106 protein-coding genes, 2 pseudogenes and 1 riboswitch (1 of these 109 running past the window's edge) are annotated in these 115,343 nt (G+C 64.3%); of the genes and pseudogenes, 53 read left to right on the plus strand and 55 right to left on the minus strand.

All coding sequences use genetic code 11. The annotated features are described in order from the left end of the window. Positions 1-731: 731 nt before the first annotated feature. The 6 genes from D6T63_RS03230 (at position 732) to D6T63_RS03255 (ending at position 6,859) form a co-directional block, all read left to right on the plus strand. The gene (locus tag D6T63_RS03230; RefSeq protein WP_120147611.1) at positions 732-1,643 is read left to right on the plus strand and encodes a GAF domain-containing protein; all 912 of its coding nucleotides are present in this window, start codon (positions 732-734) and stop codon (positions 1,641-1,643) included. Between the two features lie 155 nt (positions 1,644-1,798). Further along, the gene (locus D6T63_RS03235) at positions 1,799-2,449 is read left to right on the plus strand and encodes a GNAT family N-acetyltransferase (RefSeq protein ID WP_120147612.1); all 651 of its coding nucleotides are present in this window, start codon (positions 1,799-1,801) and stop codon (positions 2,447-2,449) included. 400 nt (positions 2,450-2,849) lie between these two features. Further along, on the plus strand, positions 2,850-4,241 hold the full coding sequence (locus tag D6T63_RS03240) for an ABC transporter substrate-binding protein (protein ID WP_220725870.1): 1,392 nt from the start codon (positions 2,850-2,852) through the stop codon (positions 4,239-4,241). A gap of 170 nt (positions 4,242-4,411) precedes the next feature. After that, complete coding sequence (locus tag D6T63_RS03245; protein ID WP_120147614.1) at positions 4,412-5,299, plus strand: carbohydrate ABC transporter permease; 888 nt, start codon at positions 4,412-4,414, stop codon at positions 5,297-5,299. 107 nt (positions 5,300-5,406) lie between these two features. Then, positions 5,407-6,258, plus strand: coding sequence for a carbohydrate ABC transporter permease (locus D6T63_RS03250; protein ID WP_235830532.1), 852 nt, complete (start codon positions 5,407-5,409; stop codon positions 6,256-6,258). A 379-nt stretch (positions 6,259-6,637) separates the two neighbouring features. Further along, positions 6,638-6,859 carry a hypothetical protein gene (locus tag D6T63_RS03255; RefSeq protein WP_120147616.1) on the plus strand — a complete coding sequence of 74 codons (222 nt, stop codon included), beginning with the start codon at positions 6,638-6,640 and terminating at the stop codon, positions 6,857-6,859. Between the two features lie 28 nt (positions 6,860-6,887). Here D6T63_RS03255 and D6T63_RS03260 read toward each other — a convergent pair whose 3' ends face one another. Continuing rightward, positions 6,888-7,667: a GAF and ANTAR domain-containing protein gene (locus D6T63_RS03260; RefSeq protein ID WP_120147617.1), complete on the minus strand. Its 780-nt coding sequence runs from the start codon at positions 7,665-7,667 to the stop codon at positions 6,888-6,890. Between the two features lie 385 nt (positions 7,668-8,052). On the opposite strand from D6T63_RS03260, the gene sigK reads away from it, so the two are divergent. Then, positions 8,053-8,754 carry an ECF RNA polymerase sigma factor SigK gene (gene sigK, locus D6T63_RS03265; RefSeq protein WP_120147618.1) on the plus strand — a complete coding sequence of 234 codons (702 nt, stop codon included), beginning with the start codon at positions 8,053-8,055 and terminating at the stop codon, positions 8,752-8,754. 267 nt (positions 8,755-9,021) lie between these two features. Beyond that, a complete protein-coding gene (locus D6T63_RS03270) occupies positions 9,022-9,198 on the plus strand; it encodes a CsbD family protein (RefSeq protein WP_120147619.1) in 177 nt (58 codons plus the stop codon). Between the two features lie 132 nt (positions 9,199-9,330). Here the strand turns inward: D6T63_RS03270 and D6T63_RS03275 are convergent, their stop codons facing one another. The 3 genes from D6T63_RS03275 to D6T63_RS03285 form a co-directional block, all read right to left on the minus strand. Further along, positions 9,331-9,741 (minus strand): MarR family winged helix-turn-helix transcriptional regulator, encoded by a 411-nt coding sequence (locus D6T63_RS03275; RefSeq protein WP_120147620.1) that lies wholly within the window; start codon positions 9,739-9,741, stop codon positions 9,331-9,333. Beyond that, positions 9,741-10,067 carry a DUF3040 domain-containing protein gene (locus D6T63_RS03280; RefSeq protein WP_120147621.1) on the minus strand — a complete coding sequence of 109 codons (327 nt, stop codon included), beginning with the start codon at positions 10,065-10,067 and terminating at the stop codon, positions 9,741-9,743. Before D6T63_RS03280 ends, D6T63_RS03275 begins: the two co-directional genes overlap by 1 nt. Before the next feature lie 208 nt (positions 10,068-10,275). Next, positions 10,276-11,049 carry a mechanosensitive ion channel family protein gene (locus D6T63_RS03285; RefSeq protein ID WP_220725871.1) on the minus strand — a complete coding sequence of 258 codons (774 nt, stop codon included), beginning with the start codon at positions 11,047-11,049 and terminating at the stop codon, positions 10,276-10,278. Between the two features lie 245 nt (positions 11,050-11,294). Between D6T63_RS03285 and D6T63_RS03290 the strand changes: the two genes are divergently transcribed. After that, the gene (locus tag D6T63_RS03290) at positions 11,295-11,921 is read left to right on the plus strand and encodes a hypothetical protein (protein ID WP_120147623.1); all 627 of its coding nucleotides are present in this window, start codon (positions 11,295-11,297) and stop codon (positions 11,919-11,921) included. 74 nt (positions 11,922-11,995) lie between these two features. Further along, entirely contained in the window at positions 11,996-12,904 is a 909-nt protein-coding gene (locus D6T63_RS03295) for a YsnF/AvaK domain-containing protein (protein ID WP_120147624.1), read from the plus strand. A 163-nt stretch (positions 12,905-13,067) separates the two neighbouring features. Here the strand turns inward: D6T63_RS03295 and D6T63_RS03300 are convergent, their stop codons facing one another. Then, a complete protein-coding gene (locus D6T63_RS03300) occupies positions 13,068-13,460 on the minus strand; it encodes a hypothetical protein (protein ID WP_120147625.1) in 393 nt (130 codons plus the stop codon). 166 nt (positions 13,461-13,626) lie between these two features. Between D6T63_RS03300 and D6T63_RS19685 the strand changes: the two are divergent. Beyond that, a pseudogene (locus D6T63_RS19685) lies at positions 13,627-13,987 on the plus strand (helix-turn-helix domain-containing protein); the annotation flags it as partial. A gap of 76 nt (positions 13,988-14,063) precedes the next feature. Here the strand turns inward: D6T63_RS19685 and D6T63_RS03310 are convergent. After that, positions 14,064-14,330 carry a hypothetical protein gene (locus D6T63_RS03310; protein ID WP_147394293.1) on the minus strand — a complete coding sequence of 89 codons (267 nt, stop codon included), beginning with the start codon at positions 14,328-14,330 and terminating at the stop codon, positions 14,064-14,066. 828 nt (positions 14,331-15,158) lie between these two features. Here D6T63_RS03310 and D6T63_RS03315 point away from each other — a divergent pair. Both D6T63_RS03315 and D6T63_RS03320 read left to right on the plus strand, forming a co-directional pair. Then, entirely contained in the window at positions 15,159-15,398 is a 240-nt protein-coding gene (locus tag D6T63_RS03315; protein ID WP_120147627.1) for a YegP family protein, read from the plus strand. A gap of 481 nt (positions 15,399-15,879) precedes the next feature. Further along, positions 15,880-16,056, plus strand: a complete 177-nt coding sequence (locus tag D6T63_RS03320; RefSeq protein ID WP_120147628.1) for a helix-turn-helix domain-containing protein — start codon at positions 15,880-15,882, stop codon at positions 16,054-16,056. Positions 16,057-16,441: 385 nt separating this feature from the next. Here the strand turns inward: D6T63_RS03320 and D6T63_RS03325 are convergent, their stop codons facing one another. Next, complete coding sequence (locus D6T63_RS03325; protein WP_120147629.1) at positions 16,442-17,116, minus strand: IMPACT family protein; 675 nt, start codon at positions 17,114-17,116, stop codon at positions 16,442-16,444. Next, complete coding sequence (locus D6T63_RS19690) at positions 17,019-17,405, minus strand: universal stress protein (RefSeq protein ID WP_268878002.1); 387 nt, start codon at positions 17,403-17,405, stop codon at positions 17,019-17,021. Before D6T63_RS19690 ends, D6T63_RS03325 begins: the two co-directional genes overlap by 98 nt. A 171-nt stretch (positions 17,406-17,576) precedes the next feature. On the opposite strand from D6T63_RS19690, the gene D6T63_RS19695 reads away from it, so the two are divergent. Next, a complete protein-coding gene (locus tag D6T63_RS19695; RefSeq protein ID WP_235830533.1) occupies positions 17,577-17,801 on the plus strand; it encodes a hypothetical protein in 225 nt (74 codons plus the stop codon). A gap of 67 nt (positions 17,802-17,868) precedes the next feature. Here the strand turns inward: D6T63_RS19695 and D6T63_RS20170 are convergent, their stop codons facing one another. The 6 genes and pseudogenes from D6T63_RS20170 to D6T63_RS03360 form a co-directional block, all read right to left on the minus strand. Then, a complete protein-coding gene (locus D6T63_RS20170; protein WP_120147631.1) occupies positions 17,869-18,177 on the minus strand; it encodes a DUF3040 domain-containing protein in 309 nt (102 codons plus the stop codon). Then, the gene (locus tag D6T63_RS03345; protein WP_120147632.1) at positions 18,174-19,313 is read right to left on the minus strand and encodes a glycosyltransferase; all 1,140 of its coding nucleotides are present in this window, start codon (positions 19,311-19,313) and stop codon (positions 18,174-18,176) included. The genes D6T63_RS20170 and D6T63_RS03345 overlap by 4 nt, the downstream gene beginning before the upstream one ends. After that, a complete protein-coding gene (locus tag D6T63_RS19700) occupies positions 19,303-19,764 on the minus strand; it encodes a hypothetical protein (protein WP_235830534.1) in 462 nt (153 codons plus the stop codon). Before D6T63_RS19700 ends, D6T63_RS03345 begins: the two co-directional genes overlap by 11 nt. 237 nt (positions 19,765-20,001) lie before the next feature. After that, positions 20,002-20,523, minus strand: a pseudogene (locus D6T63_RS20175) (polysaccharide pyruvyl transferase family protein); the annotation flags it as partial. Positions 20,524-20,637: 114 nt separating this feature from the next. After that, a complete protein-coding gene (locus D6T63_RS03355) occupies positions 20,638-21,258 on the minus strand; it encodes an IS110 family transposase (protein ID WP_120147634.1) in 621 nt (206 codons plus the stop codon). Between the two features lie 352 nt (positions 21,259-21,610). Then, the gene (locus D6T63_RS03360; protein ID WP_147394294.1) at positions 21,611-22,249 is read right to left on the minus strand and encodes a hypothetical protein; all 639 of its coding nucleotides are present in this window, start codon (positions 22,247-22,249) and stop codon (positions 21,611-21,613) included. Between the two features lie 310 nt (positions 22,250-22,559). On the opposite strand from D6T63_RS03360, the gene D6T63_RS03365 reads away from it, so the two are divergent. The 4 genes from D6T63_RS03365 to D6T63_RS03380 are packed head-to-tail and all read left to right on the plus strand — an operon-like array spanning position 22,560 to position 26,990. Next, on the plus strand, positions 22,560-23,690 hold the full coding sequence (locus tag D6T63_RS03365; RefSeq protein WP_120147636.1) for a glycosyltransferase family 4 protein: 1,131 nt from the start codon (positions 22,560-22,562) through the stop codon (positions 23,688-23,690). A 15-nt stretch (positions 23,691-23,705) separates the two neighbouring features. Next, a complete protein-coding gene (locus D6T63_RS03370; RefSeq protein ID WP_120147637.1) occupies positions 23,706-25,061 on the plus strand; it encodes a UDP-glucose dehydrogenase family protein in 1,356 nt (451 codons plus the stop codon). Positions 25,062-25,068: 7 nt separating this feature from the next. Beyond that, positions 25,069-25,896: an SGNH/GDSL hydrolase family protein gene (locus D6T63_RS03375; protein ID WP_120147638.1), complete on the plus strand. Its 828-nt coding sequence runs from the start codon at positions 25,069-25,071 to the stop codon at positions 25,894-25,896. Further along, positions 25,893-26,990, plus strand: a complete 1,098-nt coding sequence (locus D6T63_RS03380; protein ID WP_235830535.1) for a glycerophosphodiester phosphodiesterase family protein — start codon at positions 25,893-25,895, stop codon at positions 26,988-26,990. The genes D6T63_RS03375 and D6T63_RS03380 overlap by 4 nt, the downstream gene beginning before the upstream one ends. Positions 26,991-27,197: 207 nt before the next feature. Here D6T63_RS03380 and D6T63_RS03385 read toward each other — a convergent pair whose 3' ends face one another. Then, complete coding sequence (locus D6T63_RS03385) at positions 27,198-27,872, minus strand: TetR/AcrR family transcriptional regulator C-terminal domain-containing protein (protein WP_120147640.1); 675 nt, start codon at positions 27,870-27,872, stop codon at positions 27,198-27,200. A 193-nt stretch (positions 27,873-28,065) separates the two neighbouring features. Between D6T63_RS03385 and D6T63_RS03390 the strand changes: the two genes are divergently transcribed. From D6T63_RS03390 to D6T63_RS03425, 7 genes are all read left to right on the plus strand, one after another. Beyond that, the gene (locus D6T63_RS03390) at positions 28,066-28,773 is read left to right on the plus strand and encodes a DUF4386 domain-containing protein (RefSeq protein ID WP_268878004.1); all 708 of its coding nucleotides are present in this window, start codon (positions 28,066-28,068) and stop codon (positions 28,771-28,773) included. 475 nt (positions 28,774-29,248) lie between these two features. Next, positions 29,249-30,883 carry an alkaline phosphatase D family protein gene (locus tag D6T63_RS03395; RefSeq protein ID WP_120148029.1) on the plus strand — a complete coding sequence of 545 codons (1,635 nt, stop codon included), beginning with the start codon at positions 29,249-29,251 and terminating at the stop codon, positions 30,881-30,883. Between the two features lie 248 nt (positions 30,884-31,131). Next, a complete protein-coding gene (locus tag D6T63_RS03400; RefSeq protein ID WP_147394295.1) occupies positions 31,132-31,515 on the plus strand; it encodes a DUF6504 family protein in 384 nt (127 codons plus the stop codon). Between the two features lie 102 nt (positions 31,516-31,617). Continuing rightward, the gene (locus D6T63_RS03405) at positions 31,618-31,902 is read left to right on the plus strand and encodes a hypothetical protein (protein ID WP_120147643.1); all 285 of its coding nucleotides are present in this window, start codon (positions 31,618-31,620) and stop codon (positions 31,900-31,902) included. Positions 31,903-32,014: 112 nt separating this feature from the next. Beyond that, positions 32,015-32,365 (plus strand): histone-like nucleoid-structuring protein Lsr2, encoded by a 351-nt coding sequence (locus tag D6T63_RS03410; protein ID WP_120147644.1) that lies wholly within the window; start codon positions 32,015-32,017, stop codon positions 32,363-32,365. Between the two features lie 643 nt (positions 32,366-33,008). Then, positions 33,009-34,292: an SAM-dependent methyltransferase gene (locus D6T63_RS03415; protein ID WP_120147645.1), complete on the plus strand. Its 1,284-nt coding sequence runs from the start codon at positions 33,009-33,011 to the stop codon at positions 34,290-34,292. A gap of 537 nt (positions 34,293-34,829) precedes the next feature. Beyond that, positions 34,830-35,627, plus strand: coding sequence for a glycoside hydrolase family 25 domain-containing protein (locus D6T63_RS03425; protein WP_235830537.1), 798 nt, complete (start codon positions 34,830-34,832; stop codon positions 35,625-35,627). Positions 35,628-36,035: 408 nt separating this feature from the next. On the opposite strand, the gene D6T63_RS03430 is transcribed toward D6T63_RS03425, so the two are convergent. Both D6T63_RS03430 and D6T63_RS03440 read right to left on the minus strand, forming a co-directional pair. Next, complete coding sequence (locus D6T63_RS03430) at positions 36,036-37,319, minus strand: hypothetical protein (protein WP_120147647.1); 1,284 nt, start codon at positions 37,317-37,319, stop codon at positions 36,036-36,038. A gap of 531 nt (positions 37,320-37,850) precedes the next feature. After that, positions 37,851-38,507, minus strand: a complete 657-nt coding sequence (locus D6T63_RS03440; protein ID WP_182976861.1) for a maleylpyruvate isomerase N-terminal domain-containing protein — start codon at positions 38,505-38,507, stop codon at positions 37,851-37,853. A 144-nt stretch (positions 38,508-38,651) separates the two neighbouring features. On the opposite strand from D6T63_RS03440, the gene D6T63_RS03445 reads away from it, so the two are divergent. The 8 genes from D6T63_RS03445 (at position 38,652) to D6T63_RS03480 (ending at position 48,205) form a co-directional block, all read left to right on the plus strand. After that, entirely contained in the window at positions 38,652-39,077 is a 426-nt protein-coding gene (locus D6T63_RS03445) for a VOC family protein (RefSeq protein ID WP_120147649.1), read from the plus strand. A 210-nt stretch (positions 39,078-39,287) separates the two neighbouring features. Beyond that, positions 39,288-39,416, plus strand: a riboswitch (SAM riboswitch). A gap of 257 nt (positions 39,417-39,673) precedes the next feature. Then, a complete protein-coding gene (locus D6T63_RS03450; protein ID WP_182976862.1) occupies positions 39,674-41,227 on the plus strand; it encodes an ABC transporter substrate-binding protein in 1,554 nt (517 codons plus the stop codon). Next, the gene (locus tag D6T63_RS03455; protein ID WP_120147651.1) at positions 41,228-42,160 is read left to right on the plus strand and encodes an ABC transporter permease; all 933 of its coding nucleotides are present in this window, start codon (positions 41,228-41,230) and stop codon (positions 42,158-42,160) included. Next, positions 42,157-43,077, plus strand: coding sequence for an ABC transporter permease (locus D6T63_RS03460; RefSeq protein ID WP_120147652.1), 921 nt, complete (start codon positions 42,157-42,159; stop codon positions 43,075-43,077). The genes D6T63_RS03455 and D6T63_RS03460 overlap by 4 nt, the downstream gene beginning before the upstream one ends. Beyond that, positions 43,074-44,813, plus strand: a complete 1,740-nt coding sequence (locus D6T63_RS03465) for a dipeptide ABC transporter ATP-binding protein (RefSeq protein WP_182976863.1) — start codon at positions 43,074-43,076, stop codon at positions 44,811-44,813. The genes D6T63_RS03460 and D6T63_RS03465 overlap by 4 nt, the downstream gene beginning before the upstream one ends. After that, positions 44,810-46,267 (plus strand): LLM class flavin-dependent oxidoreductase, encoded by a 1,458-nt coding sequence (locus tag D6T63_RS03470; protein WP_120147654.1) that lies wholly within the window; start codon positions 44,810-44,812, stop codon positions 46,265-46,267. Before D6T63_RS03465 ends, D6T63_RS03470 begins: the two co-directional genes overlap by 4 nt. Before the next feature lie 8 nt (positions 46,268-46,275). Next, positions 46,276-47,589, plus strand: coding sequence for an acyl-CoA dehydrogenase family protein (locus D6T63_RS03475; protein ID WP_120147655.1), 1,314 nt, complete (start codon positions 46,276-46,278; stop codon positions 47,587-47,589). Between the two features lie 43 nt (positions 47,590-47,632). Then, the gene (locus tag D6T63_RS03480) at positions 47,633-48,205 is read left to right on the plus strand and encodes an MOSC domain-containing protein (protein ID WP_120147656.1); all 573 of its coding nucleotides are present in this window, start codon (positions 47,633-47,635) and stop codon (positions 48,203-48,205) included. Between the two features lie 27 nt (positions 48,206-48,232). Here the strand turns inward: D6T63_RS03480 and D6T63_RS03485 are convergent, their stop codons facing one another. The 3 genes from D6T63_RS03485 to D6T63_RS03495 form a co-directional block, all read right to left on the minus strand. Next, positions 48,233-48,787, minus strand: coding sequence for a cysteine hydrolase family protein (locus tag D6T63_RS03485; protein ID WP_120147657.1), 555 nt, complete (start codon positions 48,785-48,787; stop codon positions 48,233-48,235). A gap of 176 nt (positions 48,788-48,963) precedes the next feature. Next, entirely contained in the window at positions 48,964-49,488 is a 525-nt protein-coding gene (locus tag D6T63_RS03490; RefSeq protein ID WP_120147658.1) for a hypothetical protein, read from the minus strand. Between the two features lie 170 nt (positions 49,489-49,658). Further along, the gene (locus D6T63_RS03495) at positions 49,659-50,123 is read right to left on the minus strand and encodes a VOC family protein (protein ID WP_120147659.1); all 465 of its coding nucleotides are present in this window, start codon (positions 50,121-50,123) and stop codon (positions 49,659-49,661) included. 95 nt (positions 50,124-50,218) lie between these two features. Here D6T63_RS03495 and D6T63_RS03500 point away from each other — a divergent pair, with 95 nt between their 5' ends. Together D6T63_RS03500 and D6T63_RS03505 are read left to right on the plus strand one after the other, a co-directional pair. Continuing rightward, positions 50,219-50,641, plus strand: a complete 423-nt coding sequence (locus D6T63_RS03500; protein WP_120147660.1) for a DUF3054 domain-containing protein — start codon at positions 50,219-50,221, stop codon at positions 50,639-50,641. A gap of 32 nt (positions 50,642-50,673) precedes the next feature. Continuing rightward, entirely contained in the window at positions 50,674-50,955 is a 282-nt protein-coding gene (locus tag D6T63_RS03505) for an Lrp/AsnC family transcriptional regulator (RefSeq protein ID WP_120147661.1), read from the plus strand. A gap of 35 nt (positions 50,956-50,990) precedes the next feature. Here D6T63_RS03505 and trpD read toward each other — a convergent pair whose 3' ends face one another. After that, complete coding sequence (trpD, locus tag D6T63_RS03510; protein ID WP_120147662.1) at positions 50,991-52,052, minus strand: anthranilate phosphoribosyltransferase; 1,062 nt, start codon at positions 52,050-52,052, stop codon at positions 50,991-50,993. A 148-nt stretch (positions 52,053-52,200) separates the two neighbouring features. Between trpD and ctaE the strand changes: the two genes are divergently transcribed. The 5 genes from ctaE to D6T63_RS03535 all read left to right on the plus strand — a co-directional run bounded on the left by ctaE (position 52,201) and on the right by D6T63_RS03535 (position 57,254). After that, on the plus strand, positions 52,201-52,839 hold the full coding sequence (gene ctaE / locus D6T63_RS03515) for an aa3-type cytochrome oxidase subunit III (RefSeq protein WP_120147663.1): 639 nt from the start codon (positions 52,201-52,203) through the stop codon (positions 52,837-52,839). Between the two features lie 86 nt (positions 52,840-52,925). Next, positions 52,926-53,717, plus strand: a complete 792-nt coding sequence (qcrC, locus tag D6T63_RS03520) for a cytochrome bc1 complex diheme cytochrome c subunit (RefSeq protein ID WP_120147664.1) — start codon at positions 52,926-52,928, stop codon at positions 53,715-53,717. Between the two features lie 75 nt (positions 53,718-53,792). Then, a complete protein-coding gene (qcrA, locus tag D6T63_RS03525) occupies positions 53,793-54,815 on the plus strand; it encodes a cytochrome bc1 complex Rieske iron-sulfur subunit (RefSeq protein ID WP_120147665.1) in 1,023 nt (340 codons plus the stop codon). Position 54,816: 1 nt separating this feature from the next. Beyond that, positions 54,817-56,502 carry a cytochrome bc1 complex cytochrome b subunit gene (qcrB, locus tag D6T63_RS03530; protein WP_120147666.1) on the plus strand — a complete coding sequence of 562 codons (1,686 nt, stop codon included), beginning with the start codon at positions 54,817-54,819 and terminating at the stop codon, positions 56,500-56,502. Positions 56,503-56,696: 194 nt separating this feature from the next. Then, positions 56,697-57,254: a phosphatase PAP2 family protein gene (locus D6T63_RS03535; RefSeq protein ID WP_147394296.1), complete on the plus strand. Its 558-nt coding sequence runs from the start codon at positions 56,697-56,699 to the stop codon at positions 57,252-57,254. Positions 57,255-57,276: 22 nt separating this feature from the next. Here the strand turns inward: D6T63_RS03535 and D6T63_RS03540 are convergent, their stop codons facing one another. The 6 genes from D6T63_RS03540 to D6T63_RS03565 all read right to left on the minus strand — a co-directional run bounded on the left by D6T63_RS03540 (position 57,277) and on the right by D6T63_RS03565 (position 63,308). Beyond that, a complete protein-coding gene (locus tag D6T63_RS03540; RefSeq protein ID WP_120147668.1) occupies positions 57,277-58,068 on the minus strand; it encodes a GntR family transcriptional regulator in 792 nt (263 codons plus the stop codon). A 110-nt stretch (positions 58,069-58,178) separates the two neighbouring features. After that, the gene (locus D6T63_RS03545) at positions 58,179-58,580 is read right to left on the minus strand and encodes a cytochrome c oxidase subunit 4 (protein ID WP_120147669.1); all 402 of its coding nucleotides are present in this window, start codon (positions 58,578-58,580) and stop codon (positions 58,179-58,181) included. Then, positions 58,577-60,304: an aa3-type cytochrome oxidase subunit I gene (ctaD, locus tag D6T63_RS03550; protein ID WP_120147670.1), complete on the minus strand. Its 1,728-nt coding sequence runs from the start codon at positions 60,302-60,304 to the stop codon at positions 58,577-58,579. The genes D6T63_RS03545 and ctaD overlap by 4 nt, the downstream gene beginning before the upstream one ends. After that, positions 60,304-61,176 (minus strand): aa3-type cytochrome oxidase subunit II, encoded by an 873-nt coding sequence (gene ctaC / locus D6T63_RS03555; protein WP_120147671.1) that lies wholly within the window; start codon positions 61,174-61,176, stop codon positions 60,304-60,306. The genes ctaD and ctaC overlap by 1 nt, the downstream gene beginning before the upstream one ends. Before the next feature lie 170 nt (positions 61,177-61,346). Further along, on the minus strand, positions 61,347-61,727 hold the full coding sequence (locus tag D6T63_RS03560; RefSeq protein WP_120147672.1) for a HesB/IscA family protein: 381 nt from the start codon (positions 61,725-61,727) through the stop codon (positions 61,347-61,349). Positions 61,728-61,883: 156 nt separating this feature from the next. Further along, the gene (locus D6T63_RS03565) at positions 61,884-63,308 is read right to left on the minus strand and encodes a dipeptidase (protein ID WP_120147673.1); all 1,425 of its coding nucleotides are present in this window, start codon (positions 63,306-63,308) and stop codon (positions 61,884-61,886) included. A 133-nt stretch (positions 63,309-63,441) separates the two neighbouring features. Here D6T63_RS03565 and D6T63_RS03570 point away from each other — a divergent pair, with 133 nt between their 5' ends. Beyond that, positions 63,442-64,032, plus strand: coding sequence for a DUF3043 domain-containing protein (locus tag D6T63_RS03570; protein WP_120147674.1), 591 nt, complete (start codon positions 63,442-63,444; stop codon positions 64,030-64,032). Positions 64,033-64,088: 56 nt separating this feature from the next. Here the strand turns inward: D6T63_RS03570 and D6T63_RS03575 are convergent, their stop codons facing one another. Beyond that, complete coding sequence (locus tag D6T63_RS03575) at positions 64,089-65,168, minus strand: quinone-dependent dihydroorotate dehydrogenase (RefSeq protein WP_120147675.1); 1,080 nt, start codon at positions 65,166-65,168, stop codon at positions 64,089-64,091. A gap of 91 nt (positions 65,169-65,259) precedes the next feature. On the opposite strand from D6T63_RS03575, the gene D6T63_RS03580 reads away from it, so the two are divergent. Continuing rightward, positions 65,260-66,441 carry an alpha/beta hydrolase gene (locus tag D6T63_RS03580; protein ID WP_120147676.1) on the plus strand — a complete coding sequence of 394 codons (1,182 nt, stop codon included), beginning with the start codon at positions 65,260-65,262 and terminating at the stop codon, positions 66,439-66,441. 312 nt (positions 66,442-66,753) lie between these two features. Here D6T63_RS03580 and D6T63_RS03585 read toward each other — a convergent pair whose 3' ends face one another. From D6T63_RS03585 to D6T63_RS03605, 5 genes are all read right to left on the minus strand, one after another. Next, positions 66,754-67,914: a glycosyltransferase gene (locus tag D6T63_RS03585; RefSeq protein ID WP_120147677.1), complete on the minus strand. Its 1,161-nt coding sequence runs from the start codon at positions 67,912-67,914 to the stop codon at positions 66,754-66,756. Next, positions 67,911-69,407, minus strand: coding sequence for a glycosyltransferase family 39 protein (locus D6T63_RS03590; protein WP_235830538.1), 1,497 nt, complete (start codon positions 69,405-69,407; stop codon positions 67,911-67,913). The genes D6T63_RS03585 and D6T63_RS03590 overlap by 4 nt, the downstream gene beginning before the upstream one ends. A gap of 201 nt (positions 69,408-69,608) precedes the next feature. Then, the gene (locus D6T63_RS03595) at positions 69,609-70,841 is read right to left on the minus strand and encodes a glycosyltransferase (protein ID WP_235830539.1); all 1,233 of its coding nucleotides are present in this window, start codon (positions 70,839-70,841) and stop codon (positions 69,609-69,611) included. Positions 70,842-70,942: 101 nt separating this feature from the next. Further along, entirely contained in the window at positions 70,943-71,608 is a 666-nt protein-coding gene (locus D6T63_RS03600; RefSeq protein WP_147394297.1) for a hypothetical protein, read from the minus strand. Then, positions 71,605-74,133, minus strand: coding sequence for a galactose oxidase early set domain-containing protein (locus D6T63_RS03605; RefSeq protein ID WP_235830540.1), 2,529 nt, complete (start codon positions 74,131-74,133; stop codon positions 71,605-71,607). Before D6T63_RS03605 ends, D6T63_RS03600 begins: the two co-directional genes overlap by 4 nt. A gap of 643 nt (positions 74,134-74,776) precedes the next feature. Here D6T63_RS03605 and D6T63_RS20180 point away from each other — a divergent pair. Next, entirely contained in the window at positions 74,777-74,857 is an 81-nt protein-coding gene (locus D6T63_RS20180) for a hypothetical protein (RefSeq protein WP_407923708.1), read from the plus strand. 1,408 nt (positions 74,858-76,265) lie between these two features. Here the strand turns inward: D6T63_RS20180 and D6T63_RS03615 are convergent. From D6T63_RS03615 to leuA, 4 genes are all read right to left on the minus strand, one after another. Next, positions 76,266-76,655: an MmcQ/YjbR family DNA-binding protein gene (locus tag D6T63_RS03615; protein WP_120148031.1), complete on the minus strand. Its 390-nt coding sequence runs from the start codon at positions 76,653-76,655 to the stop codon at positions 76,266-76,268. 661 nt (positions 76,656-77,316) lie between these two features. Further along, positions 77,317-78,123, minus strand: coding sequence for an isoprenyl transferase (locus D6T63_RS03620; RefSeq protein ID WP_120147682.1), 807 nt, complete (start codon positions 78,121-78,123; stop codon positions 77,317-77,319). Beyond that, on the minus strand, positions 78,120-78,866 hold the full coding sequence (recO, locus tag D6T63_RS03625; RefSeq protein ID WP_182976891.1) for a DNA repair protein RecO: 747 nt from the start codon (positions 78,864-78,866) through the stop codon (positions 78,120-78,122). The genes D6T63_RS03620 and recO overlap by 4 nt, the downstream gene beginning before the upstream one ends. Before the next feature lie 112 nt (positions 78,867-78,978). After that, positions 78,979-80,721: a 2-isopropylmalate synthase gene (gene leuA / locus D6T63_RS03630; RefSeq protein ID WP_120147684.1), complete on the minus strand. Its 1,743-nt coding sequence runs from the start codon at positions 80,719-80,721 to the stop codon at positions 78,979-78,981. Between the two features lie 229 nt (positions 80,722-80,950). Between leuA and D6T63_RS03635 the strand changes: the two genes are divergently transcribed. Continuing rightward, positions 80,951-82,909, plus strand: a complete 1,959-nt coding sequence (locus D6T63_RS03635) for a M13 family metallopeptidase (protein ID WP_120147685.1) — start codon at positions 80,951-80,953, stop codon at positions 82,907-82,909. 95 nt (positions 82,910-83,004) lie between these two features. Here the strand turns inward: D6T63_RS03635 and D6T63_RS03640 are convergent, their stop codons facing one another. The 5 genes from D6T63_RS03640 to D6T63_RS03660 form a co-directional block, all read right to left on the minus strand. Beyond that, positions 83,005-84,552, minus strand: coding sequence for an LCP family protein (locus tag D6T63_RS03640; protein ID WP_120147686.1), 1,548 nt, complete (start codon positions 84,550-84,552; stop codon positions 83,005-83,007). A 181-nt stretch (positions 84,553-84,733) separates the two neighbouring features. After that, positions 84,734-85,663, minus strand: coding sequence for a GTPase Era (era, locus tag D6T63_RS03645; RefSeq protein ID WP_120147687.1), 930 nt, complete (start codon positions 85,661-85,663; stop codon positions 84,734-84,736). Continuing rightward, positions 85,650-86,960, minus strand: coding sequence for a hemolysin family protein (locus tag D6T63_RS03650; protein ID WP_407923700.1), 1,311 nt, complete (start codon positions 86,958-86,960; stop codon positions 85,650-85,652). Before D6T63_RS03650 ends, era begins: the two co-directional genes overlap by 14 nt. Further along, positions 86,957-87,430 carry an rRNA maturation RNase YbeY gene (ybeY, locus tag D6T63_RS03655; RefSeq protein WP_120147688.1) on the minus strand — a complete coding sequence of 158 codons (474 nt, stop codon included), beginning with the start codon at positions 87,428-87,430 and terminating at the stop codon, positions 86,957-86,959. Before ybeY ends, D6T63_RS03650 begins: the two co-directional genes overlap by 4 nt. Beyond that, positions 87,427-88,461, minus strand: a complete 1,035-nt coding sequence (locus D6T63_RS03660; protein ID WP_120147689.1) for a PhoH family protein — start codon at positions 88,459-88,461, stop codon at positions 87,427-87,429. The genes ybeY and D6T63_RS03660 overlap by 4 nt, the downstream gene beginning before the upstream one ends. Positions 88,462-88,914: 453 nt before the next feature. Here D6T63_RS03660 and D6T63_RS03665 point away from each other — a divergent pair, with 453 nt between their 5' ends. Then, the gene (locus D6T63_RS03665; RefSeq protein ID WP_120147690.1) at positions 88,915-89,907 is read left to right on the plus strand and encodes a GerMN domain-containing protein; all 993 of its coding nucleotides are present in this window, start codon (positions 88,915-88,917) and stop codon (positions 89,905-89,907) included. Positions 89,908-89,918: 11 nt separating this feature from the next. Here D6T63_RS03665 and D6T63_RS03670 read toward each other — a convergent pair whose 3' ends face one another. The 3 genes from D6T63_RS03670 to hrcA form a co-directional block, all read right to left on the minus strand. Next, complete coding sequence (locus tag D6T63_RS03670; RefSeq protein ID WP_120147691.1) at positions 89,919-90,686, minus strand: 16S rRNA (uracil(1498)-N(3))-methyltransferase; 768 nt, start codon at positions 90,684-90,686, stop codon at positions 89,919-89,921. A 2-nt stretch (positions 90,687-90,688) separates the two neighbouring features. Then, the gene (gene dnaJ, locus D6T63_RS03675; protein WP_120147692.1) at positions 90,689-91,819 is read right to left on the minus strand and encodes a molecular chaperone DnaJ; all 1,131 of its coding nucleotides are present in this window, start codon (positions 91,817-91,819) and stop codon (positions 90,689-90,691) included. A gap of 75 nt (positions 91,820-91,894) precedes the next feature. Then, complete coding sequence (gene hrcA / locus D6T63_RS03680; RefSeq protein ID WP_120147693.1) at positions 91,895-92,908, minus strand: heat-inducible transcriptional repressor HrcA; 1,014 nt, start codon at positions 92,906-92,908, stop codon at positions 91,895-91,897. Between the two features lie 177 nt (positions 92,909-93,085). Between hrcA and D6T63_RS03685 the strand changes: the two genes are divergently transcribed. Both D6T63_RS03685 and D6T63_RS03690 read left to right on the plus strand, forming a co-directional pair. Further along, complete coding sequence (locus D6T63_RS03685; RefSeq protein ID WP_120147694.1) at positions 93,086-93,937, plus strand: DUF3097 family protein; 852 nt, start codon at positions 93,086-93,088, stop codon at positions 93,935-93,937. A 79-nt stretch (positions 93,938-94,016) separates the two neighbouring features. Next, positions 94,017-94,433: a DUF4870 domain-containing protein gene (locus tag D6T63_RS03690; RefSeq protein WP_120147695.1), complete on the plus strand. Its 417-nt coding sequence runs from the start codon at positions 94,017-94,019 to the stop codon at positions 94,431-94,433. A 105-nt stretch (positions 94,434-94,538) separates the two neighbouring features. On the opposite strand, the gene hemW is transcribed toward D6T63_RS03690, so the two are convergent. Both hemW and lepA read right to left on the minus strand, forming a co-directional pair. Further along, positions 94,539-95,768 (minus strand): radical SAM family heme chaperone HemW, encoded by a 1,230-nt coding sequence (hemW, locus tag D6T63_RS03695; RefSeq protein ID WP_120147696.1) that lies wholly within the window; start codon positions 95,766-95,768, stop codon positions 94,539-94,541. A gap of 27 nt (positions 95,769-95,795) precedes the next feature. Then, positions 95,796-97,649 (minus strand): translation elongation factor 4, encoded by a 1,854-nt coding sequence (gene lepA, locus D6T63_RS03700; RefSeq protein WP_182976864.1) that lies wholly within the window; start codon positions 97,647-97,649, stop codon positions 95,796-95,798. Between the two features lie 250 nt (positions 97,650-97,899). On the opposite strand from lepA, the gene D6T63_RS03705 reads away from it, so the two are divergent. Both D6T63_RS03705 and rpsT read left to right on the plus strand, forming a co-directional pair. Further along, the gene (locus D6T63_RS03705) at positions 97,900-98,433 is read left to right on the plus strand and encodes a type II toxin-antitoxin system PemK/MazF family toxin (RefSeq protein WP_120147698.1); all 534 of its coding nucleotides are present in this window, start codon (positions 97,900-97,902) and stop codon (positions 98,431-98,433) included. Positions 98,434-98,658: 225 nt separating this feature from the next. After that, positions 98,659-98,919, plus strand: coding sequence for a 30S ribosomal protein S20 (gene rpsT, locus D6T63_RS03710; RefSeq protein ID WP_120147699.1), 261 nt, complete (start codon positions 98,659-98,661; stop codon positions 98,917-98,919). A 184-nt stretch (positions 98,920-99,103) separates the two neighbouring features. Here rpsT and holA read toward each other — a convergent pair whose 3' ends face one another. From holA to D6T63_RS03750, 8 genes are all read right to left on the minus strand, one after another. Continuing rightward, a complete protein-coding gene (holA, locus tag D6T63_RS03715) occupies positions 99,104-100,117 on the minus strand; it encodes a DNA polymerase III subunit delta (protein WP_120147700.1) in 1,014 nt (337 codons plus the stop codon). Between the two features lie 122 nt (positions 100,118-100,239). Further along, entirely contained in the window at positions 100,240-102,663 is a 2,424-nt protein-coding gene (locus D6T63_RS03720) for a ComEC/Rec2 family competence protein (RefSeq protein ID WP_147394298.1), read from the minus strand. Positions 102,664-102,893: 230 nt separating this feature from the next. Next, positions 102,894-104,126, minus strand: a complete 1,233-nt coding sequence (locus D6T63_RS03725; protein ID WP_120147702.1) for a ComEA family DNA-binding protein — start codon at positions 104,124-104,126, stop codon at positions 102,894-102,896. A gap of 96 nt (positions 104,127-104,222) precedes the next feature. After that, on the minus strand, positions 104,223-105,083 hold the full coding sequence (locus D6T63_RS03730) for a DegV family protein (protein ID WP_120147703.1): 861 nt from the start codon (positions 105,081-105,083) through the stop codon (positions 104,223-104,225). Between the two features lie 43 nt (positions 105,084-105,126). After that, positions 105,127-107,715, minus strand: coding sequence for a leucine--tRNA ligase (gene leuS / locus D6T63_RS03735; RefSeq protein WP_407923701.1), 2,589 nt, complete (start codon positions 107,713-107,715; stop codon positions 105,127-105,129). A 180-nt stretch (positions 107,716-107,895) separates the two neighbouring features. Continuing rightward, entirely contained in the window at positions 107,896-109,413 is a 1,518-nt protein-coding gene (gene glpK / locus D6T63_RS03740; protein ID WP_120147705.1) for a glycerol kinase GlpK, read from the minus strand. Between the two features lie 64 nt (positions 109,414-109,477). Continuing rightward, a complete protein-coding gene (locus tag D6T63_RS03745; protein WP_120147706.1) occupies positions 109,478-110,221 on the minus strand; it encodes an MIP/aquaporin family protein in 744 nt (247 codons plus the stop codon). A 137-nt stretch (positions 110,222-110,358) separates the two neighbouring features. Further along, a complete protein-coding gene (locus D6T63_RS03750; RefSeq protein ID WP_120148033.1) occupies positions 110,359-112,080 on the minus strand; it encodes a glycerol-3-phosphate dehydrogenase/oxidase in 1,722 nt (573 codons plus the stop codon). A 245-nt stretch (positions 112,081-112,325) separates the two neighbouring features. On the opposite strand from D6T63_RS03750, the gene D6T63_RS03755 reads away from it, so the two are divergent. The 4 genes from D6T63_RS03755 to D6T63_RS03770 all read left to right on the plus strand — a co-directional run. After that, positions 112,326-113,234: a sugar-binding transcriptional regulator gene (locus tag D6T63_RS03755; protein ID WP_182976884.1), complete on the plus strand. Its 909-nt coding sequence runs from the start codon at positions 112,326-112,328 to the stop codon at positions 113,232-113,234. 127 nt (positions 113,235-113,361) lie between these two features. After that, complete coding sequence (locus tag D6T63_RS03760) at positions 113,362-114,195, plus strand: aldo/keto reductase (RefSeq protein WP_120147708.1); 834 nt, start codon at positions 113,362-113,364, stop codon at positions 114,193-114,195. Then, positions 114,195-115,067: an alpha/beta fold hydrolase gene (locus D6T63_RS03765; protein WP_120147709.1), complete on the plus strand. Its 873-nt coding sequence runs from the start codon at positions 114,195-114,197 to the stop codon at positions 115,065-115,067. The genes D6T63_RS03760 and D6T63_RS03765 overlap by 1 nt, the downstream gene beginning before the upstream one ends. After that, on the plus strand, positions 115,064-115,343 hold the start of the coding sequence (locus D6T63_RS03770; RefSeq protein ID WP_120147710.1) for a glycosyltransferase family 4 protein. Its footprint extends 806 nt past the window's final position; the window shows 280 of its 1,086 coding nt (coding positions 1-280); the start codon lies at positions 115,064-115,066; its stop codon lies off the right edge, out of view. The genes D6T63_RS03765 and D6T63_RS03770 overlap by 4 nt, the downstream gene beginning before the upstream one ends.

Raw genomic sequence — 115,343 nt, forward strand, 5'->3', positions numbered from 1 at the left:
GGAACGAATCAACACCCACTAGGAGCGCCCCTGTACGTGAGAGTCGTCACGGGTGCCGAACATGATCGATGACCCGTTCGTTAATCAAGATCGGCACCCAAGTAGGCAGCTGGTCACGCTTAACACCACCTATAAGGGGTACCGATAAGATACCCAGGGCTCGGCGGTCGCACGGGGTTCTTGGGTGCAGGTCCGAGGATCTTTGACCTGTTGGATCAGAACGGCATCCAGTAGGTAATTCAATTGCCATGAAGTACTACTCACAACTAACGAAACGGCAGGCAACCTCGGCGCTGGAGGAGTTCCTAGCCGAACGCGCTCCGGCACTTGAGCAATTCCGGCAAGCACTCAGTGGGGACGGTCAGGACCTGGACGCCATGTTGGACGGGACAACCCAAGGGTTGATTCCGCTGTGGAGCTGGGTCCTGAACCAGATAACAGGACCGGATGACGCCGAACAGCCGGTGGAGCGACGGCACCTGTTTCACAAGCTCGATGACGAGGCTCGTCATAGGCCCGATGAAGGGTTAAGGGGTATCTCGGTGACACGTTCACCGTGCAGCTCTTTGCTGGGAATTGTCGGTCACCGGTTCGAGGGTGGGTGTCGAGCGGATGAAGGTGTTGCGCCGAGGGCGGCGTGAAATGAATGACACCCTAATGTTCCCTGATGACGGCGGGCCGTTCGGTGGCATCATGGGGAAACGAATGGAAGAGTTGGTGGAGGTTTCGACGTGCTGAATGGATACCTGCAGCAGTGGACCGCGATCCAGACTGTGCGGGCAGCGAAACTGCAACCTGAGGACGTCTTCATGTCCTACCTCGGGCTCAGCGGGGATGCGAATGAGTTCGAGATCGAGGGATACCTCTGCGGTCTGGTCATGCTTCCGGCTGCGGATCGTGATCTGCTTGCTCATGCCATCAACGAGCTGTTGGACAGCACCGGTTCCATGGTCGACGGTGCCCATTACAGCGACCCCGACGCGGAATCCTCCTCCGGCTACAGCGACTACCTCCGCACCCTGAACCTCTCCCCCGACAGATACGATTTCGCGGCGCCGCCCGCCGGGGACCACAGCACCAGTTCCACGACCAGCACTGACATTCCTGCCTCCCTCGACACCGCCGACCCTGGTGCTGGTGGACCGGCTACAGACGGACATGAGCTCCGTGCTGATGTACATGAGAGCGAGTTCCGGCGTGTGCAGGCGTTGCACGAGTCGAGGTTGCTCGAGAGAGGCAATGAGGAGCGTTTTGACAGGATTACCCGGCAGGCACGGGACCACTTCGGGGTTAGCTCGGCTTCTATCGCGTTGATCACCGAGGACTCACAGGTCATCAAATCCGTCATCGGTCCCCTGGGTCAGGACCTCCCACGGGATCTATCTCTGTGCGCGACCACGATCAAGCACGACCGCACCCTCGTTATCACCGATGCCAGCGTCCACCCGCAGTGGCGTGATCACCCCCTCGTCGCCGGCGGGCCCGAGGTCCGCTTCTATGCCGGCCATCCCATCTGCACAGCCGGCGGATGGCGTATCGGCACCATCTGCCTCATGGACGACCGACCTCGCGCCTTCACGGACGAGGACGTGCAGGTCCTCCGGCGGCTTGCCGCGCAGGTACAGATCGAAATGTGGGTCTGACCAGGAAACTGCTGCTCGCCCAGCACCGCCAGTCATCGGTCCGCGGCGTGGGTCGGAAAGGATGCTGTGTTTGTTTATCGTCGTTGTGTCGGTAGTGTTCAGCAGACACCGGGGTCCAGCCAAAGGCCAGGTTTGTGACAAGCACAGGAGTGGCAATGACGAACCTCTTGCACCCAGCCCAGACTTCCCCCGTTCTCACCTCAGTACCCGACGTCGTTGACACCCCGAATGACGTCCTTTTTCCGGCTGGCGGTACCACCAGCCACCACGACCTCGCGATACCAGTAATAACGGCCGATCCGGACGAGCGTGACAATGAAGTCTTCGATGAAGGACTGTCCGCAGAAGACATCAGAGCCTTACCGATCAGGCGACTACGGGTCATGGTCAATCAGGTTTTCAGGCTGATGGACACTAGCCACCCTCCCTATGGGGTCCTGGAGCGCTATGACCTGCTCGTCGACGAGCTCGAGCACCGCGCTCACCAAGCCGCCGACCGCGGGGCTGCATATCAAGCAAAAGAGGCCTTTCGCAATAACCCCCTGTACTGCCGGTTCGAGCTGTTCGTAGACGGCAGCCTCGCCGCGTACGTGAAGTACGAGATGAAGGGCGGACAGCTGTTCCTCATCAATGGTGTGGAGCAACCCGAATTCCGCGACCTAGGCATAGACGCGACACTTATGCGCCACGTGGTACTCAACGCCCACCGACGTCGCCTAAACCTCACCCCGCAATGCCCGATGGCCTTCTCATTCCTCGCCGACCACCCCGAATACCAGGCGCTCATCGCCCACCCAACCCGCTAACAGCTCCGAGGACGCGCCTGCGAGCACCACACCAGCTGGACGACAGGCAGGAGTGCGCACAGGCCAGCGAGGACTCCTTCCACTACATAAATCCAGCTCCGCAAGCAGCACTACCCATCCCCTTGATGCGCCACGCCTGGATTCCTGTACAGATCTGTGGCGGACCTACTCCGGTTCAAGAGCTTTATTGACGGTCGCGGGCATTGGCTAAGGCCGACCGATCAGGGTTTCCATGCTCCTCAGTCCGCCCTATATCAAGTCATGTCCATCATTAGTGGCTAGGTGGATGATCGAGCCCTATGCTCTGTGTGTTGGGGTGATCGATCAAAGACGACCGAGACCTGCCCACCTGCATCGTCGGGAGGCGCTCCGCGGTCACGACAGTTTTGGAGGACACGGAATGCGTCAACGATATGCGGCCTTTTGTTCAGTTATGACTGTCGCCCTTTTGGGTATCACAGCGTGTTCCGGCAGTTCAGGAGATGCCTCATCCGAGACAGACCAACTCACCGTGTGGACGACGGAGGACCTCCCTGACCGGGTCGCTTCTCAGCAAGCCATCATGGATCAATTCTCTGAGTCATCAGGAATTGAGGTTGAGCTTGTGGCCATCGCTGAGGATCAACTGACGTCGGTCCTGTCCTCATCCGCAGCGTCAGGTGAACTTCCCGATGTTATCGGAGCGTTGTCCCTCAACGGCATGAACCAGCTGTCCACCGATGGACTTTTGAACACGTCCGCTGCCGCCGCGGTTGTAGAGGAGCTCGGCGCGGACACTTTCTCGCCCCGCTCCCTGGAGCTCACGTCGTCCGATGGTGAACAACTCTCGGTACCAAGCGATGCTTTTGCGCAGCTGCTGTTCTATCGGCAGGACCTATTCGAGCAGGCCGGCCTTGACGCCCCGACCACGTTCGAAGCAATTGAGAAAGCAGCTCAGGCTCTCCACACGGACGAGCTGGCCGGCATTGTTGCCGCCACAGCGCCCGCAGACTCCTTCACCCAGCAGACCTTCGAACAGTTCGCGCTGGCAAATGGGTGTGAGCTAGTAGGCGATGACGGCGGTGTCACCCTCAACAGCGATCAGTGCCAGGAATCCCTCACGTTCTATTCGGCTCTGCTCCGTGACTATTCGGTGCCGGGAAATCAGGACGCGGATACCACCCGAGCAAGCTATTTCGCCGGCGATGCCGCCATGACGGTGTGGTCCTCATTTCTCCTCGACGAACTTGCAGGACTGCGCAGCGATGCGTTGCCGACCTGCGCTGAATGCGCGGACGACCCGGCATTCCTTGCCGACAACACCGGAATAGTGACCGCTATTCAGGGTCCAGATGGTGAGCAGCCCGCAGGGTACGGGGAAATCGTTTCGTGGAACATCCTCAATGACGCCGCTCCTGCAGCACAGGACCTCGTCACGTTCATGATGGGTGATGGTTATCAGGACTGGTTGGCGGTAGCTCCCGAAGGGAAGATTCCCGTCCGGCTGGGCACCGCTGATAACCCGACCGAGTTCACAGATGCATGGCAAGGCCTCGAGGCCGGCGTGGACTCCAAGGCGCTCCTGTCCTCGATCTATGCTCCTGAAACTCTCGCGGAAATCAGTCAAAGCACGAACCAGTTCAAGCGATGGGGCATACCGCAGGGCCAAGGTGCCCTCGCAGCTGCTGTGAGTGGTCAGTTCATCGCCCCGCAGATCATCGCTTCAATGGTCAGCTCCGGCACCAGCGGAGAAGAGGCAGCCAGCCAGGCGCAGGACGAAGCAGAATCACTTCAAGCCGACCTGGGCCAGTGAGCTCCGAAACTGGGGGGCCGAACAAGGCGCGGAGATCCGGCCACTTCGTGACAAAGGAATAGGGCGTGCCACCGGTGTCATCAACGTCGTCGGCGTCATCAAAGCCTCCTCAGTCCTCAGCGCGCCGGCGTACCCTGGCACAGCGTGACGCCCGCACAGGTTTTCTCCTGATGTCGCCCACGTTGCTGATCGTCCTCGCCGTGGTGGTCCTTCCCCTGCTGTGGTCAGTCCTGATCGCTTTTCAGCAACTGCGGCTACTCGAGATCGGCACCGCAAGCCCGTTCAGGTCCTTGTCGTTGGACAACTTCGAACGCGTCTTCGCTTCGGGTGAATTGTGGACAAGTCTCGGTACGACCCTGGTGTACACGGCGGGCTCCGTGATCCTGTCGATCTCGCTCGGCCTGATCGCAGCCATGGCAGTCCGGAAACCCTTCCGCGGACGAACCTTCGTACGAGCCGCTTTGCTGCTGCCCTACGTCGCTCCGGTCGTCGCCGTCACCTTCGTATGGCGCACGATGCTCAGCCCTCAATTCGGAATCATCAACGAAGCCGGTCAATCACTGTTCGGCTGGGCACAACCCATACCGTTTCTTTCCGAAGCCCAACGAACCCTCGGGGCCTTCGGCGCCGAGTTCCCGATACCTACCGCCCTGCTCACCGCGATCGCGTTCGAAGGCTGGCGCTACTTCCCCTTCGCTTTCCTGTTCCTGATGGCTCGCCTAGGAGCACTGTCGGCGGAAACAGAGGAAGCAGCCCTCGTCGACGGTGCCAGCCCGCTTCAGTCCTTCCGCTACATCGTGCTGCCACAACTGATGCCGGTTATCGCCCTGCTAGCGATCCTCCGCACAATCTGGACGTTCAACGAATTCGACGACATCTTCCTCCTCACGGGCGGGGCAGCAGGAACCGGTGTTGCCAGCGTCCGGGTCTACGAATTCCTCACAGTCCAACGCAATGTAGGAGCTGCGTCAGCGCAATCGCTCGTCCTGTCCCTCGTCCTGATCCTCATGCTCGCCATCTACATGGTCCTGCTACGGAAACGAGGAGAAAGACTATGAGTGCCCACGTGACACCCGAATCCGCTGCGCCCACCACACAACAAGCAGATACCACCCAGAAGGCCAGTTCACCCTCGACTCCGCGCCGGCCGTTCAACCGTCACACCGTGGAACGGAAAACCCTGAGCATCATGCGCTGGGCCGTCATCGGGTTCTTCCTGCTCATCACCCTGCTGCCCTTCTACTACATGGTTCTGCTATCCCTGAAACCGATCGAATCACTGCTGCGCAACCCAGCATCAATCATCGTGACGCCTACAGAATTCACCCTCCGAGCCTACGAACAGGTCCTCGCCCCCGTATCCGCCGGCGGTCAAGGATTCGGAACATTCCTTCTCAACAGTGCCTTCGTCGCTGTCAGCGCCGTCATCCTGTCTCTCCTCGTTGCTGTACCAGGCGCCTACGCGGTCGCCCGGCTGCCATTCTTTGGACACCGACAGGTCAACGCCTTGTTTCTCGCCGCATACTTGTTCCCAGCAATCGTCATGGCTATCCCCCTTTTCGTACTATTCACACGCCTGGGGCTCCGAGGATCACTCGTAGGCCTCGTCCTGGTCTACATCGCACAAACCGTTCCAGTCGCCATCTACATGCTCCGCAACTACCTCGAAACCGTCCCCGTATCCGTCGAAGAAGCCGGCCTCGTCGACGGTCTAAGCCGCATCGGCGTACTACGACGCATCAGCCTCCCCCTCGTCCTACCCTCAATCATGGCGACCGGACTGTTCATCTTCATGATCGCCTGGAACGAATTCCTGTTCGCGCTTCTATTCCTCGTCGAACGACGCGACAGCTGGACGGTCTCGCTCGGCCTCTCACAACTGTCCGGCAGCGCCGAAATCCCCACCACCGTCCTCATGGCCGGCTCCGTCGTTCTCACCCTGCCCATCCTCATTGTGTTCTTCTCCACTGAACGACTCCTCACCGGAGGACTAACCGCCGGCGCCGAAAAGGGCTGAACCGCCTCGCAAAGCTAAAGGTCTCGAGCAACCTGCAGCAGTCCGAATCGCACCACCACCCACCACTGAACGAATGACGGCTGATGACCGGTTGACCAAAATAGTTTGAGCTTCAGTAGCTTTTCGTCAGATTCCGGCCTCATCGGCACCCCGTCGCCCGGATCGACGAATTGAGGGGTGGCGCATACCAAGTCGTTCAAGGCCCCCTACATAAGGCGTCGTGTCGATGAAAGGCGCCTGCAAAAACCGTCGGTGTGGCACGCCCCCCTGCGGGCTGCTGTGGGCAAGGACCTTTTGATCCTGCGAAGTGCTGGAAGGCCTGCTTAGGCTTGTGATGTCACCCAGTTGTTTCCCGAGGAGGACAAGTTGGTGTACGCCGATGAGTCACGACGACTCAGATGAGGCCTTGCGTGCCCTAATCGCCGATGTCATGAGGCAGGGGCACATCAGCACCCATGGGTTGTGGGTGTACTACTTCAGTATCGGCGGTTTCATCGGCGAGGTGGAGGTCGACGCGTACCTGCACGGGCTGATGCCATTGCCGGCACTGGATGAGGAATTGCTCGCTGTCGCCGTGGCGGAGATGTACGCGGACACCTGAGGTTCGTTGATCAGCTGAAAATGAGCTTTTAGTCGAAGTGGGTGGTGGGGGTTTCGTCGCTGGCGATGGAGACGACGTTTGCGGCGATGTCGCGGAGCTTTATGTTCCGGCTGTTCGAGGCGGCTATCAGAATATTCATGGCCGTTGTCTGGCTGCACCGGTTCTGGCCCATGACGATGCCTGCGGCGAGATTGATGACGGTCCTTGATTCCAGGGCCGAGGTGAGGTGTGCTGCCTGATCCGAAAGGTGCGCGATACGTACCGCCAGGCGCAACGACTTGGAGGCGTCACGGGCGAAGGCTTCTGCAGCACGGACCGCTTCCGGGGGAAAACCATCAGCGGCACTGGAATACAGGTTCAATGCGCAGTTGGCCTCGCCCTCCAAGGGGATGGGCACTCCGAGGATCGACCGCATGCCGTGTTCGGCAACCGCTACGAAGTACTCGGGCCACCGTTGATCGGTCCGGGTGTCACGGACGTACACCAGTTGCAGGGTGCGGGCAGCTGTCAGGCAAGGCCCGTCACCGTACGAGTACTGGATCTCATCTAATTTCAGGGCTGCCTCGCTGCTGCTGGCGAGTGTTTCGGCATGCCGGGGCCGCAACAGGGTGATGCCGCAGAGGACCTCACGGCCCCGCTCCGACAGATACACGGCCGCTACCTGCGCCAGGCGGGTGAGGAAGTGTTCGACGTCCGGACTGTCCAGGACCAGGTTCTGCAGGAACACGGGCACATCCGCCCGCGACCCGTGGACCGGGTTACGCGACTCCTCCGCTGCCGCAGCGGGCAGGGCGTTTCCAAATTTCATAGAAGGGGCGGTGGTCGGGGCGTTCATGATTCTCCTATCCAGGAGATCAACGTGCACGGGCGCAGCAAACACCCGAAAAGCCAGGCGCGACAACCAGAGACCCTGCGGCGCTCTGTACTGAGCGACACTCATCACAGTACGCCCGGAATCCTAAGTGGGCGGGGCGCCTAGTACGGTCCAGCCGCACTGCAGGTCGTAGAAGCGCTTTTTAGGCCCTACAACTCTTACTTCCGGCAGGATTTCCGCACCTTCACCAGTTCCACCATCCACTGCTGGTCCAATCGTGGTTGGCTGTCCCTAGTTTCTTTAGCAATCAGCAGACTTACGACGTAGGTGTCGGGAGGCCTCTGATTGAAGACGATGGTCACTAGAAAGCGTCGCGCTCATGCTTACCGCTCAGCTCCCAGTCATCACCCGGGCCTCACCTCGCCCTCTTCCCGGCACTCCGGCCCCTGTATCCGCTGCGTCGCCTGCGCCTCCTGTTCCCAGTTCCGACCAACAGCCGGACAAACAGACGGACAGGCAGACGGACAAACAGGCGGGCGACATAGGAGTCCTCCTTTCCCGTGTCGGGCAGGGTGAGGTGCAAGCTTTCGAGGACCTCTACACGCAGACAGCTTCGCGCGTGTACGGGCTGGTGCGGAAAGTACTGGTCGATGCGCAGATAAGCGCTGAAACAACGCAGGATGTGTTCCTCGCCCTCTGGCAGGGCGCAGCAGCCCGCTTCGATCCCAATCTGGGATCCGGGATGTCCTGGATTATGACCCTCGCTCACCGTCGGGCTGTCGATAAGGTCCGGGCCGAGGAATCCCACCGGGTGAGAGACCTGAAGTGGGGTATCAAGAACCAAGACATCGGCTACGACCAGGTCGCAGACACTGTCCTGCAGCGGTCCGAGGTCGACGCCGTCCGGGCTCACCTGCTCACCCTCTCGGATGTGCAGCGCGACGCCATCTACCTGGCGTACTACACCGGAATGACCTACACCGAGGTCGCCGAACACCTCGGCATCCCCATCCCGACCGCTAAAACTCGTATCCGCGACGGCATCAAACGACTCAGCGCTGCCCTCCACAACGCGGCCTGAGCTCGACCTCCGCGACGTCGCGGCCGGGCTCCGGTGCCGCTACTTCATTTCACGACTCATCCGCTGACACAGCCACTGATACGACTCGTACCGCGTCCGTTTTCTAGTTGTCGATGTAGCGTCACGCCTCGCAAGCAATCCCAGATCGGGTTTCAATTCATCAAAACCGTAGATCGTCAGGCACTGTTGATAAGCATGCTTACCAATGAGGTGTCGGTGCTAGAGCCGATCGCATGACCACTGAAGTCGACCGTAAGAAGAAACATCATGGGACTTGATGACAAGATCGGTAACGCCGCGCAGAAGCTCGGCGGTCAGGGTAAGGAAGCTGCCGGTCACGCGACCGGGGATGAGAACCTGAAGGCCGAGGGCCAGGGCGATCAGGCTAAGGGCGACCTTAAGCAGGCTGGCGAGAAGCTTAAGGACGTTTTCAAAAAGGACTGACGTTTCAGCCATCGACGGTTGATGTGATCGCTGATCAGCCGGCGGTCAAGGGGGTGTGCCCGTACGGGCACACCCCCTTCCTGTTCCTGCCACCTTCTTACGCGCTGCCGCGCTAGTTCGCCGGCCCGTTACTTATGCCGAGTTCCGCGCGGTGCGGTTGATGATCGCGGCGAGAAAGGGGCGAAGGTCTTCGGCGTCGGGTGGTAGTTGGAGCCTGCGGAGGCGTTCCTGAGCTGTGATGAGCAGGGTCCGGCCTTGCTCGGTGATGCTTACGGCCACCTGATTGTGCATCAGGCCGCGTTGCCGGATGACCCACCGATTGTTCTCGAGCGTGGTCAGGACGGTCCCGATGGTCTGTGTGCGGGCCATGACCAGGCGGGCCAGTTCGGACTGCAGGATGGGGCTTCGCTCATTGAGATTCTCGAGGATGTGGAGCCCCAGTTGGGGTAGTCCGAGGGCCTTCAGGTAGGCGGCTGATTGTCGTTGCACGGCGCGCGCCGCGACGGACAGCAACTGCAGGGTAGACCAGTAATCGGATGTCATCAGGAAGCGCCCTTGAACATTCGGTTCAATATTGTGACGGGTCGGTGCTTTCGTCCGAAGCGCCGAAATCTGGTTCCGCCAATGATCATGAGGGCGAATCCCAGGATCCCGATCAGCGGGATCCTCACGATAACCGCCACGATCACGAACACGAAGGCCACTAACACCATTGCCAGAGCTAAAGCTGTCCCGGCTCTACTAGCGGATTGCGGCTTGAACCTGGGATCCTCGGCTGCGAGCTGCCGCTCAAGTTTCCTCCACTGCCGACGTTCCTCAGCTGACAACGCCATCGCGTTCTCCCCACTTCTCTTCAACACTTTCGACACTCATGAATCCTGTCGCGCCCAGTGCTCGGTCCTTGTACCTTTGTGCCCCTGATGAAGGAGGGCGGCCTGAACGGCGGAAGGAGTACCGCCCGCTGGCAGTACTCCTTCCGTCCTTTCCCTGAATACGTCGTCAGTCATATCCCTGCTCCTGGGCATCCCACGAGGTAGACGAAGACGAGCAGAGCGTGAAACCTCTAGAGGGGAACGACTAAATGCGGTGAGCACCTTCGGCGGGGCCACTCTTGGCCTGCCCGGTCTGGGCTTTGGCCTGCTGAGCTTTGCCCTTGAGCTGCTGGGTTGCTGACGGAGACGCATCGGCCTGGGCCTTGATCTTGGGGGCTTCTTCTTCGGCCTTGTTCAGGTAACCCTCCCACCGGCGGGACATGGGCCCGATGAGTCCACCGCCGACGCCGACGACGATGACGCCGACAACAGCTGCCAGGACGGCGATGAGGATCGGGGTGGTGACCGTCGTGGCGATCTCGACCTGGTTCAGGGCGGCGATGATGCCGATGCCAAGGATGAAGATGCTCGCGATGTTCGCCAACACCTTGCCGTAGGACAAACCGCCAAGCGCGTTCTGGATCAGGGACTTCACCGCGGCGGCGATGGCCGCGGCGATGACCACGATGACGATCGCGACGATGATCTTGGGCAGGAACGCGATGATGCCGGCCAACAGGTCACTGACCGGGTTCGGCCCGAAGACACCGAAGGCGAACTGCAGGACGAACAGGACCAGGAAGTAGTAGACAACCTTCGAAACGATGTCGCTGGCATCAAGGGATGACTGCGCGAGGGCTTTCTTCACACCTCCGCGCTCCACGGCCCGGTCGAAGCCGACCTTCTCCAAAAGCTTGTCGAGCGCCTTGGAGATCACCTTCGCGATGATCAGGCCGACGACGAGGATGACGAGGAACAGAACAAGTTTCGGTACGAACTCGACCACGGTCGCTAGACCGGATCTAAGTGTTTCTTCCACAGAGAACTCCTTGATGTGCATGCAGAGGGCCGGCTTAGGAGCGCCCCCACGCACCGCCAGCAGATGTCAACCTCACCGTAGGACGCACCTGCAAGGCAAAACAAGGGTACTGATCATCAGGCTCCTTAGGTATTCTTTTAGGCGAGGGCGTGCTCCCCCTCGGGTAGAGGTCGGCCTTCCTACCCGAGGGGCGAACGCCACCCATTCACCAGACCCGAGTGATCCCCCATGGGAAGGACATGACAATGGCAGACAAAAATATCTCGGGGGCCAGTACCCCCAAGAGCCGCAGGAACGACGTGGTCGCCGCAGAGAAGGAACGCTTTGGTGGCATCAAATGGGGCTCGGCGTTCTTCGGGTGGCTCACCGCCATCGGACTGACCGTCCTGCTTAGCGCCCTGGCAACAGCCATCGGCGCCGGCGTAGGGGCCGCTAACACCGCTGGTGCCCAAGATGCTGCTAATCAGGCGACCCAGAACGCGCAGACCATCGGGATCGTCAGCGGCATTGTGCTCGCCATCGTCCTGTTCCTGGCCTACTACTGCGGTGGGTATGTCGCAGGTCGGATGGCACGCTTCGACGGTGTGAAGCAGGGCGTCGCCGTGTGGCTGTGGGGCATCATCATCGCCATCCTGGTCGCGATCCTCGCCGCCATTGCGGGCGATCAGTTCAATGTGCTCTCCAGCATCGGCGGCGCCCCGCGCATCCCAGTCGATGGCAGCCTGCTCACCGCGTCCGGACTCATCGCCCTGGCCATCGCCGTCCTGGTTCCCCTCATCGGGGCGATCCTCGGTGGTAAGGCCGGTATGCGCTTCCACCGCAAAGTCGACCAGGTAGGCATCGACCACCAGTCAGGCATCACCAACCACTAACAACTGACACGAACAATCAGCTAGTCACAACCAGCCAGGACTTATTTCTGGCTCACCTCAGAAGGAGCTTCTCTATGATTTCGCAGAACGATATCGACACCATCCTGTCCGGCCGAAGCCACGTCCTGGCCTCCGACGGATCCAAGATCGGCTCCGCCGGCCAGGTCTACCTGGACGACCAGACCGGGGACCCGAGCTGGGTCACCGTCAAGACGGGCCTCTTCGGCACCTCGGAATCCTTCGCACCGCTGCAGGGCGCGAACGTCACCGGCCATGACGTGACCATCGGATACACCAAGGAGCAGGTCAAGGACGCACCCCGCGTCGAATCCGACGGCGAGCTCAGCCCCGAAGAGGAAGACACTCTCTACCGCCACTACGGACTCTCCGGCCACACCGGAACAACCGGCACCGGTAACTCCGGTAACACTGGCAGAGACTTCCTCGACACCGACACCACCCGCACGACGACCGGCACCACTGCCGGCTATGAGGCGGGCTACCAGGCCGGCGATGAGCGTATTGACCGTTCCAAGAACGGCAACACGGTCGGGCATGACACCTCCGGTCCGACGACCGACGAGGCGATGACCCGCTCGGAGGAGCAGCTCCGCGTCGGTACTGAACGCCGCGAGGTCGGCAAGGCCCGCCTGCGCAAGTACGTGGTCACCGAAAACGTCACCAAGACCGTGCCGGTGAGCCGCGAAGAAGTACGCCTCGAGCGGGAGCCGATCACCGACGCCAACCGCGGCAACGCATTGGACGGGCCCGCCATCAGCGAGGAAGAGCACGAAGTCGTCCTCCACGCCGAGCGGCCCGTCGTCGACAAGGAAGCCGTTCCCGTCGAACGCGTCCGCCTCGACAAGGAAACCGTCACCGCCCAGGAAACCGTCACCAGCGACGTGCGCAAGGAGAAAATCGAACTCCTCGACAACGACACCACCAACACCACAGACGGCACCAACACCACCGGCCGCCGCTAAATAGTTGGGACGTACACCGCCGGCAAGTAAGTCGACTGGTAGGTAGGTCGACTGCCGACACCGAAGAAGCGTAGGGGCGCTGCACACGCAGCGCCCCTACGTGTCTGTCGGGATCCCTCCCCCACCCAACACCGCGCGAAGTTACTTGCCCCTAGTTCAGGTGTCAGGTGTCCTTTGAATGTCCGGCCAGTTTTCGCGCGGCCTGTGTATCGTCCTCGCTCAGGCCGATGTACCCGCTGTCCTCATACTGGTGGGCCTGTCCTTCGATCCACCGGGTATGAGCTTCCCAGGCTGCCTGGCGGCTCGTATCCAAAGCACGGCCAATATCCGCCCAGGAGGCCCCAACTTTCCGGGCGGTCCGCACAGCCAGCTGGCGCCCATAGACCGCTTTGCGGGCGATGACCTCACTCAGGGCGAGAAGCTCCAGCACCTCCGCTTTCGTCAGAGACTGAGGCGAGCCCTCCTCAGCCATGGAATCCCGGGCACGCAACTCGTCGTACCGTTCGACCGCTGTCCTGAGAGTAGTTTCAGTCTCGAGCTGCGCTGGAGTAGTCATGCGGCTCACACTAGTGTCAGGCAAGCTTGACAATCAAGAGAGCTTGACGTTTTCGCTCTGATGGGCGAATACGTCCTCCACTGGAGTACCGCAGCGTCATCCATGCGGGAGCTGTCCGCGGTAGGCAACTCGACCGCGGGTATGGCTCGTACTCTCCCCCGGCGTCCGCGCTCCTAACCTGCGGGTTTTGAACCTCGGTGGCGGGAACGTCGACACCGGCACACCCATGGGCTCGATGGTCTTTACCTTCATGGCGGCCCTGGCACAAATGGAACTCGAGATCAAACGCGGACGCGTCAACGAATCCAACACCAAACCCCGCGATGCTGGCACGAACCTTGGCGGACGACGCCCGATCTTCTCTGACAGTCAGATCGCCAACGCCCGCCGACTCATCGAACAAGGCACAACCCGCATCCCACGTCGCCCGCGACCTCGGAATGTCCCGCGCTACGCTCTACCGGCGCATCGCCAACCTCGACGCAGAGCAGGGGATTACCGCACACCCCGGCTCCATTCCCCACTAACCCTCAGTGGAGGCTGTCCAGGTAATTGAGCAATTCACTATCTCTGGGCGACGAGCAGCCCTGATGACGCGCTGTTCTAGCGGCGGGTGCGCGGCCGGGAGTATCGGCTCACGAGATCGTTCAGCGCAAGCGTGGCGACGATGATCGACACGGCGACCCCTGCGAGCATGACGTAGAGTCCAACCAGCATCGACATGGGCGAACTCGCCTCGGTCAGGAAATCGATACCGCCCACTGCTCCAACAACCCAAAACACTGTCACGGCGAGCAGCACCGCCATCGACGGCAGGGCCGATTTGTTGTCCCTCAGCCACTGCACTTTTCGTCCTGCTTCAATCCCCATGAGCGCCATGCTCCAAGTGTCCGACCCGTCGATCACAGAGCGGGCGAGGACACGTTCCTACTGGGTCACAATGCGGCTTCGATACACCGGCTCAGCAGTCAAACAGTGCAAAACGAGGTAGAGCACACCAGATCATTCGTGCCATCTCAATTAGCCCGCGCGAAGACCCTGGGCATATCGAGGAGGGTTCAGACTGCGGCCAGCTGGGTTGGTTGGGTTGGCGCACCTCCTGACCACTGGTGCACGGCACAAGCTCCCCCACGCTCCGCTGCTTGTCCCGCACACAAATGGACAGCAGGAACCAAGGTCCCAGCTGCACACACCCACCAACGTCACCAACACGCTGCAGCTCACCTCGAGCAACCGGTGGGCATGCACAGCCTCCTGACCGCTGTGGTGTCGGTATCAGCGCCAGAACCTACTGTTTTCGTAGTTCTCAGTCTGGCCATTGAAAGTGAGCACCAGCTTCCTCGTAGCACTGCCCACCGAATAGAGGCACGTAGCCGTGGCACCCAGAATCAAGGGAACAGAAATTCTAGGTTGCTTAGCAAACCAGAGAAAGAAGATTTTAGGCTGTTTAGCGAATAGTGGAAAATAACTCCTAGGATACTTAGTGAACAGCCTGCTGAAAGAAGTCGTACCTGCCGACCACAATGGTGATTACTTGCCAGTAGGAAATAACATCCTTACCAAGAATGCATTGGGTGTGGCTGGGGTCACATAGGGGAAGCCCTATCCCGATCCCGGGCCAGCCGGAACGCAGCATTGAGTTCCGGATTCAATGACGAACCCGAGCATTTCCTCTGCCCGGGTAATCAGGGGGTAGTTATGGCTGGAAAATTCGAGCTCTTCCGCGACGGAGGAGTTTCCTTCAGGTTCAGGTTGAAAGCACCCAATGGGACGGTCGTAGCCGTCTCCAAGCAGTACTCGGACAAAGCGTCAGCGGTCGAGGGCATTCACGCGGTCCGTGAGTGCGCCGGGACGGGCCTGATCACCGACCTGTGCCCCCCGATGCCCCGTAAAGCAGTGAAGAAGCAGGCTCCCCTACCCGCCGCTACGGCGGTATAACGAACCCATTGGTCCAGAGTCGCCCGCCGGCCCCCCTCGATTGGAGGACGACGGCCCGCCAGGGACACCCCAGTAGGTGTCGGGTCATCCGGGCTTCGAAGCGCTTCCAGCTCCCGGCCAAAGATATGCCGGAGCTGCAGAACAACCCGCTTCGAAGGACCAAACCCCTGTAAGTAAGCATTGCTGCGACGGCCAACCCCCTTGTCCTCCCGAGGCAACCCCCCGTCCCCGCAACCAAGTATTCACCCAGGAAAGGCTCGGGACCGTTGGGGCACTCTTTATTCCGTCAGGTGTATGGGGCGGCTGACAGTACACGTCACCGCCCCCGCCGACGACGTAGCACGGAAGCCGTGGGATGAAGCTGTGGCTATTCGGTCGTGGCTATTCGTGGGGACATTCCGGCAGGAACCAGTGTTATCGGAACAACAAAGCGAACAGCCAAATTGAAGGAGCAGACGTGACAACGGCACAGAACAATCCAATGACAGAGAAACTGCTGACGGTCGCGGAGATCGCTGCCCGCATGCGGGTCTCGAAGATGACGGTGTACCGCCTGGTCCACTCCGGGGCGCTGCACGGTGTCCGGTTCGGCCGCTCCTACCGGGTTCCAGAAACAGCCGTGGAGCAATACCTCGGTTCCATCACCTCAGGGCACTAAACCACCGCTTGTCACCGGGCTGAGGCACGTCAGGAGCATGGGCAAACGTCACCGATTGTGGCGATGTTGATAATCAGGACACCCCATCAATGACCACCTGAACCTGTATCTATAAACTTCATCTGGGACCACGAGGACGGCTTCACTCAGGACCACGATGAGTGCGGTAGATCAACTGAGTGCTGATGGGGCATGCATCCTCGACGTTCATCGTCAGGCTGAAAACGAAGGCCCATGCAGGTGACTTTCGCTGGCGGTGGCGGGGCTTTTGCTTGGTTAGCGGGTCGGGCCGACCGCCGCTCGATCCGCAGTCGGTTCGTGGCATCGACGGCGTACAGATTGTCCGACTCGATGTCGGGCCAGCGGCGAAGCGTGGAGATTGAATTCAGACACGGTCCACCCACTCGCAACCGACGTGCGCGGCATCGGCGGCACCGGCCGTCATGCCCGCCAGGCGCTCCCGGAAAACCTCGAGTTCCGCGCTGCTGTCCGCGACGGCGACGGTGATCAGCACCTGGCTGGGCTGGTACGTGGTGCCGCGCACGGTCAGCCCTGCGCCGCGGAGGTCGTTTTCCAAGCGCCCTGCTGTGGCGTGCGGTGCGGAAACCTGGAACACCCCGCACCGTTCTCGTTGGACGTATTGAGCGGTGTCGAGGGCCTGCGACACCGACCCTGAATAGGCGCGTACCAGGCCACCGGCGCCGAGGAGGATCCCGCCGAAGTAGCGCACCACTACGGCTGCCACATCACTGAGGTCCGTCCGGCCGTCGGCAGTCTCTCGACGCGTCAGAGCCTCGAGCATTGGAGCGCCGGCCGTTCCGGAGGGCTCGCCGTCGTCGTTGGCGCGCTGCACCTCACGGTTTGCTCCGATTAGGATGGCGCTGCAGTGGTGGCGCGCATCGTGGAACTCTCTGCGAAGTGCGGCGAGGAGGGCGTCGGCCTGCTCCTGCGATTCCACCCGCTCAAGGACGGCAATGAAACGGGACCGCCGCACCTCGATCTCGTGCCGGTGGCGCCCGGCGATCGTCGTGTACGTCAGCGCCGCTCCGGTTCCTGTCACGGGTCCAGTCTAGGCAATGGGGCTCTTCACGATTCGTGGGACGGCTTGTTGAGGCGACAGAGCCCTCGAGAAGTTCCCCCAACCGCCTACCGAGGCCGGGTGTGTGGGTACCGACCACGATCATCGACGCATCCACCCGGTCGGCGAGGAGGGAGAGTTTGCGGGCTGGGTCCCCCGCCAGTCCGCGCAAAGACCACGACACGTGCGTCCGGGAGAGGTTGCGCTGCAATTCATCCCTGACCCGGTCCAGGTCGGCGATGCCACCGACGGCAGGTACTGGAGCTACCACGTAGGGAACCGCCGCTGCTGCGGCGTTTCCCGCATTGAACGCCGACCCATCACCACTGCGCGAGGCTTTGACGCAGATGCGCGCTGCCGCTCAGGCGCAGGACGCACACAAAATGGCCAAGCACAGCACAGCCTTCCACCGGGCAATCATCACCGCTACGGTAACCGGCTCATGCTCGAGGTATGGGACAACCTCTACATTGAGGCTCGGACGGCGGCGACCATCATCAGAGGCCACACCGACCTCAACGCCACAGCCGAAGCCCACGCACCCATCCTGCAAGCTTTCGAAGCCGGCACCCCGGAACTCTGCACGGAACTCGTCATCGACCACCAACACGAATACTCCACCCGCCCGCACCACGAATCACCGCAGCAAGACACGTACACCACCTGACCGAGTGAGAGACAGCTGCTCGACCCCTTCAAGGCGGGTCCCGCCAAGACCGCCCCCTGGGTGCCGCTTACGTTGACTTAGCCACCGGGGAATACAGGATCACGATTCCGGTGATCACAGAAAGGGGTACACCGGTCAGGGCGCCGGCCAGGATGACAGCAACGCCGACGACAAGGATGAGTTTCGGCATCAGAGCCCGACAGGCTGCGGTTGAAACAGTGAGAGTCCAGGGGTCTTCCAGTTGCGCTAGGGCCTGGGCATCAGGGAAGTCCTTGTGCAGAGACGCCTCAAGTTTCCCCCAGGCATGACGTTCGCCTTGTGTTAGCGGCATTCCGTTCCTCCCCTTGTGGTTAGTGACGCCAGGGCCTGGCGTCATACCTCTACGACGGTTGCGGCGTCGCTGAGGATCTCGACGGGCTCAAAGGCGTGCTCCGCCATCCGTTCAGCGATTGTGTCCCAGTGGTATCTCTTGAGTAGTCTCCGGAGCTGGGGCTGAAGATTCGAACGGTCGAGATCACGCAGCATTTGGCATGCGTCGGCAAAGCCGGCAGCATCGTCCCGGAGATAGACGACGTGCCCGAACTCGGAGACAACGTCCGGTACCCGGGTCGAGACCACGGGCAGGTTGCAGGCAAGATACTCCAAGGTCTTGGTGGGGCTGATGGAGCGTGTTTGAGCACTGAGTGCGAAGGGCATCAGTGCGACGTCGAACTCCGCCATCAGCCGCGGCAGGTCCTCATAGTCCTGCTGCCCGAGGTAGGTGATGTTGGACGCCTGCGGAAGCTGCTCGGGCGCGAGCTTGGCGAGAGGCCCGATCATCCTGATCTCCCACTCGGGTAGTCGTTCGGCGAGGTCCGCGATCAGGCGGCGGTCAAGGCGTTCATCGAGAACTCCCACATAGCCCGCGACGGGGCTCCTACCCGCTTTCGGCTTCGTGTCAGCCGTCCGGCATCGAGCAGCAGCATAATGTTCCGGGCTGACACCGCTGGGAAAGAATTCAGCGTCGTGGCGTCCTTGCTCGACAACGGCCCGGTGAAGGGACCGTCCACCCGCGAAGACCACGTCGGCGCGGTGCAGCGTGCGAAGGTGCTGCTCGACGAGGGCCGGGGCAGCGTTCTTGAAGGAAGCAAGGTCATCCATCACGTCATACACGATGGTCGTTGGCCGCAGCGCCACGGCGATGTCAAGGGCCAAGGGCGTGTACAGCCAGACCACGCGTTGTCCCTGGGGAGGGCCAACGAGCTTGGGCAGCTGGTCAGCGTAATCCGGAATCACATCGTCCTCGTATCCGACGTGGCGTCCCTGCTCCGGGACTTCAAGCCACACGCGGGTGACGCTGCCAGTCTCCTCGAACGCCAACCGCCTGTCAGTAACACTCCTTCCCGGCGGAGTCACCGGTTCCTCCACGAACCAGATCTTCCGGTGTCGGCCCAATCGGGAGATGAGCTGCTGGGGACGCTGCCAGACCCCGTCCCAGCGCAGGTGGGACAAAACAATCACTTCATCCTGCATGGACGGCCCTTACGTTGGTTCCGGCGAACATCCCCGCGCGGGCAGCCGGCATCCTGCCTGCTTTTGTTGCCCTGGAGTCCTTGTAAGGGTCGGGCAGCGCGGACGAACCGTACAGGGAGGTGGCCTCTGCCTGTTTCACTGCCGCAAACATGCGGCACCGCTCAGGGAAAGAAGTATCGACAGACGGGTAGGGCAGCCTCCCCAACCCCTCCAACCCTGCATAGCGCCAGCCTGTGCCCAACTCCACCAAGGAGCGGTGCTTGATGTCGTAGTAGCCCGGCGCTACCCCAAGGGCTGTGCCTGCTGCGCCGCGAGCCGCTGCTGATAGGTGCAGGTGGAACCTCGAGGCGTACCAGTGCTGTCCGGGTCGGGCGGGGAAACCGTCGTCCCAAAGCTCGGCGAACGGAATCAAGTCCGCCTCGGACAGCAACCCTTCGAGGGATTCAAACATCTGTCGGTCAGATGCCGGTAGTGCTTCGACATATCCGACCGTCTTTCCCTCATCCAGGCACTCTCTGATGCGTGCTCTCAGCAGTGCGGTTGCCAGTGCAAAGGCCTCCGGGTGGATGAGGTCCTGCTGAACGCAGACCATGACGTCCCTAGCCCGGTGCGGAGCCGTTCGGAAGGACTGGAAGTTCGTCGTGATACCTAGGAACAGGTCATCCAATCCAGTGGGCAGGCCGAAGCGCTGAGCACTGGGCCGGTCCCGGCAGGAAACATGGTCGAACCCGTGCAGGGCAGACGTCAGTTGAGGCAGACCCGAACACGCAGGCAACAAGCCCAAGCCTGTACCGAACAGAGCAGCCCCCGAGAGCTGCCGAGCGGCTGCAATGCCAGCGACCACACTGGCCTGATGAGGCCAGACAGCGTTGAGGTAGCCACCTCCAAGCAGATGGATCGATGCTGCACGCGTCAGTGGCTCGAAGTCTGGTTCGGTTTCTGCTAGAACGAGTGACTCGACATGGGCCCACACCCCGGCAGCGCCCTTAACCGGGCTCCCGTCGCAGGCCCGCCACAGGGCATCCGTTACCGAGAGATGCGGATGCATACCCTGAAATAAGGTCCGGGCAGCGGCGGGGTGTGGGCAATCCAGAACTACCTCCGCGTTAGGACGGACGCGGGCGAGGAACCGCAGCCAACCGGCGACGATCGCCTCGTCCCCGAAATTCGGGTGTCCCGCCACGGAGACCAGATACACCAATTCACCCATGAATCGACGCTATTCCCACTAGATGACACCGAAACGGCACCCGGATGAACGTGATCCAAAACCGACAGGACCGTCCGGGTATCGAGCCATCGGACGCACAAGCGCCCTCAGTGCTCAGCCTGCGAGAGGGTGACCGGCACGACGACGGCGCCGAGTTCTTCGAGTACCTGAACTGTAAAGTGAACCGCCCGTCAACAACATCAGAGCGGCTTTGAACCGGCTGCCATCAAAGGCGTGCTCGAGGGCGGAGAAGTACTCCGACAGCTGGGTCCGCAACCGGTTGATGGCTCGCCCTCGATCCCCGGCCTTGTCTGCCCGACGGGAAATCAGGACCCGCGAATTCACACTCACCTCACCCCCCGCCCGCAACGGTTGCAGATCCCGGCGCATGCGTGCCTGGTTTGCGATCACCATCGCGTCCTTTGCGTCGGTCTTCCCATCGCCGCGCGATGTCTGGGACGCCTGATGGGCGGTACGACATGGAATGTAAAGCAGGCGCTGTTCATGAGCGACGAGCAGGGCAATCAGCAACACCGCTCTCCCGTGGTTCAGATCCACCGCCCAGACCACCTCCCCCCTGCCATCAGTAACACCTGCGACGTCGGTGATGAGATTCAGCAGGGCGCTCTCATCGTTGGCGACCCTTTGTGAGTACAAGCGGGTACCGTCCGTATCGATCACCGCGCAATGGTGATGGGTTTTGCCAGCATCAATACCAGCCCACACCTGTGTCATCGCAATTTCCAATCATCTCGGCATCCAGTTACGCCCAGCAGATCTCCGCGCCGTCGTACCCTTATCCAGCGATCCTGTGTCGCGCTCTCAATCAGTGATTGCGTCATCACGGGAACGGCGGGCGGCCAATCCTACGAGGCCGTCACGACAAGCGCCCGGCACAGCAGAAACAGCCATATCCACCACCCCTGGGTAGCCCAGAGACTACAACTGCCAGGAAACCACCCGCTTAACAACATGAGGACAGCAGCGAAAAACGTCGTAGCCAGATCAGATCGACTGCGACGAACGAGCAGCCCGCCCCACAGTCTGGGGCGCGGCGCAGGACCGCTCAGACCTTTGGACGGTCCCTTCAGCGGCCGATGCCGGCGACCTTCGCGCTAGGCATTTCGGATACTCGTTCCGCGGTGGCCATGAGAGCCCAGATCAGGAGTAGAGGGAGTGATGCTGTGGTCACCTCCATCAGGAAAGCGTTGAGGTTCAGGTATCCAATCCCCGAGAGCAACAACGAGATGGATGCGGCCGCGGAGACGATCGTCAGCGTGAGCCGGCCGCGGAAGTGTCCACCGTGCACGAGAACAATGAGTCCGGCCAGAACGAGCATCTTGACGCCGTCGGCTCGACAAATGAGCTGCCAGACGACGGAAGCGAGTCTGATCTCTGGTCCGATGGTCAGAAAAATCTCCCCCGCGAGCTGAACAAGCGAGAGAATCGCAGCTACCGCCGCGAACGTGATCACGCCCCCTGATGTTGAGGTCGAGGCCAGCGACCGTCCCAGCGCGACGAGTAGGACCGCAGCGATCCCGTGTACAAATATGGCGAAGATGAGGTGAGTCGGCGAATCACGGAACTCATCGGTTACTTCAGCAGAGTCAGCGTCAGGTGTAAGCGGCGGACCACCGACGACAAGTCCGATGACCCAGCACACCACGTAGCCGACAACGACCAACCATCGCATGCGAGTGGTCCAGGTACTTGTGCGGTCTGTCATGGGGACACCGTAAAGGTCCTGGATGAACGGCGAATGCTTGGCAATCCCGAGTAATAAGGAGGAACGCACCCCTTGATCAACCGTCACCACTCGTCCATGAGCGAGCAAAGGCAGGCGCTTCCTCATGGTCACCGCGTTCTGTGGTGGTTCGACCAGGACCGGACCGGTAGGAAGCTCGGGGTGCGGCGTGGGTGCCGTTCTGCAGTGCACTGTTCATTCGGCGTCTCCGGTGTTTCCTGTTTACCAGCTTGTCGGTGAACTGATACTTATCTGCCGCCGGACGATCAACACCGGGTGGAACGGTGGTCGGGTGAGGATTGTAATTGTCGCCGAGACCTTCCTGCCTACTGTGAATGGGGTCACTCATTCGATTCAGAGAATGCTCGACCATTTCGTTGACCGCGGGGATGAGGTGCTCGTGATCGCGCCGTCCAGCGCAGACCCGGACGATTCCGGGCTTGACCCCAGTATTCGCGTCGTGCGGTTGACGTCGGTTCCATTGGCTGGGTACAGCAGCGTGCGGGTGGCCGTCGGCGGAGTCAGCAGGGTCAAGAGGATCCTCGCCGCCTTCGCACCGGACATCGTCCATCTCGCTTCCCCGTTCGAGTTGGGATGGCGTGCACTGCGCGCAGCCGCGGGCCTCGGCATCCCCGTGGTGGCGGTCTACCAAACAGACATCCCCGGGTATGCAGCACGGTACGGGCTACCCCTCCTCGAAAGCTGGGCCTGGCAAAGGGTCGAACACATCCATAGCGGCGCGACCCGCACTCTGGCGCCCTCGACATCGGCCGTGCGCCAACTGGAGGTGCGCGGCATCCCCAATGTCCAGTTGTGGCGGCGTGGGGTGGACACCTCCCGGTTCCATCCAGGCAAGCGGAGCCATTCTTTCCGGGCGAGCATCGCACCGCGTGGCGTGAAACTTCTCGGGTACGTGGGGCGGCTCGCCGCTGAGAAGCAGGTCGATGATCTGCGGGTGCTTCAGGATATCGAGAACAGCCATCTGGTGATCATCGGTGACGGCCCCCTCCGCCCGGCTCTCGAGTCCGCCCTTCCCGGCGCTCATTTCACCGGCTTCCTCGGCGGGGAGGAACTGGCAACCGCTGTGGCCAGCCTGGACCTTTTCATCCATCCCGGTGAGCTGGAGACCTTCTGTCAGACCATCCAGGAGGCGATGGCGTCCGGGGTTCCCGTCGTGGCCACGGGACGGGGTGGCCCCCTCGACCTGGTGGACTCGTCAAGAACCGGCTGGCTGTATCATCCCGGAAACCTGGCACAGCTGCGCAGCCAGGTGGTTGACCTTGTAGGGGACGACGCAAAACGTGCCGCGTTCTCCCAGGCAGCCTGTGCCAGCGTGCAGGGACGAACCTGGCCGGTGCTGTGCGAAGCGCTCATCCAGCACTACGAAGAAACCATCTCCGAACATGCCCTGCTTCGCCTGTAACCCGGGAGAGACGCCATGAGAATATCTGTTATCGGTTGCGGTTATCTCGGGACCGTGCACGCGGCCGCCCTGTCCGCACTGGGCCATGTCGTCACCGCCGTCGACACGGACAAGGCAAAAGTCCATCAGCTGTCCGACGGCGGAGTGCCGTTCTTCGAGCCCGGCCTTGCACGGCTGCTCGATGCAGGCCGGCATGCCGGCACCCTCAGGTTCACCTCCGCCTTCGTCGAGGTAGCCGACTGTGATGTCCACTTCCTTTGCGTCGGGACGCCGCAGCAGAAAACTACCCATCATGCGGACGTGACCCACGTCTTTTCCGCTGTCGATGCATTGATCGGGCACCTCCATGAGGGCTCCGTCGTCGTCGGTAAATCGACCGTGCCGGCGGGCACGAGTGCAGCGCTCCTCCGACTGCTGGCCGGCACCGGAGCCGAACTAGCCTGGAACCCTGAATTCCTCCGCCAGGGCACCGCCGTTGACGATTCCCTGCAACCGGACCGCCTTGTCTACGGGGTGGCGGACGGGGACGCTGGGGTCCGGGTGTCCACGGTTCTGGACGAGGTCTACGCGCCGCTCCTCGACAAGGGCGTTCCCCGGCTGGTCACCGGCTTCAAGACTGCAGAACTGGCCAAGTCGGCGGCGAATGCCTTTCTGGCCCTGAAGCTCTCCTACATGAACGGCATCGCCGAGCTTTGCGACGGGATCGGCGCTGACGTCTCGGCGCTGGCCGACGCGCTCGGCCTGGATTCCCGCATCGGTGGAAGATACCTGAGCGCGGGGGCCGGATTCGGCGGGGGTTGCCTTCCCAAGGATGTCCGGTCACTTGGCGCGCAGGCGCAGGACGCCGGTGCGCACTCCCTGGCGACGTTGCTCGGCCTCGTTGATGACATGAACTTCGGGGCGCGACAGCGGATTCATGACGCGGCACGGGACATGTGCGGTGGGGACCTTTCGGCACGCCGGATCACGGTCCTCGGCGCGGCGTTCAAGCCGCACACCGACGATGTCCGGGATTCACCGTCCATCGACATCGCGCTTCGGCTGGCGCGGTCAGGGGCTGACGTGACTATCACCGACCCGCAGGCTGTTCGCAAGGCGTGGTTGAACTACCCGCAGTTGCGCTTCGAGGCCGATACCCTGGAGGCGTTGCGGGGCGCCGAACTCACACTCCTGCTGACCGAATGGCCGGAGTTCTGTGCGCTCAGCCCCGCCGACGCCGCATCAGTAGTATCCCGGACAGCAGTTCTGGATGGACGCAACGCCCTACCGGCGGACATCTGGCGGTCCGCGGGATGGGAGTACAGGGGAATCGGCCGCGGAGCCAGCAGCAACAGCGTGGCAGGCACCGTAGGCGCAAGCGCTGCAATCTGATGCGGAAATGACTTTGCCGGCCGGCCGGTACGTGGCACTCGGAGATTCCTTCACCGAGGGCGTAGGGGATCCCAACAAGCACCTTCCCAACGGCGTGCGCGGCTGGGCCGACCGTGTCGCGGACAAGCTGGCCAAGGACCAACCCGGATGGGAGTACGCAAACCTGGCGATCCGAAGCAAGCGCCTGCGGCAGATCGCGGCCGAACAACTGGAACCGGCCTTGGCCATGAACCCCACCCTGATCACGCTCTATGCCGGCGGAAATGATGTTCTCGACGCTCGAACGAACATCACCGAGGTGCTTCGACAGTATGAAGAAATGGTTGTGGCCCTCTCTACGACCGGAGCCAAGCTGCTCCTTTTCACAGGCTATGACGTCGACGTCACCCCAGCCCTGCGGGTCTTCCGGAGACGGAACCATGTGTACAACGACGGCGTCCGCCGTATCGCCGAGCAGTACGACGCCGTCCTGGTCGACTATTGGCGCTTCGAGGCATATCGCGACCCGCGTATGTGGGCGCCGGACCGCCTCCACATGTCCAAAGCCGGCCACAAATACCTGGCATCCCAGGTCCTCGACATCCTCGGCGTGGGGCACTCGATGAACCTTCTGGATTGGCAGCCCCCCCAATCGCAGACCCTGTTGCAGTGGGAGCGGGCACAACGGCGCTGGATGAATGACTGGATAGTGCCCCTCGTCCATAGGAAGATCCGGGGCGTGACCCTCGGGGATAACCTCCAGCCCCGCTGGCCCGTGCCGGTCCGAGTACCTCCCCGAGGCGGCCTTCGCCGGTTGGTGAAGTCCGGCCCCATCGACCTCACAACCAACAAATGACGCACTCGACCCCCATCGAAGGATCCCTCTCCATGCGTGTATCCCGCACAGCAACCCTGACCACGACTGCACTGGTCCTCGCTGCAACAGCGTTCAGCGCAGCCCCCGCCCACGCTGAGCGGCCGGACGACCGCTTCGACCTTCAGGCACACCGCGGCGGCACCAGCCTGTACACGGAGAGCACTCTCGCGAGTTTCAGCAACGCACTCGAGCTCGGTGTGACCACCCTGGAACTGGACACGCAAGTCACAGCCGATGGCGCCGTCGTGGTCACCCATGACCGCCAGATCAATGCAGGCAAGTGCCGCGATACCGCCCCCGCGACCCCCAATGATCCCGAATTCCCGTACGTCGGCAAATACATCACCAACCTCACCCTCGACCAGGTGAAAACCCTGGAGTGCGGCTACCAGCAGCTTCCGCAGTTTCCGGAGCAGCACCTGTCGACCGGGCCGATGATCGAATTGGCGGACGTGTTCAACCTGGTCAAGCAGTACCGGGCGAATACCGTGAAACTCAACATCGAGACCAAGGTCGAAGCCGGCGCCCCCGAGCAAACGGCACCGCGCGAGCAGTTCGTCTCCGCTGTCATCGAGGAGATCCATCACCACCGGATGAGCCATCAGGTCAGCATCCAGAGCTTCGACTGGGGTTCGCTTCGTCTGGCGGAAGAGTTGGATTCCTCCCTCCCGAGAGTCGCCCTTACCAACGGCGACTTCCTGCAGGTAGGACAGCCAGGGGCCTCACCATGGCTGGGAGGCCTGGACGCTGACGACTATGACGGCAACCTCGTGGCACTAGCCGATGAACTGGGCGTCGAAGCGATCTCCCCAGTACACGGCAACCCGCAGGGAGGAAACATTGATGACGCCGGCTACCGGGCCTACGTCACCGCGGAAATGGTGACCGGTGCGCACGACGCCGGGATGGAGGTCATTCCCTGGACCGTCGACGACCCGGCCACCATGCGCTTCCTCATGGACCTGGGCATCGACGGGCTCATCACGGATCAACCCGACCGGCTGCGCGAGGTCATGGAGGAACGTGGACTGAAACTGCCCAAGCAATTCTCCGCGCCCGGCAGCAAGGGCTAAGTCCCCGTCGCACTTGCTCATGGTCAGCATGGCCGAAGACCCTCGGGACGGCAATCGGCCAGCGTATCCGAGAGGCCCTGTTAGATCGCAGGGAGGCTACCAAACCACTCAACAGCCCTGGATAGGCAAGACATCGACGGGCGCAAGCTGGATCTTCAGCCCGGCTGGTCGCAACGACAGGACCTTGCTCGACGGCACCTGATCGAGTCAGACTGCGTGAAAAGCTTCTTCCAGGGCGTTCAGGATCAGGTCGAGGCCGTACTCGAATTCCTCGGCGTAGTCATATCCGGGCTTCAGGACATGGTCGGTGACGAACTCCGTCAGGTTCGGGTATTCGTTGGCCGGGAACGGCTCGAACATGTCCTGGGCCATCGCATCTATCTCGGCCGAGGTGTCGAATGGGACGCTCATTCTCGTCAGGGCAAAGCCGTAGATGTAGCCGTCGAGTACCGAGTAGGCGTGTGCCACCATCGCGACGTCAAAGCCTGCGGCCCGAAGCTTGCCGATCACCGCGTCATGATGCCGCAGGTTCGCCGGTCCGGGATGCCGCCGCGACTCCATGAGGCCGATCGCCCAACGGTGGCGTGCCAGGACGTCGCGCAGCGACAGTGCCCGGTCCCGCATCGCTGCTTTCCAAGGTGTGCTCCCGAGGGGAAGGGCGATTTCGCTGAAAACGACGTCGATCATCGCATCGATGAGGTCGTCCCTGTTCTGGACGTGGCGGTAGAGGGCCATCGGTGCGACCTCCAGCATTCCGGCGACCTTGCGCATAGTGAGCGACTCCAGTCCGCCGGCATCCGCATGGCAGATCGCAGCCCGCACTACCCGCTGCCTGCCAAGTGGTGGGCGCGGCTCTTCTGTCTCGCTAGCCTCTGAAGGCATCGCATTCCTCTCTCCAACAGGACACCCAGGCTATCGGAATCATCCTTCTGTGTACTTTGTACGCTATCAGATGTACGTTGTACGCACGACGTGGACGATCCGCGTTTCTTCACGAAAGGAAGCGGTCATGAAGGCTGCAGCGTGACTATTTTCGGAGGCACCGGAAGGGTTGCCACCGGCATCGCGCAAGCGGTTGGCGAGGATTGCGGGGGCGTTCTACCTTGCAGTAGGCCTCACGGGAGGCTTCTCCGAGGGATTTGTGGATCCCTCCATCTATGTTGCAGGTGACGCGGCGGCCACAGCCGGGAACGTGGTGGCCAATCCAGGGCTCATGCGGCTCGGTGTCGTCGCCCACCTCACGGATGTCGTCTTTTTGCTTCTCACCGCGGTGACGCTCTATCTGTTGCTCAAGCACGCTGGGAAGCACGCAGTCCGCCTGATGGTCCTGGCCGTGGTCGTCGCCGCCGGCATCATCTCGGTCAGTGCCGTCTTCACGTTTGCGGCAGTCCAGGTAGCCACGGATGACTCCTACACGTCCGCTTTCGGGTTATTGGGGTCAGAGGCGCTCGTGCTGCTCTTGCTGGAGATCCAGCACTACGCCGTCCTAGCCGCGCAGGTCTTCTTCGGACTATGGCTGGCACCTCTGGGGTATCTTGCGCTGAAGTCGAAGTTGTTTCCCACAGCGCTCGGCTTCGTCCTGATCGGAGCCACGGTCAGCTACCTGATCCATGTCGTCGTCGCGTTTCTGCTTCCTGAACACACGCAGATCCTCATCTACCTGAACATCACGCCCATCATCGCCGAGATCTGGATGGTCCTATACCTGCTCATCGTCGGCGTACGCACCCCGCGCTCCACCGATCACACACACGTTGCAGAGGCAGCACCGATCCCTGCCTAACAACACGCCACCGTGGCTGGGCATCAAGCCGAACCATCGCGGTGCCGACTAGCCAGACGGCACCACGACCCCCTCCGGGAACTACGTACCGGTCATCAACCGGACCTACGCCCTGAAGGCAGCTCCCCCACCCCGCCAGGAAACACGCCGAACACCATGGGCTCGCAATGCCCGACACCATTCCTGCACTGAAGCGATGGGCGGATCACCTCGCTGTCCACCACTTCGGCAGCAGCCCTGCTGTTGCGTAGCGCCCTTATAGGCGACACCAATGCACTCTACCGACCAGCCATGCCCTCCTACAGAGTGGCCTCTACCTGCATCCGGCGCGTGTGAGACAGCTGAGCGGGGAAGGCTCTTCACCACCTGCTAGGGACCCGCATCGGGGCCATAGATTTCTCTCCCGGCTGGAAGTTGGGCAGTCGTTCACTGTCTGGTCACGATGCATTGTTCCTCCGCGAGCACGCTGGACCTCATGAATTCGATCTCACGCCGCTCGATCGTCAAAGGAACCGCCGCCGCTGTCGGCATTGCCGTCACTGGAACAGCTCCGGCCCACGCCGCAGTGCGGGCGTCCCCGATCTCCTTGGTGCACAAGCGCCTGTCCCTGCCCAGTGGCATCTCCACCGGGGACGTCACACCGAACTCCGCAATCCTCTGGTCCCGGGCTAGCGGGCCCGGTCAGTTGATCGCCAAGCTACGCGCCGTGGACGACGACGGCCGCCTGCTTCGCGGCTCGGGCAGCTTCGACCGCGTGATCAAGGGTGGGTGGGCAACACCCGAATCCGACTTCACCGCAAAGATCCAGGCGGGACAGCTACCTCCGGGTACCCGCTTCGATCTGACCCTTCACTTCGAAGACAATGACGGAAACCACAGTGAAGCCGGGGAGGGGACGTTCAGTACGGCACCCGGCAGTGGACGTGGCGGTACCGGCACGGGACCTGCTCGTGCCGCCCGCCGTCGAAACCAAAGCTTCGTCTGGACCGGAGATACAGCCGGCCAGGGGTGGGGCATCAATGAGGAAATCGGCGGCATGCGCGGCTATGCAGCGATGCACGCCACCCATCCTGATTTTTTCATCCACTCCGGCGACACCATCTACGCGGATGGGCCCATCGCGGAAACCGTCACGGAACAGGATGGCCAGATCTGGCGCAACCTCGTCACGGACGGCGTCCACAAAGTCGCCGAGACTCTGGACGAGTTCCGTGGACGCCACCGATATAACATGCGCGATGCCAACATCCGCGCCATGTACGCCGACGTGCCCGTGATCGCCCAGTGGGACGACCATGAAACCCACAACAACTGGTATCCCGGCGAGATCATCGACGACCCCCGCTACACAGTCCGCGACGTCGACGTGCTTGCCGCACGCGGCAGACGAGCCTGGCAGGAGTACATGCCCATCGCAGACGCGCGCGCGATGCGCCCGGGCACCGGATTCGAGGCCACCCGTATCTACCGCAAGACCGCACGCGGCCCACAACTGGACGTCTTCTCGCTGGATATGCGCAGCTTCAAGAGCCCCAATACCGCCGGCCTCGAGCCGCAGGAAACACCGTTGCTCGGCGAGGACCAGGTGCAGTGGCTCATCCGTGAAGTGTCCCGTTCCACAGCAACCTGGAAGGTCATCGCCGCCGACCTACCCATCGGCATCATCGTGCCGGACGGGCAGGCGCAGGAATCAATGGCCAATCGCGACGACGGCGAACCATTGGGCCGCGAACTCGAACTGGCCCGCATCTTGAAAGCATTCAAGGACAACAACGTCAGCAACGTCGTCTTCGTCACCGCGGACGTGCACTACTGCGCAGCGCACCACTACTCCCCGGACCGGGCAGCCTTCAAAGACTTCAATCCCTTCTGGGAATTCGTTGCCGGACCCATCTCCGCCGGATCCTTCGGCCCCAGCCCGATGGACCTCACCTTCGGACCCCGAGTGGACTTCGCCAAGTCCGGCACCTTCGCGAATCAATCCCCCCGCACCGGAGACAACCAGTTCTTCGGCCACATGGACATCGATGAGGACGGCGCACTCAGTGCGAGCCTCCGCGACGCCAACGGCGCAGTGCTCTACACCCAAAATCTAGCCCCTGAGCACTAGGACGTGCCCTCAGACTCAAATACCCAGTGCCCGACGCACCGCTGGGGTGTTTCGTCGGGATACCGGAATCATGGTGTTGTCGGGGTCGTCCATGGGCGGATACAGTCTCGCCATCCTGCCCTAACCCTCAACACCAGCCGCTGAGGCTACCGATTCCCGTTACGCGCGGGCGACTTCCCAAATAATCGAACCTGTGTTCTATTTTAAACCCTGCACGAGGAACGGCAGACGAACCAGGACGGCGGACGATGACAGCACAACCAGTAGGCGCACCACGACAAGGACACACGAACGAGGAGCCTGCGTGGCATGTGCTGGACGAGCCCGCGTTCGTCCGTTTCCTACCCTCCGGGACACCCCTGGCGCTGCGCTGGCGGGGCAGTATCTGGCAGGTCATCGGCGAACCCGTGTCCTGGTCGAGTTCGAGTTCCTGGTGGGAACCAAGAACCCCGGCCCTCGACTCGTCCCTTGGCTCTCCTGTGGGCGGGCAGGGCAGCCTGGTCACGACCCGTTTCTGGCGGTTCCAGGCCCAGACCGGCCCGGCGTCCCCTGTGCTGGAGTTCGATATGAGCACCGACCCCAGGTGGAAGGATTGGCGGCTACGCCGCGTCGCCGGCGTCGACGGGTTCTAAGGCCGGGCGGCAGGTAAGACACGTGCCGGGTCGTGGGTGGCTCAAAAAGACGCGGCAAGCACTACGCGAAGCTGATGAACGAGCAAGCAAGAGGAGTTCGTGATGCGCGAGGAGCTGATCATGCTCACCGCGGCCGAACTCGCCGTCGGAAAATGCCATCCCACGAGCTTCCCGGAACCGAGACGGGTGTACGCGTGGATCCGCTTCCTCTCCAAAGCCATCCGCATCCAGACACGCGCAATCGCCTACACGAGGACAGCAGTCAAAATCCGATTCCTCGAACCACTCTTCAAGATCCAACGCAAGGGCTGGGTATGGCTCAACTCCATCGCAACCGTTCCACACGATCCGACAAATTCGGTAGATCCGGATTCTGAAAAGCCGTAAGGGTGGATCGGGCCACTTGAGGATTGGCGCAGGCGCAGCCCAACATTTATTCGCGCTAGAGTCCTTAAAGGGGGATCATTTATTCATAGCGGACACTTCAGGAGTGAGAACAATGGCACAGCGTGTACAGGTCGAAATGGTCGACGATCTCAACGGCGAGACCGCAGAGGAAACCGTGCGATTCGCAGTCGACGGCACCGACTACGAAATCGACCTCACCACCGAAAACGCGGAAAAGCTGCGCTCAGCCCTCTCCAAGTATGTGGAAAAGGGCCGGAAGTCGACGCGCGGCAAGCGGGGCCAGGGCGGCCGCCAGCCCTCACCAGAAACTTCCTCAACAAGCCAATCCAAGCGCGAGGAAACCCAGCAGATCCGCCAGTGGGCCAAGGACAACGGATACAACCCCAACTCCAGAGGACGTATCACGAAGTCGATCGTCGATGCCTACAACGAAGCCCACTAGTGGGATGAAGAATCCCGTGTCGTAGCTGATTCCTGATGGGCGAAAGCCGAGCGCTATGCCGGTAACAGCACGGGTCATGCTTGCAGCATCTGGACAGATAATCGATTGGCTGGGGCGGAACAGTGGGTTTTTATCACTCCAACAGGACAAGATGCAACGAGCCCTCGCACTGCCGCTTACCGATGTCGTTCTCCTGACAGTCCTCACAGCATGCAACCCTCTATCGGGCAATGGCGGTGTTGAGCTTCAACTCCCCCGAAACACTCGGCACCGGGGCATGGAAGATCGGGGAGATACTCCGAATGGACTGCTCGAGAGCCACCACGCCACCCGGTAGTAGGCGCGTAGGTACTCGGTGCAGCGCAGCTCGTCATTCCGGACCTCGTGCGAAGTCGATTGCTGACCAGTCCTGCGGCGTCAGTCCTCAGGTCCCGACAGCAGGACGACTCTGCTGTGCCTCAGCAGATGGCAACGGATCCTGCGGCATCAGGGAGCCAGGTGGCATCACGACGGTTGATGTTACGCAGGCCTTTGGCAGCCCTCACGTGCTGCTGCCAGCTTGAGGCATCGGATACGGCCGCAGCGGAGCTGGTCGCCTGGCGTTCTCTGGTTCCTACGAAGAAGTCGTAGTAGACAGGGAGGCATGGGCAAGAAAAAGGGAGTGGCACCGTGCTTGGCCGACGCGTTGGAGATCGTCCTGGGCACCAAGGAGCTGCCGATGAGGCTGCGAGCATGGGACGGATCAGAAGCAGGACTCGCCCGTGCCCCTGTGATCGAGTTCCGTTCCAGGCGGGGACTACGGCACATGCTGTGGTCGCCGGATCAGCTCGGGTTGAGCCGCGCGTACGTCGCCGGTGATATCGATGCACCCGGCGACCTGTTCGAGAGCTTCTCGGCGCTCAGCTCCGTGGGCAAGTTCGCCGAACTGAAGGCTTTCCGCCCTCCCACCTTCGGCGAGCGCATGACACTGCTCAACACAGACGTCCGGGTTGGTGCGCTGGGACTTCCGCCCGCGCCGCCCCCGGAGGAGATGAACGTGACCCGATCGGGACGGAAGCATTCCAGGAAGCGGGACGCCGCCGCGATCTCTCATCACTACGACGTCGGCAACGAGTTCTATGCGCTTGTGCTCGGTCGGTCAATGGTTTACTCCTGCGCGGTCTGGGAACAGGAGAACATCGGCTTGGACGCAGCCCAGGAGGCGAAGCTCGACCTGGTGTGCCGCAAACTCGGCCTTCGGCCGGGCATGCGGGTGCTTGACGTGGGCTGCGGCTGGGGCAGCTTCGCGCTGCACGCAGCGCAGAACTACGGCGTCGACGTCGTTGGTGTCACACTCTCGAAGGAGCAGGCAGCCCTTGGACAGGAGCGCGTGGCTGCCGCCGGCCTAGCCGATCACATCGAGATCCGGGTTCAGGACTACCGCGATGTTCACGACCGTCCGTTCGATGCGATCAGCTCGATCGGCATGGCCGAACACGTCGGCGGAGACCACATCGGATCCTACGCGTCCCATCTGTACGGCTTGCTACGTCCCGGTGGGCGCCTGCTCAACCACGCGATCTCCTGGAATGCAGGTGAGATGCCACCGGATCCGGACTCCTTCATCCCCCGCTACGTCTTCCCCGACGGGGAGATGCTCAGCCTCACCGTCACGCTCGGGGCACTCGAATCGGCGGGGTTGGAAGTGCTCGACGTCGAAGCGCTCCGCCAGCACTACGCGCTGACGCTCCGGGCCTGGGTGCGCAACCTCGAGGAGAACTGGGACGAGGCGGTACGTCTGACGAGCGAGGGACGGGCCCGGGTGTGGCGGTTGTACATGGCGTCGAGTGCCCTCGGCTTCGAGCGGGGGCTGAACGGCGTCAATCAGGTGCTGGTGCAGCGTCCGGGAGGAGAGGATCCGCCGTTGCGACGCGGGGAGTGGGTGTGAAGCGGCCTCGCTAGAGAGAAATCATGTCCGAACGGACGGTTCCACATCCCTGGGCGTCGTCATCGACGTCATCGGGTGATGCGGGGATTCCCACGCGCCGATCCGATCATCGGGATCATGATCTCCGCTGCCATCACCGTCCTGCTCCGGGGAACCGGTACGCGGCATCGGTCGACGAATCATGGATGGCATCGAACCGTGCCCCGCTGACCGGGGAGGTAGCGCGAGCTCTGCGCCGGCCTGTCCTAACAAACAGGGCCTGGCAGAACCTTCGACATCTCTCTCGCAACCGTCGATGGTGCACTCCAACGCGCACAATCAGTCAAGACTGACGCAGGGCGCCGCCCGCTCTCCTGTGCGATCGCCGGCGAGCCCGGAATGACGGAAGCCTGTCGAGTGCATCTGACGAACGACCGGTTGATGCCCTGACCTTCTCGGCGTGTTGTTCCGGAAGCAGACGTACCGTTGGGCATGGGTCGATTCGGGATGAAGACAGCATGCACATTCCTGGCACTCCTAGGGCTGACAGTCACAGGAATGGCTCCGGTGGCGGCTGCCCCGGCATCGGGAACCACAGATCTGGTGGGCAATGACGTGTCCTGGCCCCAGTGTGGCAAGACACTTCCCAGCTCGACAGCATTCGCGATCGTAGGGGTGAACGGCGGACTGGCCAACAACACCAATCCCTGCCTCTCGGCGCAACTCGCCTGGGCCGAGGGTGCTACAGAGACTTCCGGGGTAACTGCGCAGCCCAAGGTTGCCTTGTATGTGAACACTGCCAACCCCGGACATGCCGGCTCATGGTGGCCGTCGTCCAACATCATTGACGACGGCAAGGTGATTACCAATCCCTATGGAGCATGCGCGCCAGCAGAAGTAGGCCAGCCGGCTCCGGTCAACCGCGCCTGCTCCTACATGTACGGCTATGTAAGGGCCTATCAGGACGCTACTTCACGAGGCGTGGCGAATCCCGGCCCGTACTTTTGGTGGCTGGATGTGGAGACGGGCAATAGCTGGCAGACCGGCACGAGCAGCAACCCGAATCTCGACGGCCCAAGCCTGAACCGGGCGAACCTTGAAGGAATGGTCGCCTACTTCGAGAGCATCACGGACTCCCGTGTCGGAATCTACTCCACGGGCTATCAGTGGGGAACCATCGCTGGGACCGTCCCGTCTAGTAGCTCCCTCATGGGACTGCCGAGCTGGCTTGCAGGTTCCAGGACCTTGCGGGGAGCGAAGTCGAGTTGCTCCTTGCCTGGTCTCACACCCGGCAGCCGGGTATCAGTGACGCAGTACGTGTCCGCCGGACTCGATTACAACTACTCCTGCCCCTAGCTACAAATCGCCCGTGAGGCGGTCGCCGACGGGAGCAATACCCGGAGCGTCGGCCCAGGTACTTCACTTCCCTTGCTGACCGGCGCCATTCCTTACCTCACCAGTGAGGTGCGGTCGGCGAAATTGGAGCGACGGATCACCACCCCGTAGCTACGCTGCAGCTCTTCCGCGGCGCTGGGGTTGTCGGTCGCCACTACCTTCCAGTCCGGCTCAGCAAGGTGTTCGGCAATGGCTCGACCAATCTCGTCCTGGATCCAGGACTCGACCTCTGGTCTGCCCCGCTGGTCGCGCCACGAACTGTCGGTCTTCGTAGAATCAGGTCCAATGTCCTATTCGGCGTCGACTGTGTCAGCGAAGGACTGCTTCCGCTCCGTTCGAGGGCACGTGTCGCACCACCCGGCGGCAGGACTAGTTGAGATTCATGCGGGCGTGCCAGTACTGAGAGTTGACCCTCGAAGCCGTCAGCACCACCAGACCAGTCTCACCGTTGACGCTCTGTTTCGTTGATGTGGGGTCGTTGATGTCCCTGTCGGTACTGCTGCTGATGATGGTCGTGCCGGCGCCGCGTGGGAAGGAGATCCTGTCGAGCGGCGCCTTCTTGTAAACCACGGTGCCGCCCGCCTCCGGCGCGACCGCGAACACCCAGACCTGACGGCGCTCCTCGTCGATCATGACCATGGGGCGCGTGTGCGCGTCCGAGACAACGCCGAAAGGCGCGCTGGTCCACTTGGCCGCACTATCCCGCACCAGGAGCGCCACAAACGTTTGACCGGGTTGCTGAGCGGCTGTCTTGATCGCTACGAAGAGGCGGCCGCTGCCGTCGCTCGTCAATTCCTTGAGGTTGATATGGTCGTTCGCGCATCCCCCGGAGCAGTTCGTTCCGCCTCCGTAGGCGACCTCTGTCTGCCACGAGTTGTCTGGCTGACCGTCCTGGTGGATGGACAGGTAGAACCTCTTCTGTCCCGGCCGCTGATTGCTCCACATGACTGCAACCTTGTCGCCCTGGAAGGATGTGATTGCAGAAATATCGTCGTGGTGCACCAGGGCGTTGGGAGTCGGTAGGACGAGCGGAGTACTCCACGCCGTGTCGCTCGTCGTCGAGTGGTTGACGTAGATGCGGTTGGTGTTGTCGGCCGAGACAACGGAGTAGGTGACCCACAGCATACCGACGGAGTCTTTGGCCACGGTGATCGATTCCGTGCTACCACTGCGAATGGTGACGGGGAATCCGGCGTCTTGGGAGTAGGTCTTCGTCAACGCGTTGTAGCTGAAGCGGTGAAGCTCTGCGGACCCGGACGTCACCGCCTGCTGGGATGGTGGCATACCCCACTCCGAGACCACAGTCGTGCCCGACACGACGTAGAGCTTGCCGTCCCTCACGTCCCAAAGCGCGTCACCGCGCGCACTCTGCCGCGTATCGACAACCGTCTCCGTCTCCTGCCACACCTCCGTTGCGGCGTCGAGCCGGTGGATTTTCGTCGCACCTGCGGACGCGCTCCACATCAACCCCCACCAATTCCCATCCTGGAACCAGAGCTTGCTCTGGGTCTTGTCCGCAGTCGGGGTTCTGACGCCGACACCTGCGTATGAAGGGCCAGGCTCCCCCACATCGGCCGCCTGGGCGGGTAGGGGTAGCGCGACAGCGACGGCCGCCGCAAGTAAAAGAGCGATGAAAAGGCGTAGCAGACGCATGAGAGTGCCCTCGCAGTAATGTCAGCGGATGTCCTTGTCGCAGAGCGTATGTTTCGCCCTAGGGGGTGTCACCAGTAACGTGTACTCCCTTTTCTCCGCAGAATACTCACGCTGCGTCCGCTGGATACTCGGGGTGCGCCCGCTGGCTGTACACCGGAAAATTCCGGACCATGTCCATCTCGGAAACGCGCCTCACCGTGAATTGTCGGCACGCTGGGGAATTTCGAGTCAAGAACGGACCGGTGGAATCAAAAGTCCCTTCGAGTACGCCGAGGAGGGGCGACGCCGTAGTGGTGCGGCGGTAAAGAACTTGGGCCACTCACTGATCGACGTGCTCACTACGGTGAAACTGCTGCGAAAACGCGGCGTCCGTGTCCGAGCCATTTCTCAAGGAGCCATAAGGAATTCTCAATGACGCACAATGATCACGGCGAGAATCCCAGACTTGGGCCTCCACTCCCCCCTCAGGTGCAACTGACTGCGCAGATGTGATCGAATCTGAATCATCGCCGGACGATGACTGCGTGAAGGTCAGAAGGCGCGGACAGCTTCCGGGTGGCGTTCCCTTCGCGCGAGACCGTGAATCACGGCCAGCGCTCCATGCCGGCGCATGGCGACTTGGATCAGGACGACCGCAGCCTCTTCGCAGGCGTCCTGCGCAAGATCCTGCCTGTTCTCCTCGCCAACGCTCACGGCAAGATCGTCGAGGTGCACCACCAGTTCCACCAGTCGTGTCCTCAGGTACTCCTCGACCGTGAGCACAACACCCTGCAGGACTTCGACCCGACGATCCATGGTCGATCCATCGAGGTGTTCCTGGAGTCGCCGTCGCGCACGCCCGACGTCCTGTGCAAGAGCCGCAGCCCCCACGGCGGAGGCATCATGTGAGCGGGCACGAACCCTGCGATGAAAATCGCTGTCGACCGGATCATGGTCACCCAGCACTGCGATGAGGTATCCCGCCGCGTCGGTTGCCTCGACAGTTCCAGGCGGCGCCGGGGCATCGACGTACTGCTCAGCCGTGAGGACAGCCCTCGCCAGGTGCCCGGCCAAGCCCGCAACGGTGTACCCCTCGAGAGCACTCTGATCTTCCCAATGCTCCGCCACAACTGTGCTGTCGAGTACGGATTCGACTCGTTCGGCCGCCTCCAGGAACGCAGTCAGTATCGCGCTGGATACACCCCTCATGAAACCTCCGATCCGGCTACGCGAGCAATTCGATCCCATGACTCCGCAGTAACCCACGTACCTTCCGTGGGTTACTGTCCCCCTGTTGCGCGAGCGTGGCAAGACGCTTCGAATCGGTCAGCGGCACGCGGCTATGCTCTCGCCATGGACCAGCAGCTGCACTTCATCACCGTTGCCACGCGTGACCTCGAGGCGGCGCGGTCGTTCTACCGCAAGCTGGGTTGGTCGCCGGTCCTTGACGTACCGGACGAGATCATCTTCTACCAGGTAGCACCTGGACTGCTGCTGGGGCTGTTCCTCGCCGAGAAGTTCGCCGAGGACCTGGGACGTGATGAAGCGCCCGATCCAGCGGGAGTGACGCTGTCCCACAACGTCGGCAGCCCTGGCGACGTACAGAAGGTGGTCGCGGCGATGGCCGATGCCGGCGCAACGGTGCTGAAGGAGCCTCGAAAGGGTGCCTTCGGAGGTATTTTCCACGCCCTCGTGCGCGACCCCAACGACGTCGTCTGGGAGATCGCCCACAACCCCGGCTGGCGCATCGACGACGACGGCGCCGTCGTTCTCGGTTGACGCTCGGCATACGTGCGAGGGAGCAGCCGGAGAAGAGGCCACCTCACGGCGAGCGACTTTCCGGAACGGGAACCTGAAGTGACTCCCCCGCCAGAATTCCCGCAGGTTATTCATCTGATCGCCCTTGTTCGTTCCGACGTATATCTCAATAATCGTCATATTTCTTTTTATTGACCGGACAACTCCCTGTTCTGCCTATAGTTGGTCCAGCTTCAAGAGATGCGGTCGCAAAGCTCCGACTGGACCGCACACCAACCCCATGTTCCTGGGTGGTTCGGATGACGAAGCGGCCTCCGCCATGGCACGCAAGTGCCGGTCCGGTGCGGGCAAGAGCACGTCGAAAGGCAGACACCGTGAGCTGTACCACCCACCGCACCATCCCTTAGCAGTCCTACGCGCCATGCGCCCACCCTGCTGATTCTTTTCCACTTCTCCGTATTCCGCCATGCGCGGCGCCGGACCGCTGTAAGGAATTCCCCTTGAATGAATCCGTAATTCCCCCTGCCCGGAATTCCAGGCAATTCCGGTATTTCCGGAATTTTACCGCGGTATCCGCGGTTGCCCTGGCCGCGCTCCTCAGTTCATGTGCGGGGCCGGTGAGCTCCACCTCCGAAGCAACCGGTGAACCCGTGAGCGGCGGCATCCTGGACGTGTCGATCTCGGCGGAACCGGGCTGCCTCGACGGCCACGGCATCTCGGCTACCCAGCAGCAGTTCCTGGGGCGCCTGGTCTACGACAACGTGGTGACGCTGGACGAGAACGGGGACATCGCGCCGTACCTCGCGGAATCCTGGGACATCTCGGAAGACGGCAAGACCTACACCTTCCACCTCAAGCAGGGCGTGACCTTCAGCGACGGATCTCCCTGGAATGCCGAGGTCCTGGGTCAGAACCTCGAGCACATGCGGGATCCGGCGACGAAATCGCCGCTCGCCGCCGCATACATAGCCCCCTACGTGGACGGCAAGGTCATCGACGAATTCACCTTCGAGGCCCACCTCGACTACCCGTACACCCCCTTCCTCTACGCCCTCGCGCAGTCCTGGCTCGGCATGAACTCGGGCAAGGCCATCGCGGAGTCTCCCGAGACGCTGTGCCAGAAGCCGATCGGGACGGGGCCATTCACCGTCGCGGACTACCGGCCGGGCCAGAGCATCAGCTACTCGAAGCGTGAAGGGTACGACTGGGCGCCGGAGTGGCTCGAGGGCGACGGCGAGGCGTACCTCGACGGCGTCGAGGTAACACTCGTCAGCGAGCCGGTCATCCGGCACCAGTCCCTGGTGTCAGGGCAGTACGACCTCACGGAGAACCTCGCGCCGCAGAACGCCGCAGCGGTGCAGGCCGACCCGGACTTCACCTATGAGAACCTCCCACGGATCGGCAGCCCTTACGTCCTGAGCTTCAACCTCAACCGCGCCCCCTTCGACGACCTGGCGGTCCGGCAGGCGTTCGCAGCCGCCGTCGACACCGAGGCCGTCACCGAAAGCCTCGGCTTCGGAACCTATACGCCGATCGACAGTTTCCTCTCCAGGGAGAGCAAGTACTACGACCCGACCGTCGAGGGCGTGCTGACCCACGATCCGGAGCGGGCGAACAAGCTCCTCGACGACGCCGGCTGGTCGGCCAGGGACAACGAGGGCTTCCGCACCAAGGACGGCAAGCGACTCACCATCGAAGTGCCGACGGTCGAGAGTTCGACGCCGAGTCCCCTGCTGGTCCAACTCCAGGGCGAGGCCCGGAAGGTCGGCTTCGATCTCCGGATCATCCAACTCCCCCAGGCGCAACTCACCGAGCTGCGGTATGCCGGTGACTTCGACGCGCTCGCCGGCGTCTGGCACACCAACACCACCGACGTCCTGTTCATCAGGTACCACTCCTCGGAGATCACCGGTGAGCGGATCGGCCAGAACTCGTCCTACGTCAACGACCCGGCCCTGGACGACCTGCTGCTGACAGCCCGCGAGTCCGACGACGGGCCCGAGGCGGAAGAGGCGTACTCGAAGGCCCAGCACCGGCTGCTCGAGATCGTGCCCGGCCTGCCGCTCTACGAAAACCCGAGCCAGTTCGCCTACGCGAACACCGTGCAGGACGTCGACGTCGACACCTCCCACCCGGTGCCCGTCCTGACCTACGCGTGGAAGGCGGAGTAGGTGGCCGTCCTCCGACGCATCCTCACGCGCCTGCTGGTCGGTTTCGGCGTCCTCTGGGGCGCGGCCTCGCTGACCTTCCTCGCGGTCTACCTGATCCCAGGGGACACGGCCCTCCTGATCCTCGGCGGACCCGACGCGAGGCCTACCGCCGAGACCCTGGCGCAGGTCCGAGCCGACTACCTCCTCGACCAGCCGTTCATCGTGCAGTACGGCAGCTATCTCGGGAACCTGCTGCAGGGGGACCTCGGACAGTCGTACCGCCTACGCCTGCCCGTGACGGAAGCCATCGGTCAGCAGATCGGCGCCACGGCGGCGCTCTCGGCCGCCGCCGTCGCACTCGCCCTGCCCCTGACCTTCGCGGTGGCGATCCTCTCAGCACAGCGGGCCTCCTGGATCAGGTCCATCGTCTCCGGGATCGAGGTGGTCTTCGCCGCTACGCCGACCTTCATCATCGGCTTCGCACTGCTGATCGTGTTCTCCTTCACGCTGCACTGGTTCCCCATCGGCGGCAACCAGGGGCCGGTGGCACTCGTCCTGCCTGCTCTCACCCTTGCCCTGGCCATCTTCGGAACGCTTTCCCAGGTCCTGCGGAACGAGCTCGAGGACGTCCTCGAGCAGCCTTTCATCCTGACGGCGCGCTCCCGAGGCATGCGGGACCTCCCGGTCCGGATCCGGCACGCCCTCCGGCACGCCGCGATCCCTGTGATGACCATGTCCGGCTTCGTCGTCGCCGCGCTGCTGGGGGGCTCCGTCATCGTGGAGACCCTCTTCAGCAGGCAGGGCATCGGAGCCCTCACGCTCGCGTCGGTCTACAACAAGGACCTGCCCGTCATCATCGGGATCGTGCTCCTCTCGGCGGCCGTCTACGTCGTCGTCAACCTCGTGATCGACCTCCTCTACACGCTCATCGACCCGAAAGTGGTGACAGCATGAGCCTCACCGCGCGTACCCTGCCGCCCGCGGCAGCACCCCCTGCTCCGACCGCGCCTCCGGCTCCGGCCACACCTGACCCGAACCCGGCGCACCGCGGCCGCGCACGACGATGGCGTGTCCGCCCCGGCATCCTCCTGGCCTCCGCCTTCCTCCTCTGGCTCGCAACCGCGGTCCTCGCCCCGGGTCTCCTCGCCTCCGGTGATCCCTACGCCGTCGACCCGGCGGGAAGCTTCCAGGCACCGGGCTCGGGGGCGTGGTTCGGTACTGACGATTCCGGCGCCGACAACTACACGCGCATCGTCCATGGCGCCGCGACCTCGCTGTACATCGGCATCGGGGCGACGGCGATCGGCGTCGTCGGGGGAACCGCCATCGGGCTCCTGGCCGGGCTGAACGGCCGCCTCGTGGAGGCCTCGGTGATGCGCTTCCTCGACGTCACCCTCGCCATCCCGGAGATCCTCCTGGCGCTCGTGGTCATCGGCATCATCGGCGGAGGCACAGAGAACGCGATCCTCGCGATCGGCGCCGGCAGCATCGCCTACTACGCCCGGATCACGCGAGCGCAGACACATCTGGTGCGCAGGTCCGGTTATGTCGAGGCAGCGCGGACGCTGGGGCTGCCCGCGTGGCGTGTGCTCCTGACCCATACCGTGCCGAACGTGATCAAGCCCGTCCTGGTGCTGGCCACCATCGGCGTCGGCTCGGCCATCGGAGCAGGCGCATCTCTCAGCTTCCTCGGACTCGGCACTCCTCCCCCGGCCCCCGAATGGGGCGCGATGCTCTCATCAGGTCGCAACTTCATCTCGAACGCACCCTGGATGATCACCTTCCCCGCAGCGTTCCTCGTCGCCACAGTCCTGTCCATCACCGTCATCGGCCGCGAACTCCGTCGCCGCGCCGAAGGAAGGCTCCCATGAGCTCCACCCTCAGCCCCGTCGCACCGCCGCCCCTCGTCGAGCTACGGAACCTCACCGTCGAGTTCGGACGTGGCATCAACCGCCGGGAGGTCGTCCGGGGTGTCAGCCTGACCGTCCGGCAGGGCGAGTGCCTCGCGCTCGTCGGCGAATCAGGTTCCGGCAAGTCGGTGACTGCCCGGACCCTGGTCGGGTTGACGGGGTCCGGCGCCACGGTCCATGCCGACACCCAGCGCTTCAACGGCGTGAATGCCCTCAACTGGACGGAACGCCAGTGGTCACGCGTTCGGGGCAGGGATGCAGGCTTCATCCTGCAGGATGCCCTTTCGTCCCTCGATTCACTGCGGACCGTCGGAAACGAGGTCGGCGAAGTGCTTCGCCTCCACGGGGACCTCGACCGCGCCCGCCGCCACGCGCGCGTCGTCGAACTCCTCGCGTCCGTCGGCGTCCCGGAGCCCGAGGTACGTGCCCGCCAGTATCCGCACCAGCTGTCCGGCGGCCTGCGCCAGCGGGCACTGATCGCCTCGGCCATCGCGGCGGACCCCGGCCTCCTCATCGCCGACGAGCCGACCACGGCGCTGGACGCCACCATTGCGGCACAGGTCCTCCGCCTGCTCGGCGGACTCAAGGGGACGCGCACCGGAGTGCTCGTGGTCAGCCATGACCTCGCCGTCGTCGCCGACCTCGCGGACCGTGTCGCCGTGATGCGCGACGGCGAGATCGTCGAGGAGGGCAGCGTCCAGGCCATCCTGCAGGACCCGCGCCACCCCTATACGCAGGGACTGCTGGCGGCCATCCCCTCGAGGTCCTCGCGAGGGTACCGCCTGACGGACCGCTCGCGCCCTGTGGCGCCCGGCGGTCCCTCCCTCCCCCGGCTCACTCCAGCCCCGTCGCCGTCGGAGGGCATCCGCAGTCCGGCCCCGGTCAGTCTCCCCGCGGCCCAGGGAACGCCGATCCTAGCAGTACAGGGGATCAAGCGCAGCTACCCGGGTCCGGGCGGCGGAACCCGCACGGCGGTGGACGATGTGTCCTTCACGCTCGGGACCGGCACCACGCTCGGGATCGTGGGCGAATCCGGCTCGGGCAAGACCACCGTGGCGAGGATCGTCCTCGGCGTCGAGCAGGCGGATAACGGATCCGTCCGGCTCCACGGCCGCACCTGGGAGGAACACCGGGCCGCGAGGGACGCCTCCGCGCGCCGCTCGGTGCAGATGATCTACCAGGACCCCCTCCACTCCTTCGACCCCCGCAGGACAGTTCGCCAGGTCATCGGCCAGGCGGTCGCCGCGGCCGGAACGCCCCGCCGAGCGAGGGCCGATCGCGTCCTCGAGCTGCTCGACCTCGTTGGACTCGCATCGGACAAGGCACGCAGCCGGCCGCTCGACCTCTCCGGCGGGCAGCGACAGCGGGTGGCCATCGCCCGCGCGTTGGCGGCCGAGCCGGAGGTCATCATCTGCGATGAGCCGGTTTCCGCCCTCGACGTCACCGTCCAGGCACGCATCCTCGACCTCCTCACCGAACTGCAGGAGCGCTTCGGCCTCAGCTATCTCTTCATCTCCCATGATCTCGGCGTGATCCAGCATGTGAGCAAGGACGTCCTGGTCCTCAGGGACGGAGTGGTCCTGGAACACGGCCCGGTCGACGACGTCTTCGACAACCCGCGGCACGACTACACGCGCCGGCTGATCAACGCCATTCCCGCGCTTCCCGCCCTCCGAAAGGACACGATCCCCTCATGACACGCCAGATCGCCTTCAACCTCTTCGAAATGAACTGCGTGGGCCACATCTCCCATGGTCTCTGGGTGCATCCGGAGAACAACCGCCACCGCTTCAACGACCTCGACTTCTGGGTCGAGACTGCGAAGCTGCTCGAGGCCGGCCTTTTCGACAGCGTCTTCCTCGCCGACGTGATCGGCACGTATGACGGCTACCGGGGTGGCCCGGACACAGCACTCAGGGAGGCCGTGCAGATCCCGAGCAATGATCCGCTGCTGATCATCCCGGCGATGGCCGCGGTCACCAAGCATCTCGGTTTCGCGGCGACCTTCTCCACCACGTACGAGCCGCCGTTCGCCTTCGCCCGCCGGGCCTCGACCCTCGACCATCTGACCAAGGGCCGCTTCGGCTGGAACATCGTCACGTCCTACCTGCCCAACGCCGCCCGCAATTTCGGCCTGCCCGACGAGGTGGAGCACGATCAGCGCTATGCCATCGCTGACGAGTACCTCGACGTCCTGTACAAGCTGTGGGAGGGCTCCTGGGACGACGACGCCGTCATCGAGGACCGCGAACGGCGCATCTACACGGACCCGTCCAAGGTCCGCTACATCAATCATCGTGGGCCGCACTTCTCCGTCGCCGGTCCACACCTCAGCGCGCCCTCCCTCCAGCGCACCCCGGTTCTGTTCCAGGCCGGCAGTTCGACGGCGGGGAAGGCGTTCGCTGCCCGACACGCCGAGGGAGTTTTCGTCGGCGGACGCGATGCCGCCGCCTACCGTGAGAACGTGCAGGACCTCCGTCGGCTCGCCGTCGCCAACGGACGGGGCGCCGACCACATCAAGGCGTTCGCGAGCGCCGTCGTGATCGTCGGCAGGACACACAAGGAGGCGCAGCGGAAGGCGGACGAGTACCGCCGGCTGTCCAGTGCCGAGGGCTACCTGGCCCACGCGGGAGGAGGCGGCATCGACCTCGCGGCCTACCGCCCCGACGAGGTGATCGATGACATCCTCGCCCGCGAGGACCGTCCCGGCCGGGACAGGCAGCCGAGCACCAGGCGCCACCCGGCGGGCACCACCGTGGGTGAGGCCCTCGAGCGGATCACCCGCTTCGACCGCGGGCCCTTCGTGGCCATCGGCACTGCCACCGAGGTAGCGGACGAGATCGAGCGGTGGGTCGAGGGGACGGACCTCGACGGCTTCAACCTGCGGCAGTTCCTCACGCCCGGCACTGCGGAGGACTTCATCGAACTCGTCGTACCCGAGCTGCAGAAACGAGGACTGTACCGAAGGTCCTACGAGGAATCGACCCTTCGGGAGCGCCTCTTCGGCCCGGGCAACACCAGGCTGTTCGACCAGCACCCCGGGGCCCGCTACCGGAACGGTGCCAACCTCGGCAGCGGTGCCGCACTGCTGAGCGAGCCCGCAGGTGACGGCACGCACTCCACCGCAACCGCTGCCCCGTCCTACGCCTAGGAGCCCCCTTGTCCCTCACGACCACCCAGCAGCCACGGAGCGGCGACCCCGAGACCTCGGCGCGCCCCGTCCCGACGGCAACCCTCCTGCAGCGATTCCGCCCGCTCTTCGCCCTGATCGCAGAAGGGGCAGCACGGCGGGAGCAGGACCGCACGCTGCCGTTCGATGAGGTCGCCGCCCTCAAGGAGGCGGGCTTCGGAGCGCTGCGCGTACCGGTCGAGTACGGCGGAGCGGGTGCGACGCTTCGTCAGCTCTTCACTGTCCTCACCGAGCTCGGAGCTGCCGATTCGAATCTCACGCAACTCTGGCGCGGCCACTTCGCCTACGTCGAGGGGACACTGCTCCAGCCACCATCGGCGCACCGGGACAGGTGGCTCTTCGACGTCGCGGCGGGTGCCATGATCGGCAACGCCTCCAGCGAGCTCGCGGGCACGTCCCTGCACGACATCCGCACCGTCCTGACGGCCTCCGATCGTCGGGACGGATCGTTGACGCTCACGGGAACGAAGTACTACAGCACCGGCAGTCTCTACGCGGACTGGATTGCCGGCAGCGCCCTGTACGACGGCGAGCGCGTCGGGTACGCGGTGCGCGCGGCGGCCCCCGGGGTCGAGCGGATCGATGACTGGGACGGCTTCGGGCAACGTCTCACGGGCAGCGGCACCACCCATTTCGAGGGCGTTCGGGTGGACCCACGCAATGTGCGGCCCTACTCCCCTGATGCACCGAGCCATGTGCACGCCTTCTTCCAGCTGGTCCTCGTCGCAGCGCTCGCAGGGATAACGCGGGCCGCCGCGGAGGACGCAGCGGCGTTCGTCCGGCCGCGCACCCGGTCCTACGTCAACGCGACGACGCCCCTCCCGCGTGAGGACCCGCAGGTGCTCGAGGTCCTGGGTGAGCTGACGGGACGGGCGTTCGCGGTAGGAGCAGCCGTGCTCGCCGCGGCAGATGCCCTCGACCATGCCTTCACCCGGCTGCGGCCGGAGGTACTCGCCCACGGGGAGCACCAGGGCCAGGAAGCCGTCCTCGGAGCGGACGATGGACCCGAGGACCGTGAAGATGCTGGTGAGGATGGTGGCCGTGCCGCGGTGGATGCCGCCGACATCGCCGTGAGCCAGGCGCAGTTGGTCGCCGTCGAGCAGTCCCTGCGTGCCACCGCGGACCTGTTCGAGGTGGGCGGCGCGTCGGCGACGTCTACCGGCAGGGCCCTGGACCGGCACTGGCGTAACGCGCGGACCATCTCCTCGCACAATCCCGCCATGTACAAGGCACGCTCGCTCGGTTACTGGGCGGTGCATGGCGTGCGGGAGCCCCTACCCTGAGTTCGGCGGGCCCGTCCTCCGCTGATCCCGGTAGCGTGAGGGAATGGTCCGTGAATACCGGTACGACGTCGAGATCCTCCACCTGCTCGTCTCGGGTGGCCATGCCTACTTCGGGCGGGCGCGTGACGGCGCAGCAGACGTGCCGACCTCAGATGCCGACAGCGCCGAGATCGTTGCCGGGAAGGGAATCGTCGGTGACCGCTTCTTCGGCAAGGCAGCGCACATGGACGCGGCCGTGACCCTCATGACCGTCGAGTCCCTCGAGGCCATCGCCGTCGAACTGGACGTGGCTCCCTTCGATCCGCTCCTGCCCCGCCGCAACATCATCCTGCGGGGCGCCGAGCTCACGCCTCTCATCGGGGAGGATTTCGTCCTCGAGACCGCGGGCGGAAGCGTCACGTTCCATGGAGGCCGGCACGCCCACCCCTGCGCGTGGATGGACCGCGTCCTGGCACCCGGTGCGCACAGGGCGATGCGGGGCCGGGGCGGGCTACGGTGCCGCCCGCTCACCACGGGAACCGTGCATCGTGGGCCGGCAGTCCTCGTAAGTCCAGTAGAGCTTGATCCGGGCAGGGCGCACCTCGCCTCGGTGCTGCGCCCCTCCCGGCTCCCCTGAGGTAACGCGTGGTGCGGACGCGGACGGTCAGCCGATGAAGGTGACGTCCGTCGTGGCGCAGACGGCAGCAGTCCGACCTGGCGCCGACTGGTACTGCCAGTACATGTTGGTGTGCCCGATGACCTTGTCCGGGGTCGGTGCGCCCCACGCGCTCAGGTCCTCGGTGGTGTGGGCGTCGCCGACCAGGGTGACGTCATAACCCCTGACGAAGGCCCCGTGGATGGTGGATCGGATGCAGGCGTCGGATTGGGCTCCGGACACCACGAGCCTGCCGACGCCCGCCGCGGCCAGCACGTCCTCGAGATCCGTCTCCTCGAACGAGTCGCCATAGCTCTTGTGCACGAGCGCTTCGTCGTCGAGCCGCTGCAGTTCGGGTACGACCTGCCACGGCTCCGTTCCCCGTGCCAGCCCAGCATCCGAATGCTGCACCCACACGACGGGCACGTCCTCGGCCCGGGCCTTGTCAAGGAGCGCGTTGATGTTGGTGACCACGGTGTCCCGGTCGTAGGCACCGGCGACGACGCCGTTCTGTACGTCGATGACCATCAGCGCAGTGTTGGGGCGACGGCTGAGCGTTGTCATGGCTGCTCCTCGGGAGGTACGGACAGGCCGCCGTCGTACGTCCGGACTGGGGCTGAGGATTCGGTGGCGACCGGCACAACAGTACGACGCCGCCCGGCCGGGGACCAGGATCATGCGGACAGGTCGGGTCCGCAACAGCCAGGGTGCCGTTGAGGACCCGATCCGCGCTTTCCGGGCTAGCGTGGTCCGCCGCCCCTGAGGATCCCCAGTTCGACCGCCTTGGCGGCACCATCGGCTTCCGCCTGGGTCAGGGAGCCGTCGGAGACTGCAGCGTCGAGGCGTTCCTGCAGGGCGGCCGATCGCTCCTCCTGCTGCTCCGTCCGCAGTTCGTCGAGGGCGGTCCGCACCGTCGCCTCGTCGAGGCCGAGAGCCTCCGCGAGGGACGCAGCAATATCGGGCCGCATACCCTCCCGGTCCGGCTTCGTACCCGCATCCGCATTCTCGTCCGCACCGGAACGCGCATCGTCCCGCAGCGACTGCAGGGCGTCCGTCACCTCGGACTCCCCCACACCGAGCTTCTCCGCGAGGCCCGCCGGGTCGAAGCCGCCGCCATGCCCTTCCACGCGCGGCTCGGCAGAGGCGCTGGCCGACGGCTCGGGTGTCACCGTCGTCGCGTTGGCCATACCCGTGACGCCAATGCTCGCTCCGGCCACGAGGGCAGCCGCGCCGGCACCGAGTGCGATCTTCCTGAGTTGGATCATTGTTTCTCCTCGATTCGCCGCTTCCTGCGGCCTGTGGTGGAAGAACCGCTTCGGCTCCTTCACCCACTGTCACCGCAGCCCTTGTGGAGGAGCTTTCCCGTAGCTGTGCGGCACCTGTGCCATCCGGCGACGGTTCGACCACCCTCCCGTCACCTCCTGCCCACGCAGGGTCAGTCTCCGCGGTATGCGGCCTCCAGGGCCGCAATGTCCAGCTTCTGCATACCGAGCATCACCGCGACCACCCGTTGGGCACCCTCCGTGTCGGGTCCTCCGATGAGGGACGCGAGGACCGCCGGGATGATCTGCCACGACACCCCGTACCTGTCCTTCAGCCACCCGCACCTGCTCTCCTCGCCCCCGTCGGTCAGTGCTGACCAGTACTGGTCCACCTCCGCCTGATCGCTGCAGGAGATCTGGAAGGACACGGCCTCGGTGAAGGAGAACTGGGGACCCCCGTTGAGGCCCACGAAGGGCTGGCCATCCAGTTCGAAGGACACGGTGAGGGCGGGGTCGCTGTCCGAGGGACCCGTGCGGGAGACATTGACGATCCGCGAGTTCCTCACCACGGAGGTGTACAGCTCGGCAGCTTCCTCGGCCTTGCCGTCGAACCAGAGGCACGGAGTGATCGATCCCATTGCAGGTGTCCTTCGTTCGAGCCGCGCCTCACTGCGCGGACGGTGGCTCGAACCTAGTTCAAGGACACGGCGGCGACAACACGTAGGCTTGCCGTATGTCCAGGAGTGCCCCTTCCCGCTCTGCGGCGCCGCACCCTGCGCCGCAAGTGCCAGGCCGGGCGGTCGCCTGGTCGGCCGTCGACGTCGTCCTGGTCCTCGCGTTCGCCGCCTCCGGTAGGAGGACGCACGAACACGGCGTCACCGTCGTCGGCGTCCTCGAGACGGCCTGGCCCTTCCTCCTTTCATATGTCCTCGCGGTGATCGCGATACGCGCCTGGCGCTCACCTTCGAGGATCTGGCCGACCGCCGTCGTGCTGTGGCTCGGGACCGTCGCAGGAGGCCTGGCTGTTCGGGCGTTGTCGGGAGCAGGGGTGGCCCTCAGCTTCCAGATCGTCACGCTGCTGGTCCTCGGGATCTTCCTCCTGGTGCCGCGGGCCGTCCTCGGCGCCCTGAGGGGTCGGCGTCGGCCGGTAGCGTAGAGCCAGGTCCAGTCCTATCCGAAAGGCACACCATGATCACAGCTTTCGTCCTCATCCAGACCGACGCCGCGCGCATCCCCGAGAGCGCACAGGCCATCTCCGAGATCGAGGGCATCAGCGAGGTCTATTCGGTGACGGGTGAATGGGATCTCATCGCCATCGCCCGCGTCAGCCGGCACGAGGACCTCGCGGATGTCATCGCCGATCACCTGTCGAAGATCGAGGGCATCCGCTCCACGACGACGCAGATCGCCTTCCGCTCCTACTCCCAGCACGACCTCGATGCCGCGTTCTCGCTGGGCTTCGACAGCTGAGCACCGGGTCGCAGGAGCCCTCGGCGACGGACCGGTCAGCGTGACCGGCTGACGTCGACCCAACGGGCTAGTACGTCCGTCGCGGCCCCTGAGTCGATCGACGTCCGTGCCCGCTCCATTGCAGTGCGGATACGATCCACCAACGAACCGTCCGACGCCTCGTCGAGCGCCACCAGCCCTGCAGCCGCGTTCAGGACGACGGCGTCCCGCACCGGCCCGGCATGGCCTCCGAGCACGGCCCGCACCACCTTCGCGTTCCCCGCAGCGTCGGTGCCGCGCAACGCATCGACCGGCACGACGTCGAGCCCGAAGTCGCCGGGATGCACCTCACAGGACTGCACCTCGCCGTCCCGCACCTCCCATACCGTCGACGAGCCACTGGTCGTGAGTTTGTCCCGGCCGTCATCGCCCCTGAAAACGAGGGCGCGGATACCCCGGGCGGCGAGGACTCCCGCCATCAGGGGCGCCATCCTGGCATCAGCGCAACCGAGGGCCTGCGCGCTGACGCCGGCTGGGTTGCTGAGCGGTCCGAGGAAGTTGAAGGTGGTGGGAATACCCAGCTCGCGACGGGGCACTGCCACATGTTTCATGGACGGGTGGAAGACCTGGGCGAAGCAGAACGTGATGCCGACCTGTTCGGCGGTAGCTGCGACGTCGGCCGGCGCGAGGTCGAGGCGGACACCGAGTTCCTCGATGACATCCGCGGCTCCGGACGCCGACGACGCCCCCCGATTCCCATGCTTGACAACCTTTGCACCGGCCCCTACTGCAACGAGGGAGGACATCGTCGAGATGTTCAGGGTATTGAGGCCATCACCACCTGTTCCGACGATGTCGAGTGTCGTGCCGGAGACCTCGATGCGATGGGCCCTCCCCAGCATCGCCTGCACCAGTCCGACGAGCTCGGCGACCGATTCGCCCTTCGCCCGGAGAGCGACGAGGAACCCTGCGACCTGGGCGTGGCTGGCCTCGCCGGCCATGATCGTATCCATGGCCCAACGGCTCTGCGCAGTGCTCAGATCGGTCCGTGCCAGGAGGGACGAGAAGATCGACGGCCAGGTCGGTTGCGCGGCTTCAGGGCTGGTTGTCAGGCTCACCGTCCCAGATTATCTACGAATTGTAGAAAGTCATCATGGGGAAGTTCCGCGTATTGACGGGCGTCCTGCCTCGCTTCGGCTCAATACAGGGCTCCGGGGCACTGTTTCGCGTTGGTGATCACGCTGATCTTGGGGACATAATGAGTCTGTGACATCTGCGACCCAAGCCCCCAGTGCCGCCCCGCATCCCGCGCTCAACCGTCCCAACATGGTCTCCGTAGGAACTGTGGTGTGGCTGTCCAGCGAGCTGATGTTCTTCGCCGGCCTCTTTGCCATGTACTTCACCCTGCGGTCCACCTCCAGCGAGCTCTGGGCCATGGAGACGGAGAAGCTCAACGTGCCGTTCGCGCTGGTGAACACCGTGATCCTGGTGTCCAGCTCCTTCAGCTGCCAGTTCGGCGTGTTCGCCGCCGAGCGCCTGCAGCCCCGCAGGACGGGCGGAGTCTTCGCGTTGGCCCGCTGGGGAATGGTCGAGTGGTTCCTGCTGACGTTCTTCATGGGAGCGATCTTCGTTTCGGTGCAGGCCTACGAGTACGCAGAGTTGGTGTCCGAGGGCGTGGCGCTCTCCTCCAACCCCTTCGGGTCGGCCTTCTACATCACCACCGGCTTCCATGGCATCCACGTGATCGGCGGGCTGATCGCCTTCCTGTTCATCATCGGCCGCGCCTTCATCGCGCGGCAGTTCGGCCACTTCGAAGCCACGTCGGCGATCGTGACTTCCTACTACTGGCACTTCGTCGACGTCGTCTGGATCGGCCTCTTCCTCATCATCTACTTCCTTCAGTAATTCCCTCCTGTAAACTCTTCTACTAGAGGTAGAATTCAATGAAGAACTCCAGCAGCTCTGGCACCACAACAGGTAGGAACCACTCAGTGAAGGCACTTTCCCAGAGGCGGCGTCATCCACTAGCAGCACTCGCGCTGCTCCTGATGGCACTCCTCGTTACCGGCGGGATCTACGCCGCAGCCAGCACCGCGAACGAGGCGCAGGCACAGACCACCACATTCACCGCGAACGACGTCGAAGAGGGCAGCAAGCTGTTCTCCGCGAACTGCGCGTCCTGCCACGGAATGGGTGCCACCGGCTCCGACGCTGCTCCCTCCCTCGTCGGCGTCGGTGCCGCGTCGGTCGACTTCCAAGTAGGCAGCGGGCGCATGCCCCTGCAGATGGACGGACCCCAGGCGCAGGCCAAGCCGGTCCAGTTCACGGACGAGCAGACCAGGCAGATGGCCGCCTATGTCGCCTCACTCGGTGCCGGCCCTGCCATTCCCGACGAAGAGATCCTCGACGCTTCCGAAGGTGACTCCTCCAACGGCGGCGAGCTGTTCCGGGTGAACTGCGCGATGTGCCACAACGCGGCAGCAGCCGGAGGCGCGCTGACCCGAGGCAAGTTCGCACCGTCGATCGACGGCACCAGCGAAAAGCACATCTACGAGGCCATGGTCACCGGCCCGCAGAACATGCCCGTCTTCAGCGATGCGAACATCTCACCCGAGGACAAGCAGGACATCATCGCTTTCCTCAAGACCATCGAGGAGCAGGGCTCCCCCGGTGGCGCGGACCTCGGCTCCCTGGGGCCGGTGTCCGAGGGTCTCTTCATCTGGGTAGCCGGACTGGGCGTCATCATCGCCTTCACCGTGTGGCTCACATCAAGGTCCTCGTGACCATCCAGCGGCACCACGAGAACGAATCACCTATGGACTTGCGCACGCAGCACCTAAAGAAGGATGAGACAGATCATGGCCGACTCTAGTCACGGCGCTCCGGGAACCTCGGTCACCGTCGCTACGCCGGGCAGGGAACTCGATGAGTTCGAGAACCCAGGCCTGCCGCCGCACCGTCCGCGCCTCGCGGACCGCGACCGGCGTGCGGAGAAGCGCGCTGAACGCCAGGTGGCCCTGTTGTTCGCGATCTCCGCGATCGGCACCCTGCTCTTCTTCGTGGGGTACTTCTTCATCCCGCTCGATCAGACCATCGAGCGGCTGAGGCTCCAGAACCTGATGCTCGGTCTGGGCACCGCCTTCGCGATGCTCGGCATCGGTGTCGGTATCGTCCACTGGGCGAAGACACTCATGCCGGACCACGAGGTCACGGAGAGCCGCCACGAGATCCGCCCCGAGAACGACCGCCAGGACGCCGAGAAGATCGTCAACGACATCCTCGAGGAGTCCGGGATCAAGCGCCGCCCGCTCATCCGGAACACACTTCTCGGAGCGGCCCTCCTGGCTCCCCTGCCGGCTATCGCCATCTTCCGTGACCTCGGTCCGCTGCCAGGGGATTCGCTGAAGCACACCATGTGGGACGCCGGCGTCCGCCTGACCCGCGATCCCAGTGGCACCCCCATTCGGGCGTCGGACGTAACCGTCGGATCGGCGTTCCACGTCATCCCCGAAGGCCTCAACGAGATCGAGAACAAGCTCGAGGAAAAGGCCAAGGCAGTCGTCCTGCTGATGCGCCTGGACCCCGAGGAGCTCAATCCCTCCCCCGGCCGGGAGAATTGGGGCTACGACGGAATTGTTGCGTATTCCAAGATCTGCACGCACGTCGGCTGCCCGGTAGCGCTGTACGAACAGCAGACCCATCACCTTCTTTGCCCTTGCCACCAGTCCACCTTCGACCTCGAGCAAGAGTGCGAAGTGATCTTCGGACCGGCCGCACGGCCGCTGCCACAGCTTCCCATCGAAGTCGACGACGAAGGCTATCTCGTCGCTTCAAGTGATTTCCAAGAACCCGTAGGACCTAGTTTCTGGGAGCGAGGCTGACATGAGCAGCTCAACTGCGACGACCACCTATACGCCGAAGACGCGCGTCGGGAAGGTCACCGATTACGTGGACTCCCGGGTCGGCGGCTCGGGAATTGTCAAGGAGTTCGGCCGGAAGATCTTCCCCGACCACTGGACCTTCATGTTCGGTGAGGTGGCGTTGTACACCTTCGTCATCCTCCTGATCTCCGGTACCTGGCTCACCTTCTTCTACGACCCGTCGATGGCCGAGACGCACTACGAAGGCAGTTACCTTCCGCTGCGCGGTGTCGAGATGTCGGTCGCTTACGCATCCTCCCTCGATATTTCGTTCGACATCCGTGGTGGCCTGTTCATGCGGCAGATCCACCACTGGGCGGCCCTGCTCTTCGCGGCCTCGGTCGCCGTGCATATGCTCCGCGTCTTCTTCACCGGCGCATTCCGTAGGCCCCGTGAGTTCAACTGGGTAGTCGGTTGTGTCCTGCTCATCCTGAGCCTGGCCGCCGGATTCACCGGATACTCGCTTCCCGATGATTTGCTCTCCGGTAACGGCCTGCGCATCATCGACGGCGTCATGAAGGCCATCCCCGTGGTCGGCACCTACTTGAGCTTCTTCCTCTTCGGCGGAGAGTTCCCCGGCACGATGATCATCGGTCGACTGTATGTGCTGCACATCCTGTTGATCCCCGCTGTCATCCTGCTACTCATCGGCATCCACCTGTTCATGGTCGTGCTGCACAAGCACTCGCAATTCGCAGGCCCCGGTCGCACGAATACGAACGTCGTCGGATACCCCGTCGGTCCTGTCTATGCTGCGAAGGCCGGCGGATTCTTCTTCATCGTCTTCGGTGTCCTCGCTGCCATCGCCGCAGCCTTCACCATCAACCCGATCTGGAACTACGGGCCGTACGATCCTTCTCCCGTCTCGGCGGGCACCCAGCCCGACTGGTACATCGGATGGGTCGATGGCGCACTCCGCCTCATGCCGGGCACCCTCGGTAACAACTTCGACTTCGAGTTCATGATCCCGTTCCCCTGGGGCGTGAATGCGCTCTCGCTGAACGTGCTGATTCCCGCCCTGGTACCGGCCGCCATCGTCTTCACCCTGATGTTCGCCTGGCCTTGGATCGAGGCGTGGGTCACGAAGGACAAGCGCGAGCACCACCTCCTCGACCGGCCGCGCAATGCTCCCAGCCGCACGGCCATCGGCGTCGCAGGTATCACGTTCTACTGCGTCCTGTGGGCGGCCGCCAGCTCGGACCTCATTGCGACCCACTTCCTCGTGTCCCTGAACGATGTCACCTACTGGCTGCGCGCACTGGTGTTCCTTGGTCCTGTCCTCGCCTTCATGGTCACCCGTCGAATTGCACTCGCGCTGCAGCGCAAGGACCGCGAGATCGCCCTTCACGGGCGAGAGACCGGCCGTATCGTGCGCCTGCCGCACGGTGAGTTCATCGAGGTCCACGAGCAGGTCGATGATTACAAGCGCTACAAGCTGACCAGCTTCGATTCGCCCGAGGTCATGGTTCCGAAGCCGGACGAGAATGGTCGCATCAGCCGCCTCGACAAGGTCCACGGCCGTGTGTCGCGTTTCTTCTTCGAAGATCGGGTAGCACCGGTCACGCCGAAGGAACTGGCTGCGTCACATGGAGACCACCACGACGAGATCGCCGGGGCAAAGGACCGCGAGTCCATCGCGAGCCACTAGGGATTGCTCCCCGAACGCCTGAACGAAGGGTCCGGACTCCACGAGTCCGGACCCTTCGTCATGTCCGGGACCTGGCCCGGACGGCAGCCTGCAACGAGAGGATCTCGAGCGTGACGAACGGTATTCCCGACCGGCGGACAGCAGAGAGTCGGCCCGAGCCACAGCCGTCGCCTACACGAGCGTTCGCTGCCGCGGTGAGTGAAGTGTGCGCCCCCGCTGTGCTGGTGTCGCTGTTCCTGGTCCTTGCCGCTTCGAGGTCCGCCGAGTGGCCCGAGGGCATCGTCTATTCCTTGGTATCGGTAGGTTTCACCACTGCCCTCCCCCTCGCCGGGGTACTGCTGCTGGTCCGTCGCGGCCATGTGTCCGACCATCACATCAGCGATCGCAGGCAGAGGGCCCCCATCCTTGCCGGGAGCCTCGTCTCGATTGCCGCCGGGCTTGCGCTCCTGGTGCTTCTGGATGCGCCCGGAATAGTGATCGCAGCAGTCCTGTGCACGGTCGGCGGTGTCGTGGCTGTCCTTGTCGCCAATCTCTGGTGGAAGCTGTCGGCGCACTCCGCAGTGGCCGTGTTCGTCGTCTTCGGGGCCGTTTCGCTCCTCGGACCCTGGGGCCTCGTGCTGATCGTGGTGCCTGCCGCCGTCGGATGGGCACGGGTGGCACTCCACGCCCACACGGCTGCGCAGGTGATCGCCGGCTACGCCGTCGGAGCCGTCATCGGTGCCGCGTTCGTCCTCTCCGTCGCCCGCCCGTAGGGGCTACGAGGGCCGCCGGAAGCTATCCCAGTCGCTTCGAGCTGTAGGCACGCGGAGTGCGGACGCCGGGGCGCTGCAGGGGCACCCAGAGCTTGTACCGATCGGCGCGGTAGTACGAGACTGAGTAGTCCACCATCGCGCGAGCCACATAGGCGTGCCGCTGGATCTTGAGCAGCGGGGCGTTCATCTCGACATTGAGCAGGCGGGCAATGGACGGTGACGCTGCCGTTGCCTCGATAGTGTCCTCACCCCATTCCATGACCAGCCCGTACTTCTCGCTGAGCACGTTGTAGAGCGATGTCGGCGGTGGATCATCCAGGATCCCGGCCACGCGATGAGCGGGGATGAAATTCTCGTCGACGCTCATCGGTTCCCCGTCGGCCAGCAGCTGGCGACGGAACCGCACAACGGGCTGACCGATCTCGATCTGCAGTTCCCGTGCCACCAGCGGAGTGGCTCCCTGCTGTTCGAAGCTCAGCACACGTGCGTCGGGCACCATCCCACGCCGGATCATCTCCTCCGTGTACGAGGTCATCTTCATATGGAGGTCGACCTTGCTGCGCGCCACGAACGTTCCGAGCCCCACGATGCGCTCGAGGACTTCCTCCGCGACGAGGGCGTCGATAGCCTGTCGCACGGTCATCCGCGCGACTCCGAAGTAGTCGCTCAGTTGTCTTTCGGACGGGATACCTGTTCCTGGTCCGCAGTAGGTGCCGATGTAGCGCCGGAGGCTCTCGCGGAGTTGCACGTGTTTCGCCTCGGGCGAGGTGCGATCGAGCGGTTCGGCGTCGAAGGGTCTCGGCAACACGGCCATGGTGTCACTCCTCCCCTTGGTTGACGCCCATCTCGGGCCGACACTACCGACTGTACTAAAAAAGAGGGAGTCCGCACGTGGCGAACTCCCTCTTTGTCGTCCTCTTGGGGCTAGTGGGCGTGATACCCACGGCTGTACTCGAAAACCCAACCGACCAGGGCGACCGCGGCCAGTCCGAGCCCGATATACGTGATCCAGAATCCGATGGCGATCCCCAGGAAACCTGTGGCTGCTGCGAGGCCGAGGACCAGGGGCCACCAGCTCCAGGGGCTGAAGTGTCCCTGCTCTCCGGAACCCTCGTGGATCTCGGCGTCGAGACGGTCTTCAGGCCGGTCACCGACACGCTTGCCCGTGAAGGCCAGGTAGAAGCCGATCATGCCGGCCAGACCGCCCGTAAGGTACAGCGCAAGGAACCCTACCGGCTCGGACCATTCGACGAGGAATCCGTAGACCGTTCCGACGAGGAGGAAGAAGGGCATCAGGTACGTGAAGAGCTTGGTCTCGATCTTCATGCGTTGGCGTCCTTCCGGTCGGCTGAGCCCATAAAGCCGGCAGGGCTTTCGTCGGGAGTGTGGGTCTGCTGCAGCTCGGGGTGGTGCAGGTCGAGTGCAGGACGCTCCGAGCGGATACGGGGCAGCGAGGTGAAGTTGTGGCGGGGAGGAGGGCAGGATGTTGCCCACTCCAACGACGCGCCGAAGCCCCACGGGTCATCGACCTCGACCTTCTTGCCGGTCCGCCAGGTGATGTAGACGTTCCAGAAGAACGGGATCATCGAAGCACCGAGGACGAAGGATCCGACCGTCGAGAACTGGTTCATCGCAGTGAAGCCGTCCTCGGGAAGGTAATCCGCGTACCGCCGGGGCATGCCCTCGACGCCGAGCCAGTGCTGGATGAGGAAGGTCGCGTGAAAGCCGAGGAAGAGCATCCAGAAGTGGATCTTGCCCAGACGCTCGTTCAGCATCTTGCCGGTGAACTTGGGCCACCAGAAGTAGAAGCCGGCGAACATCGCGAAGACCACGGTCCCGAAGACCACGTAGTGGAAGTGCGCCACGACGAAGTAGGTGTCCGATACATGAAAGTCGAGCGGAGGCGAAGCCAGGATGATGCCGGTCAAGCCGCCGAAGAGGAAGGTCACGAGGAAGCCGAGGCTCCACAGCATCGGCGTCTCGAAGGTGAGCGAACCCCTCCAGAGGGTGCCGATCCAGTTGAAGAACTTCACGCCCGTCGGAACCGCGATGAGCATCGTCATGAAGGCGAAGAACGGCAGGAGCACGGCACCGGTGACATACATGTGGTGGGCCCACACCGTGACCGACAACGCTGCGATGGCGATCGTCGCGTAGACCAGGCCCTTGTAGCCGAAGATCGGCTTCCGGCTGAAGACCGGGAAGATCTCCGAGACGATGCCGAAGAACGGCAGCGCAATGATGTACACCTCGGGGTGCCCGAAGAACCAGAAGAGGTGCTGCCAGAGAATGGCGCCGCCTGCTTCGGGGTCGAAGATATGGGCTCCGAAGCGTCGATCGGCGCCCAGGGCAAAGAGTGCCGCAGCGAACGGCGGGAAGGCCATCAGGACCAGGATCGCGGTGATCAGCGTGTTCCAGGTGAAGATCGGCATGCGCCACATCGTCATGCCGGGCGCACGCATGCAGATGATCGTCGTGATGAAGTTGACCGCGCCCAGGATCGTTCCGAAGCCGGACAGCGCAAGGCCGAACACCCAGAGGTCTCCACCCACGCCCGGTGAGAACGTCGTACTAGACAGCGGTGCATAGGCGAACCAGCCGAACGAGGCAGCACCCTGCGGTGTGATGAACCCCGAGACCGCGATGGAGCTGCCGAAGAGGAAGAACCAGAAAGCGAGTGCGTTCAGCCGGGGGAAGGCGACGTCGGGTGCACCGATCTGCAGCGGCATGATGACGTTCGCGAAGCCCGCGAACAGCGGTGTCGCGAACATCAGGAGCATTATGGTGCCGTGCATCGTGAAGAGCTGGTTGTACTGCTCCTTGGTCTGCAGGACCTGCATCCCGGGTTCGAAGAGCTCCGCCCGGATGACCAGCGCCATCACGCCTGCGAAGCAGAAGAAGACGAAGGAGGAAATCAGGTACATGTACCCGATGGTCTTGTGGTCCGTCGAGGTGAGCCAGTTGACGACGATGCGTCCCTTGGAGCGTGGAACGACGCGTGGAGCGGCAACGGTGCCGGCTTCCTCAAGGGTGTATTCGAAGGTGGACATCAGCTGCTGCTCCTAGCTGGGTCGGTATCAGGATCGTCCTCGGGGTAGGAGTCGCGGTCGTACTCGTCACCGAGTTGTCCGTCTTCCAATTGCGCCATCTGAGCGTCGAATTCCTCTTGCGAGACGACCTCCACGTTGAACAGCATCTCCGAGTGGTATTGACCGCACAGCTCGGCGCACTTGCCCGCGAAGGTACCTTCCTTCGTGGGCGTCAGGTTGATGTAGTTCGTGCGTCCCGGGTAGAGGTCGCGCTTCTGCAGGAACGCCGGCACGAAGAACGAGTGCTGGACGTCGCGGGCGTTGAGCTGGAGCTCGACCGACCTGTTCACGGGGAGGTACAGGGTCGGCAGGTTCTCCGGTACGCCCTCTTCACCGTTCAGGCTGCCCTGGACGCCGGTGGAGTACTTGTCCTCGTTGACATAGTTGAAGTCCCATGACCACTGCTTGCCTCGAACGTCCACGATGACGTCGGGGTCCTCGACTCGGGCGTCGATGGTGGCGATGTCCCGCTCCGTGAAATAGAAGAACACGAGAACCATGAACAGTGGGATCGTCAAGTAGAAGATCTCGAGTGGCAGGTTGTAGCTGATCTGGCGCGGGTAACCGGTGTCGTTCTTCCGCCGGCGGTAGGCCACCATGCACCAGATGATGAGGCCCCACGTGATGAGGCCGACCACCATTGCCGCAATCCACGAGTTGACCCATAGATCGGTGATGATCCCGGTGTGATTGGTGTTGTCCCGGTCTGCCGGAAGCCAACCCTTCTGGGCTTCTGCCGAACAGCCGGTCAGTAGGAGGGCGCCGACCAGCGAGATGCTGGAGATCTTTGCGATCCTGACGCGCTTGCTACCGGTTCGGTCCTGCGAACTCACAGACGGACCTTCCTTTTCTACGTGCGTTGCCACCCGCCCATGAAGCTGCACGGGGTGCACATCCAGTTTTACTACTCACTGTAGAGCTTACCCGTAACCCCGTCGATCCTGTGACAAGCAAAAGGCCCGGAACACACGTCATCCGTGATGTTCCGGGCCTCTGCAGCGTGTTAGTGGAAGGAATCTCCACAGGCGCAGGAGCCGCCTGCGTTCGGGTTGTCGATGGTGAATCCCTGCTTCGAGATGGTGTCCTCGAAATCGATGGACGCCCCGGAGAGGTATGGAACGCTCATCTTGTCCACGATGACCTCGACACCCTCGAAGTCCCGGACGGCGTCGCCGTCGAGGACCCTCTCGTCGAAGTAGAGCTGGTAGATCAGGCCCGAGCAGCCACCCGGCTGAACGGCGACGCGCAGTCGCAGGTCGGTCCGTCCTTCCTGTTCGAGGAGGCTGCGAACCTTGCCGGCAGCGACGTCGGACAGGTCGACCTCGTGCACGGGGAGCTCGGTGGACTCCTGGAGGGACCCGGTCTCGGTGGTCGATGTGCTCATAGTGTTTCTCCTAGCTCGGGCCACACCGTGGTGTGTCCGCTCTCAGTGCTGTCCGCGGTGTCGCGCGCACGGCTTCGTTCCATGGTACGCCGGGCCCGCTTCTGTCATAACGGGCGGAGGGCCGGAAACATTTCCACGCGCCGGTCCCCGTGCATCTCAGGTGCGCGACAGCCCGCCGGCGTTGATCCGCGCCAGGAGGATCGCCTCGGCAAGGACCGCTTTCCGGAACTCATCGAGGTGGAGCGACTCGTTCGCGCTGTGCGCCCTGGAATCCGGGTCCTCGACGCCGGTGATGAGGATCTGGGCCGAGGGGAAGAGCTCGGTGAGGTCGGCGATGAAGGGGATGGAACCACCCATCCCCGCCTCGACGGCCTGAACGCCCCATGCCTCCTCGAGCGCCTCGAGCGCAAGGCGCGATGCCGGCTCGGTGGTGTCCGTCCGGAAAGGGCTGCCGGTCTCCCCCGGCGTGAAGGAGACCTTGGCCCCGAACGGGGCGTGGGACTCGACGTGCGCGCGGACGGCATCCATGGCGGCTGCAGGCTCTTGCCCCGGAGCGAGCCGGAGGCTGAACTTGGCGCGGGCGCGTGGAAGGAGAGTGTTGGAGGACAGCGCAACGCTGGGGATGTCCATGCCGATGATGGACAGCGCCGGCTTGTGCCAGAGCCGCGACGCGATGGACCCCGTTCCCGCCAGTTGCACGCCGTCGAGCACGGAGGCATCCGAACGGTAGTCCTGCTCGGCGTAGTCGACCGTCGCGTGGTCACCGCTCGTGAGGCCCGCGATCGCCACGTCCCCGGCGTCGTCATGCAGTGTCGCGATGAGCCGTGCAAGGAGGGTCGGGGCGTCGAGCACCGGACCGCCGAACATGCCGGAGTGCACGGCATGGTCGAGCACCTGCACCTCGATGGTGCCGTCGACCAGGCCCCGAAGGCTCGTGGTGAGGGCAGGCACGCCGACCTTCCAGTTGCTCGAGTCGGCGACGACGATGACGTCGGCCTCGAGATCGTCCCGATACGTCTCGAGGAAGGATCGGAACGTCGGGGATCCGGCTTCCTCCTCACCCTCGATGAAGAGTGTCACGCCGACCCCGAAGGAGTTCCCCAGGACCTCGGTAAGGGCCCCGAACGCTCCGATGTGCGCCATGATGCCGGCCTTGTCATCAGCGGCGCCACGGCCGTAGAGCCTGCCGTTCCTTTCGGTCGCCACGAAAGGCTCCGATTCCCAGAGGTCAGGGTCTCCAGGCGGCTGGACGTCATGGTGTGCGTAGAGGAGCACGGTCGGCTTGCCGTCGGGGGCCACACGGCGGGCGACTACGGCAGGTCCTCCGGGGACGCCGTCGTTGTCGACGCGCAGGATGCGCACGTCCTCGATCCCGATGCTGCGGATCAGCTCCGCGACGGCCTCGGCGCTGCGATCGAGTTCATGCGCGTCGAAGGCTTCCCACGCGATGCCCTGGATGGCCACGAGGCCGGACAGCTGCTCGACGATCCGCGGGAAGGCCGCGTCGACGCTGGCTCGCAACTGCTCACCGACGTCGGCCGGATCGGGCTGGTGCTCGGAAGAGGGGTTCTTGGAGGTCATGCCAGAACCCTACACATGGCCAACGGAGGGCTGGGCGGATGGACTCAGCCCGGTGGAGCGGGCCGCGCCGCGTCGCTCCGACGTATCCGACCGCTCGGGATGGCACTGCCACTCGAGCCGGTATCCTGAGGGTGTGTTCGGACGAAAAGAAAAGACCCCCGCTGCCCAGGAAGTCGTCGACAGCGCTTCACACACCCAGGAAGCCCTGCGCGCACAGGGCAAGGGCGCACCAACGCCCAAGCGCAGCGTGCAGGAGGCCGCCCGCAAGCGACCCCTTGTACCCAATGATCGCAAGGCTGCCCGCGAGCAGAGCCGCTCGTCGGTGCGGGATGAGCGGGCGAAGATGCGCCAGGCACTCGATACCGACGACGAGAAGTACCTGCCCCTCAGGGACAAGGGCCCCAGCCGGCGCTACATCCGCCAGTTCGTCGACGCCCGCGTGAACGTGGGTGAGTTCCTGATGATCGCGGCCCTCGTCTTCGTGATCCTGAGCTTCTTCCAGTCGCTCGCCGTGCAGAGCGCGGTGCTGATGGCGTTCTGGGTCCTCATCGTCGCGGTAATCGTCGACTGCATCCTGCTGCGCCGCTCACTGAAGAAGAAGCTCACCGGGAAGTTCGGTGCGCCCAATCAGGGCGATCTCTGGTACGGCGTGACCAGGGCGCTCCAATTGCGCCGACTGCGACTGCCGAAGCCCCAGGTGCGGCGAGGCCAGTACCCCGTCTGACGCTCCTGCGTCGGCAGCTCCATCAGGTCGGCAGCTCTATTAGCTCGGCAGCTCCATCAGGGTGACAGCCGGCGTGAGCGCTCCAGCCCCCGATTGATGCGGCGAGCCCAGAAGGGACCTTCGTAGAGGAAGGCGGTGTAGCCCTGGACGAGCGTGGCCCCCGCATCCAGCCGCTCCGACACGTCCTCGGGTGTCTCGACTCCTCCCACGGCGACGATCGCCAGGCCGTCACCGACTGCGGATCGGAGCCGTTTCAGGACCTCGAGTGAGCGCGCCTTCAGTGGAGCGCCACTGAGCCCGCCGACACCCTTGGCTATTACAGTCTCAGCATCCGTGGTCAGGTTTTCCCGGGTGATGGTGGTATTCGTCGCGACGATGCCGTCGAGGCCCAGATCGAGGGCGAGCGCTCCGACGTCGTCGATGTCCTGGTCGGTGATGTCGGGAGCGATCTTGACGAGGAGCGGTACGTGGCGTCCCGCCGCCGTGTCGGCGGTGCTCCGTACGGCCTCGAGCAGTGGCCTCAGCGACTCCACGCTCTGTAGCAGCCGGAGCCCGGGCGTGTTCGGCGAGGAGACATTGACCACGAGGTAATCGGCCACCGGTGCCAGCTGCTCGGTGCTGACGAGGTAGTCGGCGATCGCGTCGACGAGCTCCACCTTCTTCGTCTTCCCGATGTTCACTCCCACCACTGGGCGCATCCGCGCTCCGTAGCGTCGAGCCAGCCTCTGCCGGGCGGCACGCAGGCGGGGGGCGACGGCGGCGGCACCGTCGTTGTTGAACCCCATGCGGTTGATGACGGCACGGTCCTCGACGAGCCGGAAGAGACGCGGGGCCGGGTTGCCCGGCTGCGCCTGGCCGGTGATCGTCCCGATCTCCACGTGTCCGAAGCCGAGCGCCGTGAGCGAAAGCACTCCCTTTCCTGCTTTGTCGAACCCTGCGGCGAGCCCGAACGGCGACGGGAAGTCCACTCCGAAGGCGGTGGTCGCCAGACTTCGGTGGGGCGCGCAGAAGCGACGAAGTCCCCAGCCGGCAGGGGTGAGATCCACGGCCCGGATGAGCGCGAACCCGATCCTGTGGGCCCTTTCGGCGTCCATTCCGGAGAAGACGAGCCGGAAGAAGGTCGGGTAGAAGCGCATGCATCCAGAATTCCATGTGGGAGGGGCGGGCACCAAGTCGCAGCCCGTGCCCCGCTGGGTCGCGCCTGTGGCCCGAAGGTAGGGTCGCATCATGGACGAGCTCTGGTCGGAGGACATTCTCGGCGCAGACTTTCGCGCCCTGACACTAACGCTGGAGCCGGACGACGAGGGACAGCGCGTCGCGACGCTCGTGGCGTACGAGCCGGAGGGATCCAGGCTCCCCGGGCCGGAACCCGGCCGGCTCGGGCCCGATCCCCTGCTGCCTGAGCCGGAAGCCCGCCTGCGCGACGACCAGCCTCCCGTCCGCGCCGTCCTGTACCTCCATGGCTTCAGCGACTACTTCTTTCAGGTCGAGTTGGCCGGGACATTGCACGAGCGCGGGTGGGCGTTCTTCGCGCTCGATCTGCACAAGTACGGCCGGAGCCTGAGGCCGGGCCAGACACCGGGCTTTGCTATGTCCCTCGACGACTACGACGCCGACCTGGAGGCGGCAATGGCAGCCCTCCGACGGCGCCTGGCGAAACGGTCGGCGGATCGCTCGGCCCAGCTCCAGGATCCGCATTTGGATCTGCACCAGGAGTGGAAGCGGTCGCCGGATCCTGCCCCGTCGCCGGTCGTCGAACTGGTGCTCATGGCCCACTCGACAGGTGGTTTGACCGCTGCCCTCTGGGCTTCGAGGAACCCCGGTAGGATTGCGGGCCTGGTGCTCAACAGTCCCTGGCTCGACACGCAGGGCAGCGCCCTGCTGCGCAGCGCCGCCCAGGGAATCCTCGACACGGTCTCACGCCTCCGGCCGAAAGCCCGACTACGGCTTCCCGAACTGGGTCTCTACTTCAGGAGCATCAGTGACACGAGGGACGGCGAGTGGACCATAGATCCCGCGTGGCGCCCCGAAACGGGTTTTCCCATCCGGGCAGGCTGGCTCGCTGCCGTCCTCGCCGGGCAGGCGACCCTCGCCCGCGGTATCTCCATCGAGGCGCCGGTGCTCGTCCTCTGCTCGACAGCATCGACCATCAGTGCCACCTGGAACGATGCGATGCTCGAGACTGACACCGTTCTCGATGTGACCCCGATGGTGCGCCGGGCCGCGGAGCTCGGCCGGTGCGTGACGATCCGTCGGCTACCGGGCGCCATGCACGACGTCTTCCTCTCGCGGCGCGACGTGCGCAGGGCCGCCATCGACGCTGCTGCCTGGTGGCTGGACGCCTACGTTCCCATCCAAAGCTCACACTCTCCGATGGCGGTAACCGCTTCAGATGACGACTGCGGCTGACCACAGCACGTGATCGCCACGATCGGCGCTAGGACCTCGAGGGCTGCAGGCGAATCAGCAGAAGGATGGCCTCGTGCCGAATTACCACGGGGCTCCCATTCGCGTTTTGTGCGACGGCGTCCTACAGGACCTCAAGGTCGCTCCGGCACAGTGTGGAGTCAATCAACAGAGCCTCACCGACCACACCTCGGACGTAGGCACAGGGTAGGCGCGTGTGTGCTTCGTAGCGGTGAGTCGAACCCAGCGGGTGGTGCCACCTGCATCCTCAGTGGCTTGCGGGCGTTGCTGGGCATGGGGAGGTACTGTCGCTCACTATGGCCGGGATGGGCTGACGGTTTCCAGGGCGAGCCGGGTAGGGATTGGATCTGCAGGTATTACATCGTCGGGGAGTGGCTTGATTCTTGGCCGTGCAAGGTAAACCACCTTGGTGTGGAACAGATATCTCAGCCCGAAGGCAGCTGCGAGGGTTCCTGCTTGCGCTAGCACGCTGTTGATGAGGAGCATTTCTACGAGAAGCACCAGGACGGGTAAGCGGAGTAGTGCTTCGGCGTTGTTGAATCCTACGGATTGCAGGAATCGTTTGTGGGTGCTGGCAGCCCTGTGAAGTGCCCCGTTGAAGACCAGCTTCTCCTGCATGAGGAAGTTCGACAGGATGGTGATTTCGGCTGCTGCGATAGCCGCTACGACGTAGTGGACATCGAGGAACAGCAGTGCGGTCATGATCAACAGATTCAGGAGGGTACCGATGGCTCCGACGACGGCGAAGAGACCGATGCGTCCCATTCGGAGTTCTCCTACTTGTCGGATGAAGTGCAGGCCCTGACCTATGGAGGCTTTCGATGTTCCCGCAGAGCGGCGCCCAAAAATGAAGGGCACCTCAACAATCTTCAAGCGTTGCCTGGAAAGAATTTCCAACAGGATCTTGAAGCCGCTGGGTTGAAGTGCTGTCATGTCGATGCTGCTTTTTCGTATTGCGAAGAACCCGGTCATTGGATCGGAGCAATCTTTGAGCCGGACCGGGAATAGGGAACGGGTTACCAGGGTTGCTGACGCCGACACCATGCGGCGGTAGGTTCCGGAGAGTCCTGCGTTGCTGCCTCCTTCCCCGCAGTATCGGGAGGCAAGTGCGACATCGCTGGCCGTACTCTCCAGCTGGGACAGCAGTACCGGAATCATTTCAGGTGGGTGTTGAAGATCACCGTCCATAACCAGGCAGTATTCTGCGTCACTGGCGGTGATACCTTCGATAACCGCTCCACTCAGACCGCCGGAGGGGTGATCGCGGTGGATCATACGAACCGGGAGGGTCGAGTTCACTGCTGCGTGCTGGATAGTTGCGGGGGTTGAGTCGGTGGAATCATCAACGAAAATAAGTTCAGCTTCTATGCCTAGGCAGGCTGTCGTGGTTCGCTGAACAAGTTCTTGGATATTCGGGGCTTCATTAAACGTCGGCACGATCACTGATAGCTTCATGGCGTTCCCCTGACGGCCAGTTCTTCAAGCGGCACTGTCATTTTGTTGATGCTCCACTCTCCGAAGGTTTTCACGGGTACTGAGTTCTCCAGCACTTTGCCCGTACGGGTAAGACCCAGGTTTTCGATATTGGCCAGGACCGTGGGACCCACCACGATGTAATCCACATCCCGCCAGCTTCCGGGATGTATTTGATCGAATTGAGCATCAAGGTCTGGTTTCTCGACGGCAATCATGCTCCAGGGGTCATCCCAACCGCTCGAGTTCAGGTCATGCCACATCGAGTAAGGAGCGAGCACGACGTCCTCGCGGGACACATTGTCCTGAACCCACGTCATGGTGTTCTTCCAGTCGGTGTTGGTTTCGGCCGTCAGGAGTTCGCGGTCCTGTTCAAACCACTGCGGCATGGACATCAGGACCAGGGATCCACCGAGTGCTACCACGAACGATCCGCGGAGGGGATTCTTGAGCCCAGCATGGTGCCGCCATAGCTTCTCAGTACCGCTCCAGGCGATGTCGACGCCGACGCCGACGGCGAGGGCGAGGAACGGGATGACGGCGATGATGTACATGGCGGGCAGGTACCCCTGCCCGAGAACGATCGGTAACGCGAAGAGTGCGACAGCCAGGGTGATGGCTCGAGAGTTGCGACGAAACAAGCAGACAAGTGCTGCGATAAGGCCCGCCGTGATGAGGTACTTGTCGAAGTAGAGCCAGCCGGTCAATAGTTCCGCCCGGCTCGAGCCGGTCTCGAAGATGGTCCCCGATCCCGATCGCTTAAGGAATTGGAAGGTCAGCGCTTCCTGAAGGGACACGTGGTCGGGCCCGGCAAGGAGTTCGTTGCGTAGCAGTGCAGCCAGTGGATAGAACGCAAGGACCAGCGCACCGACGGCGAGGAATCCCACGACCGAGAACGCCCTGTTACTCCAACGGGGGCGGTTGATGAGGGTCAGCAACAGGGCGGGCCCGAAGATGGCCAGTGTTTCCTTGGACAGAACGGCGATGGCGAAGCATGTGCCCGCGAAGACGTGGTGTGCCAGCGCGTGGCGTGAACTCAGCGCTAGGTAGAACGCGAGCAGGACCCAAGGGACAGCGACGTTATCGAGATAAACCTGCCGGCCCAGAACCAGGGACAGCGGGGAGAGGATGAAAACAACTGTTGTCAGCGCGGCGAAGGGAATACGGACGGTGAGGCGGCGCGCCAGCATGTAGAGGAGGATCGCGCTGGAAACAAAGAACGCGGCGATGACGTACCGGGTGGCGCCGATCGCGGTGCCATCTCCAAGGTTGAACAGCATTGGGATCCAGTTCAGGGCCGCGATCTGAATCCATCCAAGCGGCGGATGGTCGTACCAGTAGGTGTAGGGGGCCAGTGTGCCCTTGTGGACGGAAAAAGCCTGCGCCGTGTAGGTTCCCTCGTCGTCCTGGTAGCTGGGGGCGCCGGTGAGATTCCACAGGCTGAAGACCACGGCCATGATGAACAGCGCTGCCATGACAAGGCGGTCCTGGCGGGACAGGCGTCTGAGCGTGAATGAGTGGCGGGCGTCTAACGGAGCTTTGTGTGCGGGTCTGATTCCCTGATCGGGAGGCCGAACAGGGGGTCGAAGTTCCAGCAGTGCCATGGGTTATCTCCTGAGGGTGCGCCCAACGGACCGTGGTCCGAGAAGGGCGGAAGAGTGCATTGGATGGTGAGGTCAGGACTGCGCGACGGCGGCCTGTTCGATATAGACGAGGTGCGAGCCTGCGTGGCTGGTTTTTTCCCATCTGAAATCTCCGCGCTGAAACTTCACCAATGCGCGCAGTGCAGAGTAGGCCAGGATCATTTGGTAGAACGGGGTGCCGACGATGAGTCGGAAATAGTCATAGGAGGACAGCTCGAAGCGGTGGTCCCGGCCGAATTCGCGAAGCATGCACAGGTCGAAGGCGATGGTGGCGAATGTGGGAATGAGGGGCAGGAACGCTATCAAGGTGACAATGAGCGGAAAATTTCCCCAGACGGCGGCGATGATCGCGACAGGGATGCATACACCGGCGAAGGCCATGAAGTGCTGTTGCATCAGAGTCCACCAGGCGATCAGACGCATACGCCGGGTCGGCAAGGCTTTCCAATCGCCTTTGGCGAAGACCTGCATGAATCCCAGGGACCACCGCGTGCGTTGCCGGATGAGGGTGCCCACCGAATCGGGGGTCTCTTCGCGGGTCACCAGTTCTGGTGAGTAGGCGACGACGATGCGTCTACCGAGGGTGGACAGCCTGACCCCTAGGTCGCAGTCCTCAGCCAAGCAGGAACCATCCCACCCACCGACCGCGTTGAGGAGTTCACGTTTGATGAAGACAGTGTTACCGCCCAGCGGGATGAAGCCCTGCCGGGAGTGGGCATGCAGCCTGGACCGGAACCAGGTGAAGTATTCAAGACAGTTGCGCAGCGAGTACCACGTGTCGCGGTAGTTGATCAGTTGCACTGCGCCCTGCACGACGTCGGCATTCCGGGTCATGAAGACACTGTCGATATGGGACAGCAGGGCTTTCGCGGCAATCGACTCGGCGTCGAAGACGCCCACGACGTCATTGCGACAGATCTCCAGGGCACGGTTGAGCTGGAGCGGCTTGTTCTTGGTCTCGTTGCTATCCACACTGACTCGGACGAGTTCGGGGAACTCGTTGGCCAGACGGTACGCCGTCGCTACTGTTTCGGGATCGTCGTGGCCTACTGAGATGATGACTTCTTTTTTCGAGTGGGTTTGGGTCAGGAGCGCTGCCAGGGTGGCCCTCATGACGTCCTCGCGCTCGTTTCTGCAGGGCATGATGAGTGAAAATGACACGCTTTCGGTCTCCAGCAGCCCGCTGTAGGAGGTCCGGACCTGAGTTTTCGGATCCCACCACGCATAGGTGTTGAGGTAGAGCGTGGACGAGGCGATGGCGAACAACGCAAGGGCAACGACGACGACGACTGTGCTTGCCAGGACGACAGAAACCATTTGTGTACTCCGATGAGAAGATTGGGACGCGCAGTGGGCAGGAGTAGCGGTTAGTCGTTGATGCCGCAGGCGGTTCCGTCGCCGTTGGTATCCAGGCGTTGCGGGTCGACCCCTGCTTGGCGGAGCGGAAGGCCCTCGGCGAAGTAGGTGCGAGCCTCCCTGCAGGACCAGGAGTGCGGCATCGTTGCCGGATCCTGGCCGGCTTCCTTCATGTGCTTGAGGTGTGCGCCCATGCTGGGTGGAACCCCGGGAAGGCATTGGCCATCAGCGCCGTACTCGACCAGGCAGCCACCCAAACCTTCGGACACGTCCGTCAGCACCTGCTGCGGGTCGACCGGCCCGCGCTCGGTGAGCCCTGACGCACGATCGGGCCGGTTCCCTGTTTCCTTACCGTTGCTGGCTCTACCATCAGTCGCCTCTGCTCCTGCGTCAGCGAGGGACTTTTCAGGCTGACCCCCGAGGATGACCGCCGGATTTCGCTTGTCCTTGGCCAGCGCCTGACCGGAAGGGGTCTTGCCAGGATTTCCTGCCTGCGGTGCCATGGCGGCGCTGCCTGCCGCTGCGGGAGCATCGATGGTCTGTACCGTCGAGATCCCTGCCCCAACGATCGCTACCGCTGTGGCTGCCCCTGCAAGAGAGAGCAACGGGATCCACCGTTTCTTCTCGCGGTCCCCTCTTAGATCTGGTGATGTCTTAGCGATGCGTGTTCGTTTCATGAGATCCATACCCACTTTGCGATGCTCGGGACGCCATTGGTGTCAAGGACCGAGAGCATGTACGGCCCCGGTGGAAGAAGGTTCGGGTTGACGGGTATTCGCGCCGTGCGCGCGTTTCCACTTCCCATCAGAGGAAGATCGACCAGGCGTGCGTTGGTGTCGGTCTGGTGAGTGGCCGACATTGGCGCGATGAGTGAGGCCGAGGCGACAGTGCCGGTGACACCGAGTGCGATGTTTTGCCCGTACGTCCCCTGGGCGGGGGCACTGGTCACAGTGGGCCGTGTCCCCTTGAAGAGGTACGGCGGGCTGTAGACGGAGATTCGCAGGTCAAAGGAGTTATCGGCCGGGTTGGACCCCAGAACCGCGACCTTGCCGTTGGGTAGGAGGATCGACGAGGAGTGATAGTTCCGCCCCACCGGATCGGCAGCGACGGACTGCCAGCTGTTGGTGCCCGGTTTGTAGATGGCCGCTGACTGCACGTTCTCCGCACGGTTTTGTTTCGCACCGTTCGCCGCCAGGACTGTCCGGTCGGGGAGGTTGACGAGATTTACATAGGCTTTGCCGGCGCCGGGCAGGTCAGGTCCTGGGACGTAGGCGGGAACGGGCCGGTTGAGGTCGATGATGTCGACGAGGTTGATCGCCGGCGTATTCCCATCGGTATTGCCGCCGCCGACGATCATCAGTTTCTGGTCCTGGGCGGGGCCGACGAAAACCGAGCCGGCCTGGTCGCGCATGTCCTTCTGCCGCAAGCCCGGTATGTCCCAGATTTTGGCGGTCTCCCAGTCATAAAGGCTTGCACCGGTTCCGGGTAAACCGTTTCCGAAGGTGTGAGCTCCGGTGTAGAACATCTTTCCGTCATCCAGGAGGAACATGTGCGGATAGGTGCCCCAGAAGCTATAGGTTTGCGGCACTTGATTCTGCGGCAACCAGCTCTTTGTCTTGCTCGAGAACATTTCGGTAAGGACGGTTCCCTCGGCGTTCTCGTTAAGTCCGCCGGCTGACCAGATATCACCGTTTCCGAGCTTGGTCAGTGAGGGGTACCAGTGTGCTCCGGTCATGTCTGCCAGTTGGTGGAAGGTGTCATCGGCCGGGTCGAAGTAGTAACTTCTATCTGAACCTTTGAAAGTATTCGGGCCCTGATCCTCGGCGGGAAATGCTTCGGTACCGCCGGCCAGGAGAACCTTGCCGTCTGGCAGAGTGACATGACCGGCGCAGAACATGTCGTAGGGAACCGGGATCTCCTTGAATGCGTTGGCTTCCGGCGTCCAGATGACCGCACGGAACTGGCCGGCAGCGAATTTTGCTCCGTCGTTTCCCGAACCGGCGATGAGCAGCAGCCGCCCATCGGTCAGCAGCGTTGAGTGGATCGCACGGATCGGCAGCTGCGTTGTGAGGACATCCCAGGAGCCCTCCAGCTCCGCTCCTCCCGCCGGCGGGACGACTTCAGCCCGAGGTTTCTTCATCGAGTAATTCGTGGTGTTCAGGGTTCCGTTGCCGCCGATCGATAAACCGAAGGATATTCGGTCCACACCGGCTGGAATCAGGGGTGTGCGGGCCGTAGCGGTGGTCCAGTTGGCGACAGCGGGCAGCGCCTTGAGGTCGGTCCAGTACTGCCACCCGTTGATGGTGTGGGTGAAGACGCTGAAACCCGTCAGCCCCGTCGCGGTGGTTCTGTAGTCCACAGAAAGGTCGTACTGTTGGCCCGCTGCCACCGTGGGGGCACAACCAGCGCCTTCGGACTGCAGCAATTTCGCGTCTCCCGACACGTGTCCGCTTATCGTGAACTGGAAAGACCTGGCACCAGCCGGAGAATTCGCCGGAACATCGGTAGAAACGAGGGAGCTTGCCTGACGTTGTCCCCATCCAGCTACCTGATGACATGCTGGGATGTTGGCGCCTCCGGCCAGACTTCCATTCACGATGAGCTCGTCAGTCACCGGTGGCGGATCGATTACCTGCCGGAAAGAATAATCGTCCGTGGTCAGTGATCCATTGGCGCTTAGTGAAAGCCCGAAGATGACCTGGTCCGTTCCCTCCGGGATAACCGGAGTAGGGGCCTGGGCTAGAGTCCACCCGGTCGCGGCAGGGACTTGCTCAACGTTGCCCCAGTAGCTCCAGCCCTGCGCGGTGTGCCGGAACATCGTGAGCGACACTGGCGCTGACGACTTGTACCAAACCTGCATGTCGTAGGTGAGGCCGGCGGTTACCTTCGGGGCGCATTGAGCGTTCTCGGCCTGGAGGAGCTTCCGGTCCCCTGCCTGATAACCCTGGATGCTCAACGAAACGGAGCGGCCACCGGCGCGTCCGGGCTGGAACGTCCAAGCAGCTTCTGTTCCCCAACCTGATCGTGAGAAGCAGGAAGGATCGTTGGTGCCTTGCTCCAGAGAAGGATTGACGACCAGGTTGTCGCCCGCTGCAGCGCGAGCCGGTGAATCCGCAGCAGAGATGACCACGAAGAAACTGGCGATAAGGGCGCAGACGAGAGCAACGAAAGCGGATGGACGCCGACCTGCCAGCGGCTTCACGTCCAGCCACCGCCCGAGGAAGCTCGTGGCCTACCGTAAGGCGGACGTGACAGCAAGAAGCGCCTTACTGGCATCATCGATAACAGTCTTCGAACCACCAGCATGAGACCTCCGTTAGGGGACGCACTACCCGTGAGAGTGCGGGCGAAAGAAACTTGATCGGTTTGTACGGCTTCCAGGAAAGCCATCCAGGCGCATATAAGCCGCTAGGAAGTTGTAACCTCGAGCCCTTAGCGACGAGGGGATTGCGGGAATGCAATCCGGACGTCACCGGGAGATTAACTTCAGAACTCCGGACAAATGAGGATCCCTGTCGGTGCAGCAAGCAAAAGCCTCAAGTTCGAGCGGATTGCACCTCGATCAATGTGCAGTTGGCATCATCCGATCAAGATCCCAAATCAGAGAATATGAGCAACGAAAGACACCGGCCCGAGTAATGCTTACCTGAATTCACAGCCGAAATACGCGGCTGCGGTACTTGACCAGGGAAGGCCGAATACTTGTAAACACCACAATGTGGAATTGTGGGTTAACAATGAGTGAACTAATTACTCCTAGGATTAACACCAGTGAAATAGCTACTGTGGAATGCCGGCATCCGTAAATAAGACGAACTCGCGTCTCAGGTTCGCGGGCCGGGGACATTCTCGTCGTGACGATGCTCGACCGGTTGGGCCGCTCGGTTCGGAACCTCGAGGAATTCGTCGACGGACTTCAGAAGTAGAGAGTCGGCCCGAGGGCGCTCACCAGGGCATCGCCACGACAGCCCGGCGGGCGCTAGGTCTTCCACATGCTCTCCGTGATCGCGGACTCAGCCCGCGATCTCATTGTTGACTGCGCGAAGGACGGTCTTTCTGCAGCCAAAATTCGCGGCCCAAGGGTGAAGGCTGGCTCGGGATGACTCGGACGAGATCATTGCAAGCAGGCCGATGTACGACGAAAGGAGGCACCCGGCTGCTGCTCTTCCAGTGATACGGCGTCGACTCATGAAGCGTGATCCGTGAGGCGTGTACTCGAGTCCGCGGTGGGCGTCCTGCGGGCAGTAGTGACGACCGACATTGGCGGTGCGGGCCCGGTACCAACAGCCCTCGGGCAAGGCCTGCCTTCTTCGGCACGTTTCGTGGCGGCCCGGCAGATACAGCACTGCGCCAGGGCCGGATCATCCAAGGTGTTGCCCTGGTTGATCAAAGCGGGTGAGCCCGTCGTACTGAGCGTGCAGGTGAGCGTCGGTGTTGTTCATGAAGGGTCGGACATGACGCTGCCCCGTTGAAGAGGGCAGAGACCGTCTCGTTGCAAGGTACAACCCCGGGCAAAAATCTTTTCCCACTGAACTATCGAGGGACCATATAATTTTTCTGGTCCTGCAGGGCGGCCGCCAGAAAATTCTAGCCGCGGGGCACGCTTATGAATTACAAACTTCGAGCTCTCATCAAGATCGACCTCGAGGACAGATCTGCTGGCATTCATGTCACGGGATGCTTCACATCAACCAACTACCGGGCTCTTGTACCGGTAATCAGGCGTGCATACGCCCTACCAGGTCACCCCGAGGTAACGGTCGATATCTCTCGGGCCAAACACGTGGACCCGAGCGCCGCCGCCCTGCTTGAAGCCGTCTGCGCAGCACTATCCTTGCCCAGCCCGACCAGGGTCATACGCATCATCAAGTCCGAGCACATGAATCAAAGTGCAAGCGTTGCCGGACTGGTCCCAGGCAATTCGGCCTCGGTCATGTCACAGGTGTCCTAGCTCCACCGCCATTGTTGTTCTTGCCGAGGGACCGCGCACCTGCGAACCAGCGTCACAGTATCAGCTGCAGCCCAACGGGGTAATGATGATTCACGTATGAGCGAAATAACCAGTGGAAATACTCCGGCCTATTTGTGTGCAGACACGGGACACATCGATTTATTCGAAGAACGGATTCCCGCCCGGCACTGTTCACCACTCCCCCGCCGGCCAAGAAATGACCACTATTCGGCGACCAGCCGCTGACCGACATAAGCTGCTGCTGCATATCGGCGTGGCGGCATCGACCCGATAGCAGGCTATTGCACTCAAGCGCCGGCAAGCAGATCCTCTACCGGCACACCGCTTACCGCAGGCGCGTGAGAGTGTCCCTCTCGATGCAATCAGGTGCCCGAGGGCTGACCGAAGGTGGTCGGGTCTACGGGCTGTTGGTTCTTGGGCAGTTTTTCGAGGACGAGGAGGTATGACTCGGTCACGAGGTCTTCGACGAGCGTGGCTTCTATCCGGCCGTTGGGATGGAGGGTGATCCAGTGCTTCTTGTTCATGTGGTAGCCGGGTGTGATGTCGTCGTAGGCCTCGCGGAGTAGGTGCGCGTCGCCTGGGGTCGCTTTGAGGATGACGATGGGTTCACCGGTGACCTCGGTGTGGAGCATGAATACTTTTCCACGCACCTTGTAGACGTCCCAGTCGGCACCGAAGGGGTGCGTAAGTTCGGCACCCGGGAGCTCACGCACCCGTTCGGAGGCCCTCTGTTGCAGTTCTTTTCCTTGCATGATGAGCACGGGGTTCCTCTGACTGATCAGGGTGTGACGACCACTTTACCGAGGCTGTGATCCTTTTCGGCGTCGTTGCCCCGCCGTCAACCGCAACGACCCATCGACGACAGCACTGCGGTCCCGCATGGAAGTGCAGGCGACAGGGTCGACAAGCGTAGTTGTGGAGGGTGGCCAAACTCCCTCGGTTACACATACGCGTCCGGGTCGAGCCAGGATGCCCTTTGATCGGTGAGGGTGTATCGCACTGGTGTGCCGCCCCGGCTCAGGACCCCGGCAGTACCGCACTGCGGGAATCATCGGCCATGGCGCGGTGCCGTCCGGGCAAGCCTCCGACCCCATGAACCTCATACCTGAAGAATCTGATGCACCTCTTAGAACATGAATGGGCTGCTCAGGGTTCAGGCAGAGTGGTTGGTCTTCCTAAGTGGTTGAACGCCGTTGGCAGTCATCAGCACCTGGGGGCGTCCTTCTCGGCCGACGGCAGGAATTCGTAGGTGTACGTCGAGACGGCCATGGGCGAGTCCGCACGTCCCAGCGCGTACCGAACGGTGTGCTCGTTCTTGCTGCCACGGAAGGATGCCCACTGTTTCTTTGGACTGGAAGTTTGAGCTTGTCATCGAGCAGAAGGACGTCGAGGTGCACCTGCCGGACAAGCCGCTCAGGAGGACGATTCCCTGCCGGACGCAGCCTGGTCCACCGCTCCCCCGAATCGGCGATCCCGTGAGGCATACTCCTCGATGGCCCGCCACAGGGTCCGCCGATCGACATCGGGCCACAGCGTGTTCATGAACACCATCTCGGCGTAAGCGGACTGCCACAGCATGAAGTTGGACAGCCGCTGCTCGCCAGATGTCCGGAGGAACAGGTCGACGTCGGGGAGGTCTGGTTCGTCGAGGTATCGCTGGATGGTCTTCTCGCTGACCGAGGAAGCCTTCAGCGTCCCTGCAGCTACATCCTCGGCGATCGCCCTCGCAGCGTCGGCGATCTCCGCGCGTCCACCGTAATTCACGCACATGGTCAGGGTGCACGTCGTGTTGTGCACGGTGTGCCGCTCAGCTTCCTCCAGCTCGCGGATGACCGATTGCCACAGCTTCGGACGGCGCCCGGACCACCGGATACGGACACCCCACTGGTCGAGCTGGTCCCGCTGTCGTCGCAGCACGTCCTTGTTGAAGCCCATCAGGAAGCGCACCTCATCGGGTGAGCGCTTCCAGTTCTCGGTGCTGAACGCGTAGACCGATACATGCTTGACGCCGATCTCGATCGCGCCGGCCATGACGTCGAGCAAGGCCGCCTCACCGGCCTTATGGCCTTCGGTGCGGGGCAATCCGCGCTCGTTGGCCCATCGGCCGTTGCCGTCCATGACGATTGCCACGTGCTCCGGCACGAACTGACGCGGGATGGACGGAACCTGCTCCCCGCTGGGGTGCGGCCAGGGCGCCACGGGACGCGAGGAGTTCCTCATACACGCTCCACATATTTGAGGGAGGGGACCCCGCGTTCGAGGTGCCACTGAACGTAGGCGCCGACGAGTCCGGCGGCTTCGCGGCGGGCTCCGGCATCCGAGGCATCGGCGATGGTCCAGTCACCTGTGAGGAGCGCCCCGAGCAATTCCATGGCGGCGGTCGACGGCGAAGCGGATCCCGGCGGCCGGCACGTAGGGCATACTGCTCCTCCGAGCGGCGCCGAGAAGGCTGAGTGGGGGCCGGGTGCTTCGCACCGTGCGCAGTTGGTGAAGCTGGGTGCCCATCCCGCCGTCGCCAGCGCCCTCAGCAGGTAGGAGTCGAGGATCAGTTCGGAGGGATGCAGATTGCGGCTGAGGGCCGAGAAGGCCCCCGCAACGAGGGCGTACTGCGCTCCTCCGGCCTCGCCGATGTCGGTCAGCCGTTCGGCCGTCTCGGCGATCGCCGTGGCGGCCGTGTAGCAGCCGTAATCGGAGGCGATACCGTGCCCGTAAGCGCCCTTGGTCTCGGCCTGCGTGATGACATCGAGGCTGCGGCCGTGGGCGAGTTGCAGGTCCACCGACATGAAGGGCTCGAGCCGTGAGCCGAACTTGCTGCTGGTTCGGCGAACACCCTTGGCCACCGCGCGCACCTGGCCCTGGTCCCGTGTCAGCAGGACGATGATGCGGTCCGCCTCACCGAGCTTGTACGTACGCAGCACCACACCGATGGTGCGGTAGGTACGGGATGCTATCGAGGAGGGCACTCCAATATTCTCCCACCTGCCACCCCCGCGGCAGCCGATCGGCGCGGGGACGGCAGGAGGACGGGTGACGCCCGGGCTACCGCCGAGGACCGCCAGGTGAGAACCGATCCGATCAGGCGGCGTCGCGGATGGCCCGGTTGACGGCCGAGACAACGGCTTTGAGGGCCGCCATGGTCGTATTCGCGTCGATGCCGACACCCCACAGCACGCGCTCCCCCACCGCACATTCCACATATGCCGCGGCGCGCGCGTTGCCACCCGAGGACAGGGCGTGCTCGGTGTAGTCGAGGACACGGACGTCCACGCCGTCCTGGCTGAGGATGGTCAACAGGGCGTCGATGGGACCGTTGCCCTGGGAACTCTTCCGCTGCTGCACGCCGTCGACGAGGAGCGTCGCGACGAGCTTGAACGAGCCGTCCTCGGCCGTGTCCGTGTTGACCGAGGTCAGCTCGTAGTGGCCCCAGGCCTCCGATCCGCCGTCGGCGCGCGTCGGCAGGTACTCGTCCTGGAAGACGGACCACAACTGGGCGCCGCTGACCTCGCCGCCCTGCGTCTCGGTGCGGCGCTGTATGACGCCGGAGAATTCGATCTGCGCCCGGCGCGGCAGGTCGAGGCTGTGCTCGTGCTTGAGCAGGTAGGCCACGCCTCCCTTGCCGGACTGGGAGTTCACGCGGATGACGGCCTCGTAGGAACGTCCGATGTCCTTGGGGTCGATCGGCAGGTACGGGACGGCCCACGGCAGATCGTCGACGCCGACGCCCGCCTCGGCGGCGTCGCGCTCCATGCTCTCGAACCCCTTCTTGATGGCGTCCTGGTGCGATCCGGAGAATGCCGTGAAGACGAGGTCCCCGCCGTAGGGCGAACGCTCGGGGACGCTGAGCTGGTTGCAGTACTCCGCCGTGCGGCGGATGGAGTCCATGTCGGAGAAGTCGATCTGCGGATCGATTCCCTGACTGAAGAGGTTCATGCCGAGCGTCACCAGGTCGACGTTTCCGGTCCGCTCGCCGTTGCCGAAAAGGCAGCCCTCGATGCGGTCTGCGCCCGCCAGGTACCCGAGCTCCGCTGCGGCCACGCCCGTACCCCGGTCATTGTGCGGGTGCAGCGACAGGATGATGCTGTCCCGATCCGCGAGGTTGCGGCTCATCCACTCGATCGAATCGGCATAGATGTTCGGCGTCGCCATCTCGACCGTGGCGGGTAGGTTCAGGATCATCTGCCGGTCCGCGGAAGCCTCGAAGACGGCGGACACCTCGTTGCTGATCCGTGCCGCGAAATCGAGTTCCGTACCCGTGAAGGATTCCGGTGAGTACTCGTAGGTGATCAGCGTGTCGCCCATGTTCTCCTCGAACTTGCGGCACATGCGGGCACCCTGCACGGCGATGTCGATGATGCCGTCGCGGTCCTGGTTGAAGACCACCCGGCGCTGCAGGACGGACGTCGAATTGTAGAGGTGCACGATCGCCCGGTCCGCCCCCTCGAGGGACGCGTAGGTCCGCTCGATGAGGTGCTCCCGTGACTGGGTCAGCACCTGGATGGTGACGTCGTCGGGGATGCGATCACCCTCGATGAGCTGGCGGACGAAATCGAAATCGGTCTGCGAGGCCGACGGGAATCCGACCTCGATCTCCTTGTAGCCCATGCGCACGAGGAGATCGAACATCTTGTGCTTGCGTTCGGGGTTCATCGGGTCGATCAGGGCCTGGTTCCCGTCGCGGAGGTCGACGGCGCACCAGCGCGGTGCCTTCGTGATCACGCGGTCCGGCCAGGTGCGATCAGGGAGCTCGACCGTGATCTGGTCCTGGAAGGGAACGTACTTGCCGAACGGCATACCCGAGGTCTTCTGAGCGTTGTCCATGGAAATCGGCCTTGTCTGTGGGAACTGAGTGTGCTGGCGGCCGGGCATCGCGGACTCCGCGGCGAGGGGTGGCCAGTAGCTCTGAAAGTCCTAGATGGCCTCGCCGCGGCACCGAAGAAGAGTCTTGTGTGCGCGCACCTTTTCACCATAGCACGGCACATAGGATGGGTTTCGGGGCGCCCGGACGGGCGCCGTCCTGCGCCGCACCATGGAGAATCAGGAAGCGATTATGACGATCAGCACTCTCGATCCAGCCAATCTCGACGGAACGGTCCGTCCCCAGGACGATCTTTTCCGGCACGCCAACGGCGTCTGGCTGAAGGACGCCGTCATTCCCGATGACCGCCCGCTGGCAGGTTCCTTCACCGCTCTGCGTGACGCCTCCGAACTCGCTGTCCGCGCCATCATCGAGGACGCTGCATCGCTGTCCGGTGACGATGCGGCGGATGCGATCGACGCAAAACTGGGCACGCTCTACGCGGACTTCATGGACACCGACCGCATCGCGTCCGAGGGAATCTCCCCGATCATGCCGCTGCTCGAGCGCATCGCCGCAGTCGCGTCGGTCGGGGACCTGGTGGACCTCAGCGCCGGGCTGTCGCGCTCGGGGATCCAGGGCTTCCTTGCCCCCTACGTCAGCAACGACGCCGGCAACCCGGCACGCTACCTCCTGCACCTCTACCAGTCGGGCCTCGGCCTGCCGGACGAGTCCTACTACCGGGAGGACGGGTTCGCGGAGACCCGCGAGAAGTATCAGGACCTGCTCGAGCAGCTCTTCCGGCTAGCCGGTACCGATGACGCGCCAGGGGCGGCCGCGCGCGTCATGGCCCTCGAGACGCGCCTCGCCGCATCCTCGATGGGCTCGGTGGAGCGCAGGGATCCCCAGAAGACCTACAACCTGGTGAGGCACGACGACGTGGCCGGGCTCTCGACCCACCTCGTTCCGTGGCTCGCGATCGTGACCGACGCTCCGGACCAGGCGGGAGAACTCGTGGTCAATCAGCCGGACTTCGTCCGCGGACTCGATGCCGCGCTTCGCGAAGAGGAACTGGGCAGCTGGCGGGAGTGGCTCGTGAGCCGCGTACTGCTTCATGCCTCGGATTACCTCGACGACCGCTTCGTCCAGGCCACCTTTGCGTTCTACGGCACCCATCTCGCCGGAACTCCCCAGCTGAAGGACCGCTGGAAGCGCGGGGTGGCGCTGGTCGAGGGAGCGATGGGCGAGGCGATCGGCCAGCGGTACGTCGAACGGCACTTTCCGGCGACGCACAAGGCCGCGATGCTGACCCTCGTCGGAAACCTCATCTCGGCCTACGAGGCGAGCATCAGGGCTCTCACCTGGATGACCGACGAGACCCGGGTCAGGGCACTGCAGAAGTTGTCGCAGTTCACCACGAAGATCGGGTACCCGGAGGAGTGGATCGACTACGGTCTGCTCGACGTGCAGCCCTCGGATCTGTACGGCAACGTCCTTCGCGCTTCCGAGTTCGAACACAGCCGGCAGCTCGGCAAGCTGGGAGGCCCCGTCGATCGTGGTGCCTGGCTGATGACTCCGCAGACCGTCAACGCCTACTACATGCCGACGATGAACGAGATCGTGTTCCCCGCTGCGATCCTGCAACCTCCCTTCTTCGATATCGACGCCGACGACGCCGTCAACTACGGCGCCATCGGAGCCGTCATCGGTCATGAGATAGGCCACGGCTTCGATGACAAGGGCTCGCAGTTCGATGGCACCGGGATGCTTGCGAACTGGTGGAGCGAGGCCGACAGGGAGGAGTTCGACGAGCTCACGGGCCGCCTCGTCGCCCAGTACGCCGCTCTCGAACCGTCGGAAGTGCCGGGGCAGCCGGTGAACGGCGAACTGACCCTCGGCGAGAACATCGGCGACCTCGGGGGGCTCGGCATCAGCTACCGGGCGTACCTCCTCAGCCTCGGGGGCGAGGAGGCTCCCGTGATCGGTGGACTGACGGGCACCCAGCGGTTCTTCCTGTCCTGGGCCACGTGCTGGCAGCAGAAGATTCGCCCCGAGGAGGCGAAGCGACGCCTGACCGTCGATCCGCACTCCCCCAACGAGTTCCGGTGCAACCAGGTCATCCGGAACCTCGACGAGTTCCACGAGGCCTTCGGCGTCAGCGACCAGGATCGTCTGTGGCTCGACCCCGAAGAGCGCGTCCGGATCTGGTAGCCCCCGTCGCCACCCGTGCCGCGCTTTATCAGGCGGCACGGGTGGCAGGGCTTGCAGTGGACCGGCTGGTCGACTGCGATCGGTAGGGAGTCGGCCTAGAGTCCGGACGACGCCTGGCAGGTGATCTGGTCGGCGGTCTGTCCCTCGAGCGCGTCACCGAGGGGCGGCACGACCACCGCGCTGCCGGTGGCCAGGTCGGCGCCGACCTGCAGCTGCACCCCGACGACCGTCTCGTCGAACACGACCCGGGTGTCGGGGACACCGAAACGTGCCGCGAGATCTGCCGCGGCCCCGTCATAGCCCGCACCGAAGACGACCAGCGTCGCTTCCGCGGGTGCAGACGCGAAGGTGTCCGTCTGGGTGTAGCCGGCGTCGAGCAGGAGCTGCCGCACCTCCGTGGACCGCTCGGTGTTCGTCGTCGCGTTGACGACGAGCACCGGCACCGTCGCGGGATCGACGGCGGGAGCGTCCGTCGTTTCCGGTGCGGACGGTGATACTTCCGGTGCCGGCGCCGCGGCATCGGGAGACTGTTCGGTGATCCCGCGGTCCTCCCGAAGAGCATCGAACAGGGGGGCGGCGGCTTCCTCGTCGAGCACCAGGCGGTTGGGGTCCTCGACCCACGGCTCGGTCGGCACGGTCACGAAGGCCATGTTGCCGAGGTCGACGTTCTTCAGCCGGTCGGCGATCTTGAGGATCTCCGTGGGCTGCGACAGGGCATCATCGACCGTCAGGTTGCGCGTGATCACGTCGGCGATCGAGTAGAGCTTCGGCAGGTTCGTCAGGGTCCCCTCCGCACGCACTTTCCGGGCCAGGGATGCCATGAAGGACTGCTGCGCCGCGATACGCCCGATATCGCCGCCGTCGCCGAAACTGTGGCGGGTTCGCAGGAACGCCAGGGCCTGGTCCCCCTCGACCTCACTGGTTCCGGCCGGCAGCTTGAGACCGGAGAACTCATCATCGACGGGTTCCTCGACGCAGACGTCGACCCCGCCGACAGCCGAGGACAACTCGCTGACGGCATTGAACCCGGCCATCATGAAGTGGTCGATGGACAGGCCCGTGAGGTTGTTGATGGCGGCCACGGTGCAGCCCGGCCCGCCCTCGTTCAGTGCTTCGTTCAACTGTCCGAGGTCCACGGCGGCCGAGACGTTTCCGGACTCGGGGTTCACGCAGCCCGGCACGGGTACGAGCAGGTCGCGCGGGAAGGAGACGACCGTGACGTTCTGCCGGTCGGCCGAGAGCGTTGCGAGCATCATGACGTCCGAGTTGCCCTCACCGGACGAATCCTCCTCACTACCGAAGAACTCGCCGGAATTGCCCGTACGGGTATCGGATCCGAGGATGAGGATCTGGAGCGGATCGGTGCTTGAATCCACCGGAAGTGCTGTGCCCTGGTTCTCGCCGAGGTTGAGCGGCATGGTATCGACATTGGACTGGAGCCGGAGCACCTGCACGCCCACGAAGGCGACGACGGCCACGATCGCCGAAGCCATCAGGATGGCTGTCAGCTTGAGTCCGCGGAAGCGCCGTGCCCGACCCAGGTGCCTGCTGCCCGGCGCGACGCCGATGACAGCCTCAGCAGGTGTCGCCGCGAAGGGGTCGCTGGCGTTATCGGCGCCCTCGGGTGACGGTCGGCGGCTCATGCCGGTGCTCCTTCGGGTGACTGGACGGGTTGGGTGGTGCTGAAATCTTTCCCTGGGCGGGAACAGGGCCGGATCACCGTCGATCCCCCTCGCGCAGGGGGATCGACGGTGATCGGGAGGTACGCGGGAGGATCAGTCCCGTTGCAGCGACATAACGACCGGGACGTGCCGGCGGTGCCCGTCAGAACCCGAGCTTGACGAGTTGCTTGGGGTCTCGCTGCCAGTCCTTTGCGACCTTGACGTGCAGGTCGAGGTAGATCCGGGTCCCCAGCAGCGCCTCGATACCGCGGCGCGCAGTGGTTCCGATCTCCCGGAGCCGGGCGCCTCCCTTGCCGATGATGATGGCCTTCTGCGACGACCTCTCCACGTAGACATTCACGTGGACATCCAGCATCGGGTTGTCCTCGCTTCGCCCCTCCCGGGGGATCATCTCCTCGACGACGACGGCGATGGAGTGCGGCATCTCGTCGCGGACGCCCTCGAGTGCGGCTTCCCGCACCAGTTCCGCGACCATGACGGCTTCCGGCTCGTCCGTCAGCTCTCCGTCCGGGTACAGGACGGGCGATTCGGGCATGTGTCCGCTGAAGACCTCGGCGACAGTGCCCACCTGGAAGCCGTCCGCGGCCGAGACCGGAACGATGTCCGCCCAGCCATCGGGCCCGGCCACCTCCACGCCTAGTTTCGAGACGGCGAGCAGCTGCTCAGTCAGCGCCTGGCGGTCCACGAGGTCCGTTTTGGTGACGACGGCGATCAGCGGCTTCCGCTTCAGCCGCGCGAGCTGCTCGGCGATGTAACGGTCACCCGGGCCGATCTTCTCATTGGCCGGAAGGCAGAACCCGACGGCGTCGACCTCGGCGAGGGTGTCAGCCACGAGGTCGTTCAGCCGCTGCCCGAGCAGGGTGCGGGGACGGTGCAGCCCCGGTGTGTCGACGAGGACGATCTGGGAGTCCTCACGGTTGACGATTCCACGGATGGTGTGGCGCGTGGTCTGCGGCTTGGCCGACGTGATGGCGACCTTCTGGCCCACGAGGGCGTTCGTGAGGGTCGATTTACCCGCATTCGGCCGCCCGACGAGCGAGACGAATCCCGCCCTGTGCTTAGCGTCGCTCATTGTCAGCCTCTGTCGTCTCTCGTTCGTCCTGCTCGGTGTGCTCTGGTAGTAGCCGGTGCGCGATCACATGCGAGACCCTGTTGCGTCGGCCCTCCACGCGCTCGGCCCGCAGCCCTATACCGTCAATTGTGACCTCTGATCCGACGATCGGCACGCGTCCCAGGGTCTTGGCCAGCAGACCGCCGACCGTGTCGACCTCCTCGTCATCGAGATCGAGCCCGAAGAGTTCGCCGAGGTCATCGATTCCCATCCTCGCACTCACACGGAACTCGCCGTCGTCGAGCCGTTCCTGCTCCGGTACTTCGGAGTCGTACTCGTCGACGATCTCACCGACGATCTCCTCGATCAGGTCCTCGAGCGTGACGAGTCCAGCAGTCCCGCCGTACTCGTCGATGACGATCGCCACATGGGTGGACTCACGCTGCAGTTCCCGCAGGAGGTCGCCGACGGGCTTCGACTCCGGCACGTACCGGGCCGGCCTGCACTCCGAGTCGACGGGACGCGAGAGGTTCGACGCCGGCCGGCCATGCAGGTTCGCGACGACGTCCTTCAGGTACAGCAGTCCCTTGATGTCGTCCGAGCTCTCCCCGATCACCGGGATCCTCGAGTAACCCGAGCGCAGGAAGAGGGACATCGCTTGACTGAGCGTCGACCCTGATTCGATGGTCACCATGTCGGTGCGCGGCACCATGACGGAGCGGACCTTGGTGTCGCCGAGCTCGAACACGGAGTGGATGAGCTCCGCCTCGTTGTCCTCGATCATCTCTGCATCGGAAGCACGGGAGAGCAGTTCCCGGAATTCCTCCTGGGTGAAGAAGGCGGCTTCATCGCGCGCCGCTCCAGGTGTCATGGCGCTGCCGATCCGGACCAGCCAGCGCGGGATGGGCCCGAGGATGGCACGAAGGAACGCAACCAGCCCGGCTGTCAGGCGGACGACGGCGGGAGCGTGCACGCGGCCGAGTTGCCGCGGTGACACACCGACGATCACGAAACCGATCGCCGCCATGACAGCGGTGGCCAGAAGACCGGCCAGCCAGATGTTGTCCAGCAGGTCGTGGAAGAGGATCGCGACGGCGACGGCGCCGGCCATTTCGAACCACACCCGCCAGAACCGCAGGGCGTGCATGTGGGCGACGGGCGCGTTCAGGATCCGGCGTAGCGATGCAGAACGTGATGCCTGGACGAGGGTCTCGCCCTCCTGGCGCGGGAGGTAGCTGAAAGCCGCTTCTGCGGCCGTGACGAGGGCAGCCGTCAACGCGAAGAACAAGCCCATGAGCCCGAGGAGCCAGACGGTCAAGCGCGGGTCTCCTGCGGCGCATCTCCACCGAGGAAGTCCGCGAGCAGCTGGCGCTGGAGGCCGAACATCTCCTTCTCGTCCTCGGGTTCCGCATGGTCGAAACCGAGGAGGTGGAGGACGCCGTGCGTCGTCAGCAGCAGGAGCTCGTCACCCGTGCTGTGCCCTGCGGCCGCTCCCTGGGACGCGGCGACCTCCGGGCAGAGGACGATATCGCCGAGAAGCCCGGCGGGCGTCACACGGCCAGGGGTCCCCGGTCGAAGCTCGTCCATGGGGAAGGAGAGCACATCGGTGGGACCGGGCTCGTCCATCCACTCGACATGGAGCTTCTCCATCGCGGCGGTGTCCACCAGGATGATCGACAGCTCTGCCTCGGGGTGGACGAACAGTGACTCGAAGAGGAAGTTGGAGAGACGGACGAGGGCTTCGCCGTCGACGTCGTATCCCGACTCGTTGTTGACCTCGACGCTCATCGTCCGTTCACCGGTCGGCCGGAGCGCGACTGCCCCGCCCGCTGCTCCTCGTCCCATGCGCTGTAGGCGCTCACGATGTCCCCCACGAGCCGGTGGCGCACGACGTCGGAGGCGTCCAGTTCGCTGAAGTAGACGTCGTCGACGTCGTCGAGGATCTCGCGGACGACGCGCAACCCGGAGCTCGTGCCGTTGGGGAGGTCCACCTGCGTGACGTCACCCGTGACGACCATCTTCGAACCGAAGCCGAGGCGCGTGAGGAACATCTTCATCTGCTCGGGCGTCGTGTTCTGGGCCTCGTCGAGGATGATGAAGGCGTCGTTGAGCGTCCGTCCGCGCATGTAGGCCAGGGGCGCCACCTCGATGGTGCCGGCTGCCATGAGGCGCGGGATGGAGTCCGGGTCCATCATGTCGTGCAGCGCGTCGTACAGCGGTCGGAGGTACGGGTCGATCTTGTCGTTGAGCGTTCCCGGCAGGAATCCGAGCCGCTCCCCCGCCTCGACGGCGGGCCTCGTGAGGATGATCCTGTTGACCTCCTTCTGCTGCAATGCCTGCACTGCCTTGGCCATGGCGAGGTAGGTCTTGCCGGTACCCGCGGGGCCGATGCCGAACACGATCGTGTTGCGGTCTATCGCATCCACGTAGGTGCTCTGGTTGAGGGTCTTCGGGCGGATAGTCTTGCCGCGGGACGACAGGATGTTGACGGACAATACCTCGGAGGGCCTGGCCGCGCTCTGCGTCTTGAGCATCATGACCAGCTGCTCGAGCACCTGGGGGGAGACGGTTGCGTTGTTGCTGGCCATGGTGCGGATCTCGCCGACGAGGCGCTCCGTACGCAGGACGTCCGCGGACGGTCCCGTGATGGTGAGCTCGTTCCCTCTGGCCTGGAGGCCGACGCCGGGAAAGGAATCCTCGATCAGGCGGAGGGCCTCGTCATTGGACCCGAGCGCCTGCACCATCTGCTCGGTCGAGTCGAAGATGAAAATCCTTGAGTCCAGCCCTGCTGCGTTGATGCCTGTTGAAGATTCGCTCATAGCTCGGCCGTCCGGCCTTCGATCGCCCCTCGTTCGAGTAGTCGTCCTGATGTGGTGTCGGGTCCGCCCGCCGGCGTGGCCGTTCTTCTCGAGCAGGCCGCACCAGCAGTGGCAGAAGCCTCAATGTTACGGCATACCGTTTATGCCAACAGGAGCGGATCCGTCTTGATTCCCTGGCCGCAGGCGTCCGACGGGTGTGTCCAGTCGTCCTGAGCTTTCGTCGCAATTCCGCAACGGCTTCGTATCGATCAGGTTTCAGTCAGGCGGAGGACTCTTTTCCATGCGGACCGACCCCCGGCGCTGTGCCAAGCTGAAACAGGTCCGGCGAAGTCACGCCGTCCATCGGACGGTGCCGGTCCCTATGAGGTCGGTGAGGCCGCCGACCTCCGATGACCTGAATTCAAGCACCTCACTGGAACCGCGCCTGCATGCGCCTGACGAAAGGGGTCGAGCATGAGCCAGCACGACCCCCTCCGGAAGAACAGGTTGGGACTGCGCGGGATACTCCTGGTGTCCGGCGGCGTACTCGTGGCAAGCAGCATCTTCTTCCTGCCCGACACCGGCCTGCTCCCGGGCAGCGCTTCGACGACGGACCTCGCGCAACCATCGCTGACGGCCGCGTCCAGCGAGGGGACCGAGGGATCCTCCGACGCTGCCGTCCGGAAGCAGGGGGCCGCTGCCGGTCCCGCCGACGCGACCCAGCCGCTGCTGCCCGTCTACTGGCTCGGCGAGGTCGAAGGAACGGACCGTCTCTTCCGCGAATACCTCGTCTCTCCCGCGGGTGCGACGGGCGATCCCATCTCCGAGGCCGTGCAGGTGATGACCGAGGGGCAGCCCCTGGACCCGGACTACCACTCGCCGTGGCGCCCGGCCTCGAGCGTGAGCTCCTCCATCTCGACCAAGAACGTGATCACCCTGGACATCTCCTCCGACTCGGTCTCGAAGCGACTCGACGAGGACGAAGCGCGGATCGCCCTGCAGCAGCTGGTGCACACCGCTACGGCGGCCGCCGCCCACGGCGGCCTCATCGCGGGAGGCGAAGCGAGCTCGGTCGTCGTCCTCGTCGACGGGGCAGCGAACCACCGGGCTTTCGGTGCCGTCGATCTCGGCGGGGAATGGACACGGGACCCGTCGGCGCTCGCGCCCGTGTGGGTGATAGACCCCCAGGAGGGGGTCGAGCACGCCGCCGAGAGCCTGACCATCCACGGCGTCGGCCCCGCTTCGGATGATTCGCTCGCCTGGCGCATCGACCGGAGCGTGGACGGCTCGGCCGCCGGAGACACCAACCTCTTCCGGGACGGATCCGTGGACATCTCGTCGCAGGACGGTGTGCCGGGCGCCTACTCCTTCTCGGTGACACTCCCCCCGGGTCAGTACGAGATCACCGTTTCAACGCCGTCCGGCAGCGGCACCGCCCAGGACTCGAAGACCATCACCATCCGCTAGCGGCCGCGGTGCTACCAGCGTTCCAGCAGGTGGTTCAGCAGGACGAGGGCCGCCGGACCGGCCGAGGACGATCGCAGAACGTGCGGCCCCAGGCGGGCTGACTCGGCACCGACCGCGCGCAGCTTCTCCAGCTCCGCGTCGCTGATGCCGCCCTCGGGTCCGACGACGACGGCGGTCGACGACGCGGCGGCAAGGCCACCGGTGGCACGGAGAGCGTCGACCCGGTCTGCGAGCGAGGCATCGGCATCCTCGTGGAGGACGACGACGCGATCGACGGACGCAGCCCATGCAGCCAACCTGGTGGTATCCATCACGGGGTGCACCCCGGGCACGAACGAGCGGCGCGACTGCTTGGACGCGGCAGCCACGAGCGATACCCACTTTTGCCGGCCCTTCTCCGCCTTGTCCCCACGCCACCGAACGATGCACCGCTCGGCGTGCCACGGGACGACGGCGTCGACGCCGAGCTCGGTGGCCGCCTCGACGGCCTGCTCGTCGCGGCCGCCCTTGGCCAGGGCCTGCACGAGCACGAGGCGGTGCAGCGGGGCCGGGTCCTGGCCCGCGGTGTCGATCATCAGCTCGATCGTTCCCGTACCGACGGCGGTGATGATCCCGCCGAGCCTGTAACCGGCGCCGTCGGAGACGTCGACCGGCTCTCCCACGGAGAGCCGGCGCACGGTCGCCGCGTGGCGTCCCTCGTCACCGCCAAGAACGAAGACACCGCCCGGACGCGCCACACGGACGTCCTTGTCCGGTCCGAAGAACAGGGGACGCGTCATCGTCAGCGGTTCCCGAGTCGCTCCCGCAGGCGCGCGAAGACGCCGGACCCGCTGCTGGCCAGCTGGCCGTCCGTGTATTCCTCGCCGCGGAGCTCGGCAAGCTTGCGCAGGAGCTCCTCCTGCTGGTGATCGACGTTGCGCGGCGTCTCCACGTTCAGGTGGATGCGGAGGTCTCCCCTGCCCTGGTTGCGGAGGTGCGTGACACCGAGACCTCGGAGCGTCAGGATCTCGCCGGACTGCGTCCCCGGCTTGATGGTCAGTTCCTGATCGCCGTCGTACGTGTCGAGGCGCACGGAGGTGCCGAGTGCAGCGGCAGTCATCGGGACGCTCAGCGTGACGTGCAGGTCGTCGCCATCGCGCAGGAAGGTGGAGTCGGTGTTGACGCGGATCTCGATGTAGAGGTCACCCTGCGGCCCTCCTGCTATGCCGGCTTCGCCCTGGCCGCCCAACTGGATGCGGGTACCGGTACTGACACCGGCGGGGACCTTGATCGTGAGGGTGCGGCGCGCGCGGATTCGACCCTCGCCACTGCACTCATGGCAGGGGCTCGGGATCACGGTGCCGTAGCCCTGGCAGGTGCCACAGGGAGCGCTGGTCATGACCTGACCGAGGATGGAGCGCACGGCGCGCTGCACCTGGCCGGAGCCACCGCAGATGTCACACGTGCGCGGCGACGTGCCGGGCTGGCAGCAGGATCCGTCACATGTGGGACACACTTCGGCGGTGTCGACCTCGATCTTCTTGTTGGTGCCGAAAACGGCGTCCTTGAGATCGATCCGGACGTTGATGAGCGCGTCCTGGCCGCGGCGCGTCCGGGATGGGGCCCCGCCCTGCTGCCCGCTGCCGCCGAAGAACGTCTCGAAGATGTCCTGGAAGGCGAAGCCCGAGCCCGAGTAGCCGGAACCGTATCCCGTGTCCGTCCCGTTCTCGTTGCCCGTGGTGTCGTAGACCCGGCGCTTCTGCGGGTCGGACAGCACCTCGTAGGCACGCGTGACGAGCTTGAACTCCTCGGCTGCGTCGTCTCCGGAGTTCACGTCCGGGTGGAGCTTGCGGGCGAGCTTGCGGTACGCCTTCTTGATTTCCTCCCCGGTCGCGCCCTGCGCCACACCGAGGACCTCATAGTGATTACTCACTCCTGCACATCACTTCCTGTTGGAAACTTCTGTCGTCTGCTCGCCGGCGAAACCGGCGGAGATGCGGGGACGCCGCTACTCCTCGAGGATCCTCGAGAGATAGCGGGCGACGGCGCGCACGGCGGCCATCGTCGTCGGGTAGTCCATCCGGGTGGGACCGAGGATGCCGAGCTTCGCACCGGCGTCCGGTCCGTAACCCGTCGCCACCACGGAAGCCCCGGACAGGCCACCGTAGGGATTCTCGCTTCCGATCCTGACCGAGATACCACGGGCGTCGTACTCCATCTCGGAGAGGAGCCGAAGCATGACGACCTGCTCCTCCAGTGCCTCGAGGATCGGACCGATACTGAGCGGGAAATCACCGGTGGACCGCGCGAGGTTGGCTGTTCCCGCCAACAGGATACGGTCCTCGCGGCCCAGGCCGGCAAGCTGCTCCAGCGCCTTGACGATCGTACCCCCGTGGGCCCTGAGGGCGGGGGGAAGCTGGGACAGTGCAACGCCGAGCTCGCCGGGGAGCGCCGAGAGCTTCACCCCGGACACGGCGGAGAGTATCCGCTGCTTGATCTCCGCGAGGTCGCCCTCCTGGATGTCGGGATGCGTGCGCACGATGCGCTGCTGCACCGTGCCGTTCGTGGCGATCAGCACGATCAGGATCTGCTGCGGTGCCAACAGGACGAACTCGATATGCCGCACCGAGGCACCTCCCGAGCGGGGGAACTGGACGACCGCGACCTGGTTGGTGAGCTGCGCGAGCAGCCGAACGGTCCTGTCCATGACGTCATCGACGTCCTCCGCCCCCTCGAGCAGGGTCTGGATGGCCTTCTTCTCCGGCGCCGAGAGAGGCTTCACCTCGGAGATGCGGTCAACGAACAACCGGTAGCCCTTGTCCGTGGGGATGCGGCCTGAGCTCGTATGCGGAGCGGCGATCAGGCCCTCCTCCTCGAGGACGGCCATGTCATTGCGGATCGTCGCCGAGGAGACCCCGAGGTGGTGACGGTCCACGAGGGCCTTGGAGCCGACGGGCTCCCGGGAATGGACGTAGTCCTCGACGATGGCCCGGAGTACCTCCAGGCGTCGCGGTTCACTCACTCCTCAAGTCACCTCCGGGTTTGTTCCTACCTCACGATCAGGCTGTCCGGGTGGTTCCGAGCAGTTAGCACTCGACACACCCAAGTGCCAAGTCTAGTACGTCCCCACCGATTGTTAGCATTGGCAACCCGGGCCGCGGCAGACCGTCGGAGCCCCTGTTGGAAGGACGCGCTCGGGATGGACTACGGGTGGGGAGCACAGGACATCTCGGCTCCGAAGCGGGTCGACCTGCCCGATGTGCCTGTCGAGAAGGACATGGTCCTCGAGGATGTCCAGAGTGGCTTCGTCGGCGCGGTCGTTCGGGTCGAGAAGTCCGGGGGCCTGCACGTCATGGTGCTTGAGGACCGGCGGGGCAAGCAACGCAGCTTCCGGCTCGGCTACGGCTTCCTCCTCGACGGCAGGCCGATCCACGTCGTCGCCCCCGTCCTGGTGCCCGTTGCCGCCCCGACGCGAACGGCGTCCGGCAGTGTCCGGGTGGAAGGAGCCCGCGCGAGGACTGCCCGGGCGAGCAGGATCTGGGTCGAGGGCCAGCACGACGCCGAACTCGTGGAGAAGGTGTGGGGTGACGACCTACGGCTCGAGGGGATCGTCGTCGAACCGCTGCACGGCGTCGACGACCTCGAAGGGGCCGTCCGCGCCTTCGCACCCGGCCCCACGAGGAGGCTCGGGATCCTCGTCGACCACCTGCTGCCCGGGACCAAGGAGACGCGCATCGCGCAGAAGGCCATGACCGTGCCGGGTGCGCGGAATCATGTCCTCATCGTCGGACATCCCTACGTGGACGTGTGGCAAGCAGTGAAGCCGGGCGCCCTCGGCCTCGACGCCTGGCCCGTCGTGCCGCGCAACCAGGATTGGAAGACGGGTATCCTGGCCGGGCTCGGCTGGCCCCACCACAACCAGGCCGCCGTCGCGCACGGGTGGAAGCGCATCCTCTCGAGCGTGAGCACCTACGCGGATCTCGAGCCGTCCCTGCTCGGTCGCGTCGAAGAAGTCATCGATTTCCTGACTGCGCCGCCTGGCGCAGCCTGAGGCTTTGCAGTCGAGCCACCACGTATCCTTGAAGCACAGTCACGGCGGAGGAGTTCCGCCAGCCAGCAAAGGAATACCGTTGTCCAATACCGCCGACCACCAGCACCACGGACGGGGCGAGTCCCGACCCGCGTTCGAGGGCACGCCGGCCAACGCCCTCCCCCTCACGGCGTCCGAGGATCGCCAGTTCGCCACCCTGGCGCACTTCGGCGGGATCCTGGGCTTCATCCCGTCCCTGCTGATCTTCCTCATCTTCAAGGACCGCGGCCCGTTCACGGCGCAGGAGTCGAAGGAAGCGCTGAACTTCACGCTCCCGCCGACGATCCTCGCCCTCGTAGCCTGGTTGCTCTCACTCGTACCGGAGATCGGCGGCATCTTCGCCGTCCTCAATGCGCTGATCTGGGTCACGATCACGATCCTCTCGGTGAACGCAGGGATCCAGGTCAATCGCGGGCGGCCCTACCGCTACGCCCTGAATCTGCGCCTGATCCGCTAGGGGGCGTCAGGCCGAAGCCCGTTCGGTAGAACCAGTGAGAGCGGAGCGCTCTCCTATCCCTGCGACAGGTCCTGTCCGTCAGGCAGGCGTGCGGGATCCTGTCAGTCAGTCGGGCAGGAGCCGGCGCACGACGGCGTCGGCCAGCAGTCGGCCCGTGAAGGTCAGGATCACGCGGCCCGCGAAAGCGGCAGCAGGCTCTACGAGGCCATCGGCGATGAGCCCGGCAACGGCCTTCCTGCCCGACGGCGTCAGCGCGTCGGTGCCCAGACCCTCCCGCAGACGGACTCGAAGCATGACGTCCTCGACGTAGCGATCGCCGGCGGACAGGACCTCCCTCCCCGCGGCAGGTGATCTGCCGTCGCCCAGAGCGTCGGCGTAGGCGCGTGGGTGCTTGACGTTCCACCAGCGGGTACCACCGACATGGGAGTGCGCCCCTGGGCCGGCACCCCACCAGTCACTTCCACGCCAGTACGCAAGGTTGTGACGGCACTCGTCGTCGGGCGTCCTCGCCCAGTTGCTCACCTCGTACCAGTGCAGGCCTCCGGCCGTCAGCATCTCCTCGGCGAGGGCATACTTGTCCGCGTGGTCGTCGTCGTCGATGGGCGGGACCTGTCCACGGCGGATGCGCGAGGCAAGCCGCGTCCCCTCCTCGATGATCAGGGCATACGCGGAGATGTGGTCGGGACCGTAGGACAGTGCCGTGGACAGCGACGTCCGCCAGTCCTCGAGCGACTCACCGGGGGTGCCATAGATGAGGTCGAGGCTCACCCTCAGCCCTGCCTCCCGGGCCCATTGCACCGCCTGCGGCACGCGTTCGGGCGAGTGCGTCCGGTCGAGCACGGCCAACACATGCGGCACTGCCGACTGCATACCGAAGGAGACGCGGGTGAAGCCGGCGTCTCGCAGGACCTTGAGCGAGTCCAGTGTGACGGAATCAGGATTTGCTTCCGTCGTCACCTCTGCGTCCGGCGTGAGCCCCCAGCGGTTCCGGGCGGACCGGAGGATCGCTGCGAGATCCTCGGCCGGAAGGAGGGTCGGCGTGCCACCGCCGAAGAAGACCGTGGACAGCGGCCGGGCGGGGACGCCCGAAGCCTCGAGTGCGCGTTCACCGAGCTCCAGCTCGGCAAGCACCGAGCCGGCATAGGCGTCCTGTGATGCGCCGCCACCCAACTCCGTCGCCGTATAGGTGTTGAAATCGCAGTAACCGCAGCGGACTGCGCAGAACGGGATATGGACGTAGAGACCGAAGTCCCGCGCTGCGGCGCCGCTTGCGGACTCCGGCGGCAGCACCCCGTCCTCGGGTGCCGGCAGGCCGAGCGGGAGGGCGCTAGGCACGACCCGCCTCCTTGGAACTGTTCGGCGTCACTTCTTGGATTTGTCCTTCGACTCGTCCGACGACAGAGCCGCGATGAAGGCTTCCTGGGGCACTTCCACGCGTCCGACCATCTTCATGCGCTTCTTGCCCTCCTTCTGCTTCTCGAGCAGCTTGCGCTTACGCGTGATGTCGCCGCCGTAGCACTTGGCGAGGACGTCCTTGCGGATCGCCCGAATGCTCTCGCGGGCGATGATGCGCGCCCCGATGGCGGCCTGGATCGGCACCTCGAACTGCTGGCGCGGAATCAGCTCACGGAGCTTGCCCGTCATCATGACGCCATAGGCGTAGGCCTTGTCACGGTGGGTGATGGCGCTGAAAGCGTCCACCTGCTCGCCCTGCAGCAGGATGTCCACCTTCACGAGGTCGGCGACCTGGTCTCCGTCCGCCTTCCAGTCGAGCGATCCGTATCCGCGGGTCTTCGACTTCAACAGATCGAAGAAATCGAAGACGATCTCCGCCAGCGGGAGCCGGTACCTGATCTCGACCCGCTCCTCGGACAGGTAATCCATACCCCCGAGGACGCCCCGGCGCTGCTGGCACAGCTCCATGATGGCGCCGATGAACTCCGACGGCGCGAGGATCGTCGCGGACACCATGGGTTCGCGTACCTCGGCGATCTTGCCGACGGGGTATTCGCTGGGATTGGTGACCTTCAATGCGCGCTTGTCCTCGAGGGTCACCTCGTACTCCACGTTCGGTGCCGTTGAGATGAGGTCGAGGTTGTACTCGCGCTCCAGCCGCTCGCGGGTGATCTCGAGGTGCAGCAGGCCGAGGAAGCCGACACGGAAGCCGAATCCCAGCGCCGCCGACGTCTCGGGCTCGTACACGAGGGCGGCGTCGTTCAGGGTGAACTTGTCCAGGGCGTCACGCAGCACCGGGTAGTCGGTGCCGTCGAGCGGGTAGAGACCCGAGAAGACCATGGGTTTCGGATCCTGGTACCCGCCCAGGGAGGTGGCAGCCGGCTTGGCCAGGTTCGTGACGGTGTCGCCGACCTTGGACTGGCGGACGTCCTTCACACCCGTGATGAGGTAACCGACCTCGCCCACGCCGAGGCCCTTGGACGGCTTCGGCTCGGGCGAACTTACGCCGATCTCGAGCAGTTCGTGGCTCGCCCGGGTGGACATCATCTGGATGCGCTCTCGCGGGCTGAGCTTGCCGTCGACGACCCGCACGTAGGTGACGACGCCGCGGTACGTGTCGTACACGGAGTCGAAGATCATGGCACGGGCAGGAGCATTCGGGTCACCGGTCGGCGCGGGAAGATCGCGCACGATTTTGTCCATGAGAGCCTCGACGCCGACTCCTGTCTTGCCGGACACCATGAGGACGTCCTCGGGCTCGCCGCCGATGAGGCTCGCCAATTCTGCCGCGTATTTCTCGGGCTGGGCAGCAGGGAGGTCGATCTTGTTGAGTACCGGGATGATGGCGAGGTTGTTTTCCATCGCCAGGTACAGGTTGGCCAGTGTCTGCGCCTCGATACCCTGCGCCGCATCCACCAGCAGGACCGCGCCCTCGCAGGCGGCGAGGGACCGCGAGACCTCGTACGTGAAGTCCACATGGCCCGGTGTGTCGATCATGTTGAGGGCGTAGGCCGTGCCGTCGACTTCCCAGGGAAGGCGAACGGCCTGCGACTTGATGGTGATGCCGCGCTCCCGCTCGATGTCCATCCGGTCCAGGTACTGCGCCTTCATGTCCCGCTGCTCGACGGCCCCCGTGAGCTGGAGCATCCGGTCGGCCAGGGTGGACTTCCCGTGATCGATGTGGGCGATGATGCAGAAATTCCTGATGATCGCCGGATCGGTGGCGGCAGGCACCGGCGCGGTGCGGGCCATGGGTGACACGTGCGTTCCTCACTTTTACGGGACAGGGTCCGGCATGCTGCAACCAACCGGGCCGCCCTCGTGGACAACCGGCGCTGGTCCGCGCCGTTTCGCTTCCCTTAGTCTCCCACGACGCCGGACAGCCCCGGCAATCGGGCAGGATCACCGACCTGACGATCTCGGGCACTCCCGACCCGAACATGGCGTGCTGCCCGGCTCCCCGACCTTAGCTCCCCCTGGTTCCGGGAGCCGCTATCGCTAGGATCACTGCATGGCGATCACTCTCCGCTCCGTCCTGTCGCTCGCCGGTCGCGTGGTCCGCGCCGTCAGCAGCACGTCCGCACCCCCGGCCGACCGGCAGCCCGCGGGCAGACGCCCGGCCACCGGCAGGGCGTCGTCCCCCTCCCCCCAGCAGCCGGCGTCGCGACGGCAGAAGGCGGTTATCGCCTACTCACCCTCCGCGGACGGCAATCCGGACCCGGGCGAGATCGTCTGGACCTGGGTGCCCTACGAGGACGATCCGACCCAGGGCAAGGACCGGCCGGTGCTCCTCATCGGAACATCCGGGAAGACACTGCTCGGTCTGATGCTGACGAGCCGCGACCGCAACAACTCGCGCAGCCACGATGACCGCTACATCGACATCGGCACCGGGGCCTGGGACCGGCAGGGACGCCCGAGCGAGGTCAGAACCGACCGCGTACTGCGCCTCGCCCTGGCCGATATACGGCGTGAAGGTGCCGTGCTTCCACGCGGGCAGTTCGAACAGGTGATTGCGGCCGTACCCGACGACCTCCTCGGGTAGCCGTTTCCGGTGGCCGCGACCTGCCTGCACCTGCGGCTCACGCCCCGCCAGAATGCAGCGCAGGTCCGGTTTCCCGCGGGTTTCTGGTAACCTTGACAGCTGTGTGTCCGCGCAGGTCTCCGGGCACTTTGGCCGATCACCACACGGTATCCCCACGCCGCTCAGTCTTCGGTTGGCCGAAATACCCTCACGACCCAGTCCGCAATACAAAGAAAGTTCTCATACGTGGCAAATATCAAGTCCCAGAAGAAGCGCATCCTCACCAACGAAAAGGCGAGGCAGCGCAACAACTCGGTCAGGTCCGAGTTGAAGACCGCCATCCGCGCCGTGAACACGGCCGTCGAAGGTGCTGACAAGGATGCTGCCGCGACGGCTCTGCAGGCAGCCAGCCGCAAGCTCGATAAGGCCGTCAGCAAGGGTGTGCTGCACAGGAACAACGCAGCCAACCGCAAGTCCGCGATCTCCAAGAAGGTCAACGCGCTCTAAGCTGCGGATCCTCCGATGAAGGGCCGGCTCCATTCGGGGCCGGCCCTTCGTCATGAGAGCAGCACTCAGGGGTGCGAGTACCTCCATGCTGCAGGGACGCTCCTCTCTGGCTGCAGGAACGACGAAGCAGGACGGGTCTCGCCCGAGGAGCCGCAGTGCCCTCCACGCACCTCGGGGGTGGGGTTCAGCTGTCCCCGAGGGCTATCACGGTCACTGCCCGCTCGACGGCGTACACGGGATCCCGGGACTCGCCTTTCACCTGGGCGTCGGCTTCCGCGAGAGCGCGGATACAGCGTGCCAGTGCGTCGGAGCTGAAGCGCTGTGCCTCCTTCCGTGCCTGATCGACCTGCCATGGAGCCATGCCCAACTCCTTGGCCAACTGCATGGAAGAACCCCGCACCCCGTGCACCTTCGCGACGGCCCGCACCTTCATGGCGAGTGCTGCGACGATCGGCACAGGGTCCGCGCCCGTGGCGAGCGCATGGCGGAGCATCGACAGTGCCTGCGCGGTTCGTCCGGCCAGTGCCGCGTCGGCGACCTTGAAGCCGGTCGCCTCGATCCGGCCTCCGTAGTATTTCTCGACCGACTCGACGGTGACATCTCCCGCTGTGTCCGCGGTCAGCTGCTGGCAGGCTGCTGCCAGTTCCGGCAGCTGCGAGCCCACGGCGGCAACGAGCGCGCGGACGGCATCAGGTTCTATCCGCCTCCGCGCGAGCCGGAATTCGGTGGAGACGAACTCGGCCTTCTCGGCGTCCTTCTTCAGGGGCTGACAGTCGACGACGGTTGCGTGAGTGGCCTTGATCGCGTCCAGAAGCTTCTTCCCGCGATTGCCACCCGAATGGCGCATGACCAGGACGACGTCCGGCGCCGGATCGGACAGGTATGCGAGCGCGTCGATTAGAAAGGCATCGTTCATCTGTGCCAGACCCGACGCCTCGATGACCTTCCAGTCACCAAAAAGCGATGGACTGGCGTGCATTGTCAGTGTGCCGGCCTCGTAGGCGCCCGCATCGAACCTGACGAGTTCCACGTCGGGTTGTGCGGTACGCACCTGATGACGGATCGCTTCCGCGGCCTTCGACGCGAGATAGTCCTCGGGCCCGGACAGCAGGACGACGGCGGCGGGCCGGACATCACGCCAGGATGCCGGCTGCTGGCCTCCGCCGGTGGTGCGGCCGGCCGTATGTCTCGTTGCCATGGAGCGCTGTTCCTTTCGAAGAATCGATACCTACTGTTTCATGGCATCGACCTGCCACGAAAAGCCGTCCGTGCCGACGGTCGGATCGCCGCTCGGACAGCTCATTCCAGGTCCCGAACAGCTCACTCCAGGTCCCGGACCTCCATGGTGGTGCCAACGACGTTCACGGTGAAGGACCCGAGCTCGTCGGTCCGGACCACAGGGATATCGGCACGCACGAGTGCCTCCAGGATGGTGGGATGGGGATGGCCGTACTCGTTGTCCTCCCCCACGGAGATCAGCGCGAGACGGGGACGTAGCGCCTCGATCAGCGTGGTGCCGCCGTTCCTTGCCCCATGGTGGGCGACCTTCAGGATATCCACGCCCCGGTTGGCGATCTCCGGTGACGCATCGAGCATCCGTGCCCCAGCATCCTCCTCGAGATCCCCAGTGAGCAGGATCCGCACAGGCCGGTCGGATGCCTGGACCACGACGTCGAGCACCGCACTGGCGTTGTTCTCCTCCTCTGCTTCTGCGGAGCCTGCCGGCCACAGGACGCGGACCTGTGTCCGTTGGAGGTCGAAAGTCGTGAGGCTGTCGAGCTTCTCGGGCCGTACCCCGGCATCGGCAGCCGCGTCCGTCACCTCCCGCGGCAATCGGTCCTCGCCCGTCGAGTAATAGAACTTAGAGACGGTGCGTCCGTTGACAGCCCCCTCAACGCCTCCGTAGTGATCGTCGTGCAGATGTGTGATGACGAGGGCGTCGATCACCTCGACCGACAGGTCATCGAGGCAACGGTCCATCGCGGCCGGGTCAGGGCCGGTATCCACCACCAGTGCGTGTCCCGGCGCCGTCCCGACGACCAGACCGTCCCCCTGCCCCACGTCGCAGACCGCGACGATCCAGCCGGTAGCCGGAGGAACGGTCGTGACCTTGACGAGCACGATGACCGCTGCTGCCACCACAGTGAGGATGAGACCCATGACGAGAACCCTCCGGCCTCTCGCCATGCCCCCGTTGTCCGCCGATGGCGAGCGCGTGCGGCCCGTGCCCGGATGGCCTCCTTCGACGAACGCGGTGTGGTCCGCGGGACTCCGGTTCACTCTCTCCCTGCTCCGAACCGGGTCCCCGCCGCTGCCCGTCGCGCCGAGCATGTGGTTCCAACGGGTCGACTGCGGCCGTCGGGCGACCAGCAGGAACAGGACCGCGAGCGACACCAGAGCAGCAAGAGTGGCTCCCGCCGGCCCTGACGCCCAGGGTAGCGATGCTGCCGGTGCTCCCGCGAAGGTATCGGCGACGGCGCCCACCCATCGTGTTCCCCCTTGCGCTGCGACGATGAGGGGCTGTGCCAGCACTGGTGCAGCGACCAGCGCGAGGATCGCGACCATGCCCAGCAGCGTGATCGCCGGCACGACGGGAGACACCGCGACATTCGCCGGGAGCGAGTACACCGGCAGGGCCGGCTGGATCAGGACGAGGATCGGAGCACAGAACAATTGCGCCGTGAGCGGTATCGCGAGCACTTGGGCCATCACGCGGGGCATCAGGCGCCCGAGTGATTCCGCTACCGCAGGACCGGCGAGGACGAGCCCCAGGGTTGCAGAGACCGACAGCATGAAGGCGAAGGACACCGAGAGCCAGGGATCGACCGCCAGCAGGACGATGATCGACAGCATCAGCAGTGTCAGTGAGACCTTTCCCCGCCCGGACAGCACGGCCACGACACCGATCCCACCCATGACTGCTGCCCGCAGCACACTCGGTTCGGGACGCACCAGCAGGACGAACCCCGCAAGGGCCATCACGGCGCCGATGGCCGCCGGGAATCGAGGTACGCGACCGAAGCGGAGCCCCAGGAACATGAATGCGATGACATAGGAGCAATTGGCTCCGCTGACGGCAGTCAGGTGTGTCAGCCCGGTGGTCTTCATGGCGTGTTCGAGATCGGGCTCGAGAGTGGTCCGGTCTCCAAGGACCATCCCCGGAAGCAATCCGTGGTCCCGGCCGTCACGCTGGGCTGCATCCCTGAAGCGGGACCTCAGCCCATCGGTATAACCGAACCAGCCCTCGGCTTCCTGGACCATGGGACGGCTGGAGGGAAGGAAGATCGCTGTCGCCCGTCCAGGGCGATCCGAAGGCTTGGCGATGCCTAATACCCGTACCGTGTCTCCCGTGCCCATGGTCGACCACGAGGCGGAACCAAGAACGACGACGGGCGTGGCCGAGATGAAGGGAGTACCACCCAACAGCCCTCCGATTACTTCGGCGTCCACCAGGAACCGCTCCCCGCCGCCGAAAGCGCCCTGAGGGAGCGACGAGGGCTCCCCCACGATCCGCAGGTAAGCCGTGAACGTGGCCGAGCTCGCGATTGCCTCATCAACGGGTCCTTCCGCCGCCCGAGCGAGGCTTCCACCGGTGGCCAGCAGGACGAGGGCCACCGTCGCTGCGGGTGCCAGGCCCTGCCCCAGCAACAGCGCCCACTGCCGACCGGCGCGTTCAGGTACGAGGAAAATAACGCCGGCGAGTAGCAGAGTGACAGCAGCACAGATCAGCGCACTCGCCGTCACACCGACCGCAGGGCCCTGGATGGCAGTGGCAGCGACCGCCCATGCGACCGCAGCGGATGGAACAAGGCGCAGATCACCTCGCCACCGCGGCCCACGGGTTCCCGACCCCACCTCCCGGTGTGGAATATTGCCTTCTTGCGGCAGTCCGCCCGTGGGGTTGCGCCGTCTACCGGTGTGCCGCACAGGGCGGAGGCGCCCTGTCGAACGGAACGATGCCACCGCAGCCCTGATCACCGGACCACGATGAGCGGGAGGATTCCCTCGAGCAGCGCCGGTCCTATTCCCGGTATCGCGTCGATATCCGAGGCCTGCACGAAAGGACCGTGCTCCTCGCGCCAGTCGATGATGCGCTGGCCGAGGACGGGTCCCACACGTGGAAGCGATTCGACGTCGGCGAGTGTCGCCGCGTTGATGTCGATGGCCTGATCAGGAGCTTCGGGCCCGCCCGCGCCGCCGGCTGAATCCTCCGAAGGTTGAATGTTCTGGTCCAGGACTCCTGATGGGGACGACCCTCCGGAACGTGCTGTATCCGTGCGTGGTTCCTCCCCGACGGCCAGTACGTGGATGTGCTGCCCGTCCGACGGTGTGGCGGCGAGATTGACTCCCTCGAGGTCGGCCTCCGGCAAAGCCCCGCCGGCTTGCTCGATGACCTCGAAGAGGCGCGCGCCGGCAGCGACCTCCACCACGCCGGGTGCAGCGATTGCTCCCGTGACGTAGACGATGACTTTCTGGTCCGCATCCCTCTCCGCGCCGCCCGGTGGCTCGCCCGTTCCCAGGTCCGACATTCCGGGGCCTGCTCCGTTCCCTTCCTGCTGGCTCGTCGCACCGTCGGTAGTTTCCGGTGTTCCGGCCTCGCGCGCACCGCCTTCCGATGCTGCCCCCGAGGGGTCCCCCTGATCCGAAGGCTGGACCCCGACGTCCGGCGCCCCGGAACCCGCCGGCCTCTCGGCGTCGAGTTGTACCGAGACCGCTGCGGCGGACGGCTCCGAGCTACGCACCAGGAAGAGGGCGGCACCGACCGCGAGGGCTATGCCGAGGAATACGAGCGCCGCCGATCGCGCGACGCGCCACTGCAAGCCCCCGGCGCCCCCATCCTCGTCATCATCCTCGTCACGGTTCGGGTCAGGATTCGCGTCGACATTCCCATAGACGTTCTCCTGGGAGTACCCACTGAAGCCCTCATCAGGGACGCCATCAGCATCACCCTCGAAGGGTGGGTAGGAGCGACCCGCACCACCGCGGCCGGAAACACCACCGAGGCCGGAAACGGCATCTCGAAGACTCGCTCGTTCCGGGTCGACCCCGCTGCCCGGCACCCGCGGGACAGTCCCGCCACCTGACACCCGAGGGACGTCCCCGCCGCGCGGCTGCCCGCCGACGCCCAGACTGCCGGACGAGCCGCCCTGCGGACGGGGCGGCGGGACCCAGGGGTCCCCGTTCGTCGGCCATCGGTGCTTTCCCATAGGGCCACGCTAGGAGCGGGGGCCGGCGCGACCGGAAGTGCACGCGGCTATGTGGACAACGCGGCAGGAGACACCGTGGAGGCCTCGATCATGCCGTCAGGACAGGCGTGGACTCACCGTGACGGCCACGACCCCCAGGCCGGCGTGCGCCGCCAGGACCGACGGACAGGGAGACGTTGAGACTCGTCCGGCCCCGACGACGCTCTCGAGCCTTTGCGCGAGTCCGACGGCGTCCTCCTCGTTGCCGAAGTGGTGAACCGTCAGGTCCACGCCGTTGCTTCGACCCGCAACATCCGCCTCGACGAGCTCCTCGAGCCGCTGCAGTGCCCGTGCTGCCGATCGCATGCGTTCGAGCGGCACCAGACGACCGCCCTGTACATGCAGGAGGACGCGGACGGACAGCAGGGTGCCCAGCCAGCCGACGGCGGCCGTGATGCGTCCTCCGCGCCGCAACTGTTCCACGCTCGGGACGTAGAAATAGAGGGCCGAGGCACGGGCAGCCATGGCCGCAGCAGCCGCAGCGGCCTGGAGGCCGGCACCGGCCCGTGCAGCGGTCAGCGCAGCCAGGGCTGCGCGGCCCTGAGCCATGCCCGCCGTCCTCGTATCGATCACTTCCACGGGGATGACGGACCGCGAAGCCGCGAGCCGAGCTGCCTCGACGGTTCCCGACAGCAGCCCCGAGAGGTGGACGGACACGACGGCGTCGTACCCCTCGTCGGCGAGCCTGCCGTAGACCCGGTCGAACTGCCCCGGGGACGGCCGCGAGGTACGAACGACGGATCCGGCGGCGAGGGCCACCATCAACGGCGCGGTAACGTCGTCGTGCTCTCCCGTGAGGATGTCGTCACCCACGAGCACGGGCATCGCGACCACCTGCACGCCGTCGGCGATGCCGCCGGTTCCGGTCCATCCGGGTGCGAAGCCGGCGGCGGAGTCCGTGACGACGGCTACGCGCACAACCCGCTCCGGCCCGGAACGACAGCCGCTGGCACGAGCATCATCAGGCTGGAACGATGTTGACCAGCTTCGGCGCCCGCACGATGACCGTGCGGATCCCCCGCCCGTCCAGGACCCGCTGGACCTGCTCGCTCGCCAGCGCCAACTCGCGGAGTTCGTCCTCGGCGATGTCCGGCGACACCGTCAGGCGGTCACGCACCTTGCCCTGCACCTGCACGACGGCGACGACGGTCTCCTGTGTCAGCAGGGCCGGATCGACGGCGGGCCACCCTGCCGTCGCCACGGTCGCCTCGTGCCCGAGCCGGTTCCAGAGGTCCTCCGCGGTGTACGGCGCGAAGAGGCTGAGGATGATGGCGACAGCCTCCGTTGCCTCCCGGACTGCCGGGTCCGCCCCGCCAGGGCCGGAGTCGATGGCCTTCCTCGTCGCGTTGACGAGTTCCATGAGTTTGGCGATGACCACGTTGAACTTGTTGGCCTCCATCAGCTCAGCGGCGTCGGAAACGGTCCTGTGGGTCACCACGCGCAGCGCGCGATCCCCCGCGGAGGGGTCGGCTCCGACAGGGCTCGTGACGTCACCGCCCAGACGCCAGGCGCGTGCGAGGAATTTCGCGGAGCCCGACGGCGAGACATCGGCCCAGTCGACGTCGTCCTCAGGCGGGGACGCGAACACCATGGTGAGTCGAACGGCGTCGACCCCGTAGCGGTCCAGCTGCTCACCGAGGTCCACTCCATTGCCCAGCGACTTGCTCATCGCCTTGCCACCGTTGAGGACCTGGCCCTGGTTCAGCAACGCGCTGAAGGGCTCCGTGAAGTTCACCATGCCGAGGTCGAACAGCACCTTGGTGAAGAACCTGCTGTACAGCAGGTGCAGGATGGCGTGCTCGACCCCGCCGACGTACTGGCAGACCGGCAGCCAGCGGTTGACCGCCTCGCTGTCGAAGGGGGCTGTGTCGAGCTGCGGGTTCACGAAGCGGAGGTAGTACCAGGACGAGTCGACGAACGTGTCCATGGTGTCGGTATCGCGCCTGGCAGCACCACCGCACTCGGGGCAGGGCACGTTGACCCACTCCTCGACCGCGGCCAGCGGCGAGGTGCCTTTGGGCGCGAGGGCCTCGCCTCGCAGGCCTTCGGGCAGCGTCACCGGCAGCTGGTCGTCCGGCACCGGCACCTCGCCGCAGGACGGGCAGTGGATGATCGGGATGGGGGTGCCCCAGAAACGCTGGCGTGACAGCAGCCAGTCCCGCAGGCGGTAGTTGATGGTGTGCTCGCCGGTCCCCTGCTGCTCGATCAGTTCGACGGCGCGGCGGATGGCAGCGGGCTTGTCCAGCCCGGTCAGTTCGCCGGAGTTGACGAGCGTACCCTCGCCCGTCGTCGCGATGCCGGTCACGGATGCGTCATCGGCCCCGGTGTCGACGACGGTGCGCACCGGCAGGTCGAAGGCGCGTGCGAAGTCGAGGTCACGCTGGTCGTGCGCGGGCACGGCCATGATCGCTCCGGTCCCGTAGTCGGCGAGGACGTAGTCCGCGGCCCAGACAGGCAGCTTCTCCCCCGTCAGGGGATTGACTGCGTGGCGCCCGGTGAAGACTCCCGTCTTCTCACGCTCGGTCGCCTGCCGTTCGATTTCCGACAGTCCCTTGACCTGCTCCCGGTACGCCTCGAGCGCGTCCCGGCGATCCGGGGTGACGAGCTCGAGCGCCAGGTTCGCGTCGGCCGCGACGACGAAGAACGTCGCCCCGTACAGCGTGTCGGGACGCGTGGTGAAGACCTCGACGTCGGAAGCGGGCAGACCGCCGTCTGCCTCGATCCGGAAACGTACGTGCGCTCCTTCCGACCGGCCGATCCAGTTGCGCTGCATCGCGAGCACGCGCTCGGGCCAGTGGCCCTTCAACTGCTCCATGTCATCCAGCAGGCGGTCGGCGTAGTCGGTGATCCGGAAGTACCACTGGTTCAGGTTCTTCTTGGTCACCATTGTGCCGCAGCGATCGCAGGCACCGTTGATGACCTGCTCGTTGGCCAGGACGGTCTGATCCTTCGGGCACCAGTTCACCGGCGAGTTGCGTCGGTAGGCGAGGCCCTTCTCGAAGAACCGCACGAAGAGCCACTGGGTCCACCGGTAGTACTCGGGGTCCGAGGTGTGCAGACGCCGCTCCCAGTCGGCACTGATGGCGTAGCGCTTGAACGAGTGCGCCTGGGTCTCGATGTTTGCGTACGTCCACTCGGCGGGATGCGCGTTCCGCTTGATGGCGGCGTTCTCCGCGGGGAGGCCGAAGGAGTCCCAGCCGATGGGATGCAGGACGTCGAAGCCCTTCTGCCGGTAGAAGCGCGCGGCGACGTCGCCCATCGCGAAGGCCTCGGCGTGTCCCATGTGGAGGTCACCCGAGGGGTAGGGGAACATGTCGAGGACATAGCGCCGCTGGCGGCTCCCGTCGTCGATCGGCGCGAAGGACTTCAGCCGGTCCCAGACCGCCGGCCACTTCGCTTCGATAGCCGCGACGTCGTAGGAGTTCTCGTCCGGCTGGGCGTCCTCGGGGTTGGTGCTCACTGTTTGGCCTGTCCTGTCGGTGGAACGTTGTACTGCATGTGCTCGGGTAACCCCGCCGTCGAGGTGTCCATCGCATCCTGTGCCGGACACACAAAAGCCCCTCACACGCAGGAGGGGCCGCCGCACGGTTTTGACCGTGCGGCTAGGTAAGCAGGAGGTTCCGGAGCATGGATGCCACTTTAGCAGTGCGCCATCGGGCGGAAGGCGCCCGGCACAGCGAAGCCCGGTCCATCGTGGACGAACCGGGCGCCGCTCAGGGTGCGCAGGCTGCTAGTGCACGTCCTCATCGACCCAGTCGAAGGTCTTCGTGACGGCCTTCTTCCACAGCCGGAGCTGACGCTCCCGCTCACTGTCGTCCATGGACGGGATCCAGCGCTTGTCCTCGGCCCAGTTCGTGGACAGCTCGTCCGTGTCCTTCCAGAAGCCGACGGCGAGGCCCGCAGCGTAGGCGGCCCCCAGCGCGGTGGTCTCCGTGACCTTCGGACGAATGACCGGAATGCCGAGGATGTCGGCCTGGAACTGCATCAGGGCGTCGTTGGCAACCATGCCGCCGTCGACCCTGAGATCCTCCATGTCGACACCGGAATCGGCGTTCGCAGCGTCCAGCACCTCGCGGGTCTGGAATGCTGTCGCTTCCAGCGCTGCACGGGCGATGTGACCCTTGTTCACGAACCGCGTCAGGCCGACGATCGCGCCGCGGGCGTCTGCACGCCAGTACGGTGCGAAGAGGCCGGAGAACGCCGGGACGATGTAGACGCCACCGTTGTCGTCCACGGTTGTCGCAAGCTGCTCCACCTCGGGAGCACTCTTGATCAGGCCGAGGTTGTCCCGCAGCCACTGGATGAGTGAACCGGTGACGGCGATAGACCCTTCGAGCGCGTAGATCGGCTTCGCGTCGCCCAGCTTGTAGCAGACCGTCGTGAGCAGGCCGTTCTTGGAGTGGACGATCTCCTCACCCGTGTTGACGATCATGAAGTTGCCGGTGCCGTAGGTGTTCTTCGCGCCGCCCTTGTCGAAGGCTGCCTGACCGAACGTCGCCGCCTGCTGGTCGCCGAGAATACCGGCGACCGGGGTCTCGCGCAGGAGCTGCGACGTGTGAACCGTGCCGTAGACCTCCGAGGACGACCTGATCTCAGGCATCATCGACACCGGGACACCGAAATCGGCGAGGATCCCCTCGTCCCAGGCCAGGGTCTCGAGATCCATGAAGAGCGTCCGGGACGCATTGGTGACGTCGGTGATGTGCACGCCGCCGTCGACACCGCCCGTCAGGTTCCAGGTGACCCAGGAATCGGTGTTGCCGAAGAGTAGGTCACCGGACTCGGCCTTCGCCCGCGCACCATCGACGTTGTCGAGGATCCACTTGATCTTGGTACCGGAGAAGTAGGTCGCCAACGGCAGTCCCACCTTCGCCTTGTAACGCTCCACCCCGCCGTCCTTCGCGAGGTCGTCGACAATGTCCTGCGTGCGGGTGTCCTGCCACACGATCGCGTTGTAGACGGCCTTGCCGGTGGTCCTGTCCCAGACGACGGCGGTCTCCCGCTGGTTCGTGATGCCGACGGCTGCGATGTCGTGGCGGGTGAGGTTGGCCTTCGAGAGAGCCGTTCCGATGACCTCGCGGGTGTTGTCCCAGATCTCCGCGGGGTCGTGCTCGACCCAGCCGGCCTTCGGGAAGATCTGCTCGTGTTCCTTCTGGCCGGAGGAGACGATATCCCCCTTGTGGTCGAACACGATAGCCCTGCTGGACGTGGTGCCCTGGTCGATGGCGATGACGTACTGCTGCGACATGTCTAACTCCTTCATTGGATGACACGGTTAAGGGCGGCCCGCGGGCCGCCGGGCTCGGTGAGGACTAGGCAGCTATCGGGAAGGAGATGAACTGGATGACGATGCCTGCAAGCGCACCACCGACGATCGGACCGACGACCGGCACCCATGCGTAGGACCAATCGCTGCCGCCCTTACCCCTGATGGGCAGGAGGGCATGCGCGATGCGGGGGCCGAGGTCACGGTTCGGGTTGATGGCGTAGCCGGTGGGTCCACCGAGCGAGGCACCGATGCCGACGACGAGGAGTGCTACGGCGAGGGGACCGATTTCTGTCGGCGTCCCGGCGAAGGAGAGGATGACGAACACGAGCACGAAGGTGCCGATGATTTCGGTTACGAGGTTCCAGCCGTACGAGCGGATGGCCGGGCCGGTGGAGAAGACGCCGAGCTTGTTGGCGGGGTCCGGCTCGTCATCGAAGTGCTGCTTGTAGGAGAGCCAGCAGAGGACGGCGCCGAGGATGGAGCCGAGCATCTGCGCCGCGAGGTACGCCAGCGTGGTGGCGAAGGTCTTGTCGACACCGGGCGCGTATTCAGCCGCGTCGCCGTTGACCAGCAGGCCGACCGTGACGGCGAAGTTCAGGTGGGCTCCGGAGAGGGCTGCGACGTAGACGCCGGCGAAGACCGCCAGGCCCCAGCCGAAGTTGACCATGAGGAAGCCGCCGTTATTGCCCTTGGTCTTGGCGAGCGCAACGTTCGCGACTACACCGGTACCGAGCAACAACAACAGCATCGTGCCGAATGTTTCAGCAACAAATACTTCGAGAGACATCTTTGACTCCTCTAACTATTCATTTATCGACGGGCGCCGCCGCCTCGACGGCACCCGTTTTTCCCCCCGGCAACCACTGCCGTTGGATATGCACCGCTGCGAGTACCAGCGGTCCGACCCAATGGCGGCGGTTGCCGCTACTGGACCAAGCTCTTCGTGCTCCTGACGTGCACCCTGTGCGCCTCGGCGAGCACCTTCTCGGCGAGCTCGATCTCCGCCGCGGACTTCGCGGCGTCCCACCCCAGCAGGGGAGCCAGGGTCTCAGCAAGCTCTGCGAGCAGCTTCTCGGAAACGAGTCCGCGGAAGGCAAGCGATGTACGGCGAATCAGGACGTCGGTCAGGTGGCCGACCTGTTCGTGCTCCACCATATAGGCACACTCCCGCGTACTGACCTCCTTCGTGGAAATAAAAATCCTGTCGGGGCCTTCGGTGAGGTATTGGATGACGTCCTTCGCACGGGTGCCATAGCGGGTCAGGAGGACCCTGACGCGTGCCTCGTCGAAGCCCGGACGGACAGTCTTCCTGATCCATTCCTGCTCGGCTGCGTCATCCGTCGGGAAGTCCTTGCCGCCGCCGATCGCCACTCCGGCCGTGGAGGTCTTGCGCGTCGCGCCGAGGGCTGCGAGGGTGTCGTCGGCGAGGTGTTCGGAGAGAGCGCGGAACGTGGTCCACTTGCCTCCGACGAGACTCAGGGTCGTGACGGAGCGTCCACCCAGCTGTTCCTCACGCTTCTCGATGCGGTAGTCGCGGGACACGAAGCCCGGCTGCGTATCGTCATGGCGCGGCAGTGGTCGGACTCCCGAGAAGCTGTAGACGATGTGGTCCTGGGAGACCTTGATATCCGGGAACACGTGCCCGATCAGTTCGAAGAAGTAGTCGATCTCCTCGTCCGTGCAGACGGCCTGCTCGTTGATGTCCACATCGATGTCCGTGGTGCCGACGAGGACGCGATCGCCCATGGGGTAGATCAGGACGATACGGCCGTCGACGTGCTCGAAGAAGATCTCCGTGCCGTTGCAGGCCTTGAGCAGTTCCGGGTGGTCCAGCACGATGTGCGAGCCCTTGGTCCCGCCCATGAAGAGGGTCTCGGTGCCGAGCACCGCGTTGGTGCCGTCCGTCCAGGCGCCGGTGGCGTTCACGACGACGTCGGCCTGGAAGCCGAAGGTCTCGCCCGTGAGCTCGTCGCGCAGCAGGACGCCGTCCTCGGTGCGGCCGATGGCACTGACGTAGTTCGCTGCTCGCGCTGCCGGGTTGGCCAGCTGGCCGTCACGCAGGACGTCCAAGGTCAGTCGCTCCGGGTTGTGGACGCTCGCGTCGAAGTAGGTTGCGGCGTACTTGATGTCCTTACGAAGCTCCGGCATGGCGGCGAGCGCCTTCTTACGGCCCACGAAGGAGTGGCGGGGCACGTTTCCGCCGTCGCGCGAGAAGAAGTCGTACATCGTGAGGCCGGCCTTGATCAGCACGGCGCCGCGCTCCACCTGCTTGCCCTGCTTGTGGGTCAGGAACCGCATCGGCGCTGAGAGGATGCCGGAGAACGTGGTGTAGATCGGGATGGTGGTCTGGAGCGGCTTGACATAGTGGGGAGCGATTTTCATCAGTGCGTTACGTTCTATGACGGACTCACGCACGAGGCGGAACTCACCGTTCTCCAGGTAGCGGATACCGCCGTGGATCATGTGTGAGGAGGCGCCCGAGGCTCCCTGGCAGTAGTCACCCCGCTCGACGAGCGCGACGTCGATGCCCTGCAGTGCGAGGTCGCGGAACGTACCGACCCCGTTGATGCCGCCACCGATGATGAGCACGGACGCCCGGGGGTTGTCCCTGAGCTTCTGCACCATGGCGCGTGTCGAAGTTGTCATGCCTTCACCGTGGGTCAGGTCGGCTGAATCGCTCAAGGTCCTACTCCGTAACTTCAATGTCGGGAATGGTTACTGCACACCCAATTGTTCGAGCACTGGGAATAGCAGTCAACCTGATTGCACAAACGTGCAGACGGGTCCAGACTGGCGAGATGACGACGACGAACGACCTCCCCGGAGCCGACCTCGCAGGGGATGCGCCCCTCCCGGGCAACCGTTCGCGGGATGCGCTGAGGGCCGCGCAGATGTACTACCTGCAGGACCTGACCATGAACGCGATCGCCCGAGAGCTCCGCACCTCCCGCTCCACGGTGTCCCGCCTGCTCTCCATGGCCCGCGCAACCGGACTCGTCCAGATCCAGGTCAACAATCCGTCGGATCGTGCCCCCGCGCTCGAGCAGCAGATTCGCCGCCGCTTCGGCGTCGAGGCCCATGTGGTCCCCGTCGCGGACTCCATCAGCGACTCCGAGGTCCTGGACCGCGTCGCGATCCAGGCCGCCCGCACGATCGGGCCGCTGATGGACTCGAACGCGATCATCGGCGTCGCCTGGGGGTCCACCCTCAGTGCGGTGAGCCACCACCTGACGAGGAAGCAGACCCACGACAGCACGATCGTGCAGCTCAACGGCGCAGGCAACACGCAGACCACGGGCATCACGTACGCGAGCGAGATCCTGCGGCGCTTCGGCCAGGCATACGGCGCGCGCGTGGAGCAGTTTCCCGTGCCGGCGTTCTTCGATCACGCAGCAACCAAGACCGCCATGTGGGAGGAGCGAAGCGTGCGCCGCATCCTCGATCTGCAACAACGAATGACCATGGCGATCTTCGGGGTCGGATCCATCGGCTCGGGCATTCCGAGCCATGTCTACAGCGGTGGTTACCTCGACCGGGAGGACCTCGAGACGCTCGAGACGGATGAGGTGGTGGGCGACGTCGCCACCATGTTCTTCCGGGCGGACGGGAGCCATCGCGACATCCTCCTCAATGCGCGCAGCACGGGTCCGGACCTCGACCAGTTGCGCACGGTCAGCAGGCGCATCTGCGTGGTGTCCGGCGAGTCGAAGATCAACGGCCTGCGGGGCGCCCTCGCCGCAGGACTCGCCACCGACCTCATCCTGGACGAGGGATCGGCCCGTCGCCTCGTCCACGCCTAGGCACCCCTCCGTCCGACTCGGCGCCGCTCAGGTAAGGCGGTGGTCCGGCGCGGGCTCGACGTCGTGGACCGCCCGTCGTGGCACCTCGGTCACGCGGTGCAAGCGCCCTCGTCGGTAGAGTTCCCCCATGACCTCCTCCGTGCCACGCGCAGTCCTCGCCGATGGAACGTCGATAGACCGGATCGGCTACGGCGTCTACAAAGTGCCTCCGGAGGACACGGCGATCCTCTGCTCGACGGCACTCGACACCGGGTACCGCCTCCTCGACACGGCTGCGCTCTACGGCAACGAATCGGGAGTCGGCGCTGCAGCGCAGACGTACCTCGAGACCGGAGCCCGGGAAGACCTGTTCATCACCTCGAAGGTCTGGAACGACGACCACGGCTTCGACGCCACCCTCCGGGCGTTCGATGTGAGCATGCACCTTCTGGGCCTCGACCAGCTCGACCTCTACCTCATCCACTGGCCCTGCCCGTCGAAGGACCTGTACCTGGACACCTGGCGTGCCCTCGAACGGCTCCGATCCGAGGGACGGGTGCGGTCCATCGGGGTCTCCAACTTCCAGCAGGCGCACCTCGAGCGGCTGCTGGCAGAGACGGACATCGTCCCGGTCCTGAACCAGGTGGAACTCCACCCCTACCTGCAGCAGAGGGAGCTGCGCTCGTTCCACGAGGAGCACGGCATTACCACGCAGGCGTGGAGCCCCCTCGGGCGGGGGAACGTGCTCGACGACCCTGATATAGCGCGGGTAGCGACCGGACTCGACCGTACGGCGGCTCAGGTGATCCTGCGGTGGCACCTGCAGCACGGCATCCTGACCATCCCGAAGGCCAGTTCGCGCGAGCGCATCAGCTCGAATCTGGACATCTTCGGCTTCGAGCTCGACGACGCGCAGATGGCCGTGCTCGATGGATTGGACCGCGACCAGCGCTTCGGTTCGCACCCCGACAGGGTGGGCTGATGCGCGACGCCGTCGTCCGCTCCATGCTGTGGGAGGGGACCCTGCAACTGGTCTGGGACTTTCCCGCGGTCGACGGTCCCGGCCGGGCCGACCGCACGACGATCGTCATGGTGCACGGGTTCAGGGGCGACCACCACGGACTGTTGCGCCTCGTGGAGGAGCTTCCCGCCCACCGGGTCCTCCTGCCGGACCTGCCCGGTTTCGGCCAAGGGCAGGAACTGCCGGGGAGCCACGACGTCGGCACGTACGCACGCTTCGTCCGGGACACCGCTCGCGGCTTCGCTCCCGGCCCGCTCGTGGTGCTCGGACACTCGTTCGGCTCGATCGTCGCGGCCGAGGCAGCCGCGCTCGACCCTGACCTCGCCGGCGCGCTCGTCCTGGTCAACCCCATTAGCGCTCCGGCACTCGAGGGGCCCAGCCGCGTGGCGTCCCGCATCGCCGAGACCTACTACGTGGCCGCGGACCGCCTGCCCGAGGCCGCCGGGCGGGCCCTGCTCTCGAATCCGGTGATCGTACGCGGCATGAGCATGTTCATGGCCAAGACGAAGGACCGTACCCTGCGCCGCTGGATCCACGGGCAGCACGACGCCTACTTCAGCTCGTTCGCCAGCCGGCGCGTGGTGCTCGAGGCCTTCCGTGCCTCCATCTCGGGCACCGTCAGGGACCGGGCCCGGGACCTGGTCATGCCCGTCCTGCTGATCGCCGCGGAACAGGACGATATCGGGTCGGTCGCCAGTCAGCGTGAACTGGCTGCGCTCATCCCGCATGCGACCCTCGAGGTCATCCCCGACGTCGGGCACCTGGTCCACTACGAGAAGCCGCGCGAGGCGGCGCTGCTCATCGAGGACTTCCTGGAGAGCGTGCCCGCATGAGGATCCTCTTCGACGCCCGCTTCACCCGGACCGACCACCACGACGGCATCAGCCGGTACGGCGCCCGCCTCATCGCCGCCCTCGCCGCGACGGACGACGTCGTGATGCTCATCAGCGACCCGCGGCAACTGGCGCTCCTGCCGGACGTCCCCCACGTCCGGATCAACAGCCCGCTCTCCCCCGCCGAGGTGCTGGTGGCCCGGCGCATCAATGCCCTGGAGCCCGACGTCGTGGTGTGCCCCATGCAGACCATGGGCTCCTGGGGTCGCAGGTATC

Source organism: Arthrobacter cheniae (assembly GCF_003602275.1).
Lineage (GTDB): Bacteria > Actinomycetota > Actinomycetes > Actinomycetales > Micrococcaceae > Arthrobacter_D > Arthrobacter_D cheniae.

Excerpts from the sequence above, each read along its gene's own strand:
- D6T63_RS03235 (WP_120147612.1), top strand. The coding sequence starts at position 1,799 with ATGACGAACCTCTTGCACCCAGCCCAGACTTCCCCCGTTCTCACCTCA.
- D6T63_RS03240 (WP_220725870.1), top strand. The coding sequence starts at position 2,850 with ATGCGTCAACGATATGCGGCCTTTTGTTCAGTTATGACTGTCGCCCTT.
- D6T63_RS03245 (WP_120147614.1), top strand. The coding sequence starts at position 4,412 with ATGTCGCCCACGTTGCTGATCGTCCTCGCCGTGGTGGTCCTTCCCCTG.
- D6T63_RS03255 (WP_120147616.1), top strand. The coding sequence starts at position 6,638 with ATGAGTCACGACGACTCAGATGAGGCCTTGCGTGCCCTAATCGCCGAT.
- D6T63_RS03260 (WP_120147617.1), bottom strand. The coding sequence starts at position 7,667 with ATGAAATTTGGAAACGCCCTGCCCGCTGCGGCAGCGGAGGAGTCGCGT.
- sigK (WP_120147618.1), top strand. The coding sequence starts at position 8,053 with ATGCTTACCGCTCAGCTCCCAGTCATCACCCGGGCCTCACCTCGCCCT.
- D6T63_RS03270 (WP_120147619.1), top strand. The coding sequence starts at position 9,022 with ATGGGACTTGATGACAAGATCGGTAACGCCGCGCAGAAGCTCGGCGGT.
- D6T63_RS03275 (WP_120147620.1), bottom strand. The coding sequence starts at position 9,741 with ATGACATCCGATTACTGGTCTACCCTGCAGTTGCTGTCCGTCGCGGCG.
- D6T63_RS03290 (WP_120147623.1), top strand. The coding sequence starts at position 11,295 with ATGGCAGACAAAAATATCTCGGGGGCCAGTACCCCCAAGAGCCGCAGG.
- D6T63_RS03295 (WP_120147624.1), top strand. The coding sequence starts at position 11,996 with ATGATTTCGCAGAACGATATCGACACCATCCTGTCCGGCCGAAGCCAC.
- D6T63_RS03300 (WP_120147625.1), bottom strand. The coding sequence starts at position 13,460 with ATGACTACTCCAGCGCAGCTCGAGACTGAAACTACTCTCAGGACAGCG.
- D6T63_RS03310 (WP_147394293.1), bottom strand. The coding sequence starts at position 14,330 with ATGGGGATTGAAGCAGGACGAAAAGTGCAGTGGCTGAGGGACAACAAA.
- D6T63_RS03315 (WP_120147627.1), top strand. The coding sequence starts at position 15,159 with ATGGCTGGAAAATTCGAGCTCTTCCGCGACGGAGGAGTTTCCTTCAGG.
- D6T63_RS03320 (WP_120147628.1), top strand. The coding sequence starts at position 15,880 with ATGACAGAGAAACTGCTGACGGTCGCGGAGATCGCTGCCCGCATGCGG.
- D6T63_RS19695 (WP_235830533.1), top strand. The coding sequence starts at position 17,577 with ATGCTCGAGGTATGGGACAACCTCTACATTGAGGCTCGGACGGCGGCG.
- D6T63_RS20170 (WP_120147631.1), bottom strand. The coding sequence starts at position 18,177 with ATGACGCCAGGCCCTGGCGTCACTAACCACAAGGGGAGGAACGGAATG.
- D6T63_RS03345 (WP_120147632.1), bottom strand. The coding sequence starts at position 19,313 with ATGCAGGATGAAGTGATTGTTTTGTCCCACCTGCGCTGGGACGGGGTC.
- D6T63_RS19700 (WP_235830534.1), bottom strand. The coding sequence starts at position 19,764 with ATGTTTGAATCCCTCGAAGGGTTGCTGTCCGAGGCGGACTTGATTCCG.
- D6T63_RS03355 (WP_120147634.1), bottom strand. The coding sequence starts at position 21,258 with ATGACACAGGTGTGGGCTGGTATTGATGCTGGCAAAACCCATCACCAT.
- D6T63_RS03360 (WP_147394294.1), bottom strand. The coding sequence starts at position 22,249 with ATGACAGACCGCACAAGTACCTGGACCACTCGCATGCGATGGTTGGTC.
- D6T63_RS03370 (WP_120147637.1), top strand. The coding sequence starts at position 23,706 with ATGAGAATATCTGTTATCGGTTGCGGTTATCTCGGGACCGTGCACGCG.
- D6T63_RS03375 (WP_120147638.1), top strand. The coding sequence starts at position 25,069 with ATGACTTTGCCGGCCGGCCGGTACGTGGCACTCGGAGATTCCTTCACC.
- D6T63_RS03380 (WP_235830535.1), top strand. The coding sequence starts at position 25,893 with ATGACGCACTCGACCCCCATCGAAGGATCCCTCTCCATGCGTGTATCC.
- D6T63_RS03385 (WP_120147640.1), bottom strand. The coding sequence starts at position 27,872 with ATGCCTTCAGAGGCTAGCGAGACAGAAGAGCCGCGCCCACCACTTGGC.
- D6T63_RS03395 (WP_120148029.1), top strand. The coding sequence starts at position 29,249 with ATGAATTCGATCTCACGCCGCTCGATCGTCAAAGGAACCGCCGCCGCT.
- D6T63_RS03400 (WP_147394295.1), top strand. The coding sequence starts at position 31,132 with ATGACAGCACAACCAGTAGGCGCACCACGACAAGGACACACGAACGAG.
- D6T63_RS03405 (WP_120147643.1), top strand. The coding sequence starts at position 31,618 with ATGCGCGAGGAGCTGATCATGCTCACCGCGGCCGAACTCGCCGTCGGA.
- D6T63_RS03410 (WP_120147644.1), top strand. The coding sequence starts at position 32,015 with ATGGCACAGCGTGTACAGGTCGAAATGGTCGACGATCTCAACGGCGAG.
- D6T63_RS03415 (WP_120147645.1), top strand. The coding sequence starts at position 33,009 with ATGGGCAAGAAAAAGGGAGTGGCACCGTGCTTGGCCGACGCGTTGGAG.
- D6T63_RS03425 (WP_235830537.1), top strand. The coding sequence starts at position 34,830 with ATGGCTCCGGTGGCGGCTGCCCCGGCATCGGGAACCACAGATCTGGTG.
- D6T63_RS03430 (WP_120147647.1), bottom strand. The coding sequence starts at position 37,319 with ATGCGTCTGCTACGCCTTTTCATCGCTCTTTTACTTGCGGCGGCCGTC.
- D6T63_RS03440 (WP_182976861.1), bottom strand. The coding sequence starts at position 38,507 with ATGAGGGGTGTATCCAGCGCGATACTGACTGCGTTCCTGGAGGCGGCC.
- D6T63_RS03445 (WP_120147649.1), top strand. The coding sequence starts at position 38,652 with ATGGACCAGCAGCTGCACTTCATCACCGTTGCCACGCGTGACCTCGAG.
- D6T63_RS03460 (WP_120147652.1), top strand. The coding sequence starts at position 42,157 with ATGAGCCTCACCGCGCGTACCCTGCCGCCCGCGGCAGCACCCCCTGCT.
- D6T63_RS03465 (WP_182976863.1), top strand. The coding sequence starts at position 43,074 with ATGAGCTCCACCCTCAGCCCCGTCGCACCGCCGCCCCTCGTCGAGCTA.
- D6T63_RS03470 (WP_120147654.1), top strand. The coding sequence starts at position 44,810 with ATGACACGCCAGATCGCCTTCAACCTCTTCGAAATGAACTGCGTGGGC.
- D6T63_RS03480 (WP_120147656.1), top strand. The coding sequence starts at position 47,633 with ATGGTCCGTGAATACCGGTACGACGTCGAGATCCTCCACCTGCTCGTC.
- D6T63_RS03485 (WP_120147657.1), bottom strand. The coding sequence starts at position 48,787 with ATGACAACGCTCAGCCGTCGCCCCAACACTGCGCTGATGGTCATCGAC.
- D6T63_RS03490 (WP_120147658.1), bottom strand. The coding sequence starts at position 49,488 with ATGATCCAACTCAGGAAGATCGCACTCGGTGCCGGCGCGGCTGCCCTC.
- D6T63_RS03495 (WP_120147659.1), bottom strand. The coding sequence starts at position 50,123 with ATGGGATCGATCACTCCGTGCCTCTGGTTCGACGGCAAGGCCGAGGAA.
- D6T63_RS03500 (WP_120147660.1), top strand. The coding sequence starts at position 50,219 with ATGTCCAGGAGTGCCCCTTCCCGCTCTGCGGCGCCGCACCCTGCGCCG.
- D6T63_RS03505 (WP_120147661.1), top strand. The coding sequence starts at position 50,674 with ATGATCACAGCTTTCGTCCTCATCCAGACCGACGCCGCGCGCATCCCC.
- qcrA (WP_120147665.1), top strand. The coding sequence starts at position 53,793 with ATGGCCGACTCTAGTCACGGCGCTCCGGGAACCTCGGTCACCGTCGCT.
- qcrB (WP_120147666.1), top strand. The coding sequence starts at position 54,817 with ATGAGCAGCTCAACTGCGACGACCACCTATACGCCGAAGACGCGCGTC.
- D6T63_RS03540 (WP_120147668.1), bottom strand. The coding sequence starts at position 58,068 with ATGGCCGTGTTGCCGAGACCCTTCGACGCCGAACCGCTCGATCGCACC.
- D6T63_RS03545 (WP_120147669.1), bottom strand. The coding sequence starts at position 58,580 with ATGAAGATCGAGACCAAGCTCTTCACGTACCTGATGCCCTTCTTCCTC.
- ctaD (WP_120147670.1), bottom strand. The coding sequence starts at position 60,304 with ATGTCCACCTTCGAATACACCCTTGAGGAAGCCGGCACCGTTGCCGCT.
- D6T63_RS03560 (WP_120147672.1), bottom strand. The coding sequence starts at position 61,727 with ATGAGCACATCGACCACCGAGACCGGGTCCCTCCAGGAGTCCACCGAG.
- D6T63_RS03565 (WP_120147673.1), bottom strand. The coding sequence starts at position 63,308 with ATGACCTCCAAGAACCCCTCTTCCGAGCACCAGCCCGATCCGGCCGAC.
- D6T63_RS03575 (WP_120147675.1), bottom strand. The coding sequence starts at position 65,168 with ATGCGCTTCTACCCGACCTTCTTCCGGCTCGTCTTCTCCGGAATGGAC.
- D6T63_RS03580 (WP_120147676.1), top strand. The coding sequence starts at position 65,260 with ATGGACGAGCTCTGGTCGGAGGACATTCTCGGCGCAGACTTTCGCGCC.
- D6T63_RS03585 (WP_120147677.1), bottom strand. The coding sequence starts at position 67,914 with ATGAAGCTATCAGTGATCGTGCCGACGTTTAATGAAGCCCCGAATATC.
- D6T63_RS03590 (WP_235830538.1), bottom strand. The coding sequence starts at position 69,407 with ATGGCAGCGCTGTTCATCATGGCCGTGGTCTTCAGCCTGTGGAATCTC.
- D6T63_RS03600 (WP_147394297.1), bottom strand. The coding sequence starts at position 71,608 with ATGAAACGAACACGCATCGCTAAGACATCACCAGATCTAAGAGGGGAC.
- D6T63_RS03615 (WP_120148031.1), bottom strand. The coding sequence starts at position 76,655 with ATGCAAGGAAAAGAACTGCAACAGAGGGCCTCCGAACGGGTGCGTGAG.
- D6T63_RS03620 (WP_120147682.1), bottom strand. The coding sequence starts at position 78,123 with ATGAGGAACTCCTCGCGTCCCGTGGCGCCCTGGCCGCACCCCAGCGGG.
- leuA (WP_120147684.1), bottom strand. The coding sequence starts at position 80,721 with ATGGACAACGCTCAGAAGACCTCGGGTATGCCGTTCGGCAAGTACGTT.
- D6T63_RS03635 (WP_120147685.1), top strand. The coding sequence starts at position 80,951 with ATGACGATCAGCACTCTCGATCCAGCCAATCTCGACGGAACGGTCCGT.
- D6T63_RS03640 (WP_120147686.1), bottom strand. The coding sequence starts at position 84,552 with ATGAGCCGCCGACCGTCACCCGAGGGCGCCGATAACGCCAGCGACCCC.
- era (WP_120147687.1), bottom strand. The coding sequence starts at position 85,663 with ATGAGCGACGCTAAGCACAGGGCGGGATTCGTCTCGCTCGTCGGGCGG.
- ybeY (WP_120147688.1), bottom strand. The coding sequence starts at position 87,430 with ATGAGCGTCGAGGTCAACAACGAGTCGGGATACGACGTCGACGGCGAA.
- D6T63_RS03660 (WP_120147689.1), bottom strand. The coding sequence starts at position 88,461 with ATGAGCGAATCTTCAACAGGCATCAACGCAGCAGGGCTGGACTCAAGG.
- D6T63_RS03665 (WP_120147690.1), top strand. The coding sequence starts at position 88,915 with ATGAGCCAGCACGACCCCCTCCGGAAGAACAGGTTGGGACTGCGCGGG.
- D6T63_RS03670 (WP_120147691.1), bottom strand. The coding sequence starts at position 90,686 with ATGACGCGTCCCCTGTTCTTCGGACCGGACAAGGACGTCCGTGTGGCG.
- D6T63_RS03685 (WP_120147694.1), top strand. The coding sequence starts at position 93,086 with ATGGACTACGGGTGGGGAGCACAGGACATCTCGGCTCCGAAGCGGGTC.
- D6T63_RS03705 (WP_120147698.1), top strand. The coding sequence starts at position 97,900 with ATGGCGATCACTCTCCGCTCCGTCCTGTCGCTCGCCGGTCGCGTGGTC.
- holA (WP_120147700.1), bottom strand. The coding sequence starts at position 100,117 with ATGGCAACGAGACATACGGCCGGCCGCACCACCGGCGGAGGCCAGCAG.
- D6T63_RS03725 (WP_120147702.1), bottom strand. The coding sequence starts at position 104,126 with ATGGGAAAGCACCGATGGCCGACGAACGGGGACCCCTGGGTCCCGCCG.
- glpK (WP_120147705.1), bottom strand. The coding sequence starts at position 109,413 with ATGTCGCAGCAGTACGTCATCGCCATCGACCAGGGCACCACGTCCAGC.
- D6T63_RS03745 (WP_120147706.1), bottom strand. The coding sequence starts at position 110,221 with ATGTCTCTCGAAGTATTTGTTGCTGAAACATTCGGCACGATGCTGTTG.
- D6T63_RS03750 (WP_120148033.1), bottom strand. The coding sequence starts at position 112,080 with ATGACAACTTCGACACGCGCCATGGTGCAGAAGCTCAGGGACAACCCC.
- D6T63_RS03755 (WP_182976884.1), top strand. The coding sequence starts at position 112,326 with ATGTACTACCTGCAGGACCTGACCATGAACGCGATCGCCCGAGAGCTC.
- D6T63_RS03760 (WP_120147708.1), top strand. The coding sequence starts at position 113,362 with ATGACCTCCTCCGTGCCACGCGCAGTCCTCGCCGATGGAACGTCGATA.
- D6T63_RS03765 (WP_120147709.1), top strand. The coding sequence starts at position 114,195 with ATGCGCGACGCCGTCGTCCGCTCCATGCTGTGGGAGGGGACCCTGCAA.